The organism is Chryseobacterium ginsengisoli, from assembly GCF_039542325.1.
GTDB classification, from domain to species: domain Bacteria; phylum Bacteroidota; class Bacteroidia; order Flavobacteriales; family Weeksellaceae; genus Chryseobacterium; species Chryseobacterium ginsengisoli.
On sequence record NZ_BAABHX010000002.1, the window covers coordinates 173,014 to 288,356 of the forward strand.

106 protein-coding genes and 1 tRNA gene (1 of these 107 running past the window's edge) are annotated in these 115,343 nt (G+C 32.9%); 52 read left to right on the forward strand and 55 right to left on the reverse strand.

The features are described 5' to 3' along the window. Positions 1 to 185: 185 nt before the first annotated feature. Entirely contained in the window at positions 186 to 1,052 is an 867-nt protein-coding gene (locus ABD940_RS05850) for an SPFH domain-containing protein (protein WP_345200962.1), read from the reverse strand. A 410-nt stretch (positions 1,053 to 1,462) separates the two neighbouring features. Beyond that, positions 1,463 to 4,708, reverse strand: a complete 3,246-nt coding sequence (locus ABD940_RS05855) for a cytochrome c biogenesis protein (protein ID WP_345200964.1) — start codon at positions 4,706 to 4,708, stop codon at positions 1,463 to 1,465. Positions 4,709 to 5,130: 422 nt separating this feature from the next. On the opposite strand from ABD940_RS05855, the gene ABD940_RS05860 reads away from it, so the two are divergent. From ABD940_RS05860 to ABD940_RS05880, 5 genes are all read left to right on the forward strand, one after another. After that, complete coding sequence (locus ABD940_RS05860; protein ID WP_345200967.1) at positions 5,131 to 7,704, forward strand: FtsK/SpoIIIE family DNA translocase; 2,574 nt, start codon at positions 5,131 to 5,133, stop codon at positions 7,702 to 7,704. 72 nt (positions 7,705 to 7,776) lie between these two features. After that, positions 7,777 to 8,424 (forward strand): outer membrane lipoprotein periplasmic chaperone LolA1, encoded by a 648-nt coding sequence (gene lolA1, locus ABD940_RS05865; RefSeq protein ID WP_345200970.1) that lies wholly within the window; start codon positions 7,777 to 7,779, stop codon positions 8,422 to 8,424. A gap of 96 nt (positions 8,425 to 8,520) precedes the next feature. Then, the gene (locus ABD940_RS05870; RefSeq protein ID WP_345200973.1) at positions 8,521 to 9,981 is read left to right on the forward strand and encodes an LptF/LptG family permease; all 1,461 of its coding nucleotides are present in this window, start codon (positions 8,521 to 8,523) and stop codon (positions 9,979 to 9,981) included. A gap of 139 nt (positions 9,982 to 10,120) precedes the next feature. Continuing rightward, positions 10,121 to 10,909, forward strand: coding sequence for a hypothetical protein (locus tag ABD940_RS05875; protein WP_345200975.1), 789 nt, complete (start codon positions 10,121 to 10,123; stop codon positions 10,907 to 10,909). A gap of 100 nt (positions 10,910 to 11,009) precedes the next feature. Continuing rightward, positions 11,010 to 11,642 (forward strand): hypothetical protein, encoded by a 633-nt coding sequence (locus ABD940_RS05880; RefSeq protein WP_345200977.1) that lies wholly within the window; start codon positions 11,010 to 11,012, stop codon positions 11,640 to 11,642. 54 nt (positions 11,643 to 11,696) lie between these two features. Here ABD940_RS05880 and frr read toward each other — a convergent pair whose 3' ends face one another. Further along, positions 11,697 to 12,251 carry a ribosome recycling factor gene (gene frr / locus ABD940_RS05885; RefSeq protein WP_345200979.1) on the reverse strand — a complete coding sequence of 185 codons (555 nt, stop codon included), beginning with the start codon at positions 12,249 to 12,251 and terminating at the stop codon, positions 11,697 to 11,699. Positions 12,252 to 12,376: 125 nt separating this feature from the next. Next, positions 12,377 to 13,084: a UMP kinase gene (gene pyrH, locus ABD940_RS05890; protein WP_345200982.1), complete on the reverse strand. Its 708-nt coding sequence runs from the start codon at positions 13,082 to 13,084 to the stop codon at positions 12,377 to 12,379. 379 nt (positions 13,085 to 13,463) lie between these two features. Here pyrH and porQ point away from each other — a divergent pair, with 379 nt between their 5' ends. The 5 genes from porQ to ABD940_RS05915 all read left to right on the forward strand — a co-directional run bounded on the left by porQ (position 13,464) and on the right by ABD940_RS05915 (position 16,561). Beyond that, positions 13,464 to 14,456, forward strand: a complete 993-nt coding sequence (porQ, locus tag ABD940_RS05895; RefSeq protein ID WP_345200984.1) for a type IX secretion system protein PorQ — start codon at positions 13,464 to 13,466, stop codon at positions 14,454 to 14,456. A 96-nt stretch (positions 14,457 to 14,552) separates the two neighbouring features. Further along, positions 14,553 to 15,227 carry a (d)CMP kinase gene (gene cmk / locus ABD940_RS05900; RefSeq protein ID WP_345200987.1) on the forward strand — a complete coding sequence of 225 codons (675 nt, stop codon included), beginning with the start codon at positions 14,553 to 14,555 and terminating at the stop codon, positions 15,225 to 15,227. Positions 15,228 to 15,323: 96 nt separating this feature from the next. Beyond that, positions 15,324 to 15,668 (forward strand): YtxH domain-containing protein, encoded by a 345-nt coding sequence (locus ABD940_RS05905; protein ID WP_345200989.1) that lies wholly within the window; start codon positions 15,324 to 15,326, stop codon positions 15,666 to 15,668. Positions 15,669 to 15,751: 83 nt separating this feature from the next. Continuing rightward, entirely contained in the window at positions 15,752 to 16,060 is a 309-nt protein-coding gene (locus tag ABD940_RS05910; protein ID WP_345200991.1) for a phage holin family protein, read from the forward strand. Positions 16,061 to 16,063: 3 nt separating this feature from the next. Next, positions 16,064 to 16,561, forward strand: coding sequence for a phosphoribosyl-ATP pyrophosphatase (locus tag ABD940_RS05915; RefSeq protein ID WP_345200993.1), 498 nt, complete (start codon positions 16,064 to 16,066; stop codon positions 16,559 to 16,561). 86 nt (positions 16,562 to 16,647) lie between these two features. Here ABD940_RS05915 and ABD940_RS05920 read toward each other — a convergent pair whose 3' ends face one another. Then, on the reverse strand, positions 16,648 to 17,373 hold the full coding sequence (locus ABD940_RS05920; RefSeq protein ID WP_345200996.1) for a TrmH family RNA methyltransferase: 726 nt from the start codon (positions 17,371 to 17,373) through the stop codon (positions 16,648 to 16,650). On the opposite strand from ABD940_RS05920, the gene tamL reads away from it, so the two are divergent. Together tamL and ABD940_RS05930 are read left to right on the forward strand one after the other, a co-directional pair. Further along, entirely contained in the window at positions 17,359 to 19,956 is a 2,598-nt protein-coding gene (gene tamL / locus ABD940_RS05925) for a translocation and assembly module lipoprotein TamL (RefSeq protein WP_345200998.1), read from the forward strand. The genes ABD940_RS05920 and tamL overlap by 15 nt on opposite strands. A 20-nt stretch (positions 19,957 to 19,976) precedes the next feature. Further along, the gene (locus ABD940_RS05930) at positions 19,977 to 20,687 is read left to right on the forward strand and encodes a class I SAM-dependent methyltransferase (RefSeq protein ID WP_345201001.1); all 711 of its coding nucleotides are present in this window, start codon (positions 19,977 to 19,979) and stop codon (positions 20,685 to 20,687) included. Between the two features lies 1 nt (position 20,688). On the opposite strand, the gene ABD940_RS05935 is transcribed toward ABD940_RS05930, so the two are convergent. From ABD940_RS05935 to ABD940_RS05945, 3 genes are read right to left on the reverse strand one after another with little or no spacing between them, the layout of a single operon-like run. Next, complete coding sequence (locus ABD940_RS05935) at positions 20,689 to 21,723, reverse strand: hypothetical protein (protein WP_345201003.1); 1,035 nt, start codon at positions 21,721 to 21,723, stop codon at positions 20,689 to 20,691. Positions 21,724 to 21,767: 44 nt separating this feature from the next. Next, a complete protein-coding gene (locus tag ABD940_RS05940; RefSeq protein ID WP_345201005.1) occupies positions 21,768 to 22,385 on the reverse strand; it encodes a SanA/YdcF family protein in 618 nt (205 codons plus the stop codon). Continuing rightward, a complete protein-coding gene (locus ABD940_RS05945; RefSeq protein WP_345201007.1) occupies positions 22,382 to 23,506 on the reverse strand; it encodes a 2Fe-2S iron-sulfur cluster-binding protein in 1,125 nt (374 codons plus the stop codon). The genes ABD940_RS05940 and ABD940_RS05945 overlap by 4 nt, the downstream gene beginning before the upstream one ends. 32 nt (positions 23,507 to 23,538) lie before the next feature. On the opposite strand from ABD940_RS05945, the gene ABD940_RS05950 reads away from it, so the two are divergent. From ABD940_RS05950 to ABD940_RS05985, 8 genes are all read left to right on the forward strand, one after another. After that, positions 23,539 to 24,090, forward strand: a complete 552-nt coding sequence (locus ABD940_RS05950) for a TlpA family protein disulfide reductase (RefSeq protein WP_345201009.1) — start codon at positions 23,539 to 23,541, stop codon at positions 24,088 to 24,090. Positions 24,091 to 24,105: 15 nt separating this feature from the next. Further along, positions 24,106 to 25,077, forward strand: a complete 972-nt coding sequence (locus tag ABD940_RS05955; RefSeq protein ID WP_345201012.1) for a FecCD family ABC transporter permease — start codon at positions 24,106 to 24,108, stop codon at positions 25,075 to 25,077. Between the two features lie 153 nt (positions 25,078 to 25,230). Beyond that, complete coding sequence (locus tag ABD940_RS05960) at positions 25,231 to 26,154, forward strand: ABC transporter ATP-binding protein (protein ID WP_345201015.1); 924 nt, start codon at positions 25,231 to 25,233, stop codon at positions 26,152 to 26,154. Positions 26,155 to 26,320: 166 nt separating this feature from the next. Next, positions 26,321 to 26,770, forward strand: coding sequence for a MarR family winged helix-turn-helix transcriptional regulator (locus ABD940_RS05965; RefSeq protein ID WP_345202616.1), 450 nt, complete (start codon positions 26,321 to 26,323; stop codon positions 26,768 to 26,770). Positions 26,771 to 26,791: 21 nt separating this feature from the next. Then, positions 26,792 to 29,185, forward strand: a complete 2,394-nt coding sequence (locus ABD940_RS05970) for a 3-hydroxyacyl-CoA dehydrogenase/enoyl-CoA hydratase family protein (protein WP_345201017.1) — start codon at positions 26,792 to 26,794, stop codon at positions 29,183 to 29,185. Positions 29,186 to 29,268: 83 nt separating this feature from the next. Further along, entirely contained in the window at positions 29,269 to 29,733 is a 465-nt protein-coding gene (gene tnpA, locus ABD940_RS05975) for an IS200/IS605 family transposase (protein ID WP_345201020.1), read from the forward strand. A gap of 109 nt (positions 29,734 to 29,842) precedes the next feature. Then, positions 29,843 to 31,021, forward strand: a complete 1,179-nt coding sequence (locus ABD940_RS05980; protein ID WP_345201022.1) for a thiolase family protein — start codon at positions 29,843 to 29,845, stop codon at positions 31,019 to 31,021. A 19-nt stretch (positions 31,022 to 31,040) separates the two neighbouring features. Then, complete coding sequence (locus ABD940_RS05985) at positions 31,041 to 32,819, forward strand: acyl-CoA dehydrogenase family protein (protein WP_345201024.1); 1,779 nt, start codon at positions 31,041 to 31,043, stop codon at positions 32,817 to 32,819. Between the two features lie 55 nt (positions 32,820 to 32,874). On the opposite strand, the gene ABD940_RS05990 is transcribed toward ABD940_RS05985, so the two are convergent. Next, positions 32,875 to 33,279: a DUF805 domain-containing protein gene (locus ABD940_RS05990; protein WP_345201026.1), complete on the reverse strand. Its 405-nt coding sequence runs from the start codon at positions 33,277 to 33,279 to the stop codon at positions 32,875 to 32,877. Between the two features lie 195 nt (positions 33,280 to 33,474). On the opposite strand from ABD940_RS05990, the gene ABD940_RS05995 reads away from it, so the two are divergent. From ABD940_RS05995 to ABD940_RS06005, 3 genes are all read left to right on the forward strand, one after another. Further along, a complete protein-coding gene (locus tag ABD940_RS05995; protein WP_345201028.1) occupies positions 33,475 to 33,624 on the forward strand; it encodes a hypothetical protein in 150 nt (49 codons plus the stop codon). Between the two features lie 68 nt (positions 33,625 to 33,692). Beyond that, a complete protein-coding gene (locus ABD940_RS06000) occupies positions 33,693 to 34,025 on the forward strand; it encodes a YegP family protein (protein ID WP_345201030.1) in 333 nt (110 codons plus the stop codon). Between the two features lie 80 nt (positions 34,026 to 34,105). Continuing rightward, the gene (locus ABD940_RS06005; RefSeq protein WP_345201032.1) at positions 34,106 to 34,552 is read left to right on the forward strand and encodes a phosphohydrolase; all 447 of its coding nucleotides are present in this window, start codon (positions 34,106 to 34,108) and stop codon (positions 34,550 to 34,552) included. A gap of 73 nt (positions 34,553 to 34,625) precedes the next feature. Here the strand turns inward: ABD940_RS06005 and ABD940_RS06010 are convergent, their stop codons facing one another. The 4 genes from ABD940_RS06010 to ABD940_RS06025 form a co-directional block, all read right to left on the reverse strand. Continuing rightward, positions 34,626 to 35,342 carry a DUF2490 domain-containing protein gene (locus ABD940_RS06010; RefSeq protein ID WP_345201034.1) on the reverse strand — a complete coding sequence of 239 codons (717 nt, stop codon included), beginning with the start codon at positions 35,340 to 35,342 and terminating at the stop codon, positions 34,626 to 34,628. A gap of 73 nt (positions 35,343 to 35,415) precedes the next feature. Beyond that, positions 35,416 to 37,227: a TonB-dependent receptor plug domain-containing protein gene (locus ABD940_RS06015; protein ID WP_345201036.1), complete on the reverse strand. Its 1,812-nt coding sequence runs from the start codon at positions 37,225 to 37,227 to the stop codon at positions 35,416 to 35,418. A 415-nt stretch (positions 37,228 to 37,642) separates the two neighbouring features. Then, positions 37,643 to 37,861 carry a hypothetical protein gene (locus ABD940_RS06020; protein WP_345201038.1) on the reverse strand — a complete coding sequence of 73 codons (219 nt, stop codon included), beginning with the start codon at positions 37,859 to 37,861 and terminating at the stop codon, positions 37,643 to 37,645. 209 nt (positions 37,862 to 38,070) lie between these two features. Continuing rightward, positions 38,071 to 39,012 carry an IS1595 family transposase gene (locus tag ABD940_RS06025; protein WP_345201040.1) on the reverse strand — a complete coding sequence of 314 codons (942 nt, stop codon included), beginning with the start codon at positions 39,010 to 39,012 and terminating at the stop codon, positions 38,071 to 38,073. 192 nt (positions 39,013 to 39,204) lie between these two features. Here ABD940_RS06025 and uvrA point away from each other — a divergent pair, with 192 nt between their 5' ends. Further along, a complete protein-coding gene (uvrA, locus tag ABD940_RS06030) occupies positions 39,205 to 41,997 on the forward strand; it encodes an excinuclease ABC subunit UvrA (protein ID WP_345201042.1) in 2,793 nt (930 codons plus the stop codon). A gap of 162 nt (positions 41,998 to 42,159) precedes the next feature. Here uvrA and ABD940_RS06035 read toward each other — a convergent pair whose 3' ends face one another. Then, entirely contained in the window at positions 42,160 to 42,795 is a 636-nt protein-coding gene (locus tag ABD940_RS06035) for an NAD(P)-dependent oxidoreductase (protein ID WP_345201044.1), read from the reverse strand. Positions 42,796 to 43,028: 233 nt separating this feature from the next. Continuing rightward, complete coding sequence (locus tag ABD940_RS06040; RefSeq protein WP_345201046.1) at positions 43,029 to 44,861, reverse strand: T9SS type A sorting domain-containing protein; 1,833 nt, start codon at positions 44,859 to 44,861, stop codon at positions 43,029 to 43,031. Positions 44,862 to 45,254: 393 nt separating this feature from the next. Between ABD940_RS06040 and ABD940_RS06045 the strand changes: the two genes are divergently transcribed. Beyond that, a tRNA-Arg gene (locus ABD940_RS06045) sits at positions 45,255 to 45,326 on the forward strand. 88 nt (positions 45,327 to 45,414) lie between these two features. After that, positions 45,415 to 46,992 (forward strand): tetratricopeptide repeat protein, encoded by a 1,578-nt coding sequence (locus tag ABD940_RS06050; RefSeq protein WP_345201048.1) that lies wholly within the window; start codon positions 45,415 to 45,417, stop codon positions 46,990 to 46,992. 67 nt (positions 46,993 to 47,059) lie between these two features. On the opposite strand, the gene ABD940_RS06055 is transcribed toward ABD940_RS06050, so the two are convergent. The 3 genes from ABD940_RS06055 to ABD940_RS06065 all read right to left on the reverse strand — a co-directional run bounded on the left by ABD940_RS06055 (position 47,060) and on the right by ABD940_RS06065 (position 49,451). Beyond that, positions 47,060 to 47,515 carry a hypothetical protein gene (locus ABD940_RS06055; protein WP_345201050.1) on the reverse strand — a complete coding sequence of 152 codons (456 nt, stop codon included), beginning with the start codon at positions 47,513 to 47,515 and terminating at the stop codon, positions 47,060 to 47,062. 100 nt (positions 47,516 to 47,615) lie between these two features. Further along, positions 47,616 to 48,530 (reverse strand): helix-turn-helix domain-containing protein, encoded by a 915-nt coding sequence (locus ABD940_RS06060; protein ID WP_345201052.1) that lies wholly within the window; start codon positions 48,528 to 48,530, stop codon positions 47,616 to 47,618. Between the two features lie 123 nt (positions 48,531 to 48,653). After that, the gene (locus tag ABD940_RS06065; protein WP_345201054.1) at positions 48,654 to 49,451 is read right to left on the reverse strand and encodes an SDR family oxidoreductase; all 798 of its coding nucleotides are present in this window, start codon (positions 49,449 to 49,451) and stop codon (positions 48,654 to 48,656) included. Positions 49,452 to 49,615: 164 nt separating this feature from the next. On the opposite strand from ABD940_RS06065, the gene ABD940_RS06070 reads away from it, so the two are divergent. Then, entirely contained in the window at positions 49,616 to 49,999 is a 384-nt protein-coding gene (locus tag ABD940_RS06070) for a VOC family protein (protein WP_345201056.1), read from the forward strand. Positions 50,000 to 50,091: 92 nt separating this feature from the next. Here the strand turns inward: ABD940_RS06070 and ABD940_RS06075 are convergent, their stop codons facing one another. Continuing rightward, complete coding sequence (locus tag ABD940_RS06075; RefSeq protein WP_345202618.1) at positions 50,092 to 51,009, reverse strand: ClpXP adapter SpxH family protein; 918 nt, start codon at positions 51,007 to 51,009, stop codon at positions 50,092 to 50,094. Positions 51,010 to 51,261: 252 nt separating this feature from the next. On the opposite strand from ABD940_RS06075, the gene ABD940_RS06080 reads away from it, so the two are divergent. Further along, positions 51,262 to 51,621, forward strand: a complete 360-nt coding sequence (locus tag ABD940_RS06080; protein ID WP_345201058.1) for a winged helix-turn-helix transcriptional regulator — start codon at positions 51,262 to 51,264, stop codon at positions 51,619 to 51,621. Positions 51,622 to 51,822: 201 nt separating this feature from the next. On the opposite strand, the gene ABD940_RS06085 is transcribed toward ABD940_RS06080, so the two are convergent. The 8 genes from ABD940_RS06085 to ABD940_RS06120 form a co-directional block, all read right to left on the reverse strand. Further along, on the reverse strand, positions 51,823 to 52,419 hold the full coding sequence (locus tag ABD940_RS06085; protein WP_345201060.1) for an endonuclease V: 597 nt from the start codon (positions 52,417 to 52,419) through the stop codon (positions 51,823 to 51,825). Then, a complete protein-coding gene (locus ABD940_RS06090; protein ID WP_345201062.1) occupies positions 52,370 to 52,738 on the reverse strand; it encodes a VOC family protein in 369 nt (122 codons plus the stop codon). Before ABD940_RS06090 ends, ABD940_RS06085 begins: the two co-directional genes overlap by 50 nt. A 2-nt stretch (positions 52,739 to 52,740) precedes the next feature. Continuing rightward, a complete protein-coding gene (locus ABD940_RS06095; protein ID WP_345201065.1) occupies positions 52,741 to 52,908 on the reverse strand; it encodes an N-acetyltransferase in 168 nt (55 codons plus the stop codon). Between the two features lie 12 nt (positions 52,909 to 52,920). Then, positions 52,921 to 53,178 carry a GNAT family N-acetyltransferase gene (locus ABD940_RS06100; protein WP_345201067.1) on the reverse strand — a complete coding sequence of 86 codons (258 nt, stop codon included), beginning with the start codon at positions 53,176 to 53,178 and terminating at the stop codon, positions 52,921 to 52,923. 75 nt (positions 53,179 to 53,253) lie between these two features. Continuing rightward, the gene (locus ABD940_RS06105) at positions 53,254 to 54,300 is read right to left on the reverse strand and encodes a M28 family metallopeptidase (protein ID WP_345201070.1); all 1,047 of its coding nucleotides are present in this window, start codon (positions 54,298 to 54,300) and stop codon (positions 53,254 to 53,256) included. A 179-nt stretch (positions 54,301 to 54,479) separates the two neighbouring features. Continuing rightward, positions 54,480 to 56,714 carry a TonB-dependent receptor domain-containing protein gene (locus ABD940_RS06110; protein ID WP_345201072.1) on the reverse strand — a complete coding sequence of 745 codons (2,235 nt, stop codon included), beginning with the start codon at positions 56,712 to 56,714 and terminating at the stop codon, positions 54,480 to 54,482. 87 nt (positions 56,715 to 56,801) lie between these two features. Then, a complete protein-coding gene (locus ABD940_RS06115) occupies positions 56,802 to 57,605 on the reverse strand; it encodes a sensor histidine kinase (protein ID WP_345201075.1) in 804 nt (267 codons plus the stop codon). After that, on the reverse strand, positions 57,602 to 58,792 hold the full coding sequence (locus ABD940_RS06120) for a PAS domain S-box protein (RefSeq protein WP_345201077.1): 1,191 nt from the start codon (positions 58,790 to 58,792) through the stop codon (positions 57,602 to 57,604). Before ABD940_RS06120 ends, ABD940_RS06115 begins: the two co-directional genes overlap by 4 nt. A gap of 244 nt (positions 58,793 to 59,036) precedes the next feature. On the opposite strand from ABD940_RS06120, the gene ABD940_RS06125 reads away from it, so the two are divergent. After that, on the forward strand, positions 59,037 to 60,176 hold the full coding sequence (locus tag ABD940_RS06125; RefSeq protein ID WP_345201079.1) for an aminotransferase class I/II-fold pyridoxal phosphate-dependent enzyme: 1,140 nt from the start codon (positions 59,037 to 59,039) through the stop codon (positions 60,174 to 60,176). A 79-nt stretch (positions 60,177 to 60,255) separates the two neighbouring features. Here the strand turns inward: ABD940_RS06125 and ABD940_RS06130 are convergent, their stop codons facing one another. The 4 genes from ABD940_RS06130 to ABD940_RS06145 all read right to left on the reverse strand — a co-directional run bounded on the left by ABD940_RS06130 (position 60,256) and on the right by ABD940_RS06145 (position 65,627). After that, positions 60,256 to 62,982, reverse strand: a complete 2,727-nt coding sequence (locus tag ABD940_RS06130) for a sodium-translocating pyrophosphatase (RefSeq protein ID WP_345201081.1) — start codon at positions 62,980 to 62,982, stop codon at positions 60,256 to 60,258. A 356-nt stretch (positions 62,983 to 63,338) separates the two neighbouring features. After that, positions 63,339 to 63,950, reverse strand: coding sequence for an inorganic pyrophosphatase (locus ABD940_RS06135; RefSeq protein ID WP_345201083.1), 612 nt, complete (start codon positions 63,948 to 63,950; stop codon positions 63,339 to 63,341). A 22-nt stretch (positions 63,951 to 63,972) separates the two neighbouring features. Next, positions 63,973 to 64,485, reverse strand: coding sequence for a DUF7935 family protein (locus ABD940_RS06140; protein ID WP_345201085.1), 513 nt, complete (start codon positions 64,483 to 64,485; stop codon positions 63,973 to 63,975). A 38-nt stretch (positions 64,486 to 64,523) separates the two neighbouring features. Continuing rightward, the gene (locus ABD940_RS06145) at positions 64,524 to 65,627 is read right to left on the reverse strand and encodes a hypothetical protein (RefSeq protein ID WP_345201088.1); all 1,104 of its coding nucleotides are present in this window, start codon (positions 65,625 to 65,627) and stop codon (positions 64,524 to 64,526) included. Between the two features lie 134 nt (positions 65,628 to 65,761). Between ABD940_RS06145 and ABD940_RS06150 the strand changes: the two genes are divergently transcribed. After that, positions 65,762 to 66,571 (forward strand): hypothetical protein, encoded by an 810-nt coding sequence (locus ABD940_RS06150; protein ID WP_345201090.1) that lies wholly within the window; start codon positions 65,762 to 65,764, stop codon positions 66,569 to 66,571. Continuing rightward, complete coding sequence (locus ABD940_RS06155; RefSeq protein WP_345201093.1) at positions 66,561 to 68,408, forward strand: S8 family peptidase; 1,848 nt, start codon at positions 66,561 to 66,563, stop codon at positions 68,406 to 68,408. The genes ABD940_RS06150 and ABD940_RS06155 overlap by 11 nt, the downstream gene beginning before the upstream one ends. Positions 68,409 to 68,463: 55 nt before the next feature. Here the strand turns inward: ABD940_RS06155 and ABD940_RS06160 are convergent, their stop codons facing one another. From ABD940_RS06160 to pdhA, 6 genes are all read right to left on the reverse strand, one after another. Beyond that, the gene (locus ABD940_RS06160) at positions 68,464 to 69,357 is read right to left on the reverse strand and encodes a hypothetical protein (protein ID WP_345201096.1); all 894 of its coding nucleotides are present in this window, start codon (positions 69,355 to 69,357) and stop codon (positions 68,464 to 68,466) included. After that, positions 69,354 to 70,031 (reverse strand): RadC family protein, encoded by a 678-nt coding sequence (radC, locus tag ABD940_RS06165; protein WP_345201098.1) that lies wholly within the window; start codon positions 70,029 to 70,031, stop codon positions 69,354 to 69,356. The genes ABD940_RS06160 and radC overlap by 4 nt, the downstream gene beginning before the upstream one ends. A gap of 35 nt (positions 70,032 to 70,066) precedes the next feature. Next, positions 70,067 to 70,648, reverse strand: a complete 582-nt coding sequence (locus ABD940_RS06170) for a murein L,D-transpeptidase catalytic domain-containing protein (RefSeq protein WP_345201101.1) — start codon at positions 70,646 to 70,648, stop codon at positions 70,067 to 70,069. Positions 70,649 to 70,659: 11 nt separating this feature from the next. Next, entirely contained in the window at positions 70,660 to 71,328 is a 669-nt protein-coding gene (locus ABD940_RS06175; RefSeq protein WP_345201103.1) for an ABC transporter ATP-binding protein, read from the reverse strand. Between the two features lie 322 nt (positions 71,329 to 71,650). Further along, the gene (locus ABD940_RS06180) at positions 71,651 to 73,255 is read right to left on the reverse strand and encodes a 2-oxo acid dehydrogenase subunit E2 (protein WP_345201105.1); all 1,605 of its coding nucleotides are present in this window, start codon (positions 73,253 to 73,255) and stop codon (positions 71,651 to 71,653) included. An 83-nt stretch (positions 73,256 to 73,338) separates the two neighbouring features. Then, a complete protein-coding gene (gene pdhA, locus ABD940_RS06185) occupies positions 73,339 to 74,340 on the reverse strand; it encodes a pyruvate dehydrogenase (acetyl-transferring) E1 component subunit alpha (protein ID WP_345201107.1) in 1,002 nt (333 codons plus the stop codon). Positions 74,341 to 74,467: 127 nt separating this feature from the next. Between pdhA and ABD940_RS06190 the strand changes: the two genes are divergently transcribed. Then, positions 74,468 to 75,070, forward strand: coding sequence for a phosphatase PAP2 family protein (locus tag ABD940_RS06190; RefSeq protein WP_345201109.1), 603 nt, complete (start codon positions 74,468 to 74,470; stop codon positions 75,068 to 75,070). An 8-nt stretch (positions 75,071 to 75,078) separates the two neighbouring features. Continuing rightward, a complete protein-coding gene (locus tag ABD940_RS06195; protein WP_345201111.1) occupies positions 75,079 to 75,552 on the forward strand; it encodes a BlaI/MecI/CopY family transcriptional regulator in 474 nt (157 codons plus the stop codon). 46 nt (positions 75,553 to 75,598) lie between these two features. Here ABD940_RS06195 and ABD940_RS06200 read toward each other — a convergent pair whose 3' ends face one another. Beyond that, complete coding sequence (locus tag ABD940_RS06200; protein WP_345201113.1) at positions 75,599 to 76,342, reverse strand: hypothetical protein; 744 nt, start codon at positions 76,340 to 76,342, stop codon at positions 75,599 to 75,601. Positions 76,343 to 76,480: 138 nt separating this feature from the next. Further along, positions 76,481 to 76,900: an RNA-binding regulator gene (locus tag ABD940_RS06205; RefSeq protein WP_345201115.1), complete on the reverse strand. Its 420-nt coding sequence runs from the start codon at positions 76,898 to 76,900 to the stop codon at positions 76,481 to 76,483. Between the two features lie 487 nt (positions 76,901 to 77,387). On the opposite strand from ABD940_RS06205, the gene ABD940_RS06210 reads away from it, so the two are divergent. The 10 genes from ABD940_RS06210 to ABD940_RS06255 all read left to right on the forward strand — a co-directional run bounded on the left by ABD940_RS06210 (position 77,388) and on the right by ABD940_RS06255 (position 89,427). Continuing rightward, positions 77,388 to 77,783, forward strand: a complete 396-nt coding sequence (locus ABD940_RS06210; RefSeq protein WP_345201117.1) for an acyl-CoA thioesterase — start codon at positions 77,388 to 77,390, stop codon at positions 77,781 to 77,783. Continuing rightward, the gene (locus tag ABD940_RS06215) at positions 77,780 to 78,340 is read left to right on the forward strand and encodes a helix-turn-helix domain-containing protein (protein WP_345201119.1); all 561 of its coding nucleotides are present in this window, start codon (positions 77,780 to 77,782) and stop codon (positions 78,338 to 78,340) included. The genes ABD940_RS06210 and ABD940_RS06215 overlap by 4 nt, the downstream gene beginning before the upstream one ends. Positions 78,341 to 78,563: 223 nt before the next feature. Beyond that, the gene (locus ABD940_RS06220) at positions 78,564 to 81,392 is read left to right on the forward strand and encodes a heavy metal translocating P-type ATPase (RefSeq protein WP_345201121.1); all 2,829 of its coding nucleotides are present in this window, start codon (positions 78,564 to 78,566) and stop codon (positions 81,390 to 81,392) included. Beyond that, positions 81,392 to 82,120: a DUF72 domain-containing protein gene (locus tag ABD940_RS06225; RefSeq protein WP_345201123.1), complete on the forward strand. Its 729-nt coding sequence runs from the start codon at positions 81,392 to 81,394 to the stop codon at positions 82,118 to 82,120. Before ABD940_RS06220 ends, ABD940_RS06225 begins: the two co-directional genes overlap by 1 nt. A gap of 117 nt (positions 82,121 to 82,237) precedes the next feature. Then, positions 82,238 to 83,104: a polysaccharide deacetylase family protein gene (locus tag ABD940_RS06230; protein ID WP_345201125.1), complete on the forward strand. Its 867-nt coding sequence runs from the start codon at positions 82,238 to 82,240 to the stop codon at positions 83,102 to 83,104. 199 nt (positions 83,105 to 83,303) lie between these two features. Beyond that, positions 83,304 to 83,963 carry a YggS family pyridoxal phosphate-dependent enzyme gene (locus ABD940_RS06235; protein ID WP_345201127.1) on the forward strand — a complete coding sequence of 220 codons (660 nt, stop codon included), beginning with the start codon at positions 83,304 to 83,306 and terminating at the stop codon, positions 83,961 to 83,963. Positions 83,964 to 84,102: 139 nt separating this feature from the next. Next, entirely contained in the window at positions 84,103 to 85,536 is a 1,434-nt protein-coding gene (locus tag ABD940_RS06240) for a hypothetical protein (protein WP_345201130.1), read from the forward strand. A 91-nt stretch (positions 85,537 to 85,627) separates the two neighbouring features. Beyond that, positions 85,628 to 86,539 (forward strand): hypothetical protein, encoded by a 912-nt coding sequence (locus ABD940_RS06245; RefSeq protein WP_345201132.1) that lies wholly within the window; start codon positions 85,628 to 85,630, stop codon positions 86,537 to 86,539. A 218-nt stretch (positions 86,540 to 86,757) separates the two neighbouring features. Continuing rightward, positions 86,758 to 87,942, forward strand: coding sequence for a sigma-54-dependent transcriptional regulator (locus ABD940_RS06250; RefSeq protein ID WP_345201134.1), 1,185 nt, complete (start codon positions 86,758 to 86,760; stop codon positions 87,940 to 87,942). 93 nt (positions 87,943 to 88,035) lie between these two features. Then, the gene (locus ABD940_RS06255; RefSeq protein ID WP_345201136.1) at positions 88,036 to 89,427 is read left to right on the forward strand and encodes an MATE family efflux transporter; all 1,392 of its coding nucleotides are present in this window, start codon (positions 88,036 to 88,038) and stop codon (positions 89,425 to 89,427) included. A gap of 363 nt (positions 89,428 to 89,790) precedes the next feature. On the opposite strand, the gene ABD940_RS06260 is transcribed toward ABD940_RS06255, so the two are convergent. Further along, a complete protein-coding gene (locus ABD940_RS06260; protein ID WP_345201138.1) occupies positions 89,791 to 90,294 on the reverse strand; it encodes a GNAT family N-acetyltransferase in 504 nt (167 codons plus the stop codon). Positions 90,295 to 90,350: 56 nt separating this feature from the next. Beyond that, positions 90,351 to 90,929: a Crp/Fnr family transcriptional regulator gene (locus ABD940_RS06265; RefSeq protein ID WP_345201140.1), complete on the reverse strand. Its 579-nt coding sequence runs from the start codon at positions 90,927 to 90,929 to the stop codon at positions 90,351 to 90,353. 90 nt (positions 90,930 to 91,019) lie between these two features. Between ABD940_RS06265 and ABD940_RS06270 the strand changes: the two genes are divergently transcribed. Then, positions 91,020 to 91,706 carry an HAD family hydrolase gene (locus ABD940_RS06270; protein WP_345201143.1) on the forward strand — a complete coding sequence of 229 codons (687 nt, stop codon included), beginning with the start codon at positions 91,020 to 91,022 and terminating at the stop codon, positions 91,704 to 91,706. A 41-nt stretch (positions 91,707 to 91,747) separates the two neighbouring features. Here the strand turns inward: ABD940_RS06270 and ABD940_RS06275 are convergent, their stop codons facing one another. The 5 genes from ABD940_RS06275 to ABD940_RS06295 all read right to left on the reverse strand — a co-directional run bounded on the left by ABD940_RS06275 (position 91,748) and on the right by ABD940_RS06295 (position 97,662). Further along, on the reverse strand, positions 91,748 to 94,150 hold the full coding sequence (locus ABD940_RS06275; RefSeq protein ID WP_345201145.1) for an alpha/beta hydrolase family protein: 2,403 nt from the start codon (positions 94,148 to 94,150) through the stop codon (positions 91,748 to 91,750). A 93-nt stretch (positions 94,151 to 94,243) separates the two neighbouring features. Continuing rightward, positions 94,244 to 94,672 (reverse strand): DoxX family protein, encoded by a 429-nt coding sequence (locus ABD940_RS06280; RefSeq protein ID WP_345201147.1) that lies wholly within the window; start codon positions 94,670 to 94,672, stop codon positions 94,244 to 94,246. A gap of 65 nt (positions 94,673 to 94,737) precedes the next feature. Continuing rightward, the gene (gene era, locus ABD940_RS06285; protein WP_345201149.1) at positions 94,738 to 95,613 is read right to left on the reverse strand and encodes a GTPase Era; all 876 of its coding nucleotides are present in this window, start codon (positions 95,611 to 95,613) and stop codon (positions 94,738 to 94,740) included. 121 nt (positions 95,614 to 95,734) lie between these two features. Then, on the reverse strand, positions 95,735 to 96,652 hold the full coding sequence (locus tag ABD940_RS06290) for a carbohydrate kinase family protein (RefSeq protein ID WP_345201152.1): 918 nt from the start codon (positions 96,650 to 96,652) through the stop codon (positions 95,735 to 95,737). A gap of 11 nt (positions 96,653 to 96,663) precedes the next feature. Continuing rightward, positions 96,664 to 97,662 carry a LacI family DNA-binding transcriptional regulator gene (locus ABD940_RS06295; protein WP_345201154.1) on the reverse strand — a complete coding sequence of 333 codons (999 nt, stop codon included), beginning with the start codon at positions 97,660 to 97,662 and terminating at the stop codon, positions 96,664 to 96,666. A 325-nt stretch (positions 97,663 to 97,987) separates the two neighbouring features. On the opposite strand from ABD940_RS06295, the gene ABD940_RS06300 reads away from it, so the two are divergent. Together ABD940_RS06300 and ABD940_RS06305 are read left to right on the forward strand one after the other, a co-directional pair. Further along, complete coding sequence (locus tag ABD940_RS06300; RefSeq protein ID WP_345201157.1) at positions 97,988 to 98,554, forward strand: Crp/Fnr family transcriptional regulator; 567 nt, start codon at positions 97,988 to 97,990, stop codon at positions 98,552 to 98,554. A 106-nt stretch (positions 98,555 to 98,660) separates the two neighbouring features. Then, positions 98,661 to 98,990, forward strand: coding sequence for a DMT family transporter (locus ABD940_RS06305; RefSeq protein ID WP_345201160.1), 330 nt, complete (start codon positions 98,661 to 98,663; stop codon positions 98,988 to 98,990). A 69-nt stretch (positions 98,991 to 99,059) separates the two neighbouring features. Here the strand turns inward: ABD940_RS06305 and ABD940_RS06310 are convergent, their stop codons facing one another. The 5 genes from ABD940_RS06310 to gpmI all read right to left on the reverse strand — a co-directional run bounded on the left by ABD940_RS06310 (position 99,060) and on the right by gpmI (position 104,000). Further along, a complete protein-coding gene (locus tag ABD940_RS06310) occupies positions 99,060 to 99,827 on the reverse strand; it encodes a class I SAM-dependent methyltransferase (RefSeq protein ID WP_345201163.1) in 768 nt (255 codons plus the stop codon). Beyond that, the gene (gene map / locus ABD940_RS06315) at positions 99,827 to 100,636 is read right to left on the reverse strand and encodes a type I methionyl aminopeptidase (protein ID WP_345201166.1); all 810 of its coding nucleotides are present in this window, start codon (positions 100,634 to 100,636) and stop codon (positions 99,827 to 99,829) included. Before map ends, ABD940_RS06310 begins: the two co-directional genes overlap by 1 nt. 169 nt (positions 100,637 to 100,805) lie before the next feature. Next, entirely contained in the window at positions 100,806 to 101,237 is a 432-nt protein-coding gene (locus tag ABD940_RS06320) for a BT0820 family HAD-type phosphatase (RefSeq protein WP_345201168.1), read from the reverse strand. 94 nt (positions 101,238 to 101,331) lie between these two features. Further along, positions 101,332 to 102,312 (reverse strand): acyl-ACP desaturase, encoded by a 981-nt coding sequence (locus ABD940_RS06325; RefSeq protein ID WP_345201171.1) that lies wholly within the window; start codon positions 102,310 to 102,312, stop codon positions 101,332 to 101,334. 146 nt (positions 102,313 to 102,458) lie between these two features. Then, complete coding sequence (gene gpmI, locus ABD940_RS06330; protein WP_345201173.1) at positions 102,459 to 104,000, reverse strand: 2,3-bisphosphoglycerate-independent phosphoglycerate mutase; 1,542 nt, start codon at positions 103,998 to 104,000, stop codon at positions 102,459 to 102,461. Between the two features lie 188 nt (positions 104,001 to 104,188). Between gpmI and ABD940_RS06335 the strand changes: the two genes are divergently transcribed. Further along, entirely contained in the window at positions 104,189 to 104,512 is a 324-nt protein-coding gene (locus tag ABD940_RS06335) for a translation initiation factor (RefSeq protein ID WP_309512322.1), read from the forward strand. A gap of 181 nt (positions 104,513 to 104,693) precedes the next feature. On the opposite strand, the gene ABD940_RS06340 is transcribed toward ABD940_RS06335, so the two are convergent. From ABD940_RS06340 to ABD940_RS06350, 3 genes are all read right to left on the reverse strand, one after another. Further along, positions 104,694 to 105,593 (reverse strand): leucine-rich repeat domain-containing protein, encoded by a 900-nt coding sequence (locus tag ABD940_RS06340; RefSeq protein ID WP_345201179.1) that lies wholly within the window; start codon positions 105,591 to 105,593, stop codon positions 104,694 to 104,696. A 60-nt stretch (positions 105,594 to 105,653) separates the two neighbouring features. Next, a complete protein-coding gene (locus ABD940_RS06345; RefSeq protein ID WP_345201181.1) occupies positions 105,654 to 107,801 on the reverse strand; it encodes a PhoX family protein in 2,148 nt (715 codons plus the stop codon). Positions 107,802 to 108,146: 345 nt separating this feature from the next. Beyond that, a complete protein-coding gene (locus tag ABD940_RS06350; protein ID WP_345201183.1) occupies positions 108,147 to 109,931 on the reverse strand; it encodes a cytochrome-c peroxidase in 1,785 nt (594 codons plus the stop codon). Between the two features lie 292 nt (positions 109,932 to 110,223). Here ABD940_RS06350 and ABD940_RS06355 point away from each other — a divergent pair, with 292 nt between their 5' ends. Then, entirely contained in the window at positions 110,224 to 111,078 is an 855-nt protein-coding gene (locus ABD940_RS06355) for a nucleoside phosphorylase (protein ID WP_345201185.1), read from the forward strand. 15 nt (positions 111,079 to 111,093) lie between these two features. Further along, positions 111,094 to 111,552, forward strand: a complete 459-nt coding sequence (locus tag ABD940_RS06360; protein ID WP_345201186.1) for a hypothetical protein — start codon at positions 111,094 to 111,096, stop codon at positions 111,550 to 111,552. A 136-nt stretch (positions 111,553 to 111,688) separates the two neighbouring features. On the opposite strand, the gene ABD940_RS06365 is transcribed toward ABD940_RS06360, so the two are convergent. Next, entirely contained in the window at positions 111,689 to 113,050 is a 1,362-nt protein-coding gene (locus ABD940_RS06365) for a hypothetical protein (RefSeq protein WP_345201188.1), read from the reverse strand. Between the two features lie 584 nt (positions 113,051 to 113,634). Here ABD940_RS06365 and ABD940_RS06370 point away from each other — a divergent pair. The 3 genes from ABD940_RS06370 to ABD940_RS06380 all read left to right on the forward strand — a co-directional run. After that, entirely contained in the window at positions 113,635 to 113,934 is a 300-nt protein-coding gene (locus ABD940_RS06370) for a hypothetical protein (protein WP_345201190.1), read from the forward strand. A 121-nt stretch (positions 113,935 to 114,055) separates the two neighbouring features. Next, complete coding sequence (locus ABD940_RS06375) at positions 114,056 to 114,865, forward strand: enoyl-ACP reductase FabI (protein ID WP_345201192.1); 810 nt, start codon at positions 114,056 to 114,058, stop codon at positions 114,863 to 114,865. 112 nt (positions 114,866 to 114,977) lie between these two features. Beyond that, a protein-coding gene (locus ABD940_RS06380; protein ID WP_345201194.1) for a hypothetical protein crosses the window boundary here: on the forward strand, positions 114,978 to 115,343 show its 5' portion. The gene runs 393 nt beyond the window's last position; only the first 366 of its 759 coding nucleotides appear in the window; the start codon lies at positions 114,978 to 114,980; its stop codon lies beyond the right edge, outside the window.

The window sequence follows — 115,343 nt, forward strand, 5'->3', positions numbered from 1 at the left end:
CAGCAAAGATGTAATGTCATATTTGTCATTCAGACCGAAACGAGGTGAAGTGAAGAATCTTTTAAATATAAAGTCTTCCATTTCGCTCAGATTGGCGTTTCTAATACTATTCTTCTAAATTCACAGCTTAGATTCCTCCGGAATGACAAGTATTACAAAAATTTTTAATTATTAATTCTTCACTATTAATTATACAAAGTTCCGGCATTTAAAATTGGTTGTGCAGCTTTTTCACCACAAAGAACAACCATTAAATTACTAACCATTGCAGCTTTTCTTTCATCGTCCAATTCTACAATATTCCCTTCTGAAAGTTTTTTTAATGCTAAATCTACCATTCCAACCGCACCTTCTACGATCTTTGTTCTTGCCGCAACAATCGCAGTTGCCTGTTGTCTCTGAAGCATTGCTCCTGCAATTTCTGATGCGTAAGCTAAGTGCGAAATTCTAGCTTCCTGAATCGTAATTCCTGCTTTTGAAAGTCTCTCTGTAAGTTCCTGCTCCAAAATAGCATTGATTTTATCACCGCCTTCTCTCAAAGTAATCGGAGCGTGATCATCTTCCAAATTATCATAAGGAAAGCTCATCGCCAAATGACGAACTGCAGCTTCACTCTGCATTTTCACGAAATCTGAATAACGTTCAACGTCGAAAGCTGCTTTGTAAGTATCTCCTACTTTCCAAACGATTACGACTGCAATTTCGATTGGGTTCCCCATTTTATCATTCACTTTCAATGTTTGTCCTTGTAAATTTTCAGAACGAAGACTGATTTTCTGAGATGAATATAAAGGATTAATAAAGAATAATCCATTGTCTTTTACGGTTCCGACATACTTTCCAAAAAAGTTCAGAACTCTTGAGTGATTCGGCTGAATAATCATTAAACCTTTTAAGAAAAAGCAAGAAAGAACAAATGCTAATAATGCTAAAACAACAAGCACAATGTTATTATCAACTCCTGTTACAAATAAATAAATTGATGCTACAAACAATCCCAAACAGATTACTAAAGTAAGATAACCCGACATTGGTTTTAAGATTTTTTCCATAATATGATTTTTAATTTTGATATTAATTTGATATCATAAAGATATGAGTAAATTTTGAATTATAAATTAAAAGTTTAAGTTTTTTATAAATTATTGAGATGCTTCAAGAAGCTCAACTTGATATTGTTCTGCTAAAATTGAAAAGTTAGTATTAGAGTTGTCATGCTGAGCTTGTCGAAGCATCTATATTTAATTAATTTTTTTGTCTTAAAACAAAAGTTTAAGACTTGCTAAAAAAGAAACCGATTCTCTAAAAATTCTAAAACTCGCGCGAAAACTAAATTTGTCTCGCGCTCAAACAGTAGAATTTTCTTAACGTTCACAGGTTTGTTCCTATATCATTTAAATTTGGGAAAAAAAATCCCTGAAAAATTAATTTCAGGGATTTTTTTTTATGATAAAATTTAAATTTATTTTTTATTTAAAATCTTAAACTTGTAATACGAAGCGGCTGATAAAAGCGCCATTGTTCCAAGTCCGATGTAAACCCAAGCCGGAACCGGAACCGGATCTCCGGCTGCGTAAGAGTGAAGTCCGCTTAAGTAGTAATTAACTCCAAAATATGTCATTACCATCGAACAGAATGCAAACATTGTTGCTACGTGGAATGCCCATTTGCTTCTCAATCCCGGAACCAATCTCATGTGCAATACAAATGCGTAAACCATGATCGAGATGAAAGCCCAGGTTTCTTTTGGATCCCAACTCCAGTATCTGCCCCAAGATTCGTTTGCCCAGATTCCTCCTAAGAAGTTTCCGACTGTTAATGCAAATAATCCGATTGTTAAAGACATTTCAGATACGATCACCAATTCTTTTAATGTTGTATCGTGGTGAATTTTATACGTTTCTTTATTTGAAATGATGAAAAACACCAATGAAATTACCGCAATAATCATTGACAAGGCAAAGAATCCATAACTTGATGTAATAATTGCTACGTGAACGATCAACCAATATGATTTCAATACAGGAACAAGCGGTGTAATCTGCGGATCAAGCGCTGAACCTCCGTGCGCAAATCCCATCATAATTACAGCAACCATAAATCCAGCAGCAGGAATTAACGCATTTGAATTTCTGTACAAAATTAAACCTGCTGTAATACCAACCCAAGAGATGAAGATAATCGCTTCATAACCGTTACTCCAAGGAGCGTGACCTGAAATATACCATCTTGCAATCAATCCAAGGAAATGTAAAATATATCCTAAAACTCCAAGAGCAATAATTACTTTAATGATTTTACCTAAAACTTTTTTAGACTTAAATAATTCAACAAAACCTAATATCAATAATAATCCTCCGATTAACGTATAGAAAATTAATAGTTTGAAGTTAAGGTTCACTTCATTCATGAAAACCTCAAGATCAACTTTAGATTTTGCAGGAACAACTGCTTTCCCCCATTTTTGCTGATAGTCTGAAAGTTTTGCCAATTCAGTATCAGCTTTTGACCAATTTCCTGTTTTCTGAGCCTGTAAAACTTCCGCAAAATAAGGTCCCATTACTTGTTGAGATTCCAAATCCGGTTCCATTTTCTGATCAAGCCAAGAATGCCAAGTGTGATTTACATCATTTTTCACAGGAACAATTCTCATAAACTGACCGCTGAAAAATTCATTAAAAATCTGAACTCTCTCGTTCACAGAAATTATTTCTTTATCGTAATTTGTTTGTTCAGAAATCTTTTTACGGAAAGCTGAATTATAATCATTTTCAAGAATATATCTCAAATTTCCGTTTGCATCAGCTGGGAAAAGGTTCATTAATGATGTATAACCATCGTCATCAGCTTTTGTTTTTTTCTTTAATTCATCACCTCCTTTTGGACCTATTTTGATCATCGGAACCATTGTCCAGCTTGGTGTATCCGTATTTACAGAAAGAAACCATTGGTTGGCTGTCAAAGACTTTCCATCTGTTCCTTTAAATTCGTCCTTTTTGTATAATTTTCTTAAAACATCTAAAGCTTCTGTATTAATAGGAACAATTCTTCCTTCAAAATTCTGAACCAAAAGATATCCGAATTTATCTGCGTGCTCTTTGCTGATCTTATTTCTTGCAATAATCTCATCTGCCGAAACCATTTTCATTTTTGTAAATGGTTGTGGACCTTGTTGCTGAGCCGTTTCAGACGCCGGAGCGTGATTATGAGCTTCACCTTCTATATGAACGTGCTCTTTGCTTCCGTCCGTTGTTCCGTGTGTTTCAATTTTCTGAGCGTTTAAACCTAAGCTTAAAAACAATAAAAGTATCATTGTCGCTCTTTTTTTGTTAACATCTTTCAGCATTTTATTTAATTTCCAGAAGTGGGTTCCTTTCCAGAAGAACATGAAAAACATTCCTCCGAATAAAAACGTATATCCGATATAAGAAATTAAAGTTCCCCAATAATCATGGTTTACAGACAATACTGTTCCCATTCTGTCAGGATCAAAACTAGACTGGAAGAAACGGTAGCCTTTATGATTCAAAACGTGGTTCATATAAATATTAAAAGGAGTTTGTTTTCCTTCATCAATGATTTTAATATGACTTTCATACGCGCTCGGAGATGAACTTCCCGGATAAGTTTCCATTACGAAATCATCCAGTTTAAGAGAGAAAGGTGTATTGTAAATTTTCGGACCAAAACCAACCATAATATTCAATCCGTCCATTGTTACTTGTTTGTAAGCATTCGGATTTCCTTTTTCAACTGAAAGATCTACGAGTTGCTTTGTTTTTGGACCCTGAAGTTCAACAGTCAATACATCCGGAACAGCCTGATCTTTCTTTCTGTCACCTTCAATTGCTATTAACCTTCCTTTTTTAAGACCTTCAGGAACTACTAATTTTAATTCATTGATAGAATATAAACTTCTCAAAGCCAACGGTTGAAATTCATTTTTCACCGTATTTCCTGTCGCCTGAGTTGCCATCGTCATAAACGTCGCATCAACCGGAGTTTTGATGAATAATTTTCCATCTTCATTTTTAAATTCAACAGCACCCTCAATTGCTCTGTTGAATGTTACTAAAGTTCCGTTAATTGACTTTGTTTCACCCGGTTTGATGTAAATGTTCTGTCTTCCGGTTTGTCCTGTAGAAACCAAATGAAGATATTCGGCCCCGTTTGATTCAGCAACTAAGCTGTCTTTTTTTCTCTGAACATACTCTCTAGCAACCACTTTCACTTGTTTTCCGTGGAAATCATAAGTTGCTTCCAAATCTTTGTGTAAAGGAGACATCAGATAAGGAATATCCTGATAATTAAGAACATCGCCTTTTTCTTCAATTTGAATTTTAAGGAAATTTTTGTCGGTCACAATTTCGTTAGAAGTTTCACCTTCTCTGATGTGCATTGTGCCTTCAAAACTGATGTATCGTGTGATCGCACCACCAACGAAGATCAGTATAAATGCAAGGTGAAAGACCAAAACCGGCCATTTTTCTCTTTTCCAAAGTCTATATCTTCCGATATTTCCTATAAAGTTGAGAATGAGCAGAAACATGATTAATTCAAACCATTTTGCTTCATAAATTAATGCTTTTGCTGTGGGAGTTCCGTAGTCGTTTTCTAAGAACGTTGCATATGCCATTGCAAATGCATAAACCAGTAACAATACAGCCATTGTCCTGGTCGAGATAAGAATATCCTGGAGCTTCTTCATGATATATTTTACTTGACATGCAAAAATAGGGATGATAAACCATAAAGAAGCCAAAAAAAGCTGTCTTTTATCAGTTAGAACCTTTTAAAACCTTATTTTTAATCATTCTTAATAAGTTGGCTTTAATTGAAGAAAATTTAAATTTGAATAGGCATAAAATTTGAATTCATAAAAGCTATATTAACGATTGAGCACGTCTATATCTCAGGATAATAGAGTTGATTTTTTATGGTTTAAAGTAAAATAATAATTACAACAAATATTTTAGCTGAATTTATTTTATTTTAAATATTTTTAAGTATTCAAAAAACAGATTAGAGAGAAAATTTTCCTTTATAATTCACGGAAAAATTAAAATTTCTTTTAAGCAGAAAAGCATTCATTTAATGTCGAAAAAACATTAAATTTGCCACATTGATATTATGGATAAAAACACACAAAACACACAACAGGAATCGTCTGATAAAGGCAAATTTTTATCGAAGCCACGGGTATTTTCCGGGCTTACATGTATACTTTTTTCTGTAGTTCTTACATTCTCATTTGTCTCTTATTTAATGAATTGGAAGGCAGATCAGAGTCAGGCAGGAACAATGCTCGATAAAAGTATAAAATCTTCAAATCTTTTTGGAAAACTGGGCGACTGGCTTGGAAATATTTTTATTTTCGAAAGCATCGGTGTTGCTTCATTTATAATTGCATTTTTATTTTTGGTTTTCGGAACTATTATTCTGAAAAAGAAGATGTTCAAGCCATGGAAAACAGTTGGTCACTCCTTATTTTTCATTTGCTGGCTTCCGATTTTATTCGGGGCAATCACAAAAGGACAGGGAGTTTTAAGTGGTGTTTATGGTTATCAAATCATGGATTCCCTGAATTCAATGATCGGATCTGTTGGTTTGTGGCTGGTTTTGGTGGCAAGTATTCTTCTGTATTTTATTTTAGAATTTAATCTTCGTCCGAGTTCTATCAAATCAAAATTAAATGATATTAATGAAAATACGATCGGAAAGGTAAAATCTATGATGCCAAGTTCTGATGAAAATTTTGAAGCAGATGAAGAATTAATTGAAGAGATTGAAACTTCGGAACAGGAAGAAATTCCATCAAAAATTAAAGTAACTGAAGTTGTTGAAAAACCAACAGTAAAATTTACAGAACCTGAACCAGTAAATGTTCCGAAAGGATTTCCTGAAGTTCCGGTTTCTACGAATTTAGATACTATCGTTACTCCGAACCAGACTTCGTTTTATGAAGAACCTAAAAATGATTTTTCACAATCTTTAAATATAAATCTTAATACAAGACCAACGATTCCTACTTCAACTCCGGAACAGGCTTTTGATATTAAACCTACAACTCCTACATCAACCGCAACAGTAACTGCGCCTCAGGAAAATATTAAATTTAATGTAGAAGTTGCTCCCGTTATAGACATTCTGGATGATTCTGATAAAAAATCTCAGGAATTGGTTGATAAACATGGTCTTTATGATCACAGATTGGATCTGGCTAAATTTCAAATGCCACCTGTTGAGCTTTTGAAAGATTATGGAAATGAAGAAATTTCTGTTAACAAGGATGAATTAGAGGAAAACAAAAATAAAATCGTAGGACTACTTAAAAACTTTAATGTAGGAATTGCAGAAATTAAAGCAACGATCGGTCCGACAGTTACATTGTACGAAATAGTTCCCGAAGCAGGAATCAGAGTATCGGCAATCAAAAAACTGCAGGATGATATTGCTTTGAATCTTTCAGCTTTAGGAATCAGAATTATTGCACCGATGCCGGGAAAAGGAACAATCGGAATTGAAGTTCCGAGAAAAAATCCCACAATGGTTTCGATGCGTTCAGTAATCGCTTCTCATAAATTCCAAAATACGGATATGGATTTGCCAGTAGTTTTCGGTAAAACGATTTCTAATGAAGTTTTCATGGCAGACCTTTCAAAAATGCCTCACTTATTGATGGCAGGTGCGACAGGACAAGGTAAATCAGTTGGTATTAATGCGATCCTGACTTCCCTACTTTACAAGAAACATCCAAGTGAACTGAAATTTGTAATGGTAGATCCTAAAAAGGTGGAACTTTCTTTATATTCAAAAATCGAAAGACATTATCTTGCGAAGCTTCCGGATTCCGACGATGCAATTATTACAGATACTAATAAAGTAATCAATACGCTGAATTCTCTTTGTGTGGAAATGGATCAGAGATATGATTTGCTTAAAAATGCTTTCTGTAAAAATTTAAAGGAATACAATAAAAAATTCACGGAAAGAAAATTAAATCCTGAAAACGGTCACCGTTATTTACCTTACATTGTTTTGGTAGTAGACGAATTTGCAGACTTAATTATGACAGCCGGAAAAGAAGTAGAATTACCGATTGCCAGATTAGCACAGTTAGCCAGAGCGGTTGGAATTCACTTGATCGTTGCGACACAAAGACCTTCTGTGAACGTAATTACAGGTATGATCAAAGCCAACTTCCCTGCAAGAGCGGCATTTAGAGTAATTTCAAGTGTGGATTCAAGAACGATTTTGGATTCTCCGGGAGCAGATCAGCTGATTGGTAAAGGAGATATGCTTTATTTTAATGGGAATGAAATTTTAAGACTTCAGTGTGCTTTTGTTGATACTCCTGAAGTAGAAAGATTGGCAGAATTTATCGGTGAACAGAAAGGTTACGCTTCAGCATTCCTTCTTCCTGAATATGTTTCCGAAGATTCTACAAGCACAGTCGGAGCTTTTGATCCTAATGAAAAAGATGCTTTGTTTGAAGATGCAGCAAGAATTATTGTTTCTACACAACAAGGTTCGACTTCAATGTTGCAAAGACAATTGAAATTAGGATACAACAGAGCAGGAAGAATTATGGATCAGTTGGAAGCAAGCGGAATTGTTGGCGGATTTAATGGAGCAAAAGCAAGAGAAGTTCTTATTAGCGATCTTCACTCTTTGGAACAGTTTTTGGAAGATTTGCGCAGTTAAGAGACAAAATAACAATTGAGTTTAACTTTTAACAATTGAGAAAGTCTAAATAGTAAAGATTTAAATAAAAAAATGAAAAATATTATTTCAAAAATTCTAGTAAGCAGTTTGATAGTTGGAGCGGTAGGATTTACAAATGCTCAGAAAATTGATGCGAAAGCAAAAAAAATACTGGACGACATTACTGCAAATTATAAATCTAAAAAGAATTCTTATTTCAAGTTTTCTTTTGGAAGCGGAACAAACGAGCAGGTTGGAAAGACAGAACCGGGAATTTATTATTCTGCAGGAGACAAATACAAATTAAAGATCATGGAAACGGAGCAGATCTTTGATGGCAATAAAATCTACAATATCAATACAGAAGATATGGAGGTTACGGTTGCCAAACCAAACGGAAGCAGCTCGATGTTCTCCCCTATCAATTACCTTACATCTTACAGAAATGATTACAATGTAACTTATGGAGGTAAGAAAAGTGTAAATGGCGTAAATACGGATTTAATTAAATTAACTCCCGTAAAATCAAACGGAATAAAATATGTTTACCTTTTTGTAGACTCTGCGAAAAAACAAATGATAAAACTGGAACAACATGGAAATAATAAAGATGTTGCGGTAATTGCTATTAAAGAATACAAGGAAAACCAAGATCTTGATGCGGGAATGTTTGTGTTTGATAAAAGTAAATACAAAAACTATCTGATCACGGAACTTTAAGCCAATAAGTCCTATCAACTTATTAATTATTATAAAATTTCATAAAATATAAGAGCTGCAAAGAAAACTTTGTGGCTTTTTGATTAATTTTGGCGAATGTTAAAAATACTAGACCGATATATTATAAAAACCTTCTTTGGACCGTTTTTCTTTATATTCAGCGTATTGTTTTTCATCTTTATCGTAAACATTATCTGGGTTCAGCTTGGGCAGTTTATGGGAAAGGGATTAAGCACATTGCAAATTATAAAACTACTTTTCTATCTCGGAGTAAGTGTTGTAAGTATGGTTTTACCACTTACCATTCTCTTGGCGAGTATTATGACTTTCGGGGAATTTGGTGAACGGTATGAACTTGCCGCCATGAAAGCTGCAGGAATTTCTTTGACGAGAGTAATGATGCCGTTATTAGGTGTTACAACCATTATGGCAGTCATGCTTTACTTTTTCTCCAATAATATTATCCCGGATTTCCAGAGGAAGGCAAAAAACATGCTTTTTAATATTGCTCAGACAAAGCCGGCTTTAAATTTCACTCCCGGTCAGTTTATCGATCAGATTCCTGGAAACATGGTAAAGTTTGATAAAATTTATGGAGAAAATGCCGAAAATATTGAAGGTGTCTTTGTTCATAAAAAGGCGACCAGTTATGATAATCAACAAACCATTGTTGCGAAAAAAGGGAAATTTGTTCCGGCTGTAAACAAAAACTATCTAAAGCTTGTTCTTTATGATGGCTATGTTTACGAAGACAATTTTGCCGGAAAAGGTGAAAATGTTCGTTTAAAACAACCCGATCAGGCAATAAAATTTGATTCTTTAACTTCACATTTCGACATAAGTGAAATCATTAATAAAGCTATTGAAGAAGAAAAAATTACGGACGATTACCGTTTCCAGACTTTTCGTGAATTAAATAAAACCATCGATAAAACGAAAAAAGAAAACAATAAATTCTTTACTAATGTTAATAATGATGTTTTGAGCCAAACCAATTCTGTGATAAACTACATGGATACGAAGCAAAACAGAGCAAAAGCAAAACCTAAGCAACTATTAAAATTAGATACTGTAAAAAGTGAGAAAAAATTAGAAATAATTAGCAATGCTTACACCAGATTAGACAATCTGAAAAGTACTCTTGAAGGCAAGAATAATGAAATGGATCCAAGTATAAAATATTATGGTAAGGTCGTTATTTATCAGCAGAGAATTGTGACTTATTCATTTACATGTATTATTTTCTTCCTGATCGGAGCAAGTTTGGGATCGATCATCAGAAAAGGAGGAATGGGACTTCCGGTAATCATTGCGATCGTTATTTTTATTATTTTTTATGTAATAAATGTTGGAATTGAAAATGTCGCTTGGTCGGGAAAAATAAATCCATATTTGGCAGCATGGGTTCCAAATATTATTCTCTTCCCTTTTGGAGTTTGGATGACATACAAAGCATTGACAGATTCTCAATTATTTGATGCCGAAAAATACAAAGCATTATTCAAACCCCTTACGAAATTGTTTGTGAAGAATAAAGAACATAAGAGATATCAATAGACTTTAATTAAATTTAAAAATTATTCATACAAAAGATTCGGAAATTTTCCGGATCTTTTTTTATGGTATGTTAAAATCTTGATTTAAGATTTAGTTTAACGATAAAAAATTATCTTTGCCAAAATTTAAATAAATTGATATGAAGAAATTATTACTTGTTGGCTTATTAAGCTTTGTATCGTTCAATGTTTACGCTCAGGAAGACAATACAGAGTACGAGATGAGAGTTGGCGAAAAAACAGGCTATATTATCGACAAAAGCGGAAAGAAAATCGAAGGTATTGTAAGATTGGCAGGTGACGAGATGAATCCGTGGACCAATCAGAAAAAAGTAAAATTCATTGCTTCTTCGGATATTGACAGTTCTAAGAAAAAGCAAAAATTTAAAACCTTTGATGCGGATGATTTAAAAGGTTATATGGCAATTGACAATAATGGGGAAAGACAATTTGAATCCATAAAATATACCAATACAAAAGAAGCTTACAATACACAAAACGGAGGTTTAAGTGGTGGATTAAAGGCTTTTAACAACCTTACAAAAAGTAATCAGTTTGCGGAATTGGTTGCAGACGGGAAAATCAAGGTGTATAAAGTATATGGTTTTCCTACAACTTTTTCAGCAGGAGGACAAATTGCTGTTGCAGATGCAGAAAACAAAAGAATGAGAGAAAACCCATCTTATGTTTACTCTAAAAAAGGAGGAAAACCTGAAGAATTGACTTTGGCAAAAGCAAAAATTATCGTTGCAGACTGTCCTGTTGTGAAAACTAAAGTAGCAAAAGGAGAATATGCTTCTTTAAAAAACGATACAAAGCAAAGATCAGGTTTAGGTAAATTCATCAGAAATGAAATTGGCAATGCCATGGCTGATAATAAAGCGCTTGTAGATGAAGTAATTGTTGATTACAACGAAAATTGTAAATAATCAATTTTTAAATATATAAAAAAAGCAGTTTCAATTTGAGACTGCTTTTTTTGTTTCAGCATATTTTTGTAATATTGATCCACCAAAATCGCTTATTAGTATGAAAATTACACTTCTTAGTTTAAGTTTATTATTAATCCTTTCGTGCAAAAAAGAAGTATCAAAAAGTAATCAAAATTCAACGTCAAAAGATAGTTTGATGATTAAAAATGATTCTGTACAATCGGATAAAACTCCTCAAAACATTGATGAAATAAAAAAAGAATTTGCTGTTCTGAATGAAAAATTATTAGCCAAAAAACTAGATTCCACAGGTTTCGATTACAATTGTGAAGAAGAGGAAGGTGAAATTCATTTTTATTTTGAAAATCAAAAACTAAAAATGGTAAAACATTTCTATGGAGACAGTCATTTTTCTTCTGTGACAAAATATTACGTAAAAAATGACCGGGTATTTTTCATTTTTAAAGATGATACATTATGGCAATTTGAAGGCGGAACGCCTGAAAAACCAATCACCAAAGACAGCATCAATCAACAACGTATTTACCTGAAAAACAGCAATCCGATTCAATGTCTTGAGAAAAACTTCATTATAAGATCGATCGGAAAAAATGTAGATCCGGAAACAGTTCCGAATAAAGAAGGAAAATGTGATATAAAAGAACTGATGAAACACTATCAGACAATTCTAAAAAATAAAGATAAAAAAGACAAAGTGATGTGTCTGTAAAAAACAAAAGCGGCTTCCAAATGAAACCGCTTTTTTATTTTCAAAAACTGAAAATTATACTTTCATAATTTCAGCTTCTTTTGTTTTAAGATGATCATCACATGCTTTTACATGCTTATCTGTAAGCTCCTGAATATCTGCTTCTATTCCTTTGACAACGTCTTCAGAAACACCTTCAAGCTTTTTAAGTTCTTTCAAACCGTTTTGCCTTGCGTTTCTTACAACGATTTTTGTATCTTCTGTTTCTCCTTTAGCCTGTTTTGCCAATTCTCTTCTTCTTTCCTCCGTTAAAGGCGGAACGTTTAGGATAATATTTTCCCCGTTATTTGAAGGTGCAAAACCTAAATTAGAATTAATAATAGCTTTTTCAATAGCGTTAATCGCTGTTCTGTCCCAAGGTTGAATAGAGATTGTCATCGCATCCGGTACAGAAACATTCGCAACCTGATTAAGAGGAGTCGGAGCTCCGTAATACTCTACCATTACATCCTGAACCATACTTGTAGATGCACGTCCTGCTCTGATTCTTTGAAATGCATGATCCAAGTGCTTTATAGCTGCTTCCATGTCCTGCTTTACAGATTCTACTATAAGATCTAATTCTTCCATTATATAATAAAAATTTGATAAGTTACACATAATTATAAGTGATAAGTAATTGGTAATTAAGTAATATTTTAAATGCTTAACCCATCTTCGACCTAAGCCCTAAAATCTATCACCTGCAACCTAAACTACAAATCTACTAAAGTACCAACATTTTCTCCGTCTACAATTTTTTCTAAATTACCATCTTTATTCATATCAAAAACGATAATCGGTAATTTGTTTTCGTGACTTAAAGTAAATGCAGTCATATCCATTACTTTAAGATTTTTAGCATAAACTTCGTCGAAAGATAGTGAATTATACTTTACGGCGTCAGCATTTTTTTCAGGATCACTGTCATAGATTCCGTCTACTCTTGTTCCTTTTAAAATAACGTCTGCATCAATTTCGATTGCTCTTAATGTTGCAGCGGTATCTGTCGTGAAATAAGGATTTCCGGTTCCTGCTCCGAAGATCACTACTCTACCTTTTTCAAGATGTCTTACTGCTCTTCTTTTGATGAAAGGTTCAGCAACTTTGTCCATTTCAATTGCAGACTGTAATCTTGTTTTTACTCCTGCGTCTTCCAAAGCACCTTGCAAAGCCATTCCGTTGATCACAGTTGCAAGCATTCCCATATAATCTCCCTGTACTCTGTCCATTCCTTTTGCAGCACCTGCAACACCACGGAAAATATTTCCTCCTCCAATTACAATGGCAACTTCACAGCCTTTTTCTACTACTTTTTTTATTTCTGCAGCATATTCTTCCAGCCTTTCCGTATCAATACCATATTGTCTGTTCCCCATTAAGGCTTCACCACTAAGTTTTAGAAGGATTCTTTTATATTTCATCTTTATTTTTAAATAACTTTATTCGTTAGGTTTTGTCAAAAATTTGACTTTGCAAATATAATCATTAATAAGGTTGATTTTTAATTCTGTCTTAAATTTTTAAATCTTGCGTTGTAAGCCATTTCTAAAGGCTTTTTTCATTTAAATACAGAAAATTATTCGCATCTTTCATTCTGACTAAAGAAGAATCTCACATGATATTTTTAAGATTTTTACTCAGCATTGCTTAGTTCAAGCGGTTTTAAAAGTTTAAAATAAATTAAATAAACACTCATTGAAAGCAACATTTTCACAAAACTTAAAATTTAAATATAAATAATGTGAGAAATATTTTGAAAAGTACGAAAAAGGATTATTTTTGCATTAATAATAAACTGAGTTGAAGAAAATTGTCATTTTTTCATTATTTCTATCAGGAATTGTTTCTTATGCACAAACAGGAACAAACGTTTTCCCGTTCTTAAGCCTTCCTGTGTCTGCGAGACAGGCTGCTTTGGGTGGTGATGCAATTTCCATTAGAGATCGTGATGTTTCCTTTGCTATTGCAAACCCCTCTTTGTTGAATAAAGATTCTGATAACCAACTTTCTGTAAACGCAACGGCTTACCTTGCGGATTCGAAATACGGAACCATCGCTTATGCAAAAGACTTTGATAACGGTCATATGGCTACAATCAATGCACGATACATGAGCTACGGAGATATTCCGAGAACGGACGACAGTGGTTTTGAGAACGGAACATTTAATGCTTCTGATGTTGCAGTCGGAGCAGGATATGCTTATCAATTCGAAGAAGACTGGACAATTGGTGGAGGATTGAATTTTATCACTTCAAAAATTGATACCTATTCTTCTTCTGCAATTTCAGGAAATCTTGGAGTCACCTATTATAATAAGAAAAGTAAAGAAACTGCTTCAGTAATAATAAGAAATTTCGGATATCAGTTTAAAACTTTTAACGGGATCAGAGAAAATCTTCCTTTTAGAATAGATTTAGGATATACGAGAATCCTAAAAGCAATTCCTTTGGCGATTACAATTACCGCTCACGATTTGCAGGAGTTTAATATTTCTTCTCAATATAATGTTAACGGTCAGGAAGTTAATTTAGGTCGAAAAATTGCCGATCACTTCTCTGTAGGTGCAGAATTGTTCCCTGAAAAAGGGTTCAATATCAGACTAGGCTACAATGTAAAAAGAGGAAATGAATTGGCGGTTGCAGATCAAAGAAATTTCTCGGGACTTTCTGCCGGTTTTGGAATTAAAATTTCAAGATTCCGTATAGATTACGCTCACATGAGATATCATAACGCATCGAATGTCAATCAGATAGGTATTTCTATGGATCTTACGAGCCACGCGGGATATTAATTCGGATAAAATATATTTAATAAAAAATAAAAAGAAACCTTAAGAAAATCTCTTAAGGTTTCTTGATTTTTAAGAAAATTTCTAGAAATTTGCGGTATGAAAAAACCTGTAATAGCTATCGATGGATTTTCGTCTACCGGAAAAAGTTCAATATCTAAAGTCATTGCTGAAAAGCTGGGACTTATTCATCTGGATACAGGTGCGCTTTACAGAGGTGTAACTTGGTTTGCGCTTCAGAATTGTATTAATGAAGACGGTTCTATTAGTCTCGAACAATTATTTTCATCTTTCGACCAGATCGAACTTGAGTTTAAAAACGACAATGGAGAACTGGTTCTTTTCCTTAACCATATTGATATTTCAAAGGCGATCAGAAGCAATGAAGTTTCCGATAATGTAAGCTTTGTAGCAAAACAAAAAGAAGTGAGAGATTTTCTATTGCACTCTCAACGCTCTTTGGCAGAAAAAGGTGGCATAATAATGGACGGACGTGACATCGGGACAGTAGTTCTGCCAAATGCGGACTACAAATTTTTCCTGACGGCAAGTATAGACGAACGCACAAAAAGACGTTATAACGAATTGCTTACTTTAGGAATTGAAGCGGACGAACAGCAGGTAAAAGAAAACCTTATTATACGCGATAAGATTGACAGTGAAAGGGAAATCGCCCCATTGAAGCAGGCTGAAGATGCTATCGTAATAGACAATACGAACCTTACAAAGAAGGAAACCATTGAGAGCATTTTATCTCACGTCAAAAAGATTTAACATATTTTAATAGAGATTTACCTCCTTTGGTATATTAATTGTACATTTCAACACAAGTAAAAAGCTAATATTTATTAACTATTAAAAAAAACGAAAATGTCTAAAAAAAACAATACAGCGGGTATTTTGGCAGGACTTCTTGCGGGTGCTGCAGCGGGTGTCATCTTAGGAATGCTTTATGCTCCTGAAGAAGGAAAAGAAACAAGAAAGAAAATTAAAACTAAAGCCAGCGATCTTAAAGATCAGGCTAAAAATAAATACGACGAAGTTTCTGAAAAAGTAAAAGATCAGTATGGTAATATTTCTTCTACTTTCAAAGAAACAGCAAACAGCGTAGCTCATACTGTAAAAGACGGATACGACAAATACAAAGATCAAATTGTTTCTAAAACTGCGGATGTAGTAAAGAATGTAGAATCGGAACTGAATGATCTAAAATAATAAATGATTTATTTTTTTAGGTAAATTATGAGAAGGAACTTTATACAACAAAGTTCCTTTTTTTGTAACTTTAAATAAAAACAATGATTGAAACTATTAAAGAATATGCGACGAAAAGGATAGATCTCCTAAAAATTGAGGCGACAGAAAAGTCTTCTCTTTCTGCAGGGGTGATCGCTTATTTGGTCGTAGTACTGGTTGCCTTTGGTTTTTTCATTATTCTGTTCAATTTCGGGATTGCCTTTCTTATCGGGAAAGCTTTGGGTGATCACTCGTATGGATTCCTGATTGTTGCAGCTTTTTATCTTTTAGTCATGATCATTATTATGATATTTAAAAAGAAAATCGTAAATTATGTTGCCGATCAGGTAATTAAATTTTTAAATCATTAAACTATGGGCAGAAAGTATGAGAGCTTAGAGGAACTGAGAAGAAAGAAAAAACTGTTGAAAGAAGAAATCGACGGTTTGGAAGATCTTCTGACCTTCAAAAATACAAAAGAAAGTTTGAGTGCATTCACCAATGGTTTGACGGATCAATATCTGCAGGAAAAAGTAGATGAAGACGGTGATGAAAAAGTTGTTATCAGAAAAGATGTTATAGCAAAACAGATTACATCTGAAATAAAAGATGCTTTAATCAGCAAAAATGCTGTTGCAGGTATCGCAAGTTCAGCTTTTAAAGGCGATGCGGTTGATATTATGATCAATCTAGCTGTGACAACTCTGGTTGGAAACTACGCCAAAAAGAATATGAAAAGTCCCAATTGGAAAAAGAAACTAATTGGTGCTGCAATGATCTACCTTGCTCCTGTTGCGCTAAGGTTTGTAAGAAAAAAACTTGAAACTTATCAGAAAAATAAAAGTGTTTCCAGTATGGAGCAACTTATCTAATTTAAGAAGTTAGAAACTAGAGGTTAGAAGTTAGTTTAAAAACAAATGTTGAATTTCACTAATTTCTAACTTCTAATATCTAATTTCTATTTTGAAAATAATTGTCCTAAAATAATCCCTGCAGCCATAGAAACATTCAGGCTTTCTGTAGACTGTGATTTTCCGAATCTTGGAATCATGATACTTTTTTGAATTAGCTTTTCTGTTTCAGGGCGCATTCCGTTTCCTTCATTTCCAAGAATTAAATTAATTTTTTCAGGCTTTTCAAAAGTATAAATATTTTCACCATCCATGTCGGTTCCGATATTTACATTTTCTGTTTGCGACAAATATTCTACAAGATTTGTGTAAACAACATTTACTCTTGTAAATGAACCCATCGTTGCCATAATTACCTTTGGATTATAAAAATCTACTGTGTCTTCACTGCAAATAATCTGTTCGATACCAAACCAGTCGGCAAGACGGATAATTGTACCCAAATTTCCAGGATCCTGAATTCCGTCAAGAACCAGCTGAATATTTTTATCTTCCAGTTTTTCTTCAGGATTTAAATAACAAACTGCTATAGAATCTTTCGGATTTTGAAGGAAACTAATTTTTTTCAACTCATTTTCAGAGATATGAGTAACGGGTACATCTGTACGGTCCAATTTTTGCGGATCGGTAGAAAATATTTCTTTAATTTTAAACTTAGAATCGGGAAGTTCACAAATGATTTTATTACCTTCAACCAAAAACAAATTGTATTTTTGTCTGAACTTCTTTTTATCTAAAGATTGTAAAACTTTTATTGTATGAGCTGTAAGCATTATAAGAATTCTCCTCAAAAGTATTATAAAATTATATCATTTGCAACATTTGTAGGTCTCCTTTATGCTTGTAGTACTACTAAAAAAGTTCCTGACGGAGAATATTTACTTGTAAAGAACAATTTTGAGTTTGAAGATAAAAAAGAACCTTTTGACAGCGAACTAAAAGGCTATGTTCAGCAAAAGCCTAATAAAAGGCAGTTTCTATTCATGCCGCTAAGTTTATGGCTATACAATTCTGCCAATCCGAAATACGACACGCTTCTTAACGAATACATGACTTATCCTAATGAATTGAGAAATCAAAAATTAAGAGATTCTCTTTTTGTTAAATATAATATGAAGAGCAGCGTAGGAAAAAGTTTATTTTTCGACAGATTATATCACAGTTGGGGTTCGGCTCCGGTAATTTTGGACCAGACAAAAACTGAAAAAGGCGCACAATCTATTGAAAAAAGATTAACCTATCGTGGCTATTGGGATGCAGAAGTTAAGTTTAAACATGATCTGGATTCGACGGCAAAAAAAGCTGCGGTAACTTACTTTATTACCCATAAAGATCCTACCTATATCAAGGAATATTATTATAATATTACAGATCCGACAGTTAAAGCCGTTTATAAAGAAAAACTTCATGAAAGTTTAGTAAGACAGGGGAAAATTTTGGATCAGACTGTACTTGAAAAAGAAGTTATGAGGATCAATGATCTTATGAAAGATTATGGTTATTACAGATTCAATAGCTTTGGAGATGAGGTTTATTTCGTTGCTGATTCTATTAAAAGCAGAAAACAGGTTCCTTTAACTCTTGAAATACACAAAGATTCTTTAGATAGACCTTACAAAAGATCAACTATTGGGAATATTGATGTAGCCATTGTAGACGAAATGGGTGATTACCCTAAAAACACGACGAAAGACAGTTTAAGAGGTATAAGATTTCATAAAACAACCAATAAATATGATTCCCGTGCGATTTGGAGAGCAATCACAGTGGGACATAACCAACTTTATGATCAAAAAAAGTTTGATTTAACCAAGAGGAACCTCTTGTCTATGAATAATTTCAGCATTCTTAAATCAAGAGATTCTTTAAGACATGGAGGCGGAACTTCACCAAATGACAGCATTATTGATGTGATGTACGTTTTGAAACCTCTTCCAAAATATGAATTGAAGTTAGCTACAGATGTGAATTATTCTCAGCTTTTAAATTTGGGGGTGTCTCCTTCGGCTGACTTAACGACAAGAAACGTTTTTGGGGGAGCGGAAAACCTTTCAACAAGTGTTGCGGGAACTTTCGGTTCTATCAGAAGTACAAAAGATATCAGCAAGAGAGTTTTAGCTTACGAATATTCTGTACAGACATCACTAAATTTCCCAAGATTATTATTACCTTTTGACTATTATAAATTAATACCAAAAAGATACAGCCCTACTTCATCAATTGTTTTAGGAGCTTCTGTTCAAAATAATATTGGGTTAGGAAGAATCAATTTTAACACAGGATTAAATTATTTAGCAACTGTTAATGACAAGGTATCTCATAGACTTACATTGTTTAATACACAATTAAGTTTAACTAAAAATAAAGATGCTTATTACGATTATTTTGTAAACGATAATGCTATCCGTGAAGAAATTTTCAAGGATTATTTTGCAACCCATTCTTCTGTTGCACAAGATTTTGCTTCAGGACAATTGACCATTGATCAGGTTTCTCAAAAAATTACGGAAGATACAGATTATCTAAAAGGATTAAATCAACAGGGAGCCGATCGTTTTACCGCTTTTGTGGGAACTTTAGTAAATAAAGACAGACAAACTCAGGATGTTTTGATCTCTTCCATGATTTATAATTTTATTTATAATGAAATTGGTAAAAAAGATTATCCAAATGCATTCTATTTCAACGGTAAAGTAGAATTGGCAGGGAATATTTTCAGTATTTTTAATCAAAAAAGAAATGACGGAGGTATTGTAACTGCACCTGAAAGAACAATTTTCGGAGTTCCTTACGCTCAGTTTGTTAAGTTTGATTTTGATGTCAGAAAGTATTTTAAATTCAGTAATAACACGTTGGTTCTTCGTCAGTTTGTAGGTCTTGGAATTCCTTATGGAAACACTTCCAATATGCCTGTAATCAGATCGTATTTCAATGGTGGTTCCAACGACATCAGAGCTTGGGTTGCCTTTGGAGGTCTTGGTCCTGCAGATTCCCAGGTTGATGAAAGAGTTCGTACTTACATGACTGATAATTTGAAATTAACAACCAATATAGAATTCAGAATTCCTTTCAGCGATATGTATGAAGGAGCTCTTTTTACGGATATCGGGAATACGTGGAGTTTAAAAAATTATAACGACGGATATGGTGATGAATTTAAGTTCAACAAATTCTTAAAACAAGTCGGAGTCGGTAGTGGTTTCGGTTTAAGGATAAATGTAGCCTATATTACTTTAAGACTCGATTTAGCTTATAAAATATACGATCCGAACAAACCTGATGGCGACAGATGGAGAATAAAAGATTTCCAGCCATTCAAACCTACCTTAAATATTGCATTCGGTTATCCATTCTAATAAACTATAAAACTAATAACATGACTGATCAGTGGAAAAAATTCTGGGAAAATTATGCAGGCGGTGAAGCGACAAATGAAGGTGATCTCTATGTACAAGTGGGAAAAACATCTAATAGAGCTCCTATCTCAAAAGAAATTTTTGAAAATATTGTTACAGATATCGCCAAAAAATTAGAACTGAAAAATACAGACATTCTTTTAGAAATGTGTTGTGGAAACGGATTATTCACTTTTCCCTTATCTCATTTTGTAAAATACATATATGCATTTGATTTTACGGAATCGCTTATCGACAATGCTTTAAAATTTAAATCTAATGATAATATTGAATATGCTGTCGGGAATGGTAAAGAAGATTTCACAACAATATTTAAAGATAAAAAATTACCTACTCTCCAAAAGTTTTTAATAAATGATGCAATTGCTTATTTTACACCTGAAGATGTTGAGGGAATTATTAAAAGGATATTATCCGTTTCTAAAGATTTTAAATTTTATGTAACCAATATTCCTAACGATGAAAATAAATGGAACTTCTATAATACACCTGAAAGAAAAGCCAATTATGAAAAAGCAATCCAGTCAGGTGATATATTTTTAGGAGGAATCGGAAGATGGTGGACAAAATCCGAATTCATTACTATAGCCGAAAAGTTTAATTTAAATATTGAAATTTTCGACCAAACTAATGAATATTCCTATCGTATGAGCATTTTATTGTATTCTTAAATTAATTTCTGTACAGCGGGAAAAAATTATTTACAGATTTCCAAATATTCATATACGCTACAAGTTTATCATACTGTTCGGTATCGGTAATATGTTTCCATACAGAAAACTGAAGTCTGTTTTTAGAAAACCCTGACTTAAAAAGGTAAAGATTATCATTATCTCTTCCTGCAAATCCTCCCCCAAGATGTAAAAACTGTAAGTTTTTCTCCATTGCTATTATTCTGGCTTCATCCAAAATAAGTTTCATGGGGGCATCTTTTATAAAGCTTTCATCGGTAGTTGCCAAATGATACTGCATCACATTTCCTACTACCGTAAAAATTCCTCCGGCTGCGAACTTACCATTTTGTTCTGCCATCAAAAGAATCACTTCATAATCGTCATTATTCAGAAAACCATGAAAATAGTCGCGATCGTAATAATATCTGTCGAATGCACGTACTTTTTCCATCGTTTTATAGTACATTTCGATGAAGTTATCAATATTTGAAGAATCTTTAGTTTTAATGATCGTAAAATTCTTATTTCTTAAATATTTTATCTCATATTTTGTAGACTTTCTGTATTGCTTTACCTGATGTTCAGGAGGTTGAACTAAATCCACAACAACTGTTTTATTCATATTTGCAACATCTCCGAAATCATCAAAAAAAGTATTATAATCAGAAAGTGGATGCAACCTGGAAAAGATCGAAACAATATAATTTTCTTTACAAAATTTTGAGAACTCTTCATGAAAAAAAGCGAAATGATTTTTTGATAATTCACCGAAATTTTTATTGGAAATCGGTCCACAATATCCATAAACAGAAGTAAGATCAAAATAGCCTGTATCTTCTATATTTCTCACTTTGAAAGGAAATGCAATTAGCTCATCATTAAATTCAGAAACAAATAAGACGGAAGGAAAAGAACTTTCCAGAGAGTGATAAAAGTAAGTATGGTAAATATCATAAAAGACGCAGGATCTAATTGTTTCTTCCCACCTCTCCTTATCAGAAATTTCAATGGTATAAAATTTTTTAACATTCATATAGTATAGTAGTGTGTGTCATGTAATGAAAGGAATATGCCATTCTAATCCGGAGAAATTCCCAAAGCAAAATACAGAACAGCAACCGTTCTCGCAAGTATTTCCCGAAATTGGTTTCTGTAGTAGCTTTCAGGCTTTGTAACATCCTGAGCATCAAAACCTAAAGCATTCATATTGTTGTTTCTTGCAAAAAGCAAAGCCCGAAGATTATGAAATCCCTGAGAAACAATAATTACATTATCTTTTTTGTAAACATCTTTGCATCGTAAAATGCTTTTGTAAGTATTAAAACCTTTTGGATCTTCAAGAATAATTTCTTCCGGAACACCTTCCTGATAAATCAGATAGTTTTTCATCGCTGCAGGTTCATCATATCCTTTACTTTTTTCACCACTCACAAGGATCTTTTTTATTTTTCCGTGATGATAAAGCAAAGCAGCGGCATCCATCCTTTTCGTAAAGTAAGGATTCGATAAGCCCGATCTCATTTTAGGTGAAGTTCCTAAAACAAGTGCAACTTCACGGGGAGGAATTTTTGAAATTTTGGTATAGGTTCTTCCATCTGTAAGAGCAAAAACCCATGCATTCGCAAGACATATCAACAGAATTCCAATTTCTATTGATATGAATATCAGGTTAAATATGTTTTTTATTATTCTCAACTAAGGTCAAAGTTAAGCTTTATTTTTTTGCTTTTCGCAATAGACATACAAGCTAAAATATGTCCTCTCTCCTCTTCTTTCTCCGTCAAATATTCATTTTCCAATAATTCAACTTCGCCTTCTTCAAGGATACATTCGCAACTTCCGCATATTCCGGATTTGCATGAATAAGGTACAGGAAATTTCTGAATTAGCAACTGCTGAAGAAGCTTTTCTTCATTATTTGGCAATTTAGTCTGAAAATCCTTTCCTAACATTCTGAATTCCAACTCAACATTTTCAATTAAAGGAAAATCTTTTTCAACAGGATAAATATCATCATTAAATTCTTCAAAAAGTTCAAAATGAATATTTTTTTTCGGAATTCCGTGATGATAACAAGCATTGGCAAGCGTTTTAATCATGTCTCCTTTTCCACAGATCAAAACTTCATCTACCGCATCCCAAATAGTGGATTCTTCATCGGTATCATCCAAATGTAAAATTTGATTGATAATTAAAGCCAATTTTTTATCATCCAGCCTTCCGTGAAAAAAACTATTGGTTGTTTTTTCCCGTGAGAAAAAGTAAAAAATCTGCAATCTGTCGCCACATATTTTGGCAAGCTGATCAAGCTGATTTCTGTAAATTAGATCTTCTGAACTTTTATTTCCAAAAAAAAGGAACATCCTGGTTCTCGGTTCGTTATGAAGAATATTTTTAAAGTGACTTAAAATTGGTGTAATTCCGATTCCGGCAGCAAAACCTACAATCGTTCTGAATTCATGAGGTTTTGAAATTAAAGTAAACCTTCCACTCGGTTCACTTACAAGCAGATTATCTCCTATATTATAATTTTCAAACAACTGTGAGGTTGCTCCATCAGGAGAATTTACTTTTATTCCCAACGATATTTTTTTCTCAAAAGGCGCTGAGGTCATCGAGTAATCATTAATAATATCTTCACCGTGAGACTGAAATTTTATACTAACAAACTGTCCTGCTTCAAAATCAAAATTCTTCTTCAGATTCTCGGGAATTTCAAACTCCAGAGAAAAAGTATTTTTGGTCAGTTCTTCCTTTTTCGTTATTTTTAGCCAGTGAAACTGCGTCAGTTTCCCCTTATAGATTTGTTGTTCCATACTTCAATTCAAAAATAGATAAAAAATAATTTATGAAGAAGATAATTTTATGTACCCTTGTTTTGGTTTCTGTTTTCAGTTGTAAAAAAGAAAGTCAGAAAAATGCAGAAAATGCAACATCTGTAGATTCTATTTCGACTTCTGAACCTTCTGCGGCAGTTTCATTAAAAACATTTACTCCCGACAAAATATCGGAAGTTTTAAATAAAAAAAATGACACTCTGTATGTAACCAACTTTTTTGCAACCTGGTGCGGTCCATGTGTAAAAGAAATCCCGCATTTCAATGCTAAAATAGCGGAATTAAAAGGAAAACCCGTAAAAATCACCTTTGTAAGTTTAGACCAAAAAGATATTTGGAATTCTGAAGTTCCTCGTTTTACAAAAGAACATGGAATTCAGGATCATACTGTTCTTTTGGACGGACAACTTTTGGACGCGAATTTTTTCAAGAATAATTTTAAACAATGGGATGGCGGTGCAATTCCGTTTACATTCATGAGAAAAGGCGAAAAAACCGATGAAACTTTGGGAATGATTACTGAAGAACAGCTTAATGAGAAAATTAATTCTCTTTTAAAATAGCTTTAGGCTTTTATAATGTCAAAAAAATTCAGAATCCTGTGTTTATTTTTATTCATCGCAATTGTATTGACTGCGGTTATTAATCTAAACACAGGATTTTTAAGTTTAAATTTTCTTGATTTTTTTCAGAATTCATCAAATAGTCAGATCGCTGAAATCCGTGTAAACCGAGTTTTGGTAATGCTTTTGGCTGGAATTTCCATTCCGACTTCGGGTTTTTTGATGCAGGAATATTTCCAGAATCCTTTAGCCGGTCCTGATATTTTAGGAATTACTTCTATCGCAAGTTTGTCAGTGGCGTTTTATATATTTTTTTCCTATAATATTTCTCTTCCTGATTTTCTTCAAAACAGCCTTTTAAGTTTATCATCTATTGTCGGAAGTTTGCTTTTGATGTTGGTTTTACTTTCCATGTCCAATAAATTTCAGGATAAATCTTACTTAATTATTTTCGGGTTTTTAGTTTCAGCTTTTGCGGGAGCGATTGTTTCATTATTACAATTCTATGCTGAAAATCAAAGCCTGAAAAACTATATTTTATGGTCTTTTGGAGCAAATAATATGGTTTCCAGAAATCAGATTTATGTTTTATCAATTTTAGTTTTAATAGGATTATTTGTTTGTTTTAAAAGTATAAAACCTTTAATTGGAAATTCGTTGGGAACTTCTTATGCACAAAGTTTAGGAGTTAATTTAAATCAATTAAAAATCTTCATCATTGTTGCATCTTCCCTACTTTCGGCTTCTGTTACGGCATTTTTAGGACCTATTTTGTTTATAGGAATTATTGTCCCGCATTTTTGCAGATTGATATATAATCCCGCAAAGCTTTGGCAACAATGGATTTTGAATATGTTTTTGGGAATGTTGATGATGTTATTTTTCTCAATTATTGCAGAGAAATCTCAAATTCCTTTGAATGTGATAAGCTCAGTTTTTGGAATTCCTGTGATCTTGATGATGCTTTTGAAACAGAATAAGGTTTAAAGCGAATGAGTGAATTGTGAATTTTAAATAAAAACATCCATTTTGTCATTCCGTAGGAATCTAAATTAACTTTGTGGAGATGCTTTCAGCATGACAAACGAAACGTAAATAAATCTGCAAAATCCGCGAGAAAAGAAATAAATATTAAACAAAATGCACCTACAAATCAACCAAGCAAACATAGGCTACGATAAAACCTTAATTTCAAATGCAAATGCAACCTTGAATTTAGGAGAAGTATGCCTATTGATTGGTAATAACGGTGTCGGAAAAACTACTTTAATTAAATCCATTTTACATCAGATCCCTCTTTTAAGCGGAGAAATTTTTATCAACCATAAAAATATAAAGAATCTTTCCGTTAAAGAGATTGCAGAAAATATTGCAGTTGTTTTTTCAAAATCGATTATTCCACAAAATTATACTGTTGAAGATCTTATTTCGTTAGGGAAATACATTTATTATCCTTTTTATTTTGAGCTTAAAAAAGAAGACAGAAACGAAGTTTCAGATATTATTGAGCAACTGGATTTAGTTCAATATAAAAATACTTTGCTTAAAAATTTATCTGATGGAAATCTTCAAAAAGCTTTTATTGGAAGGGCTTTAACGCAGAATTCACCTATCATTATTCTTGATGAACCTACAACACATTTAGATGAAAAAAATAAAATTATCATCTTAAAAACACTTCGAAAATTAGCTAAAGAACAAAATAAATTAATCCTTTTTTCGTCTCACGATTGGCGTTTGGCAAAAGAATTTGCAGATAAAATTTGGTATGTAAAAGACAATCATTTATACTCCGGAATTGTGGAAGATGTTTTACTACAGCATGATGAATTAACGAACGCTTTTTTATTTCAGGTTAATGAAAATTTTGTGGCTCCGAAAATTATTGCACCTGATTTTTATAAAGAAATGCTGTATTCTTTGCTTCAAAAAAACTTTCAAAAAGATCTGTCTTCATTAAATTTTGAGTTTCAAAACAACTTTTGGCTTATTTCTAACGATTCAATCAAACAACAATGTGAATCTTTTGAAGAAATTGTTAATTTCGTGAAAACCATTTATTAATCAACGATTTTGTTTAAATATTTCACATACTATGCATGCATAGTATTATGCTAATCATACAATTTAATCAACTACATATCAATACATTAACAAATTTTAACGTTAATAAATACTATGCATGCATAATATTTGCTAAATTTGGGTAAAACCATTTCAGCAAAATATGATGGATAATAATAAAGACAAAATAGAAAATGTAGATTTAATTTTAAAACAGACTTGGTTAGCTGTTTCTAAAATGTACACAGATCTCGCTCAGGAACACGATTCTACGGCTGTTCAGGCGCTTACTCTTCTTAAAATTGACCCAAAAGAAGGGACAAGAAGTACAAATCTAGGTCCTAAAATGGCGATCGAACCTACTTCTTTAACGAGAATTATCAAACTTCTTGAAGACAATGGATATATCTATAAGGAAAAAACCACAACAGATAAACGTGAAGTAATCATTAAACTTACAGATAAGGGATTGAATTCCAGAAACATGTCTAAAGAAGTTGTAGTGAATTTCAATAAAAGAATCATGGAAAAAATTGCTCCTGAAAAACTGGAAACTTTCAAGGAAGTGATGTGCGAAATTATGAAAATCGCTACTGATTTAAACAATAGAAAATAATAAACAAATCAATAAATCAAAATGAAAAGAAGAATCAAACACGTAACGGTTCTTGGTTCAGGAATTATGGGAAGCGGTATTGCGGCTCACTTCGCTAATATTGGCGTAGAAGTTTCGCTTTTGGATATCGTTCCTTTTGAATTAACTGAAGCAGAACAGAAAAAAGGTTTGACCAAAGATGACAAAGCGGTAAGAAACAGAATCGCTTCTGAAAACTTTGAAAAACTGAAAAAAGCAAGTCCGGCTCTACTCTATTCTCCGAAATTCGCAGATAGAATCAAGGTTGGAAATTTTGATGATGATTTACCAAAAATAAAAAATACAGACTGGATTATTGAGGTTGTAGTTGAAAGACTGGACATCAAAAAATCAGTTTACGAAAAAATCGAACAGTTCAGAAAACCCGGAACTTTAGTTTCTTCAAACACTTCCGGAATTCCAATTAATATGTTGGTGGAAGGAAGAAGCGATGATTTCAAACATTATTTTGCAGGAACACATTTCTTTAATCCTGTAAGATATCTTCCTCTTTTAGAGATTATTCCTACAACTGATACAGCTCCGGAAATCATTGATTTCTACATGAATTATGGAGCAAAATTCTTAGGCAAAACAACCGTTTTAGCAAAAGATACTCCTGCATTTATCGCGAACAGAATTGGTGTTTTCTCAATGATGGATTTGCTTCACAATGTTCAGAAATTAGGATTAACTGTTTCTGAAGTTGATAAATTAACAGGTCCAGTAATCGGTCGTCCAAAATCTGCGACATTCAGAACTGCTGATGTTGTTGGATTGGATACATTGGTAATGGTGGCAAATGGCGTTCGTAACAGCGGTGTTGAGGCTAATAATTTCAATGACGTTTTTGCACTTCCAGATTACATCCAGAAAATGGTTGATAATAAATGGTTAGGTTCAAAAACTGAACAAGGTTTTTATAAAAAAGTGAAAAATGCAGAAGGAAAATCTGAAATTCACGGATTAAATCTTGATACTTTAGAATATGAGCTTCAAGGAAAATCTTCTTTCCCGACTTTAGAATTAACTAAAAATATTGATAAACCAATTGACAGATTCAAGGTCTTAATTGGCGGGAAAGATAAAGCTGGAGAGCTTTACAGAAAATCTTTAGGTGCATTATTCGCTTACGTTTCGCATAAAGTTCCTGAAATTTCTGATGAAGTCTACAAAATCGACGACGCGATGAGAGCTGGTTTCGGTTGGGAAAACGGTCCGTTTGAAATCTGGGATTCTGTTGGTGTTCAAAAAGGTATCGAATTGGCTAAAGATGCGGGTTACGAAGTTTCAGACTGGGTGAAGAACGTAGAGACTTTCTATAAAGTTAATCATGAAGGACAAACGATTTATGTTGATAAAAATTCAGGAGAATACAACAAAATTCCGGGTCAGGATTCTTTCATTATTTTAGATAATATCAGAAAAAATAAAACGCTTTGGAGTAATTCAGGAGCTTCGATTGAAGATTTAGGCGACGGAATTATCAACTTCGAAATCCGTTCTAAAATGAATTCTTTAGGAGGTGAAGTTTTAGATGGATTAAACAGAGCAATTGATTTAGCTGAAAAAGAATATGATGGATTAGTTATCGGAAATCAAGGCACAAATTTCTCTGTTGGAGCCAATTTAGCCATGATTTTAATGATGGCAATCGAACAGGATTGGGACGATTTGAATATGGCAATCGCTTATTTCCAGAAATCGATGATGAGAGTTCGTTACTCTTCTATTCCTGTCGTAGTTGCTCCTCACGGAATGACGCTTGGTGGTGGTTGCGAAATGACCATGCACGCCGACAGAGTTGTCGCAGCAGCAGAAACTTACATCGGATTGGTTGAAACCGGAGTTGGTGTAATTCCTGGTGGTGGTGGAACGAAAGAATTGACATTGAGAACTTCAAGAGAATTCCACAGTGATGATATTAAAAACAACAGACTTCGTGAAGCTTTCATGAATATCGCGATGGGTAAAGTAGCAACTTCTGCTTACGAAGCTTACGATATGGGAATTCTTGAAAAAGGAAAAGATATCGTAGCAGTTGATAAAAGAACGCAAATAAAAACGGCAAAAATGTTGGCAATAAGTTTAGCCGAACATGGTTATACTCAACCAATCGAACAAAAAGTAAAAGTTCTTGGTAAAGATGCTTTGGGAATGTTCTACGTTGGAACTGACCAAATGTTAACAGGAAATTTCATCTCTGCACACGACAAGAAAATTGCAGATAAACTAGCCAACGTAATGGTCGGTGGAAATCTTTCCGAACCAACAATCGTAACTGAACAATACCTATTGAATCTTGAAAGAGAAACGTTCTTACAGCTTTGTGGTGAGAGAAAAACTTTGGAGAGAATTCAATACATGTTACAAAACGGAAAACCTTTGAGAAATTAATGGGGAGCTCCGTAGGAGCGAACTGTTAATAGCAGAATAGTTTTAGAAGACATCAAGCCTCGTAGAGGCGACCTGTTAATTTTATGGCAAACACATACACACAAATTTATATTCAAATTGTTTTCGCCGTTAAAGGAAGACAAAACCTGATTTCAAAAGAAAACAGAGAAGAATTACATAAATTTATTACAGGTATTGTTTCCAATAGAAATCAAAAATTATTCGCAGTTTTTGCAATGCCTGACCATGTACACATTCTTGTAAGTTTAAGTCCAGCTATTTCAATTTCAGATTTAGTAAGAGATATTAAAGCAGGTTCTTCAAAATTTATTAATGAAAAAGGATGGATGAAGGGGAAATTCAATTGGCAGGAAGGATACGGAGCATTTTCCTATTCCAAAAGCAGTGTTGATTCGGTTATAAAGTATATTTTAAACCAAGAAGAATATCATAAAAAGAAAACATTTAGAGAAGAATATTTGGATTTTATGTCAAAATTTGAAATAGAATATGATCCTAAATATTTATTTGAGTGGGTTGAAGATTAACAGGTCGCTCCTACGGAGCTCCGCAAGCAAAGCAAAAATAAAAGCTATTAACATTTTACCTCTACGAGGCAAAAAAATTCTCAGAAAATAATATTAATCAATAAAAAATATGAAAACAGCATATATAGTAAAGGGTTTCAGAACTGCCGTTGGAAAAGCTCCAAAAGGAAGTTTAAGATTTACAAGACCCGATGTAATGGCGGCTACAGTTATTGAAAAATTAATGGCTGAACTTCCGCAATTAGACAAAAACAGAATCGATGACCTTATCGTTGGAAACGCAATGCCGGAAGCTGAGCAAGGCTTGAACGTTGCCCGTTTGATCTCTTTAATGGGATTGAATACAGACAAAGTTCCCGGAGTTACCGTAAACAGATATTGTGCATCAGGAAGTGAGGCAATTGCGATTGCTTCAGCAAAAATTCAGGCAGGAATGGCTGATTGTATTATTGCAGGAGGTACAGAATCAATGTCTTACATACCAATGGGTGGTTACAAGCCGGTTCCTGAAACGGATATTGCAAAAACAAACCCTGATTATTATTGGGGAATGGGTTACACTGCAGAAGAGGTTGCAAAACAATATAATATCACAAGAGAAGAACAGGATCAGTTCGCTTTTGAATCTCATATGAAAGCTTTAAAAGCCAATCAGGAAGGTAAATTTGCGAACCAGATTGTTTCAATTCCTGTTGAATATAATTTCCTTGATGAAAACCAGAAAATGCAAACTAAAAAGTTTGACTTTTCAGTTGATGAAGGTCCAAGAGCTGATACTTCTTTGGCTGGTTTGGCTAAATTAAGACCAGTTTTTGCCAACGGAGGAAGCGTAACTGCCGGAAACTCTTCTCAAATGAGTGATGGAGCAGCTTTCGTGATGGTGATGAGTGAAGAAATGGTAAAAGAATTAGGGTTGGAACCAGAAGCAAGATTAGTTGCTTATGCAGCTGCTGGTCTTGAACCAAGAATTATGGGAATGGGACCAATTTATGCAATTCCAAAAGCTTTAAAACAAGCCGGTTTAGAATTAAAAGATATTGAATTAATTGAATTAAACGAAGCATTCGCATCACAATCTGTTGCTATCAAAAAAGAATTAGGCTTAAATCCTGATATCTTAAATGTAAACGGAGGTGCAATCGCATTGGGGCACCCACTTGGATGTACTGGAACAAAATTAACCGTTCAACTTCTTGACGAAATGAGAAAACGCGGAAACAAATACGGAATGGTTTCTATGTGTGTGGGAACGGGACAGGGAGCTGCTTCGATTTTTGAATTATTATAACTAAAAAATAAAGTATTAAATGGGAAATATATTAAAAGGAGGAGAATTCTTAATCAAGGAAATTCCTGCAAACGAAATTTTCAGTCTTGAAGAACTGAGTGAAGAACAAAAAATGCTTCGCGATTCTGCGAAAGAATTTATAGATAGAGAAGTAATTCCGCACCACGATCGTTTTGAGAAAAAAGATTATGCGTTGACGGAACAAACAATGCGCAAATTAGGAGAAATGGGATTGTTGGGAATCACTGTTCCTGAAGAATACGGCGGACTTGGAATGGGATTCGTGAGTACGATGTTAGCTTGTGATTATGTTTCGGGAGGAAACGGCTCATTAGCAACAGCTTACGGAGCTCATACAGGAATTGGTACATTACCTACTCTTCTTTATGGAAGTGAAGAGTTAAAAAAGAAATACCTTCCGGATTTAGCTACAGGAACAAAATTCGGAGCCTATTGCTTGACTGAGCCAGATGCTGGTTCTGATGCCAACTCAGGAAAGACAAGAGCAAAATTGTCTGAAGACGGAAAACATTACATCATCAACGGACAGAAAATGTGGATTTCCAATGCAGGTTTTGCAGATACTTTCACTTTGTTTGCGAAAATTGATGATGATAAAAACATCACCGGTTTTGTAATCAACCGTTCAGAATTGGAAAATCCTGAAAGCTTAACTTTTGGTGAAGAAGAGCACAAATTAGGTATCCGTTCCTCTTCTACTCGTCAGGTTTTCTTCAATGATATGAAAGTTCCTGTTGAGAATATGTTGGGTGAAAGAAACAATGGTTTCAAAATCGCTTTGAATGCATTGAATGTTGGGAGAATTAAATTAGCTGCTGCCAATCTTGACGGACAAAGAAGAATTTTAAACCACTCTATTCAATATTCAAACGAGAGAAAACAGTTTGGAGTTTCTATTTCAACTTTCGGAGCAATCAGAAAGAAAATTGCTGAAATGTCAACTGGGGTTTTCGTTAGTGAGGCTGGTTCTTACCGTTTAGCAAAAAATGTTGAAGATAAAATTGCAGAATTAGTTGCTGGAGGGATGGATCATCAACAAGCTGAATTAAAAGGTGTTGAAGAATTCGCAGTAGAAGCTTCTATCCTTAAAGTTTTCGTATCAGATCTTACTCAAAATACAGCTGATGAAGGAATCCAAATCTATGGTGGAATGGGATTCTCAGAGGACACTCCAATGGAAGCTGCATGGAGAGATGCAAGAATTGGAAGAATTTATGAAGGAACCAACGAAATCAACAGACTTCTTGCGGTTGGAATGTTAATCAAAAGAGCAATGAAAGGTGAATTAGACCTACTTTCTCCTGCAATGGCAATCAGCAAAGAATTGATGGGAATTCCGTCATTCGAAGTTCCTGATTATTCTGCATTTATGAGCGAAGAAAAAGCAATTATCGCAAATCTTAAGAAAGTTTTCTTAATGGTTTCCGGAGCTGCTCTTCAAAAATACATGATGGATGTTGAGAAACAGCAACATTTATTATTAAATGCTTCTGAAATTCTTAATCAAATCTACATGGCTGAATCTGCAGTTTTAAGAGCTGAAAAACATTTCTCTGCTGATTCTGTAGAAGCTGCAATGGCTCAGTTAAATCTTTACAAAGCAATTGACAAAATCATCGCTGGTGCAAAAGAAGGAATTGTTTCTTTTGCTGAAGGTGACGAACAGAGAATGATGCTTTCTGGCTTGAGAAGATTTACAAAATATACAAATAGTCCAAATGTAGTGGCATTAACTGAAAAAGTAGCTGCACATTTTATTGAAAAAGGAAGCTATTAATAACTTCCTTTATATAGATATAAAAAATCCCGAAGTAATTTCGGGATTTTTTTGATTAAATATCTTTTTTTCCGATTTCATTTATTTCGTTGAAATTCTCTTTAGGATTTACACCGTATTGATTTCTTCCCGGAGTTCCTTCCGTAGCACAAAGTATTAATAACCAGATTCCTCCAATAATTGGAATGAAAGCTATGAAAAACCACCATCCACTCTTATCAATATCATGCATTCTTCTGACAAATACCGCTAAACCAGGGATAAAAGTCGCCAATGCATAAAGCAAATAAATATATCCGTAAGGGATTTCCGGTGTGAACTTCAATCCTAAGATATTATCCAGTACTGCTGCTATAATTGCAAAAATCATATTGAATAAGAGATACATCCAATATTCTGTTCTTCTAGCTCTTCCATCAAAATCAGCGTACTGTTTTAATACTTTTAAATACCATTTCATAGTTATAATTTTTTGTTTGTTAATTCCAAAAATAATGATTTTTATTTCTTTACAGTAATTATTTTAAATATAATTGCTAATCTGAATGAATATATGTTCAGTTTTATATAGATTTTCTAGCGAAATAATAAAATGAGATTTCAAACAACTTTAAATTCAAATATTTTTTTTATTTTTATCAAAACTATTTCACAAATGAAAATATTATTTCCAATTCTCTTGATTTCGGTTTCTCTTTCTGCACAGGAAAAGGAGAAAAAACAAGTCTTTTCCAGAATGAATACTACAAAAATGCAGAAGCTTGATCTTACGGATTATAAAATGCTTAATTCAATGACTCCTTAAGATGCAAAATCAGAAGAAAAAAACAATTACCAAAAAGCAAATAAGTACAATTTTTAAATATACAAAACATGGGAAAATTTATTATTTCTAAAAGAACAAATGGTGATCATCAGTTTAACTTGAAAGCAGTAAACGGACAGGTTATTTTGACCAGTCAGGGATATAATTCCAAATCAGGATGCGAAAATGGTATCGATTCTGTAAGGAAAAATGCACCGGATGATTCTAAATTTGAAAGACTTACGGCTAAAGACGGACGTTGGTATTTTAACTTAAAAGCAACAAACGGACAAATCATCGGAACAAGCCAAATGTACGAATCCGACAATGGAATGGAGAAAGGTATTGAGTCCGTAAAAACCAACGCTCCGAACGCTTCTGTAGAAGTAGAAGCAAACTAATGATATTATGTAAAATAATTCATAAAAAATGTCTCAAATCTTGAGGCATTTTTTATTTTTGTATTCTACTTTATTTAAAAATGACAAAAGACGAAATGCTCCACAGAGCAATAAAAATAGCTGATAAAGCACACAAAGGTCAAACCGACAAATATCATGCTCCTTACATTGCTCACGTAATGCGTGTCATGGAATACGGAAAAACGATGGACGAAAAAATCGTAGGAGTTTTACACGATGTTGTGGAAGATCATCCTGTAGAATTCAGTTTGGATTACTTGAGAGGTGAAGGTTTCCCCGAATATATTATTTTCGCAATCAGCTGTCTTACAAAATTCGACCCGGATGAAGAATATGACGATTTTGTGAAAAGAACGGAGCGTTCTCCGCTTGCTGTTGCTGTAAAATTAAACGATCTTCGTGATAATATGGATTTAAGAAGAGTAAACAGAGAACTTAATCCAAAAGATATCAAAAGATTTAATAAATATCTGAAAGCATATCATTATTTGATTGATAAATACTAAAAAGAAAAACCTTCCTGAATCAATAGATCTAAGGAAGGTTTGTTTTATTTTCAAGGCAAAATCAGAAAATTTCTTAATCTGCTCCAGGATAATCAAATGTTTTCACAGGGTGATTGGTTCCGTCGATATTGATATTTAAAGCAACATACAGGAAATGAAAATTTTGGTTGTTGGTTGCATTAAATTCTCTCTGCCAAAGATAGCCTGCTGCAACTCCAAAATTATCATCGATCTGATAACCGCCTCCTGCATAAACTCTGTTTCTTGCAAAAGTAGGTTTCATCGGACTTACAAGAAAAATCTCGTCATAAACATTGGCAAAAACAGTCCCTTTTTTCACTTCTTTTGCATTCAAAGGTACGCTCACATTCAGACGATAACGGTAACGCATTCTTTCTGAACTTTTATCAGTTTGAGGTTCATAAAACCAGCTTTTTTCTGTGCGTAAACGGTTTTCAAATTTCACAACACCTTTTTTGATGTCGATTACATCCTGTAGCCAAACTCTGAACTCTTCTTTGTTGATGGCATGCTCTTTATAAGTTGCATATCTTCCAAAACCGATAAAAGGCTTATGATTTTTGGTAAGATAATATCCTAATCCTCCTTTTATTTCATAATAATCCGGATAAGTAAAATCTTCAATACTTCTCATTTGACCTTCTGCATAAAGGAAAAACTTGGGATGAAACTTATAGGTTAAAGTCACAGCACCGAAGCCGGAAATATGTTCCTGTGCTTTTAAAAATGTAAGACTTAAAAGTAAACTAAGGCTTAAAAAGAGTTTCATTTAAAAAATTTTTGCAAATGTAAATGAATTAACAATTTCGTAATATTAACTTTAATTCATCATTAATTAACATTTATTTAATATTGATATTATAAGAAAAACCAATATGGAACCATCTTTTCGGCATCATAACTCCAAAAGTTTCTGTGTATGAAGTATTTGTTACATTATTAATTAAAACATAAACAGAATAGTCTTTTTTAGCAAAACTTAATTTTTCGTCTACTAAGTTATAACTTCCGTTATTCAGTCTTTGATTGTATCTGTAAACAACTTCATTGGTAAAGCTTTTCAGGAATTTTGTCTCTAATTTTGCAATGAACTGATGTTTAAGATTATCCAAAACATATCTTGCTACAAAATCACTTGGCTTGTTTAATTTATTATCTAAATAAGTATACCCGACTGTATATTTCAGCCAATTCAAGATTTGATGATTCAGCTCAAGTTCTACTCCTTTTACTTTTGTATCTCCTACATTCTGAGCATACCAAACCGAATCATTTAAGTTCATTTTTGTCCAGTCGATAGAATTATCTGCATTCCTTAAAAATCCGCTTGCCTTTGCTAAAATATTTTTTGTCTGATATTGATAACCAATTTCTGCATATACTGCACTTTCAGGTAATAAATTTGGATTTCCTACTTCGGTTTTACTTACATAATAAAGATCTGTAAATGTCGGAACTCTATGAACTTTTGCAATATTTCCGTAGATTTTATTATTTTGATTAAAGCTATATCCGACGTCTAAACCTGGATAGAAAAAGTTTCCTTCCTTGGAATAATTTGCCCACGAAATTCCGGGACTGATGTTTAATTTTTTATCCAATAAAGAAAAATTATGCTCGAAGAAAACCTGTGAAACAAAACGATTTCTATCACCCAAATTATTACTTGCTAAAAATTCTTTTCTCAACTCCACTCCGATTCCAGTTGTTCCCAATCCCCATTCGTAGCTGGAATTCACTTCTCCGCCTACATTATTTCCGATGTGCATATTTCGATAGATTTCAGGCTTTTCCCTGTTGTACAGATACATATCCTGTCCTCTTCTCCAATAAACATTTGAGCTCAGTTTTAATTTTCCAAATTTTTGCTGATGTGCAAGACTCACAACAGAAGCCTGTGTTTCTTCATATTGATCCAACGCTTTTGGAGATGAATAAAAACCGTTTGCTCCAAACTTTTTTTCAGAAAAACCGGCTTGTAATCTGATGTCGCCGTCTTTTATATTTAATTTACTTTGATAAAAAATATTCCTGATTTCATAGTCTGTATTATACATATATCCTTGCGAACTCGAAGAATTTGCCTGTAAAGAATTTGAGAATTTTTCATTTCCCAATTGAGCATTCAGACCAAAACCATATGTTTCGTAATCACCTCCTTCAGCACTTATTTTAACTCTTTTCCCTGGATTTGTTTTCGTAATTACATTGATGACTCCTGCGTAAGCATTTTGCCCGAAACGTCTTGCAGCAGGACCTTTTATGACTTCAATTCTCTCTACATCATCAAGATCTACAGGAAGATTCATAGAATTGTGCCCTGTTTGAGAATCATTCATTCTGATACCATTTAAAAGCAAAAGAACCTGCTCAAAAGAACTTCCGCGGAAGCCTATATCACTTTGTACCCCATTTGCACCTCTCCTTCTGATGTCCATACCGGGAATTTGCTGAAGAATCTCGTCAATACTTTTTGCCGGAGAATTGGCAATTTCCTCTTTTGTAATGACCGTAATATTTTGATTGGCGCTTTTGTAAGGTGTAGAAAAAAGTTTCCCTTGAACTTCAATTGTCTCAATATCCGTTGATTTTTCCTGTGCATGTGCGAAAAATAATGTTCCTAAAAAAAGGACAGGAAGTATTTTTTTAATCATAAAATCAGAATTATTCTCAGTTAGTTTCGTGAGCCCAAAAGTACTGGAGTTCGTGAAGACATACAAATGATAGTTGTCATAAAAAAGATGCGACCGCATTGGACGCATCTTGGGAAGTAATTTCGTTATCTTTTTCTCATTAAATGTGTAACTAGATCTCTGAATAATTTTCTCATTTCTATATTACATATTTATGAATACAATTTTAACAAATTTTAAAATACAAAACAATACCGTGAACTTAAAAAAACTTAAAATCTTTAAAATTTAACATTGAATACCAATTATATGCAATGGATAACATTTTTTATTTACACAAATTTTTGAATTTTAAATATTTTAAATAAGTCAAATCTTGCTATAGAATATCGTTTATTTCTATGGTAATTACATACAATTCTACACTAAGTGAATTTTATTTCTTATTGAATATTCCTTTAATTTTCACATCAAATTCTGTACAAACGGTAACGTGTTGAGCTTTAATTACTTTAACATTATTAACAGTAATTATTTTGTCAATATTAATTTTTAAATCACTGTGATTGTTTTTAATATCAGCAATATCAAAATATTCAATTCCTTGGTAGATAATGCTTTTAACATTTCTTTGTTTTAATAATTTTAGTGTCATTTTGTTTTTGGCTATTAAGTTATTATAATTATATTAAAATTTATCTTCATCATCATAATTAAAATAACATCCACAAAAATGAGAAAATTTCAACTAATAATTTATGAGTTCAATCTTCTTTTATAATCTTCTCTTTTTATCAAAACCAACATTTATCTTTTAATTTCAATTTCTTATTTTCAATATCTACTTAATTAATATTCAGTATTTTATTCAAATTTACTGGAAAAAATTAAATCTTTATATTTTGTTCTGACATCACTGTTTGTTAACAGATATTTGAATCTCTCCCCATCCGAAATTTCTCTTAAATTAAATTTATAAACGAACTCGTCTACATATTTCTGAAGATGCTTTCTGGAAACATGATTATGAATTCCACAAACAGAATTTTTCAGAATTTTCCATGAACCTTCAATGTTGTTCGTATGTATTGTGTTATCCTGAAGACTTACATATTCTTTTTTTGAATGATCGATAACTTTATGATCATAATATTTATCCAATCCTTCATAAGCCCACCATTCATCACTTATCAATTTTGTAGTTTCCTGGTTTATATATCTGTAAATAAGAGGTTGAATACTTGCTTTTTTTGTATCTTCTATTACAAAAGCATTCATCTTCCCTCCTCTTTGCAACATTCCCATCACCGGAACTTTGTCTTTAAAATTTCTTCCCCGAGAGTTTTTTACTTTTTTATCTTTATGCCTGTTCTTATTTTTCCCTCCTATAAAAGTTTCATCACACTCCACAATGCCATCAAGTTCGTTACTATTTTCAATGCCAAAGCAGGCACGTATTCTTTGCAACATAAACCACGCTGTCTTTTGTGTCACATCAATATCTTTAGCTAGCTGAAGAGAACTTATTCCCTTTTTATATGAAGTAACCAACCATATTGCCAAAAACCATTTCCGTAAGCTTATTTTAGTGTTTTCGAACATTGAGCCTGTTTTAACATTAAAATATTTGCCCGTGTTCTTACATTTATAGCGATTCTTACTGCATTTATAAATCTGAGACTCAGAATCAAAAGGACTTTCTACAATTCCGCCCCATCTCATTTGTTCCAGGTAATCGATACATATTTCTTCTGTTGAAAAAGTCTGTAAAAGTTCAAATACAGACTTTATACTTGTGTTTATCATGGTATAGTAAAATTACAAATTATTAATTCTTATCTTAAATAGATGCATTTTATTTAATAAAGGTTCACTAAAAAGATAAAAATTAACATAATTATAACTTTTCACTTAGTGTAGAATTGTATGTAATTACCAAAATTTATATACTAGTATTATCCACCAAAAATTCGTAATTTTGTTAGTCTTAATTTTACTATGGCTAATACAACAGATATAGATATTAAAAAGCAGATTTTCGTTAAGAATGCACATCTTAACAATCTGAAACACATAGATGTTCTCATCCCGAAAAATAAACTGATTGTCATTACAGGAGTTTCAGGAAGTGGAAAATCTTCATTGGCTTTTGATACGATTTATGCGGAAGGACAGAGAAGATATGTCGAGAGTTTGAGCTCTTATGCACGTCAGTTTTTGGGAAAATTAGAAAAACCCAAAGTTGATGATATTAAAGGTTTAGCGCCTTCGATTGCTATTCAACAGAAAGTAATTTCTTCGAATCCGAGATCTACTGTCGGAACCTCAACAGAGATTTACGATTATATGAAACTTCTTTTCGCAAGAATCGGGAAAACCTATTCTCCGGTTTCGGGTGAAGAAGTGAAAAAAGATTCGGTGACCGATGTTGTGGATTTTATTAAATCATCCAAAAAAGATACTTCGTTCTTGTTAACAGCTCCTTATGAATATGATGCTGCGAATTTTGGAGAGAATTTAAATGTTTTGAAACTTGCCGGTTTCACAAGATTGGAAATCAACGGAAATGTCGCAGGAATCGAAGATCTTGAAAGTTTTGGTTTCACTCCGGAAAAAGGAATGGTAATCAATCTTGTGATCGATCGTTTTTCTTATGAAGAAGATGAAAGTTTCCTTCAGCGCTTGGCAGATTCTATTCAGATGGCTTTCTATGAAGGTCGTGGATATTGTTCATTAAAAGATGCCGATACAGGAAAAATCAAAGAATTCTCCAATAAATTTGAGCTTGACGGAATAGAATTTCTAGAACCGAATGTTCATTTTTTCAGCTTTAATAATCCTTACGGAGCTTGTCCGACTTGTGAAGGTTACGGAAAAGTAATTGGGATTGATGAAGATTTGGTAATTCCGAATAAAACATTGTCAGTTTTCGAAGACACTGTTGCTTCATGGAGAGGTGAAAGTATGAGCGAATGGAAAAAAGATTTCATTAAAAAAGCAAAAGACTTTCCTATTCATAAACCTTACCATCAATTGACCAAAGAACAGAAAAAATATCTTTGGAAAGGTGATGGGAAAAGTACCTTCCCTTCGATTGATAATTTCTTCAAAATGCTTGAGGAAAATTTATACAAAATCCAGTATCGAGTAATGCTTTCCCGCTATCGTGGAAAAACACTTTGCCCGACTTGCGAAGGCTTGAGATTACGTGAAGAAACAACTTGGGTTAAAATCGATGGACACAATATCCAGTCGATGATTGAACTTCCCTTGGATGAACTTTTTCCTTTGATCAATAGTTTGAAATTATCAGAACATGATAAAGAAGTTGCCAAAAGATTATTATATGAAATTACGACCCGTCTTGAGTTTTTATTGAAAGTCGGTTTAGGATATTTAACGTTAAACAGAACTTCAAACACACTTTCAGGTGGTGAAAGCCAGAGAATTAATCTAGCTACAAGTTTGGGAAGTTCTTTGGTAGGTTCTATTTATATTTTGGATGAGCCGTCAATCGGTCTTCATTCGAGGGATACAGAAAATTTAATTGAGGTTCTAAAAAATCTTCGCGATCTTGGAAATACGGTAATCGTCGTAGAACACGATGAAGACGTAATGAAGGCTGCAGATTATATTATTGATATTGGTCCTGAAGCTGGTTATTTGGGCGGTGAACTGGTTTTTGCAGGAGATTATAAAGAACTAAAGGATGCAGATACTTTAACTTCAAAATATTTAACCGGAAGATTAGAAATTGAAGTTCCGAAGAAGCGCAGAAAAGCAAAAGAATGGATTCATATAAAAGGAGCGCGTCAAAATAATTTAAAAAATATTGATGTTGATGTTCCTTTGGAAAGTTTAGTTGTGATTTCCGGAGTTTCAGGAAGTGGAAAATCTACTTTAATGAAAGAGATTCTGACGAATGATATTCAGATTCAGCTTGGAATGGGAGGAAAAAAAGGAGATTATGATTCTGTTGATTTCCCGACAAAACTAATTAAGCATATAGAATTAATCGATCAGAACCCAATCGGAAAATCTTCCCGTTCAAATCCTGTAACCTATCTGAAAGCTTATGACGACATCAGAGATTTATTTGCCAAGCAAAAAATTTCTAAAATGATGGGGTATAAACCTAAACATTTCTCTTTCAACGTTGATGGTGGAAGATGCGACGAATGTAAAGGTGAAGGTGTGATCAGTGTTTCAATGCAGTTCATGGCGGATATCGAGCTTGAATGTGAAGTTTGTAAAGGAACACGTTTCAAAAACGAAATTCTGGAAGTGAAATTTGACGAAAAAAATATTTCGGATATTCTTCACATGACCGTTGATGAATCTTTGGAATTTTTCAAAGATAATAATGAAGAGAAAATTGTAACCAAATTAAGACCTCTGCAAGATGTTGGTTTGGGATATTTGCAGTTGGGACAAAGCTCTTCTACGCTTTCCGGAGGTGAAGCACAGCGTGTGAAATTGGCTTCGTTTCTGGTAAAAGGTGTAACAACGGACAAAACTTTGTTTATTTTTGATGAGCCTTCAACAGGTCTTCATTTCCATGATATTCAGAAGCTGTTAAAATCTTTACAGGCGTTGATCGATTTGGGGCATTCTGTAATCGTTATTGAGCATCAACCGGATATTATAAAATCTGCCGATTACATTATCGACATTGGTCCGGAAGCCGGAAAATACGGTGGTGAAGTTGTTTTCACAGGAACTCCGGAAGATTTAGCAAAAAATAAAAAATCTCATACAGCGAAATACATTAAAGAAAAGCTGGAGAATTAAAATAGAACAGAGAGTAAAAATTTACTCTCTGTTTTTTATTTAAACCATTAAGAAAAATTAAGCTGTTAAGTTTCATTAAGAAAATCATTCTGATTTTAAATTAAAAACACGACTAAACTTAATATTCTTAATTTCTTAAACTAAATCTTAATGTTTAAAAAATTAAATATTATACAAAAACGGACTTTGTTTAATAAAAGCTTGATCATCAATTTGAGAAACCAAAAATTCGCCTAAATCTGTTGTAGAAATATTTTCTCCTTTACAATCTTCCAAACTCGTTTCTGTTTTAAAACTTTCGGAAGTCTGAATAATTAAAGGAAGTCTTACCAAAGTCCAATCCAGATTGCTTTCTGTAAGAAGTTCGTACTCTTTTTGTTTATCTGCAGTTGTTTTTGGATAATTTTGATACATCCAGTCGGTTGCCATTTTTACCTTTTCATTTTTGTTGTCAAAAGGTGTATTTACATTCAATCCGGTTGTTACGATATATCTTTTTATTCCATAAAAATTCATTGCTTTAATAATATTTTTTGAAGCATCACTAAAGATTGTCTCCTCTCCTCTTGGCTGTCCCAAAGTACTGATAACTAAGTCACAGTTTTTAATTAAATTATTGACCGAGTTATAATTTCTCGCATCACCTTTTACAATTTCAATTAAAGGATTTTTAAGCTCAAAATTCTCTGGATTTCGTAATAATAATTTGATTGAATAATTTTTATTTAAAAGACTTTGAACAAGATATTTTCCTGATTTTCCTGTTCCGCCGATTACGGCTATTGTATTTGTTTTCATATGATTTCTCTTTATATGTAGGCGAAAAAAGCAAATAAGCTATAGAGCTCACCATTTTGTTATAAAATAATAGATTTTTAGGGGCTCAGAAGTTTGAACCTTGAGGTTTCAGGTTCTAGAATTATACCTGAATATTTAGATAATATTTATAAAGAGATTTTAATGGAATAAAGATAACAAATTCAAATAGATAAAAAAAGAGAAAGCTCAAAAAACAGCCTTCTCTTACATTTTTATTTTACAGACATTTTAAATGTCTTAATCCTTTCATTTTTTTCGGAATTTATTTCAAGAAGGTAATTTCCTTTTGATAATTCATTTTGCAAATTGAATTCATGTGTTTTATTTTTATCCAAAGATATCTGTTTCAATAATCTTCCTGACAAATCAAAAATTTTCAATGTGGAATTTTGCTTTTCCAAAATACTTCCTGTAATATAGAATTTACCATTATTAGGATTATCATACAGCTTTAAATCTTCGTTCTTATCTATGTCTGAAGTTCCAAGCTGTGATTCTTTTAAGGAAAATTTAGCTATAAAACCAAAAGGCATGCCTGCTCCCGGATTGGTCATTGCAGGATATGAAGCTCCGGTAGTTCCAATTCCTGTAGAAGCTCCGGTAGTTCCCCATAATATTAAAGAACCGTCATTCAAAAATTTTGGGTTTAGCTGTTCTCCATAAATTGTACCTCCACTTCCTCCGTAATAAGAAGACCATTTTCTGTTACCATCTGCATCAAATTCAGTAAAATACATATTGCTTACCGCATTGGACGGAGTGGTAAGATAAGCATTGGGAGTAGAAATATTATCCGTATTCCCAAATTGGTTTCCTGTCATAACAATCCTGTTTCCAAGAATAGATAAATTCGGGCTTCCAATTATTTCATCATCTCCATTACTTCCAAAATAAGTACTCCAGACTCGGTTTCCTGTATAATCGAATTTACTCAAAAATAAATCCCCATCACCGGTCAATTGGTTTTTAAAACCTCCCGGAGTTGCAAAATAGTTCGGATAGGCTGCATCATTAGTGTGTCCTGAAAGATATAATCCTGTTTCATTTACTTCAAGGTCATAAATTCCTAGTCCTGAATATGATGTAATTGATGGTGTTCCATAATAAGTTCCCCAAACTTTTTGTCCTGTATCTCCATCAAACTTAGAAATAATTTGTATAGAAGGTGTATTAGGCTGAAAAGTTCCGGATGTGATGTAATTGTTGGGCATATTTGAATTTATATTCCCCCCAAACATATACAAACCATTATTATATATTTCCATATCCTGAATTCCTAAAACAGAATAAGTTCCCCAAATTTTCTGCCCAAAAGGATTGAATTTTACAATAACAGAATTTGTAGATGTATCAGAAGTTGTAGAGTAATTAATATAATATTCCTGGAAAACACCACTGTTTGATAATCCCGCAATTTCAGTGTTTACCGCTCCTACAAAATAAATATTTCCATTTTCATCACCTCTTAAGAATGGCAAATTTTCAGCTGTTGAAGGAAGATAGGTTGTCCATAGTAAATTTTGATTGCCATCGTATTTTGATAAGGTATAAGTAAAATTCGCACTCGAAGCAGGACTCTGTAACCATGTTCCAGCAGTTGCTAAATTAGGAACAGAGCCCCAATACCTGTTGATGTAATAAAAATTATTTGATGAGTCAATATAAGTAAGGCGTTTGTAAGTAAAATCGCTAATAGAGCCTGAACTTATGTAGCTTCCTTTAAGCATTTGTCCTTGCGGTGAAAATTTTGTTTCATAATACGCAAAAGCACCTAAAGTTGGAGCCGTAATGGTGTTTCCTCCTCCATTTACAAACTGATTGTAATAAGATGCATTATATCCTGACTGAAACATTACCGAACCTTTTGTATATATATTTTTTTGATTATCTACCTGAATAGAAGTTTCGTCATATCCCAAATCCTGTAAAACCGTACCGTTACCTCCTACATACGAACCCCAATCTTTTACATAAGGAAATGTTTGAGAATTTGCAGTAAAGCCCAAATAAAAGACTGAAATCAATAAAGAAATTTTTATTTTCATGGTTATATTTTATAATTCACGCTAAAGATAATTATTTATTTTTAACTAAAGATTTCAAGTATGCCCGTATACATTGAAAATTAACCCAATTACTTATCCACATTTTCTTGTGGATAACTTGTGAATTTTAACATTAAATTCATTGTAAATAAAAAATTTATTCCTACATTTACTATGTAATAAATCTGAAATGAATTCAATTTTTGCTTTTTTCAGTTTTGGAATTGCAATTAAATTTATAAAAATTTAAGCACAGCATTGTCGGCTGTGCTTTTTTATTGTTGTCTAATTAAAAAAATGAGATGTATTTATCTACTGAATCCGCTTCTAAAGAGCGGATTCTTTTATCTTTGGACTTAAATATTTCATTTTCAGATCATAACTTTAAAATTCGGTCTCATAGTTCAATGGATAGAATAGAAGTTTCCTAAACTTTAGATCCAAGTTCGATTCTTGGTGAGACCACATTTTAACAGACTTTTGATTAGAATAAAATATTAGCCTAAAAAGTTCTACTTTTGCTAAACTCTCTCTTTTCAAACTGTACAAAATTATGACTAAAAATTTTTATTATTTATTATTACTAATTCTTACAATTTCCTGTACCAATCCAACAGAAAAACAAAAACTAGCTGAAGAAAGTTTTCAAAAAAAAGAAATCGCCGTGCTCGATCAATTGGAGTTTTCGGGTAATCCTCAGTTAATTATCAAAACAGCAGAAGAATCAAAACGATATGCTAAAAAAATCAATTATGATTACGGTATATTCAAATGTAATATGTCATTAATATTTGCCTTTAATGCAAGTGGAAAATATAAAGAAGCAACTTTAATAGGTAAAGAAAATGATGCATTAGTCGGTAAAATAAAAGCTGATTATATTGTTTGTCTTAATTATACAAATATTGCTTCGGCATATTCATATTTAGGTTTATTGGATGAAGCTGAAAATTACCTGAACAAAGCATTGGCTTATAACGAAAAACTAAAAAACGACGATGATAAATATTATTCTTTAGCCGGAATATATAGCGGTTTTGCTTTTGTAGAAGGTATGAGAGGAGAATCACCCAATTTGATTAAAGTACAAAAAAGTTATCTGAAACAATTATCAGCGTTACAACAGGTCGGTGAAAATAATAAAAAAATCGCACAGAAGAAAAATGCTCAATTATCAATGCTCTATCTAAATTTGGGTATTACAAGCAGCGAATTGAAAAACCCACAGGAAGCAAAAAGCTATTTTCAGAAATCTTTGAGTATTTGTAAAAAATATAAATTTGCGAATAACAATACTCCCCTTTTTGTACACACTGAAATAGCAAGACTTTTCCTTGATCAGAAAAACTATGACAGCTGTATAGTTTATGCTCAGAAAGGAATTATGCTTGAGAAAAAAGGTCATTTTCCTGAAATAAGAAGAGACTTGTTCGAGATACTTTACAGATCCAATTCAAAAAAAGGAAATCATCAGGATTCTGAGAAATACACCAATCTCTACATGAAACTAAATGACAGCTTAACGAATGCTCAGAAAAGAGGTATCAATACCCCTGTAAAAGTCATCATGGAAAAGAAAGAAAAAGAGAAAAACAGTACTGTGAAAAATGTTATTATTATTTCTGCTATCATTTCATTCGTGCTTTTATTATGCGGTTGGCTATTCTGGAAAACAAAAAACAAAAAGCTTCAGAAAGATTATCAAAAACTGATTGAAAGATCAAAATTCAATAATCAAAATACTGGAATTTCGGCAGAAAATAATTCAACAAGCGTTGCGGCAAACGCTTTATTAGAAAAATTAAATAATTTTGAAAAATCTAAAGAATTTACTCGCAAAAATATTAGCCTTACTTCTATAGCCGATCAATTGGAAACAGCTCCTGATTCTCTTTCTGATACTATTCAACAATACAAGCAAAAAACATTTAATAATTATATCAACGATTTAAGGATAGAACATGTTGTTTATCTTTTATATTCCAATCCTAAAATTAGAATTTATAAAGAAGATGAACTTGCAAAAAATATTGGGTTTACTTCAAAAACAGAATTTGCTTCAGCATTTAAGAAAACAACAGGAATACCTCTTTCCTATTTCATTAAAAAACTGGAATCAGAATCAAAATAAAAATTTGTTTTGGACAAAAAAAATCAGACATTGAATATTTCAGTGTCTGATTTTTTTAAGCATAAAATTAATTTCGCTTTTTCTTTTTATAAATTGGTTTCTCTTCAGAAAAATAGATACTTCCAATCACATTTTTATCTTCATAAACCCAAACACTTGCATATTTCAGTTTAGGAAGATTTTCAAGTTTAAAATCATAAATAAAAACATCTACAGGATCAACACCTTTAAAATCATCATACGTGTAAGCAGAATTAAAATTCAAAACCTCCATTTTACCATTTTCTTCGCAGGCTTTTGGGAATTTTTTATAAAGTTCAGATTCGATTCTTTTATCAATTAAAAAACCTTTGAATTCTGTATAATCTTTATCATGACATTTTCTGATATATTCATCAATAAAGCTTTTCCCAACTTTCAGTCTTTCCTTATCAACTTTAGAGTCATTAATTTTAGAATAAGATTTTTGTCCGAAACCGAAGACGAAAAGGTTGATAAAACCTAGAAGAAGTAATTTTTTCATGCATTTGTTTTTTAGAGTTGCAAAAATAAAATTTAAACCTTATAAAACAAAAAATGCCCGTAAAATTTACAGGCATTCATTGAGAATTTATAATATAGTTTTAATTAAAAGACAGTTTATAACTTAAAGGCGTTGTATTCGTTTTCTTTTTAAATAACTTATTGAAAGACTGTGAATGTTCAAATCCTAATTGATAAGCCACTTCCGAAACCGAAAAATTTGTCGTAGTAAGATATTCTTTAGCCTTTTCGATTAGCTTTTCATGAATATGTTGCTGAGCATTTTGTCCGGTCAGATTTCGAAGCATATCACTTAAATAATGAGTTGAAAGGTTAAGCTCGGAAGCCAGAAATTCTACCGTAGGAAGACCTTTTGTCAATGTTTCCTGTTTATTGAAATAATTATCTAAAACATCTTCCATTTTAGAAAGGAAATCACTGTTTACAGCTTTTCTGGTGATAAATTGTCGTTTATAAAAGCGGTTGCTGTAATTCAGTAAAACCTCAATATAAGAGATGATTACATCCTGACTAATTTCGTCAATCGTTGTGTGAAGTTCATCATTAATATTATCCAATAATCCTACAATTAGAGTCTTTTCCTTTTCCGATAAATGTAATGCTTCATTGGTATCGTAGGAAAAGAAGCCATATTTTTTGATATTTTTCGCTAAAGGATAATTTCTTAAAAACTCAGGATGAATAAACATCGTATAACCTTTATATTCAGCCTCTGAATCTGTAAATAAGATCTGATTCGGAGCTGTGAACATCATTCCGCCTTCATTAAAATCATAATATCCCTGTCCGTAACCCATCTTTCCGTTATCAGAAAATTTGTAGGAAATTTTATAAAAACCAAGTGTAAAAGTTCGGTCAAGATAACATTTATCGACCTCCATTTTCGTATTATCCACCAAACTGATCAGCGGATGAAGCGGCTTCTGAACACCCAAAATCTGGTGAAGCTCAGAAATCGACGAAAATTTCAAAGGAGAATTGTCTTTCTTTTCCATAATATAAAGTTACAATTTAAGTTTTAGAGTTTTAGAATAATTGTGTTTGAGTGTATTAAATTCAATTTAAAATATAAAACTCTAAAAATTTACCACACTCAAACACTTCAACCTAAATTAATTCTAGATAAACTGTTTTCCAAACTGCTCTCTGAACGCTTCTGCTCCTAGTTCCGTACGTTGTGCAAATAATGCTTTTGCATCTTCTCCCGCTTGATATCTCAATTGCTTTTTGCCATCTGTCGCAGCTTCATAAACTACTTCTGCAATTACTTCAGGTTCAGAAGCGTGTTCCAACATTGCATCGGTATTAGACATCATTTTATCGATCATTCCCTGATATTCCGGATGAGTTCCCATATCTAAAGAACGTGTAATAAAATCTGTTTTAATTCCTCCGGGAGAAACTGTTTTCACATCTACTCCGAAAGTATTTAATTCAAAAGCCAGACTCTCGCTCCATCCTTCCAATGCCCATTTTGTAGCATGATACGTTGATGAAATCGGGAATGCAAGTAATCCGCCAATAGAAGTTGTTGTAATGAACATTCCGCTTTTTCTTTCTCTGAAATAAGGGATAAATTCTTTCGTCACACGAATCACTCCCAATAAATTTGTATCCAATTGTCTGATAATCTGATCATCACTTAAAGATTCCAAAGGTCCGATCAATCCATACCCTGCATTATTGAAAACCAAATCAATATCACTGATTTCCAATGCTTTTTGTACGGTTGATTTAATTTGTTCTAAATTCGTTACATCTAATGGAAGAAGCGTAACGTTTTCTAATTGTGTTAATTCTGTTTCAGCTTCCGGATTTCTCATCGTTGCGATAACGTTCCATCCTCTGTTTTGAAATAATTTTGCAGTTGTTTTTCCTAGTCCTGTTGAGGCACCTGTTATGAAAATTGTTTTCATTTTTTGTTTGTTTAAATTTTACATGACAAAGGTCTGCACTTACAGAAAGATTAAAGTTGCCAAAACGGATATTGATGTAGCCAAAATGAATTGGTCTGAAAATTTCATTCTAAAGAAATACAATTTTATTATTGATTATCAACAACAAACAAAAATATAAGAATATGAAGACTAAACAAATTTGGGCAAATTTTGCCGTTGCAGATCTCGAAAGAACTACGAAATTCTACACAGAATTAGGCTTTACATCAAACAATTCAAATTCAGAACTGACAAGTATTTCTTTTGGAGAAAACAATTTTATCATTAATTTTTTCCTAAAAGAAATTATTGAGAAGAACACCAAAACCGAATTCTCCGCTGGAAATGAAATTATCTTCAGTCTTTCTGCAGCAAGTAAAGAAGAAGTTGATGAATGGGTTGAAACTGTAAAGAAAGCCGGAGGAAAAATTTCCGTTGAGCCTTATGAAATTGACAAAGGATATACTTTTGTGTTTTCAGATCCGGATAATCACAAATTCAATGTTTTGTATTGGCCGGGAATGTAATTTTGGTATTTTAAAAGAAATTAAATTCAAAAAAAACCGAAGATTCGTGTGAATCTTCGGTAAAAAAATTTGCTAAATATTAATGAAATTAATTACGATTTCAAGGTCCAGATAGAACCGTTTTTTGTAGTGAACTTCTCAAGAGTTCCTTTGGAAGCCAAATCATTCAAAATTTGCTCGCTTTCCTTTCTCGGAGTTCCCGATAATTCTGAAAATTCTTTTGCCGTAAGAGAATTGTACTTTGCAAAAAGGCTCTCCCAGTTTTTAGAATATTCAGATTTTTTTGTTTCTGCATTTACTTTCAGAATGGCAGTTTCGTAGAATGCGTAAGGTTTTGATCCGTAAACGATCTCTTTACTTCCTGCATCATTTGTAAAGAACATTGTAGGGAAACCGCGAACGCCCATTTCTCTTGCCAACTTCAGATCTTCCTGGAAAAGTTCTTTTCCTTTTCCTTCAAAATCTGTTTTTAACTGATCTGTATTAAGACCAACTTTCTTTGCAGCTACAGCAATATTCTCCCATTTTGCGATATTTTTCTTCTTTAAAAATACCAGCTCACGAAGCTCTCTCATAAACTCGATTGCTTTTGCTTTATCCTGCATTTGTGCAGCTTTAAACGCAATTGAAGGTGGATAAGAAGAATCCAAAGGATCCTGTAACCAAACATCTCCGTCGATCGGCATGTCGTAATATGCACTTACTTCATCCCAATGATGCGCTACATCAGAAGGTTTGCTGATACCGCCACTATTATAGCTCCAGTCCGGAAGAAGACCTCCCATTCTGTATTCTATTTCTACGTTGTTTCCGTATTCTAATTTTAGTTTTCTCAACTGAGGTTCGATTCCCCAACAAGAAGAACAGATAGGATCTGTAAAATAAATAACTTTTACAGGTTTTTCATTAGCCTTTACATTGATATCCCCGATCTCGATTTTATCTCCGGGAACTTCACAAATTCCTGTTGCAGGATCACACAATAGTGGGTTTGTTGATTTATTCTCCATTTTTTTACTTTTATCGCTTTGTCCGTTACAGCTCGTTAAAGCCGCCGTAAGGAAAAAGAACGTTAGTATTTTGTAATTTATCATTTTTTTGTGATGATAAGGTTTAATACCTATTTTAATGCTAATTACAAATCTAATATTTAATCACGATACTTAAGCAATGAATTTCCTTTTGGAAACTAGTTTCCTTTATGAAACTACGTAACTATTTTTTATTAAATTTGCAGAATCACAAAGATAAAGTCCGAAATCATGAAAAAGGAAGCTAATTTAAATACAACATCGATCTGCAAAAACCGAATGAATGCCATTAAAGATTCTATGGAAATTTTATCTGGAAAATGGAAGTTTCATATTTTAGGAACATTGATGCAGAGTGAAAAAATGCGTTTTATGGATCTGTTGCGGGAAATCGACGGAATTGCAGCCAAAATGCTTTCAAAAGAACTTCAGGACATGGAAATCAATCATCTTATCAAACGTACTGTTTTAGATACAAAACCTGTAACTGTGGAATATGAAGTGACAGAATACGGTAAAACTATTGAACCCATCATCGATGAAATTGCAAAATGGGGAATTGAATACAGGAAATCGCTTTATCAAAAATAAAAACCGACAAATATGACTTGTCGGTTGAAAAAACAAAAATTGATATGGATATGATTAGATATGTGTTTTTCTAAGTTCGGGTGATTTTTTGTTGATACAAATTTATATTTATTTAGAATTAATAAAAATAACAAAGTGGTGATATTTATCAGCTTTTCAAAATTATCTGAAAAGTAAACTTTTTCAAAAATAAGTTTTGATTTAAATTCTCGTCAACTGATCAAGCTTTTTCAGAAGTGCCGGAATTCTAAAATTGCCATGCATCTCCTCTACTTTTAGTTTGATTTCATCTACATCGGCTCCTTTTGCAGTCAGGAATAACGGAGTTTTACTTTCTCCACGCAAAACTTCTCTTCGCTGATAATCAGGACTATTGAATCCGTTTTTTGCAATTCCGACAACTGGAATTTTTTGATTCAATGCATCATAAAGATAGCCTCCTAAACCGATTTTCCCGTCATTATCTAAAGTTACATATCCATCAACAATAATAATATCGTTTTCTTTCAGCTCAATCTTTTTTAACAAACTAAGAATACAAGGCAGTTCTCTTTTATAAAATGCTCCGCTTTCATAATCTGAAATAATATCTGTCTTTTCACTGAAAATTTCCGTTTCATGTTCGGAATTCCAATCCTGAAAAGCGATACAAATTGTATTGGCGTAATTGTCGTAATAGTAAGTATCGAAAGCGTAAATCATTTTTGTTTTAGTTGATAGCTTTTGGTTGATGGTTGTCAGTTGAAGATTATTTATTAAAAAATTCTCCGAAATGCCACAAAATTCCGCAAGGATCATGAACAAAGCATTCTTTTCCCCAAGGCATTGTTCTTACAGGGGTCAATTTTACAGTATCATATTTTTCAGTAATGTTTAAACTTAAAAGTTGCTGAAAAAATTCATCTGTATTTTCAACTTCTATGAAAATCATTGTATTGTCGATCCAGTCTTTTACATACGCATCCTGAAGATAAAATCCGACTTCATTCCATGTAAATAGAGAGAGTTTTGGCTCTAAAACTATTTCCTCAAAACCAAGATCTTTATAAAAATTTCTACTGATTTCAAAATTTTCTGATCCGATGAAAGGTCTGATTGATTTTATATTTTGTCTCATATTTATCTGTTTTTCCAATTGTTATAAGTCATTTCAAATTTTACTTCACCTTTTACATGCGTTCCGATTTCTTTCCACCTGGATTTCCTGTAAAAATTTTCGGCTCTTGTATTGGGAGAAGTTCCGAGCCAGACATTCTCTTTTGTTTGTTCAAAATACCAATTCAACATTATGTCATGAAGCTATTTTCCAATACCTTGTTTTTCAAAATCAGGATGTAAAAATAATGCCCAAATGTTGTTTTCCTTCAAATCTACGATAGAAAATCCAACAATTCTATCATCAATCTCACAAATCCAGCCTTTTCCTCTTTCAAATAAAAATTCTTCGCAGTCTTTGTCTGTTACCAAATTTGGATCAGACAAAATATTTTCTTTAACTGAATTCCTAACAATCTGTATCTGAGGAATATCTTTCAGTTGGGCTTCACGAATTTCCATACAATTACATTTTAAAGCAAAAAGGCAAAGTCGCTTATCTGCAAATTTGCCTTTTTATTTTTTATATTTTACTAATTATTTTCTGTCTACAACAATTCTTTCAGGTCTATTTGCTAATTCCCAAGCCGTTGTGAAAACCAATTGTGTTCTTTTTGCCAACAAATTATAGTCAATTTTTTCTACATCGTCTGTCGGTTTGTGATAATCTTCATGAATTCCGTCAAAGAAAAATGCCACAGGAACATTATTTTTAGCAAAATTGTAATGGTCTGATCTGTAATACAATCTCTCTGTATCGTTTGGATCGTCGTATCTGTAATTTAATTCAAGATTATTTGTTCTTTTATTAGCAGCTTCATTAATTACTTTTAATTGAGAACTTAACATCTCGGAACCAATCACATAAACATACTGTTTGCCTCTGTTTTCAGGATCATCACGACCTATCATGTCAATATTTAAATCAACAACAGTATTTGCCAATGGAAAAACAGGATTGTCTGTATAAAATTCAGAACCAAATAAGCCGTGCTCTTCTCCTGTCACATGCAGAAATAAAATTGATCTTTTCGGTCCGTTTCCAGCCTTTTTCGCACTTTGAAAAGCTTTTGCAATTTCCATTACGGCAACAGTTCCGCTTCCATCATCATCGGCTCCGTTATAAACCACGCCATTTTGAGTTCCGACATGGTCGTAATGTCCTGAAATTACAATGATTTCTTCAGGTTTTTCAGAACCTTCAATGAAAGCTAGAATATTTTCAGAATCAGGAAGGTTTCCACCACCTCTTTTTTTCATAAAGTCAGCCGGAACTTTCTGATAATACGATCCAAGTGCCTTTGGAAAAGAAATTCCCAAATTTTTATAATAATTAACCATATATACTCCAGCCTTTTTCTGTCCAGGACTTCCTGTATCTCTTCCTCCCATTTCATCAGAAGCAATCACGTATAAGTTTTTCTTTAAATCATCTGCCTTAATCTCCTTATATGCAGAAAGAAACGCTTTATCACCTTTTACAACAGATGAAGATTGTGATGCAGCTGCATCAGTAGAAGTTTTTGCTGTCCCGCAACTTACCAATACGGCAATTGAAAATAGTGGAATAATCAGTTTTCTCATTATAAAATAATTTGCTTAAAAATAACAAAAATTATTTAATCAAAGATGCAATACTATGCCTGATCTTTTAATTTAAAATCTTAATTGCTTATAAATTTATCCTGTAAAATCAATCTTATTCATGTAATTCAGATCAATAAGAGTTGCTAAAGTTATCCCTGATTTAAATATTTTAATCATCAATTCCCTTGTGAAGGCTCATTAAGGTAATCATTATTAATGTCTTTTTCTTTTTTGATGTCTGTTTTCCCAAATTTATAACTAAAGCTTAATCCAAAAGAACGGAACGGCAATTCGCGAACGGAATAAGAATCATAATCTCCTGTATTTACAGTTGTTACCTGCTTAATATATTTATTAAAAGGATTCGTCATTGTGAATCCGATACTGGCTTTTTTATTCCAAAATACTTTTCTGCCTGCAAGAGTATACGTGATCGATTGCGGATTTTTCCCCTGAATATTTTTTGCTGCAGAATTATAATTTCCGAAAGCTTCCAGAATAAAATCTTTGGGTAACTGATAATTTACATTCAAATTAAAACGATAACGCATTCCCATATCAAGGTTTCCGACATAAATGCGACTCACAATATATCGGTGAAACACCATTAAATTTCCACGTACATTCAGTTTATTATTAAAAAATGGAAGCGATGCAGAAACAATTCCTCCTGAGTTATATTCTTTCCCAATATTATCTCTTGAAGTGACGGAAACATTGGTATAATCTACTCCATTTGCAGAAAAAACAGGATAAAATGTGGTAATTTGCTTCAAATCCTGACTGTTAATTCTTTCAACCAATGTCATTGAAATATTTCCGCCGTTACCAAAGTTTTTGCTGTATCCTAATTCCATATTATCGCCTATCTCAGGTTTCAATGTGGGATTTCCGGTTGTGATGTTGTGAGGATCGCTGATATTTAAGAACGGATTTAATTCAGAATATTCCGGTCTTTCGACTCTTCTGGTATATGCCAATTTTAATGTTCCATTATTATCAAATTTATGCGATAAAATAATCGAAGGTACAAGCAAACCATACGATGGAATATTGGTTCCCGGGAAATCAATTTTCAAAGTGGTATACTCATAACGTGCTCCGGCTCTTAGATCCAGCCAATTAAAAAATTTAAATGTAGAAGAAAAATAAGCCGCATAAATTCCCATATCATACTTCAGCTTATAAGATTGTAAAGGATCCGTTTCATATTGATTAGCAGCATTCAAAACATTAACATCGGTGGTATTTGTAATATGTTGGAGTACTGTTTTTGCTCCCATCTCAAAAGTTATGTTATCCGTCAATGGATGAACGTAATCAACAGAAATATTGTGACTGTTATCGGTTCCCGGATTACTTGCGGATGTTCCGTTATAAGGAAAAGCTGCACCATACAAACTTTGATTCTGAACATAACTGCTTTCAGGAGTTCCGTAACTCACCACATAATCTGCCGTAAGTTCCTGTCCGTCTTTTTGAAACGTTTTTCTGTAACTCAAATTTCCATCAATAGAATTCACCGATGAACGATTATCCGAAGTTCTATATCCTAAAATTGATTGTTCATTACCGGAAGCATCTGTATTATATTGTTCCTGATTGATAAATCCAATGCTTTTGTTTCCGAAGCTGTTGTAAGAAATTGATCCGCTGAAGGTATTTGATTTATTAATCGACCAATCAAAGCCTAAACCTGTTCTATAACCATGTCTTTGAAAATCTGTATAACCATCCTGCAATAGTTTTGCCTGAGAATTTGTCTGATTATCTCTCGAAATTCTATCCTGCGAAAAAGGCGTTCTTGATCTCAGTTGAGTATTTCCGCTGAAAAAAGCATTCATACTGAAATTATTATTTCTGTAATTTAAATTCAGAGAGCCTGTTTCAAATCGTGTACTCAAAGAACCGTTGATGATACCGTTGATTCCTTTTACTTTGATGTCGTTTAAAACAATATTAATAATTCCTCCCGTTCCTTGTGCGTCATACTTTGCTCCGGGACTCGTAACCGCTTCAATACTTTTAATCTGACTTGCGGGAATGGAAGCAAGTGCGTCTGCAAGACTGTTTCCGAATATACTGGAAGGTTTTCCGTTAATTAAAAATCTAACATTCGGGTTTCCCTGCAATTCTACGTTTCCGTCGGCATCGACAGTTACTTGAGGGACTTTTCTTAAAACATCGATTGCTGCACCGTTTTGTGAAGTTAAATCATTGGCAACATTATAAACAATTTTATCGATTTTATTTTCAACCACAGCTTTTTTGCCACTAATGATAACTCCTTCAATAGTTTTAACCCGATTGGGTTTTAAAGTATCGGCTACTTTTCCGGCTTCGGGATTTGTTGTTTGAGCGTTGGCTAATACTACAGATATTGTAGCCAAAAGAACTGATATTCGTTTCACTATGTTTATTATTATAGCGCAAAGTTGAAATCCAATTTTGAAAAAATATTGAATTTTAGTAGTATTTCAGAAAATTTTAAAAATCTTTTAGAGCTTATTTAAATTAGGAATTGTAAACCAAAAAGTACTGCCTTCACCGATGATACTTTCTACGCCAATATTTCCGCCGTGTTTTTTTATGATTTCCGAGCAAATATACAGTCCAAGACCTAAACCGCTATATCCTTTTCCTGAATGATCTGCACGGTAATAACGGTCGAAAAGTTTTGGCAATAATTCTTTTTCAATTCCTTTTCCAAAATCTTTTACCGAAACTTTTATATATTCCTCTGAAGATTCCATATTGATGTGAATTTCTTTTGATAACGGAGCATATTTTACAGCATTATTAACAAAGTTAATGACAACCTGATCGATTCGATGTTCATCCGCAAATACTCTTAAATCTTTATCTCCTTGTAAAATAAGACTATATTCATCTTCTAATTTTACATGATTACAACTTTGGCTAAGCATATCATAAAGATTAAACCATTCCTTTTCCAACTGTATCTGACCTTCATTTAATCTTCGGATATTTAACAGATCATCAACCATTTCAGCCATTTTTTCTACATTCTTTCCCGACTGTTCGATTAGCTTTAAATGTATATCTGAAAACGGTTTGTTTTTAATACGATCCAATAGCTGAAGTGAAGCCTTTAAAACAGTGATCGGAGTTTTCAGCTCGTGGCTTGCAATGCTTAAAAAATCGTCTTTACGCTGTTCAAAAAGTTTTTTTTCAGTAATATCCAAAGTCATTCCTACCATACGATCTGCATTTCCGTTTTCGTCGTAACGCGGTCTTCCATGCGCCTGAATCCAATGTACAGAGCCGTCTCGCCACTTCACAGGTATTCTGCCTTATAAATTCCATTTGTTCTCATAGATTCCTGCACAAGTTTTTTCACTTCATCTCTGTATTCGGGAAGCATTGCTTCAAATAGATTTCCGTAAGCAAATTCTTCTTCGGGAGAATAACCATAATTTCGCTTGAACTGATCTGTACTCTGCATAATTCCAGTCGCAAGATGAACTTCCGTAGAACCTAAGCTACTCGCGTCCAAAGCAATCTGAAGTCTTTCATTGATCTCATCTACATTTTTTCTGGCATTTACCTGCTCCGTAACATCATTAGCGACGATTAGAATTGATCGTTCTTCTTTATTGGTATTTTTAGTCGGTTGATAAACAAAATTGAGATATCTTTCTGTAAGAATTCCATTTACTGAAAGAACAGCTTTAAGTTCCTTCCCGTAAAATGGTTTACCACTGTCATATACATCTTTTAAAATTCCAATAAATGGCTGATCCTGAATTTCAGGGAGGGCGATGTGTAAAGGAAGTCCAACTACCGATTTATCTTTACCCCAAATTTCCAAAACCATATCATTTACAGTATCAACGATAAGATTTCTCCCTTTAAGAGATGCCATCGCAACAGGTGATTGCTCGATCATTGTACGGAAGCGCTCTTCATTTTCATTTATTAGTTCAAATAATTTGTGAAGATTTTCTTGTGAAGCAATGAGTTCTTCATTCGTAGACATTAGCTCCTCATTTGTCGCCTGATATTCTTCATTAATCGCGAGTAACTCTTCATTAAGCTTTTGTTCTGCCATTGATTTTTCCTCCACCATTTTCCATGCTGCCATTCTTTCTGAAACTTCAAAAGCTGTATGTAATATATATTCAGTAGCGCCATTATCATTGAGAATAGCTTTGTATTCGAAATCGAAATAAAACTCCTGAAGCTCACCATTTACTTCTAAAATAGCTATATGATCTTTTGCCATATACGTTTCACCGGATCTCCATACATTTTTCAGAATATCTAAAAAAGGTTGATCCACAAGCTCTGGAATTGCATCGATTAAATTCTTACCTACAACTGATCTGTCTTTACCCCAAAACTTTAACATTGCTTCATTCGCGGTTAAAATTTTGATGTCTTCACCTGAATATACAGCAGTTGCATTCGGGGAATAAAAAAGTACACTGAGTAGTTGCTCGGGTTTTATATGGTGTGATGCGTTCATTTTAACGAAAAATTAGTCAAATTTAATGCTTTTCTTACATTAAAGAGATACATAGAATTTTTTATTACGAAATTTTAAATATTAAGAAAAATTGAATGAGTTTTGTATTTATAAGTTAAATAAATTCATTAACAATAAGATAATCATTAAGTTTAATCGTAACCAAAAATGAAATTTAATTTTAATGAAACTAAAAAATTAATGAATAACTAATTTTCTTATATTTGATATAAATGCAAAAGATATGGAGAAAGTTTACGGATTTACTCATTATTCATTTTTTACGGAAATGTCGGATCTTGCTTCAAAACATAACAGTTTTGATCTGTCTTTAGGTTTGGCAGATTTTGATATTGATATCCGTTTAAAAGAATTCTTAAAAGAAGCTGCAGATCAGAACACACATAATTATGAGCCACTTGCAGGAAATCCTATGCTGATCGACAGTGTTATCAGATTTAATTCAAAAAGAAAAAACAGCATTTCTTTGAAGGAAAATCAGGTAACTATTACTCCATGTGCAACCTTTACTTTATATACATCTCTTAAATCTATTTTAAATCAAGGAGATGAAGTTATTATTATTCAACCTTCATATTATACTTACGGTCCATCGATTGTTTTAAATAATGGAATTCCTGTCTATTATGATCTTGATAATGATTTTACAATAAACTGGGAAAAACTTCAAAATTGTATTTCTGAAAAAACAAAAGCAATTATTGTAAACTCACCACAGAATCCGACCGGAAAAATTTGGTCTGAAAATGACTGGAATCAATTATACGAATTGATAAAAGATCAGGAAATCTATCTGATTTCCGAAGAAATTTACGACACTTATTGCTATGATGGAATTGAACATTACAGTTCATTTCTTCATCCGGAACTTAAAAAAAGAACGTTCTGCATTTTTTCTTTTGGCAAAATGTTTCACTCTACAGGCTGGAAAGTGAGTTATTTGCTAGCTCCTGAAGATCTGACTGCCAAATTCAGATGTCATCAGCAATATATTTCCTACAGCGCAAATGCTCCCTGTCAATATGCAATTGCAAAATATCTGGACGTTTTTGACCCTTCAAAAAATCAAATAATAATGCAGAAAAAACGCGATCTTTTTAATGAATTAATTAAAGAAACTCCTTTAATTGTCGATAAAAGAACAGAAGGTGCGGTTTTTCAAGTTGCCAATTTCAGAAATATTTCAAAAACAATGACTGATGTAGAGTTTGCAAAATGGCTGACTATTGAAAAAAAAGTGGCTTGTCTTCCACTTTCGGCATTTTATAATTCAAGAGAAAATTCTGATTATGTTCGTTTTAGTTTTGCTAAAAAGGATGAATTAATTATTGATGCTTTGGAGCATTTGAAGAAGAATCTTTAAATCTAAAATTCCTTAAAATTTTACTATAAAAACAAAAAAGCACCGCATTACGCAGTGCTTTATATATTTTTAATTGAATTTAAAGAGCTAAAACTCTTACATCAATTCTTCTATTCTTAGCTTTACATTCATCGGTATCATTCGCTTCACAAACAGGATGTTGAGATCCGTAACCTTCCACTTCTACCCTATCTCCTGTAATTCCCAATTCCAGCAATTTAAGTTTTGCAGTCTGGGCTCTTAAATTAGACAATTTCTGATTACTTTCTTCATTTCCTATATTATCTGTGTAACCTCCAAGTTTTAATTTTAAATCAGGATAAGCATTCAGAATTTCAACTAAATTTAACAACTGAGCTTCAGAATTGGCTTTCAAATCACTTGACCCTGTTTCAAAATAAAGATTTTCAATTGTAAACCATTTGTTCGGATCTAAAACCGACTCATCTTTATTTTTAACTAAATTATACATCTGAAATAGCTGACTTCCTTCTCCAATTGAAATTTTCTTACCCCCTTTTAACATAACTTCCTGAATATTTCCTGTATCATAGACGAAATCTCCATTTTCATTCAAATGACCTCTAATTTCTGTAGGAACAATTACTGCAGTTGAAGTTCCTGAAATATTTTGATTAGATTTAATTCCAGTCAGACTTTCAATTTTTGCTTTTCTGTTGGCTTCAATTTTATCTTTATGCAAAACTGCCAAAGTTGGTGCAATAACTAATGAAACAATCGACATTAATTTAATCAAAATATTCATAGAAGGTCCTGAAGTATCTTTAAAAGGATCTCCGACTGTATCGCCTGTCACAGAAGCTTTATGAGGCTCTGAACCTTTGTAATAAGTTTTCCCGTTGATATCAACTCCTTTTTCGAAAGATTTTTTTGCATTATCCCAAGCTCCGCCTGCATTATTCTGGAACATTCCCATCAAAACACCGCAAACTGTAGCTCCGGCTAAAAATCCACCTAAAACTTCGGGCCCGAAAATAAATCCAATCAATAGAGGAGAAACAATTGCAATCGCTCCCGGAAGCATCATTTTTCTAATCGAAGCATCTGTAGAAATTGCCACACATTTTTCATATTCAGGTTGTGCTTTTCCTTCCAAAATCCCCGGAATTTCACGAAACTGCCTTCTAACTTCTTCAACCATTGCCATTGCAGCCTGTCCAACTGCAGTAATTGCCAATGAAGAAAAAATAAACGGAATCATTCCTCCAACGAATAGTCCGGCAAGAACATCGGCTCTGTAAATATCAATCCCGTCGATTCCTGCAATTCCTACGAAGGCTGCAAATAATGCTAAAGCCGTTAATGCTGCAGAAGCAATTGCGAAACCTTTTCCTGTTGCTGCCGTTGTATTTCCTACAGCATCTAAAATATCTGTTTTTTCACGAACTTCTTTTGGTAACTCACTCATTTCGGCGATTCCTCCTGCATTATCTGCAATCGGTCCGAAAGCATCAATTGCCAATTGCATTGCTGTTGTTGCCATCATTCCTGCCGCTGCAATCGCAACGCCATATAATCCGGCGCACAAATAAGAACCGTAAATTCCACCTGCCAAAACAATGATCGGTAGAAAAGTAGACTCCATACCGACAGAAAGTCCACCAATAATATTGGTTGCATGACCTGTTGAAGATTGTTTAACAATACTTTTAACCGGTCTTTTCCCCATCGCTGTATAATATTCTGTGATGACACTCATTAAAGTTCCCACAACCAAACCAACCATAATGGCTCCAAAAACGCCCATTTTAGAAAATTCATGACCTCTTAAAACCATTTTATCCGGTAAAATATAAGTCACTAAAAAATATGAAGCTATAGCTGTAATAACAATACTTCCCCAGTTTCCAAGATTCAAAGCATTCTGAACGCTTGATGTAGAAGAATCTTCATTGTCATTGATTCTAACGAATAAAGTTCCGATCATGGAAAAGATGATTCCCGTTCCGGCAATTAACATCGGTAAAAGAATTGGAGCAAAACCACCGAAAGAATCAACTGAAACTGTTTCTCTTCCTAAAACCATTGTTGCTAAAACCGTTGCGACATAAGAACCGAATAAATCTGCTCCCATTCCCGCAACATCTCCTACGTTATCACCAACATTATCTGCAATTGTCGCTGGATTTCTAGGATCGTCTTCAGGAATTCCGGCTTCAACTTTTCCAACTAGATCTGCTCCAACGTCTGCCGCTTTTGTGTAAATTCCACCACCTACTCTCGCAAATAAAGCAATGGATTCTGCGCCCAAAGAAAATCCTGTAAGAATTTCTATTGTTCTTTCCATTTCATGTGAATCCACTGTAGAATCCGGTGCGAAAATCTGTTTTATGACTAAAAATAAAGTTCCCAATCCTAAAACCGCTAATCCGGCAACTCCCATTCCCATAACAGAACCTCCTGTAAAAGATACCTTTAATGCTTTTGAAAGTGAAGTTCTTGCAGCTTCTGCCGTTCTTACATTGGCTTTTGTGGCAATTTTCATCCCTATAAAACCAGCCAGTGCCGAAAATACGGCTCCAACAACAAAGGCAATTCCGATACTCCAGTGAGAATTGGCATTCGTCGTGCCCATTACTGCTAATAAAATCGCGACAATAACTACGAAATAAGTCAAGACCTTGTACTCGGCTTTTAGAAAAGCCATCGCACCGTCAGCGATATGTCCGCTGATAATTTTCATTTTTTCATTTCCTGCATTTTGCTTGCTTACCCAATTACTTTGAAGAAAAGTGTACAACAAGGCTACAACACCAAAAATTGGCACTAACATAAATAGATCCATAGTTTAATATTTTTTTGGTAATAGAGAATTAAATATAATGAATTATTCTCACGAAATTGATTAAAAATATTTATAACTATTTAAAAATTAGAAGTTAAACGCTTAAGCAATTTGATAAATCTAAAAAACCGCTGAATTTACTAGCCACGATTGGAGCATTTGTTTGAGCTCATTTTTTGTATTTGGTTTCGGCGGCAAAGCCGCCGAAACCAAATACAAAAAATAGCGAGTGCGGAAAGCGGGAAATAGCTCCTAAAAAAGATGATCTTAACTAATGCAATTTAATTACATAAAATCAACAAAAAAGGATAAACGAAAAATCATTTATCCTTGTATTTATTGTCATTAAGAGAATATTATCCTCCGAATTTATCTGCATAATCCTGTTGAGAAGCTTTAATCACAATTTTTGCGTGCTCAGCTCCGTAAACCTCCTGAATTCTGCATTTTGCAGGCTCATCCGGTAAGTTTTTGTACGTTAGGAAATAGTGCATTAATCGTTTCACTTCTGCTTCTGGCAATTCTGAAATATCTCTGAAGTGTCCGAATGCATGATCGTCAACCATTACAGCAACAATTTTATCATCTGCTTCGCCTCCGTCGATCATTTTGAAACCTCCGATTGGAATAGCCTGCATCAATAATCCTCCTGAATGAATATTGTGAGAACTCAAAACACAGATATCAAGTGGATCATGATCTCCCATAGTAACGTCTGTAGCACCTCTTTCAATCGCTAATTTCATTACAGCCTCGTTACAGTAAGTTCTTGGAACAAAACCATATAACGCAGGAATGATGTTCGAAAATTTTTGAGGTCTGTCAACCTTTAAATATCCTGTTTCTTTATCTATTTCATATTTAATAGTGTCTGAAGGAACGATTTCAACGAAAACGTTTACAACATCTGGCGCATTTTCTCCTACAGAAATCCCGTGCCATGGATGCGCTTTAAAATTTGGAATCATTATTTAAATTTTTATTTTTTAGTTAAGCTATTATTAAAATTTCTTTTCTTAAGTCTTCAATTGTCATTGAAATATAATCTTCACTTTCAATATAATTCATCAGAAAAATGGTTTTAAACTCATCAAGAGTCGCAGTACCATTCAATCCTTCGTAGGTTTTGTGAAGCAGATCTATGACAGCATTTTTAGAATCAACAATATTTTTCCAAGAATTTTTCGTGATATAAAGCTGTTGCGAAGAATTATAATCAAATTCTTCATTGATCGACTTTTCCGTAAGAAATATAAACTCATGAGCGGCAAGACCTTTATCAAACCTTTGAATCAGATTTGAAGGTTTTATCCTGTCCATAAAAAGGGTCATTCTTTCATAAGACTGTGTCTTGTTTTCAGAATTGGATTTCATGGAAAGAAGTTTGATTTCCTGCTCTTTAAGTTTAATATAAGTAAATACAAATTGTCTCAGCAAAACCAGAAATGGAATCGCAATGATCAATGCAAAAGCATAGGGTAAATATTCTGAAAAATTTGTCATAATTTGAGAGAGCAAAATTACTGATAATTTTATAATTTTTATACAGTCTCGGCTAATATTTGTTTTTTAGAATTCTGATAGGCTATTAATGATAAAATTATAATTAAATAAAAGCCGACCATCATTCTGTTTACAAGACTTGGAAACATGATAAAACGAAGTGAAACACTCAGATAAACAGCAATATAAAGACTTAAAAAAATTAAGCTTTTTTTATTTCTTTTCATTATCAACTTATAATCTAAAATGATAATAATAAAAATTAATAATAACGGAAAATAAGATGTATTAAACTCAAACATCAATTTACCTTTTACGCAAGCCAGATATTCATGAAAATTAAAAGAATCCGGATTCGAAATAGGATAAAGCTGAACTTTAGTAAACTGATTCATAAACAAAACAGACCAAGGAATCTGATTGAAATATTGTATAATCCCGAAAGTCAGCGCAAAATATATAAATGAAAAAACGATTTCTTTTGTTTTAAATTTAAAATCTGTTCTGAAAACATATAGCAATATTGATAAAAAACTATAAAAAATAAAGTATTCCGGTCTTGTAAGGATACATAAAATCCCAAAAATGGCTGCAAAAAATAAATTTCTTTTCATTACTGCGTAATAAAAACTAAGCAATAAAAGTAAAGTCGATAAACCGTCGGGAGTTGCATGTCGGGAAGCATCTAAAAGAGGCTTGAAAAGTGATATTAAAATTGTTAAGGCAAAAGCTAAATAATTGTTTTTGAGCACTTTTAATAAAAAGCTGAAAATCAAGACAACAATTAAAACATAAGAAATAATCGTTATTAAAAAAGTAGATGTGGAAGCTTTAAACCCAAGCTTAAAAAAAACAGAGTTGATAAAATTGTACAATGGCTTTACGGTAAATAACTGAAGCTCTTCCTCATACATCTTAGGATTTTCGGATAAATTCTTATAATAACTGTTATCACCAATTGCTTCTTCTTTTCTTTCTGTGCTTATTTTTCCAATATCGGGATCTTTTTCTTTTAGTTCATCATATACCTTTTTATGAATTTCTTCAATTCCCATATCCGGAAAATTAGCTTTATACACTAATCCCATGTAAGCTTCTATATCAGCGTTGTAATATTGATGTGTGTATAAAAAATATGACATTAAGCATAAGTAAAATGATAACAGAAGCTTAACAATTGTTTTGTTTTTAATTAACATTTTATCATTGTTTTGTGATTTAAATTCTATAGCTTTACAAAACTATAACAAAATAAAAATATTTTAAACTATTAATCATGAAAAAAACGATTATTTTAGTTGCTCTTGCAATTAATGGTATTTCTATTGCTCAAACTTGGAATTTAAACGGAAATTCTGGAACAAATCCTACTACAGATTACCTTGGAACTTCAGACAACCAAGATTTAGTATTAAAAACAAGTAGTAAAGAAAGAGTGAGAATTAATTCTACTGGTCAAATAGGTATTGGCGCAGCTCCAAATTCAAATTTAGCAATCAATCTTCGTGGAAGTACTGAATTTGTATCAGAATCCACAGGAGATGGTTTTCATTTTTTTAGTGATGCTCAAAACATAGTAAAAGACGGTGATATTATGTGGCTTTCTCATAATCATTATCAAGGTAATGAGGTTGGAATTTTAACTCTTTCATCTCCTTCTTCCCCAACAGATTGGTCTACACCTAAGTTTTCAGTGAGAGCAAGCGGAAAAGTTTTAATTGGAGTAAATTGGAATAATATGGCACTTGCTTCATGCAGTGACTGTAATGATTACAAATTATTCGTAAGAGGAGGTATTAGAACTGAAAAAGTAAAAGTAGATGTAGCTGCTGCAAATGGTTGGGCAGATTATGTTTTTGAAAAAGAATATAAACTAATGCCATTAACGGAGTTGGAAAAGTTCATTAAAGAAAATAAACATTTACCAGAAGTCCCTTCTACTGATCAGGCAATAAAGGAAGGTATTGAGTTAAAAGAAATGAATATTCTTTTACTAAAGAAAGTTGAAGAACTTACACTATATGTAATTCAGCAACAAAAAGAGATTCAAGAACTTAAAAATACTGTTAAAAAAGATGAAAAATAAGATACTTCCACTATTATTATTGGCAGGATCATTTTCATTTGGACAGAATAAACTCTACTACGTTGAAATTCCGGACGAAAATAATGCTCCAAAATTAACAACTATTGATGGCAAAACTGTTATATCACATAATGATAAACAAGTAAAAGATATGCTTTCTAAATATGAAATCATAAAATTAGAAAAAGCTTTTCCTACATCAAAAACAGCTTATTTAAAAACAATTTATTTATTGGAAACAAAGAGTCCAGATTTAATTAATGATTTAAATAAGTATAAACAATATTTTCCATATACAGAAGAAACTTACAAAGGAGAAACACTTCTTTATACGCCGAACGATTATGATTTGATAGACCCTGTTTATCATCATAGAAACTTCGATCTGATAAATTTAAGAACTGCATGGGACTATAGTAAAGGTAATTCTAATTTTAATATTGGAATTTCTGATAGCGGTATTAATACTGCACATGAAGATTTACAAGGCAAAGTAACAATGCTTACGAATGTAAGTGACTGGCATGGAACTTCTGTTGCAGGAATCGCTGCTGCTGCCACAGATAACAATATCGGAATGGCAGGTATTGGCTTCAATTCAAAAGTATTATTTAAATATATGTATGATGGAGCTATGATGAATACTTTGCTTGTTTTGTCACAAAACGGAGCAAGAGTGGTGAATGCAAGCTGGTATAATTCATGTAGCTATAGTGCAATAGACCAGCTCGCTGTAGATGAAGTTCATCAAAACGGTACAGTTATCATTGTTGCTGCCGGAAATGGCGGAACTTGTGGCGGACCAGATAACTATGTTTATCCTGCAAGTTATAATCACGTTATAAGTGTTTCATCTGTAGGTTTTGCTAAAGTTGGGAATGTTGCCTGCTGTGGAAGTGGCGCAGGATTACCTTTCAATTGGGAAGACCGAGTTGGAATTGCTCCTGGTGTAAATAATGACAGACATCAGACTAACGATATGGTAGATTTAAGAGCTCCTGGATATGATGTTGTTTCTCTATTTGATCCAAATTACAATAATCAGGGAACAAAATATACTTTTATTTACGGAACATCTATCGCGGCTCCACAGGTTTCAGGGGTTGCAAGCTTAATGTTAACCGCAAATAGTTGTTTAAATACTGAAGAAGTTGAAACAATTTTGAAGCTTACTTCAGCTCGTTTAGATAATATTCTTGAAAACCAACCTTATTTAGGAAAACTTGGTGCGGGAAGAATTGATGCCGGAGAAGCTACAAAAATGGCTTGGCAGATGAATCCTGTAAACGGAGGAGAAGTTTTAATAAAAGACAGAAGCTTTGATAAATGGGATTTTGAACTGGTAAATTCTCCCGAATCTATAAGAATTCAAAATGAAAGCTTCACACAAAATGCAAATGTTAAATTTAAAGCTAAAAAAAGCATAACATTAGATGTAAATACAGTTTTGGAGCCGGGCGCAGGAAAAAGTCACTATTTTTATGTAGAAGATACCAATACTTGTTACAATTTTAATCCTGATCCAAATAAATCTGCAGATTCTGCTAAAAAGGCAGCAAAAGATAATTCTTCAAAAATCACAGAGATTAACAATGATGATATTAGTCTTTATCCAATTCCAGCTAAAGACAATCTATTCATCAAATCGAATAAAGATCTGAAAAATAGCACTGTTAAGATATTTGACATGAGCAACAGATTGGTATTCGAGAAAAATATGTCTATTACAAGCAGTACACCAATAGATATTTCAAACTTATTAAAAGGAATTTATTTTATTGACATTACTGATAGTAGTTCTAAATCCCACTACTATAAAAAGTTTATAAAACAATAAAATAGAACTATTTAGATAAAAGAACCGCTTCGTAAATTATGAAGCGATTCTTTTTTTATTTGAATTTTAAAGCTCTCTTTAAAATCTCTTTTTTAGAATTTAAAATTGCCGGATAGATTTCTAATTCCGGTCGAAATCCTCTGAAAAATTCTTCTATAGCGGGAACATCACTTCCTTCAAAATCAAAGATCTTATTTTGAATATTTTCAGAAATTAAGTAATCTATAATTACAGAAGAACCTGATAATTTAATATTTTCTCTGTCATTAAAAGTTCCCAAAAGCGCTAATGTTTTATCGTCGGTATAAACAGCAATAAGATTTATGATGGAATTATGATAGAAAAATGCTGTCAATTTTAAATGTTTAGCATTTTCAAAATCTGCAAATAGATCTAAAAATTTGTTTTTATCTTTTTCATTTTTCGCACCAATCAGATTTTCCGAAATGAATTCCAAAGCTTTTGATATCGTGACGTCTTTAACTTCAGAATTCTGCAAAACTTCTTCATCAAGCCGTAATTTTCTTTTACGTTTGGGTGAATATTTTTGTCTTACATTTTCATAATCATTGGGGTAAATAAGAAAATTCTGTCTTTGATTTAACTGTTTTGAAAAATTATTCTTTGCATTAAAGGCATAATACCAAATATTATAATTATTCTCAAAAAAGGTTAGAAACAAATCATTTATTGTAAGACTATCTTTATTGGAAAAAACACCCAATTGCTGACAAAGTTTAGGATTAATGACAAGCTTATATCCAAATTTCTTTACAAATGGAACAGGCATTACCGCTTCATAATTATTATAAATCAACAATTCCCATTGTTTTCCTGAAGTAATATCCAAAAAATCCCTAGTTGCAGAATATTTTCTTTGTTCAGAATTTTCTAAACATTCTCTATATTTTTCGAAATCAATTTCATTATATTTCAATCTTCTAATCATAATAATCCCTCGTCTGATAAACTAAAATATGAATTCTGTGTAATGATCAAATGATCCAAAAGATGAATACTCAACATTTTCCCCGCTTCTTTTATCTTTTGAGTAATATCGATATCTTCCCTACTCGGTTTTAAATTTCCAGATGGATGATTGTGTGCGATGATAATTCCTGTTGAATAATGATCCAAAGCAGTTTTAAATAAAATTCTTACATCAACAATAGATTGATTAATTCCGCCTTGTGTTAGTTGGGCAAGATGAATAACCTTGTTACTCTGATTCAGGAAAATTGCCCAAAATTCTTCCGTTCTCAGGTCCGATAAATGATTTTTGAATATTTGATATGCTCCGTTACTATTAGAAATAACAGGTTTTTCCGGAACTTCCTGACTAGATCTTCTTCTTCCAATTTCCAAAGCCGTCGCAATAGATATCGCTTTTACTTCTCCCACTCCTTTGAATTTCATTAAATCTTTAATGGAAAGTAAGCTTAATTGATTCCAGTTATTATTCACCGAAGCCAAAATTTTTCTTGCCAATTCTATCGCTGTTTCATCCCTATTTCCGCTTCCCATGATAATTGCAAGCAATTCAGAATCAGAAAGCGAATTTTTACCTTTTGATAAAAACTTTTCTCTCGGTCTGTCATCTTCAGCAAGAAATTTAATAGACATATTTAGGCAGCAGGAATTAGATTTTAAATAATATTTTAATAAAAAGCGTATAAAATGATCGGTTGTTTTGACTGATCGATATATTTTGCAGTTGCATTAAATGCATTTTTCGAAAGCATCGGACAACCAAAACTTAAACAGGCAGGATATGCAGATTCGTTATCCGGAATACAATAATACGAATGAAGCACGATAGCTCTGGATCTCGCATTACTGTTTGTTCCATCCAAACCATCTAAACGATAAGCTTTTCCGAACTTCCCGGAATAACTTTCCCGAATTTCATATTTTCCTAAAGATGACTGATGGGAACCATCAACATTACTAAACTGCAAAGTTTCTGAATTTTTAACCACAGAACCGTCTCCATGTGCAACAATGGCTTTTTGTAATATTTTATCATTCTTCAAATCATAAACGAAATACCTATACTTTCCAGAATGAACTTTAAAATTGATAAAAACAGCCAAATCCTGGTTATAGTTCTTTCCCTTTAAATAATTTTTGATTTCTTGAACTTTCGACTTTGGTAAATAATCAACAGCGTTTGTTGCCTGAGATTCAACTTTTGAACAGGAAATTAAAAAAAAGAATAAAAAAATAAAGTGTTTCATCATTTGCAGGGAATTTATTCGATAATCATTCCGTCTTTCATGACTAATTTTCGGTCGGTAATCTCTGCAAGATTCGGATTGTGTGTAACGATTACAAAAGTCTGGTTGTATTTATCCCTTAGATCAAAAAATAATCTGTGAAGATCGTCTGCATTTTTTGAATCTAAATTTCCTGTCGGTTCGTCTGCAAAAATGATTTTCGGAGAGTTGATTAAAGCTCTTGCCACCGCTACTCTTTGCGCTTCTCCTCCCGATAATTGGTTGGGTTTATGATGCAGTCTTTGCTCGATTTTTAAGTCTTCAAATAAAGCATAAGCCTTTTCAATAGCTTCTTTTTCATTCGCTCCTGCAATTTTCGTTGGCAATAAAACGTTTTCCACAGCCGTAAATTCCGGCAATAGCTGATGAAACTGAAATACAAAACCAATATTCTGGTTTCTGAATTTAGAAAGCTGTTTATCATTCATATTGATAAAAGATTCTCCTGCAATTTCGATTTCGGTATCAAATTTGTTGGAAGTTGTAGGCTGATCCAAAGTTCCCAAGATCTGTAAAAGCGTAGATTTTCCTGCTCCGGACTCTCCGACAATTGAAACCACCTCTCCCGTTTTGATATGAATATCAACACCTTTTAATACTTCTAAATTCCCATAAAACTTATGGATATTCGTTGCTTTAATCATACCTCAAAAATAGTGAATTGATTTGAAATATTGAATAGTTTTAAAATGAATTGTGAAGAGTCATTTTTCTCTATTGGTCAATTTTTACAGTTAATAGATTTTTAAATATTGCTTACAAATTATTTTTTAGGAGCTATTTCCAGCTATCCACTTTTACTCCTCGCTCCAAAGCTTTTGCCGCTCTTGCTGTGGGGTAACCGTTCCTATCTGGGCTAGGAACTTGCGACTGTTATCAATAAAATACCTAAAAAATTTCCATAGAGATGAAAAAAAAACGCTCCTCATAATGAGAAGCGTTTTAATATTTTCAAAACTTAGAAAATTACAGTAACAAAGTTAAAGGACTTTCTAAATATGTTTTTAAAGTTTGTAAGAATTGAGCACCAGTAGCACCATCTACAACTCTGTGATCACAAGCTAACGAAAGCTTCATGATATTTCCAACTACGATCTGACCGTTTTTAACAATCGGCTTCTCAATAATTGCTCCTACTGAAAGGATTGCAGAGTTTGGTTGGTTGATGATACTTGTAAACGTTTCAATTCCGAACATCCCTAAGTTTGAGATAGAGAATGTAGAACCTTCCATTTCGTTAGCTTTAAGACCTTTAGACTTCGCTCTTCCAGCCATATCTTTTACAGCAGCAGAAATCTGAGTATAACTCATCTGATCTGTATTCTTAAGAACAGGAACTACCAATCCGTCAGGAATCGCAACCGCTACTCCAACATTGATATTTCCTCTGTGAATAATCTTATCTCCCGCCCAGCTTGAATTAACTTGCGGATGTTTTCTTAAAGCAATCGCAGTCGCCTTAATAATCATATCATTGAAAGAAATTTTTGTATCCGGTAAAGAATTGATCTCTTTTCTAGCCTCAATTGCTTTATCCATGTTGATTTCCACCATCAGATAATAGTGAGGAGCTGAGAATTTACTTTCAGAAAGACGTTTTGCAATAATATTTCTTACCTGTGAATTCGGAGTTTCTGTATCTTCACCTTGTACAAAGCTTAATGCAACCTGAGCTGCTGCAGGACTTGCACTTGGAGTTGAAGCCACCGATTTCTCAGATGGCTGATAATTTTCAATATCTTTTTTAACGATTCTTCCGTTTTCACCAGAACCTTGTACAGAACTGATATCAACACCTTTATCCTGAGCCATTTTCTTCGCCAATGGAGAAATTGCAACTCTGTCTGAAGATGAAGTATTTGCAGCCGGAGCAGCTTTTTCTTCTGCTTTAGCTTCAGTTTTTTGTTCCGCAGGTTTTTCTGATGATGAAGCCGCCGCTTTCGGAGCACCAACTGTAGAAATATCTGTTCCTTCAGGTCCGATAATTGCCAAAACTGAATCAACAGGAGCAGCACCACCTTCTTCAACACCCTGCTTCAACAATACTCCGTTAAATTCAGATTCAAAATCCTGAACCGCTTTATCTGTTTCGATCTCAGCAAGAAGATCTCCTTCTTTTACTGTATCTCCAACATTTTTGTGCCATTTAGCTACCTTACCTTCTGTCATTGTATCAGAAAGTCTTGGCATTGTAATTACTTCTACTCCTGCAGGAACTTCCGTAGAAGTCTGTTCTGGAGCAGCAGTATTAGTTTCTGCTTTAGGCTCTTCTTTTTTATCTTCAGTTGCAGTGGGAGCAGAAGCCCCACCTGTTAATCCTGAAATATCTTCTCCTTCATTACCGATAATTGCCAAAACAGAATCTACAGCAGCTGCACCTCCTTCTTCTACACCTACGTATAAAAGCGTTCCTTCTACTTCAGATTCGAAATCCTGAACAGCTTTGTCAGTTTCAATTTCAGCTAAAATATCTCCTTCTTTTACTTTATCGCCTACTTTTTTATGCCATTTTGCCACTTTACCTTCCGTCATTGTATCGGAAAGACGTGGCATTGTAATTACTTCTGCCATAATTTATATTGATTTGAGATTTGAAATTCGAGATTTGAGATTAGGGAAACTCAAATACAAATATCAAATTAATTATTAATTTTTTAGTTTTCTAATTTATCTAAGAACGGATAGTTTTCCTGAGCATATACGTACTCATAGATTTTCTCTGGATCCGGATACGGAGAGTTTTCCATAAATTCGATACATTCTTCAACAAAATCTCTTGATTTGTTATCTGTAGCTTCCAATTCCTCTTCAGTAGCCCAATTATTAGCCAAAATTCTAGCTTTGATTAATTCGATCGGATCATCATTTTTGTGGATAGCTACTTCTTCCTTAGATCTGTAAGGTTCAGCATCAGACATAGAGTGACCTCTGAAACGGTATGTTCTTGCCTCAATGAAAGTTGGTCCGTCCCCTCTTCTTGCTCTTTCAATAGCTTCATAAGCAGCTTCAGCCACTTTTTCAGGATCCATTGCATCTACTGCAAGACAAGGCATTTCGTATCCTAAACCTAATTTATAGATATCTTCGTGGTTAGCTGTTCTTTTAACAGAAGTTCCCATTGCATATTGATTGTTCTCAACAACAAAAATCACCGGTAATTTCCAGTTCATTGCCATGTTAAACGTTTCATGTAATGATCCCTGTCTAGCCGCTCCATCTCCGAAAAAGCAGATATTTACCGCTTTTCTGTCATAATACTGATCAGCGAAAGCAATCCCGGCTCCTAAAGGAATCTGACCTCCTACAATACCGTGACCTCCGTAAAATCTATGTTCTTTGCTGAAAATGTGCATAGATCCACCCATACCTCCTGAAGTACCTGTAGCTTTACCACAAAGTTCTGCCATGATTCTTTTTGGATCTACTCCCATCGCCATTGGATGGATGTGACATCTGTAAGCAGTGATCATACTATCTTTAGTTAAATCCATTGCATGCGTAAAACCAGCAGGAATAGCTTCCTGACCGTTATACAAATGTAAAAAACCTCTGATTTTTTGTTTTAGATAAAGAGAACGGCATTTGTCTTCAAACCTTCTCCACATTGTCATATCTTCATACCACTTCAGGTATACCTCTTTAGAAAATTCTTTCATGTGTTGAGCTCTTGCTTATTTATTATGAAATAGTTGAGCAAAATTATAAAAAAAACTTTGTTTTTATTGTATACATACCTATTGTTTTTTTAGTTATAGTATTATATTTACATTATCAAACATGATTATGGAAGAAAAACAGCCTTTATTTATACATAAAATCTCAAAAATTATATCAGATTTTTTCAATCCTTTACTTTCTCTGTTTATATTTTTCGTTTATATGAGTGTTTTGAAGTATACTTTAAAGGATTCACTTTCTTATTTCCTTCCTATACTGTTATTGATTATTGCTCCGGTAATTATCTGGTTGGTCTGGAATGTGAAAACCGGAAGATATACAAATATGGATGTATCCAATCGTGTGCAGAGAAAGACGTTATATATTTTTATAGCAGCCTGTGTTATTGCTTATATTGCTTATAATTATTTTAAGAACGGATATATTGATTTTGTCATGTTGTTCATTTTAATATTACTTTTTGCTTTACAGATAAGTAATTTTTTCATTAAAAGTTCCATGCATACAGCTTTCAATATATTTGTTGCAGCTTTATTTTTTGCTTTAAATCCAATGATGGGATTCGTTTGGCTGGGAATTGCAATTTTGGTGGGGATCACAAGAATAATTTTGAAAAGACATACTCCAAAAGAAGTGTTCATGGGAGCTGCAATTGCTTTTATGGTATCTTTTCTTTATCTTTATTGCAATATTCAATTTCAACATTAAGAGTTAATATGAAAATAAATCATCTCACATCTGCGGAAGAAAACTTAATGAGACTTTTTTGGAAGCTGGAATCCTTTTATTTAAAGGACATTATGGAACAACATCCCGAGCCGAAGCCTCACCAAAACACCGTTTCTACTTATTTAAAAATATTAGTTGAAAAAGGATATCTATCTACAGAAAAAGAAGGCAGAATCTTTAGATATAATGTTCTTGTCCCTTTTGAAGAATACAGAAAATTTTTATTAAAAGAACTTTCACACAATTTTTTTCATAATTCAGGAAAAGAAATTTTGAGTTTTTTAATTCATGAAAAATTAATTTCTCAGGAAGATATGAAAGATCTTAATCTGAATATTGAGATAAAACCATTTAAAGTAAAAGAAGAATTCGAATATGCCAACGAAGTCTTAAATCCTAAAAAAGATAAAAAGAAGGATAAAGACAAGAAAAAGAAGAAGAAAAAAGATCAGGAAAAATAAAAGCACTACTTTTTGTAATGCTTTTATTTTTTCAGTAATCATAATATTATCTCTGAGTTTCTGAACTCCAAACTGGAGAATTATTTTGATAAATTACCAGATTTCCATCATTTTGAACTGTTAACTTTGTTGCGCCTCTGTTTGCTGTATTTGTTGCCCAAATAGCTCTGTTATAAGAATCATATACTACAAAATTACCATCTTTCTGGAACTGAGCTTTACTACCTCTATTATCTGTAAATGAACTCCAAATCGGATCACCGTTATTTTTTGCTAAAACAAGATTTCCATCATCTTGAAGTGATAAATAGTAAGCACGGTTAGAAGAATATAATTTAATACCTCTACGAAATGTATAGCCTAAATTGACAGAAGAATTTCCAGATCCAGAATCATTTCCATTATTAGCATTATCTGCATTAGAAGACCATATAGAGTTTGTTCGTGTATAAATAACAAGATTACCATCATCTTGAATAGCCAATTTATCTGCACGTCTTCCACTGGTATTTGTACTAAATACAACATTATTTCTTTGACCATAAACTACCAAATTTCCATCATCCTGAAAAGAAGCTTTAACTCCTCTTCCCGAAGTTCTAGAATTCCAAAGCTGGTTTTCGGTTCTAGCATACATAACCAGATTACCGTCATTCTGAAAAATCAGATAAAATTGATTATTAGCTGACCAATATTTTTTATTAACTTCTATATTTTGCCCATTGTAGATATTCTGTGCGAAAAACAATCCACTAAAAGACATCAGCAATACCAATAAATATTTTTTCATTTTAATTATTTTTTAATTGGTTTTAAATTTTCTAAAATTATGCCAAAAGATAATAAATCTTCTTTATAAATATTAAGTAAATGATATGCTGTGAATTAATTTACATAAAAAAAGCGGCTCAAAAGCCGCTTATATTTTTTACCAACGTTTTCCGCCGCCGTTACCACCGCGATCTCCACCGCCGCTGTAACCACCGCCACCGCTTCTGTTACCTCCACCGTAGCCACCGCCACCGCTTCTGTTACCTCCGCCGTAACCACCGCCGCCGCCTCTGTTGCCGCCGCCGTTGTTACCACCGAAAGTTCTTCTTGGCTTCTCCTCTCTTGGTTTAGCTTCTGAAACGTTAAGTTCTTTTCCGTTGAATTCTTTTTGATTAAGAGCTTCAATAGCCTGCTGTCCTTCAGCGTCCTCCATTTCGACAAATCCGAAACCTCTAGAACGACCAGTTTCTTTATCTGTAATGATTTTTACAGAAGAAACTTCTCCAAATTCTGAAAATAGATCTTGCAACTCATAATCTTTAGTTGCGTAGTTGATGTTTGAAACAAAAATGTTCATCTTGATTAAATAAAATTAAAATAAGTTAACGATGATTTGGTTTATAAAAGAAAAACAACATAAAGAATGAACAAATATTGATTCCAGATATAAGACAGGTGCAAGATACGATTATTAATTTCATATCAAAGCTTTTTTTGAAAATATTTTGATAAAATTTTCAATTAAAATATTATTTCGTTAAAAAGTATTAATTCATCATGAAATATTTATGAATATTTACTAAAAATAGCCGTTTCAATAAATATTTACAATTTTACATTACAGAAATACGAATTATGCATTGTTAATCGGATTATCTTTAACTTTATATGAACTAAAACATTTTTTAAATTACAATTCTCTATTAATATTAATGGTATAAATAAATCCATCACTTTAAAAGAAAAATAATCGAGAATATAAATAATTCTCTTCAGATAACTGAATCCAATTCTTTTGATAAAGCCAGTTTTTAACGTTAAATTTGCACTACAAAATTTCAAATATGAACTATCACACTAGAAAATGGGTAAAACCTGAAGATTTAAATCCCAATCAATCACTTTTTGGAGGAAGATTATTGCAGTGGATCGATGAAGAAGCAGCTTTGTATGCAGTAATTCAGCTAGAAAATAAAAAAGTAGTTACAAAATTTATATCAGAAATCAATTTCGTAAGTTCTGCAAAACAGGGCGACATTATAGAAATCGGCATTGAAGTTTCGGCTTTCGGCTCCACTTCTCTTACTTTAAAATGTGATGTTCGAAATAAAATGACCCACCAAACAATCATTACTGTTGACAGAATTGTAATGGTAAATCTTGACCAGGATGGAAATCCAGCTCCTCACGGAAAAACAAAAGTAGAGTTTGTAAAAGACAGATTAAATAATCAATTATGAAAATCTTTGTAAAAAATATGGTCTGCGGCAGGTGTATTTCTGCAGTTGAAAATATTTTTAATGATCTGAATATTAAGATTAAAAACATTGATCTCGGAGAAGTTGAAACAGAATCAGAAGTTTCAGAAAAAGACCTACAATTTTTAGAAGAATTATTGCAAAAGACTGGTTTTGAACGAATAAAAGATTCTGCACATCAATTGATCGAGAAAATCAAAAACCTAATTATTGTAAAAATCAGCGACCTTGATATTGATGAAAATTTTCTTTTATCAGAATTTCTAAGTTCAAACTTAAATAAAGATTACAGCACGCTTTCAAAAACTTTTTCTCAAAACGAAAATATTACTCTGGAACAATTTTTCATTCTTCAAAAAATTGAAAAAGTAAAAGAACTGCTTTTATATAATGAATTCACCTTAACGGAAATTGCCGGAAAATTGGGCTACAAAAGTGTTCAGCATCTTTCATCGCAATTCAGAAACAGCACTGGTTTCACTCCCACTGAATTCAAGAAATTGAAAATTCACAACAGAAAGCCCCTTGATAAGGTTTAATCGAGTAAGAATATTTTGAATTTCAAATCTTACAAATGCTTATATTTTAAATTAATGATAAAGCACGTGTAAAATCTAAGATAAAAAATAAATGTATTCTCCAAGAAACTTAAATCTCTAGACTTTTCTACCAAAACCTGACAGAATTCTATAAACATTCCCCTGAAATTTATAACATGTTTCCATTTGCATTTTGGAAATTTGTATCATAAATTAAAGGATCATGGACAAACAATATAAAATCCTCGGAATGACTTGTTCAGGCTGTCAGAAAAAAATCACTGAGAAACTGAATAATATCGACGGAATAAAGGCTGATATTAATCTTGAAAACAGCACAGCAACCATCACCTCTGAGGAAAATATAGAATTAAATATTTTAAATAAAGCTTTAGAAGAAATCGGAAATTATAAACTGGAAGATCCAAATAATTCTGAAAAAGCCTTCATTAAGCCTCAAGACAGAGTTTCTCCATCGTCAGTATATTATTGTCCAATGGAATGCGAAGGCGATAAAGTCTATTTTCAACAAGGAAAAAGATGCCCAACCTGCAATATGTATTTGGTTCCGATCGAGGAAAAGCACGCAAAAGATCCGAATTTTAAACCTACTTATTCCTCAACAAACGTACTTGAAACTTTCAAAGACAATATCGGAAAATACTATTGCCCAATGTTCTGTGAAGGCGATAAAATTTATTCCGAAAAAAGTGATTGCCCTGTTTGCAATATGCATTTGGAGGAAATTACTGAAGATTTAGTTAAAAATTCTACCTATCATTCACACGATCACAATCATCATCACGAAACACCGAAAGTTACCGATGAAATGGCAGGAAAATATTATTGCCCAATGTATTGTGAAGGCGATAAAGTTTATGACAGCAATGTCGGTTGTCCTGTTTGCGGAATGGATCTAGTGAAATATCCCGAGAAAAAAGCAGCACAATATACTTGTCCGATGCATCCTGAAATTATTCAGAACGAGCCGGGAAATTGCCCGATCTGCGGAATGGATTTAGTAAGGATGCCCGATAAAAATGAGGAGGAAGATGAAACGTATACTATTTTAAAAAGAAAATTCATTATTTCTTTAGCATTTACAATTCCTGTTTTCGTTCTTTCGATGGGCGGAATGTTTATTAATTTTCCTTTTTCTCATCAAATTCAGGGGATTTTTGAATTGATTTTAACGCTTCCCGTTCTTTTTTATTCAGGATGGTTTTTGATGAAAAGAGGTTTCATTTCTTTCAAAACATGGAATTTAAACATGTTCAGTTTAATCGTTTTAGGAGTTTCTGCTGCATTTATTTTCAGTATTGTTTCTTTAATTTTCCCAGATATTATTCCTCATGAAATCCGTGGTCACAATCATGAAGTTCCTTCTTATTTTGAAGCCGTTTGTGTGATTTTAACATTGGTTATTTTAGGACAATTAATGGAAGCTGCCGCTCATAAAAAAACAGGAAATGCCATTCGGGAATTAATGAATCTTTCGCCAGATGAAGCCAATCTTATCATTAATGGAGAAGAAAAAAAGGTATTACTTTCTCAAGTTAAAATCGGAGATCTCTTGAAAGTAAAACCAGGCGAAAAAATCCCTGTTGACGGAAAAATTACAGAAGGAAATTCTATCGTTGACGAAAGTATGATCACAGGTGAGCCGATTCCCGTTGAAAAAAATATTGATGATAAAGTTTCTTCAGGAACTATCAATGGCAATCAGGTTTTCATCATGAAAGCTGAAAAAGTAGGTGATGAAACTTTACTTTCCCAAATCATCAAAATGGTCAACGAAGCCAGTCGCAGCAAAGCTCCAATTCAGAAGTTAACGGATAAGGTGGCAAAAGTATTTGTTCCGACAGTCATTTTGATTGCTGTTTTAACATCTATTTTATGGCAATTTTTTGGTCCGGAAGGTCAAAAAACCTTATTCGCTTTTGTGAATGCGGTTGCGGTTCTCATTGTAGCTTGTCCATGTGCTTTAGGTTTGGCAACACCGATGTCTTTGATGGTCGGAATTGGAAAAGGTGCCAAAAACGGTATCTTAATTAAAAATGCCGAATCCCTTGAACAAATGAATAAAGTAAACGTTGTAATTACCGACAAAACAGGAACTTTAACGGAAGGAAAACCATCTATAGAACACATTGAAACTATTAATAATGACCAACATTTGATTCTAAAACTAGCTTATTCTTTAAATCAAAATTCAGAACATCCGTTATCAAATGCGGTCATTAAAAAAGCAAAAGATGAAAATATTTCTTCAGAAAAAGCAGATCAATTTGAAAATATTTCAGGGAAAGGTGTGAAAGGAAATATTAATGGAAAAACAGTTTATCTTGGAAATGAAAGTTTATTGACCTCAAATCAAATTTCAATTCCTGACAATCTACAGCAGAAAGCAATTGAAATTCAGTCAAAAGCACACACGATTTCTTATGTTGCTCAAGAAAATGAAGTATTGGGATTCATCAGTTTTACTGATAAAATTAAGGAAAGTTCCAAAAAAGCAGTTCAACAGCTTCTAGGTGAAGGTATTGACATCATCATGATGACCGGAGATAACGAACATACTGCAAAAGCTGTTGCACATGAATTGGGAATCAAGCACTACAAAGCAAATTGTCATCCTGAAGATAAATTAAATGAAGTCAAAAAACTACAACAACAAGGAAAAATCGTAGCTATGACCGGCGATGGGATCAACGACTCTCCTGCCCTTGCGCAAGCCAATATCGGAATTGCAATGGGAACCGGAACCGACGTTGCAATCGAAAGCGCAGAAATCACCTTATTAAAAGGAGATCTTCTGGGAGTTGCCAAAGCAAAATTATTAAGCGAAAAACTATTGAAAAATATTAAGGAAAATCTGTTTTTTGCTTTTATATACAACGTTTTAGGCGTTCCGATTGCGGCAGGATTATTGTATCCATTTTTCGGAATTCTTTTATCACCGATGATTGCAGCTGCAGCGATGAGCTTCAGTTCCTTATCTGTGATTTTAAATTCATTGCGATTGAATTCTGTGGATTTAAATAAAAAATAATGAAAAAAGAAAGTCTTTATATTGGCTGTTCAGGGTTTTACAATAACGATTGGAAAGGATCATTGTATCCTGAAGATGCGAAAAGTAAAGATTTTCTTACATTATATTCTAAAGAATTTAATGCTGTAGAGATCAATTCAACTTTTTATAGAAAACCGACAGCAAAAACATTACTAAAATGGTTTGATGAAACTCCCGCTGATTTTAGATTTTTCATTAAAATTCCAAAAACAATTTCTCACGAAAAACGATTGGAAAACTGCAAAGAAGAAATTTCAGAATTCTGCAATCATATTGAGTCTAATTTAAAAGAAAAACTCTCTGGTTTTCTGTATCAGTTTCCGCCTTCTTTTAAAAAATTGCAGGAAAATATTGATTTAATTCTTAATAATATTGACTTTAATTATTTAAATGTTATAGAATTCCGTCATGAATCTTGGTGGAGAAATGAGATTTTTAATCTTTTAAAGGAAAATAATATTGTTTTTTCCGGCGTAAGTTTTCCCGGAAACCTTTCTGAAGATGTAATTATCAATCATCCTGAAATTTTATATTACAGACTTCATGGGAAACCTATTTTATACAAATCGGAATACAGTGAGGAATTTCTTAATATTTTAGCTGAAAAAATTAAAAAATCACAACATAAAACATTTATCTTTTTTAATAACACTTGGGGAACTTCAGCTATTAAAAACGCTTTATATTTAAAGGAAATTTTGGGATAAAAATATTTTATTAAAATAAGCTTAAAAAGTAAAATTTCAATAAAATTTGGCGTAATTTTTGTTAAGAATAATTTGGAAAAATTAACAATTTTTAACAACTAAATTCCATTAAATTTTATGACAAAAACTTTTGCGGAAAAGTCTAGAAACAAGACTTTTCTTGGGATGTTTGCATTGGTGAGTGCAACTTCGATCTTATTCAACAGCTGTAATCAAAAAAAAGACAAAAAAGAATCTGAAAAACTGATTCCCAAAGACCATCCCGTCGCAAAAATTGTCCCAAAAATTGATGATGAAAATGTTCCTGCAGATAAAAGAGTAATCTATCTGACTTTCGATGACGGTCCCAATCGCGGTACTGAAAATCTTCTGAAAATATTACACAAAAGAAACATCTGTGCAACTGCTTTTTTGGTCGGAAAACACGCCTATGGAAGCAAAAAACAACAGGAAGATCTTGAACTTTTAAGAAAAGATCAATTGGTAGAACTTGCCAATCACAGTTTTACTCATGCTCATAACAAATACACAGATTTTTACAAAAATCCGATCGGTGTTGTTCAGGATTTCGATGCTGCGAAAGACAGCTTGAAATTGTACGATAAAATTGCAAGAACTCCGGGAAGAAATATCTGGAGGCTCAATAATATCACAGTAACCGATCTTAAAAGTTCAACCGAAGCCGCAAACAGCCTAAAAAAAGCAGGTTATAAAGTAATAGGTTGGGATCTTGAATGGAAACCAACCAATAAAATGGAACTGAAGGGAAATCATCAAGCCATGCTTAAAAAAGTTGACAGTATCTTTTTTAATGACCTTGAAAAAACTTCAAGACATCTTGTTTTTCTTACTCACGATCAATATTTAACAGATACAGATTCTGTAAATGAATTGGATTTATTTATTGAAAAACTACAGAAAACCAATCGTTTTGTTTTTAGGAAAATCTCTGAATATCCGAAAATTAACGAAGTTTTGAATTAATTCTAAAATACATTTTATACATTGTGTTTGTCATTCTGACCGAAACGAAATGGAGTGAAGAATCTCTAATAATATAGCTTAGATTCTTCCTTCGTCAGAATGACAGGCACACTGTTTTTAAACTCAAAATCCGAATCTCTCATTTAAAAAAATCAGCATTCATTAGTTTTTTGCCTTTAAAATTCAGAAATTTGTAATTATGAGTATTCAGGAAAATTACAACGACATAAAAAATCAGCTTCCTTCTAATGTACAATTGGTTGCTGTTTCAAAAACACATCCTGTTTCTGCGATTCAGGAGGTTTACAATTTAGGACAAAGAGTTTTTGGTGAAAATAAAGTGCAGGAAGTAATAGAGAAATACACTCTTCTTCCGAAAGATATCGAGTGGCATTTAATCGGACATTTACAGACAAATAAAGTAAAATATATTGCTGAATTTGTTGATACTATTCAGAGTGTAGATTCTGAAAAATTAATCAAAGAAATTGATAAAGAAGCATCAAAACACAGCCGTATAATTAAAGTTTTGCTTCAGGTAAAAATTGCGGAAGAAGAAAGTAAATTCGGATTGGAAATAAATGAAGCAAAAGATTTGTTTGAACAATATCTAAGCGGAAAATTTCAGAATATCGAAATTACAGGTTTAATGGGAATGGCAACTTTCACTGAAGATAAAGATCAAGTTAAGAAAGAATTTCTAGTCCTGAAAAATCTTTTTGATGAATTAAATCAATTAAAAAAGCTTGAAACATTATCTATGGGAATGAGTGACGATTTCCCTATCGCCATCGAATGTGGAGCGAACTCTGTGCGAGTAGGATCTGCAATTTTTGGCAGAAGAGATTATTCTGCATAGAATTTTAGCAAGAGCCCTGTGAGAGAATTTCACTATTCAAAATAGCATATTAATGAATCTTTACTTGCAATAATACAGAACTATTTTTTGGGATAAATCCTAAGAAACAGTTCACTTTAATGATAAAATCAACTAAACCATGACGATCGAACAAAAAGAAAAACTAGAGAACATTTTTGAAATTATAAAAGATCAACTTGAACCAGGGATAGAATATTATACTTACGAAACCAATAGAACCAGGCAATCATTTTATAAAATCACTGATGGAAGGATAGATAATGATGTTCCGGAAGTTATTCATTGGAAGAATCAAAGAGAAAATCTAAAAGGAACGGATCTTAATATTCTCAAGACTGTTTATGAAACTGATGAAGATTTAGAACCAGGTAAAATGAACTTTTTTACATTGTCTAAAGAAAAAGGGTTTACCAATAAAGCTGTTGACACCAAATTAATTGTTGAACTGATGAAACTTGCACTTCTTAGTGATATTGATCTGGGTTCAGGCAGAAAGGAAGAAAGTTTCATTAAGGTTATTCCGGGTAAAAATCCTGATAAACTAAACTTAGACATTTTTACGAAAATTTATGATGCAAATGGCGGAATCAGGGATTCTGAATTTGCAGAAGTTGAAAAATATCTTGACTGTCTGAATCATGGATTAGACAAAAAATTGGAAATGGTATATACTTTCGCTTCCGAAACAAACGTTTATATACAGACAGTTCCCGAAATTCCAGGATTAACACAATTATATGCACCCATTGAAGATTTATCTCTTGATGCATCAGATACCGAAAAAGTATATGAATTTTTAGAATCTTGGAGTGATGCTAAAATTGCCAAAGCCATTGAAATAGTTAATGCCAATCCGGATTTAAAAGCTGACATTGAAAAACGTTATCTGAATCTCATCAAATTGCGTGTAGGAGAAAATGCAGGCTTAGAATCTTTTGCAAAGGCGAGTCTCATACGCAAAGAATTTAATCTGTTAAATGGAAAACACTTTGATAAGAATTTCATTTCATTATCATATTTTAAAGAAGAAGAATGTCAGCTTGTTGTGGATTTCATTGGAAGTCTGGTTCTGAATCATTTGGATATTAATCAATTTAAAAATAAAGCAGAATCGGCTGAAACAGAATCAGATTTAATAAAAATATATTCAGATGCAGCGGAGATGGTAAAAAAAGGAATTCTTGAGGAAGCTGAGAAAAATCCGGAAGGCTGGTTCAGTAAGCTGAGTGTAAAATTTGCCAATCTTAGAGTAAAAGATGTAATGTTTGAAAAGACAAGTTTTGAAATTCCAAATTCTCCACAGCTGAAAGCATTTATCTTTTATTTAGGAATGAATAATAAAGGATCTGTTTATTTGGATGTATTCCAATCTTACATGAAAGAGCTCACCGAATTTTTCTGGTTTTTGCCGTCCGTTCCTCAATCTTCTTGGGGAGATACTTCACTTGCTCTTCCTGAATATACTTTGAGATTTGAGCGTACGGTTACTTACAAATTAGGAGATGGTAAACGTTGGAAAAGCAAAATTTTCCCTGAAAAGACAGCAAAATAAAGCATTCATTTTTTATGGCTAAAAAAACTCTAAATAAGTTTATTTTAAATCTAATCTCAACTAAAATCATTAAAAAATCAAATTCAACAATATGAGTAAAGCAGAATTATGGGCAGAATCCTATTTTCAGCGTTTAAATAAAACCCTTGAAGAGCTGAACAAGCATTCATTAATCAATCATCTTACCTGTATGCAGTTTGAAGGTATTACGGATGAAGAGATCCTAAAAACGGAGACTGAACTTTTAGAACTTCTAAAGTCTAATGCAGAAGACAATGGAACGGCTGTACCCTCTTCATTTAAATTTGATGAATACATGAAAGCCTTTTATAAGATCAGTAACGGACTTCATATTTCCTGGGATTCCCACATTTTGCAATCATCATTAACCGAAAGTGAAATACTTACATCTGCAGCAGCAGAAAAATTTAAGGTAGCTTATGATGATCTGCTACAGGCAGAAGGTTTCTTGTCTTTATTACCATTAAAAAATTTAATTTCCTACAGCGGAATGAATATTTACGGCGATCCGACAGATTCACGTTTCGGGCAGGAAATAAGAAACCAAGGCGGTCATTTTACTTATCTTGACTTTTATTACTTTTACAATGATACGTGTATCGTTCTGAATGATCAGGATAATTCGGGTTTATTATACCATGGAGATGATCACAGTGCTCATTATGATTCGGATAAAGTCTCTGATTTTGTAATTTACATGGAATATCTTTTAGCAACCCGTTTTTCAGTCTTTTTGCGCCATACAGCTTTTCACAATATTGATACTATTGATGATTTCCGTAAGAATAATTATGAAGATATTGCAGACAAAATTCATCATGAAAACCAATATGCCGATATTGATGACATTCTGAAATATCATGCTCTCGATGAAAATTTACTGGAAAAATTTGGTGATCTGGAGTATTTACAATCCAAACCGGAGGAGATTTACCGCATAATTGAAGACCTTTTGGAAATAGTGTTAGAAGATGAATTATAGAATTCTGATGATCAAATAAAAAAATAAACAGTTTTAGTAAACTGTTTATTTTTTTATTATTAGAACGGGAATGAGTGACGATGACCTTCTTATCGCCATCAAATATTTAGCAAACTTGTGGTAGGAGCAACAATTTTGGGAAGATGAGATTATTCCAAATAGTTGATTTAGGTACAGTTTTTGCTAATAATTCAATCAAAAAATCTAAATTTGCAACTATGCAAAAAATCCTTATTGTAGAAGACGAAAAAGCAATCTCAGGAGTACTTCACAGTATTCTTTCTGACGAACTAACTGACTATGAATTTGTTATCGCCGAAGACGGACTTGAAGGTTACAAGCAGGTAGAAAAAGAAGATTTCGCGCTTGTGATTTCCGACATTAAAATGCCTAAACTTTCCGGAACTGAACTTTTAAAACAAAGTTTAGCTTTAAAGCCGGAATCCACTTTCATTATGATTTCCGGACACGCGGATATAGATTCGGCAGTATCTTGCTTAAGAGATGGTGCATACGATTTTATTTCCAAGCCAATTGATATTAACCGCTTAATTACCAGCGTAAAAAATGCTTTGGCTAAGGAAACCCTGAAAAAAGAAAACAAAAATCTTCAGACAGAAAATAAAACGTTAAAGAGAAAAGTTAACAAAAAGTACCAAATGATCGGTGAATCAGCAGGTTTGCAAAAGATTCAGGATATGATCGTAAAGGTAGCGGTTTCCGATGCAAGAGTTTTAATCACAGGTCCGAATGGAGCCGGAAAAGAACTGGTTGCTCATGCCATTCACAATCAAAGTGACAGAGCAAGAGGTCCTATGATTGAGGTAAACTGCGCCGCTATTCCTTCTGAACTTATTGAATCTGAACTTTTTGGACACGTAAAAGGTTCTTTTACAGGTGCGATTAAAGATAAACAAGGTAAATTTGAACAGGCAAACGGAGGTACAATTTTCTTAGATGAGATCGGAGATATGAGCTTAATTGCTCAGGCAAAGGTTTTGAGAGCATTACAGGAAAGCAAAGTTTCTCCTGTAGGAAGCGATAAAGAAATTAAGGTTGATGTAAGAGTTCTTGCTGCAACCAACAAAAATATGCAGAAGGAAATCGAAGCCGGAAGATTCAGAGAAGATCTTTACCACAGACTTTCTGTGATCGAAATCTACGTTCCGCCATTGGATGAGAGAAAAGAAGATATTAAATTGCTGGTAGAACATTTTTCAGGTATGATTGCCGATGAACACGGTACTGCAGTAAAAAAATTCGATGATAAGGCGGTTGATGCTTTAAAAGCACTTTCTTGGACAGGAAATATCAGAGAATTAAGAAACGTTGTCGAAAGGCTGATCATTTTAGGAGGAAACACTGTTTCTGCCGAAGACGTTGCAAGTTTTGTAAGGAAATAATGTAATTATTACTTTAAATAAATTATGAAAATTGCAGTATCATTTGTTACTGCAATTTTTTTTGTACTAAAACTATATGAATTTTAAACTATTATGAACTTTTTAAATAAAAACTATACGAAAGAATGCCTTACTCTGGCTCTTCCCGTCATGTTGACGCAGGTAGGACAAGCTTCTGTAAACCTTTTTGATAATATTATTGTAGGACAATTATTAGGTCCGGATGCTCTAGCTTCAGTAGCTTTAGGAAATGCCATATTTTTTGCCGTTTTTGTTTTAGCATTAGGATTTTCATTTGCTATTCCACCATTAGTTTCGAATGCGCATTCTAAAAATGACCATAAAACTATTAATTCTGTTTTCAGTCATGGATTTGTTATCAACATAACAGTGGGAATTATTTTAATGGGTGTCTTACTTTTAGGACTTCCTCTACTATATAAATCTGGTCAGCCAATGAAAATTATTCCAGATACGGTGGATTTTTTAGGAATTATGGCGATCAGTATTGTTCCGTTTATGGCTTTTCAAACGTTGAGAGAAGTTTCGGAAGGACTTTCTTACACCATTGGAGTGACAAAAGCAACGATTATTGCAAATGTGATCAATATCGTTTTAAACTATGTCTTCATTAAAGGACTTTGGATTTTTCCTGAAATGGGTGTGAAAGGTTCTGCTCTTGCAGGTTTAATTGCTCGTATTTTTATGTTTGTTTTTCTTTATATTGTTTTATTAAAAGATGCTAAAACAAAACGTTATATTAAAGATTTCACTTTAAAATTTAGCATTTTTTCTAAAAAAATGTTTGAGAAAATTATTCGTTTAGGATTTCCTACCGCAATGCAAATGTTTTTTGAAGTTACAGCTTTTGCCGGTGCTACATTTATTTGTGGTATTACTTTCACGAGTGATCCTGTTGCACAGCAGATCGCATCTCATCAAATTGCGTCTCATCAAATTGCGTTGAGTATGGCTTCATTTACTTTTAATTTATGTATCGGTTTCAGTGTTGCATCAACAATAATGATTGGAAGAAAACTTGGTGAACAAAATTTTATAGAACTTAGAAAAATAGGAATTAATAATTTAAAAATAGCTTTTCTATTCATGTTATTCTGTGGAATAGTTTTTATCCTCGGAAGAGAAGTTCTACCAGGAATTTTCGCTGAAAATAAAGAAGTTGAAGTTCTTCAATTGGCTTCAAAATTAATAATTATTGCTGCATTATTCCAATTATCAGACGGAATCCAGGTAACAGCTTTGGGTATGTTGAGAGGTTTACAAGATGTGAAAATTCCTTCTATTTATACTTTCATTGCGTATTGGGTGATTACAATTCCTTTAGGATATTTTCTTTGTGTAACGATGAAAATGGGAGCTTTCGGAATGTGGATCGCTTTAGGATTGGGATTGACGGTTTCTGCAGTGATGCTCGTCAAACGATTTTTAAATATGTCTGCAAAGAGAATTAAGCAGAATTTATAATATTAAAGCGATCTTTTGGATCGCTTTTTTTTTATATAAAATTTTCTATCAGGTCATTGCGAGGAGCGAAGCGACGAAGCAATCTTTTTAATTATATTACTTTGCCATTATGCAGAAATCTCGATTTATTTTATAGAAATAATTGTAGAAAATCATTGTCCGAATTCCTACGGAATGACAAAGTCTATAATCGTGATTGCCGTTGAAGCGCCCACGAAAATCCTAGCCCCGATTGAAGTGAAAATCCTTTTTTGAAAAAAAGATTGCAACGGAAAGCGGGAAATAGCTCCTGAAAATAAATAACTTATGGTAAATAATTTTAAGATGGCTTCGTCGCTACGCTCCTCGCAATGACAACGACGACTACCCTATTCTCTTACCCAAAATCACCAAAGTCCTTTCCACACCATCTAAAACTGCAACATCAGGAAAAACTCCCCAGTCTTCAAAACCAAAATATCTGAATAATTTCAAGCTCGGTTCGTTATGTAAAAAGATAAATCCTAACAAAGTTTTTACTCCAAATTTCCCTGCATTGTCTATACAATATTGCAGAACTTTTTTACCGTATCCTTTTCCACGGGAATTTTCATCCATGTAAATGCTTAATTCTACCGTTCCGTTATAAGCCGGTCTTCCGTAAAATGATGAAAAACTTACCCAACCTAAAACATTATTGTGCTGATCTTCAATAACCCAAAGCGGTCTGGTTTCAGAATTGTGTTCATGAAACCATTGAATTCTACTTTCTACGGAAATATTTTCCGTATCGGCAGTTACCATTCTTGAAGGAATTGTTGAGTTGTAAATTTCAACGATTTTAGATAAATCTTCCAAGTTTGCATTCCTGAATTTGAGTTCTTCCATTGTATGACAGCATATTTCTGCAAAGATACATGAAGATTTTTTTATTTTTTTACCAATTATTCTTCATTATTTTCTTTCAGTTCAAGCTCTTTTAAAGCTCTGTTTAAACTTCTTACTGTGATTCCCAGATAAGCCGCCATATCTTCTTTTGAAATTTCCATTTCTTTGGATTTCACCTCAAGAAGCTGAGAAAGTGTATGTTCTGTTTTGTGAAGCTGCTGATAAGAAGCTCTGCTTGAAGTATTTACGATACGTTCTGCAAAAACATCGAGCAATAAATTATTTAAAGTCAAATCACTTTTAATTAAAGACTGAAAATATGGAATCGTCATTGAATAAACCGTAACTTCAGTAATGGCTTCGATACTGCAAAGACATGAAACATTTTTAATAACCTCAATTTCTCCTATAATTTCACCTTTTCCTAAAAACTCAACGATATATTCTTTATCATTTTCTTCCACGAAATAACATTTTGTAATTCCGCTTTTGATGAGCATTATTTTGGTAGAAACCTTATTCTGTTTCAATATTTTATCTCCTTTTTCGAAAGATTTTATGGTAATATTTTTTTTATCCTGCTTGTTGTAAAGCTCTTCTAAGTAGTCTAGAAATGGTTGATTTGTTCGTAACATAATTTTATCCGGGACAAATGTCCTTTCGCGGGTTATTTTTTATTCTGAATTTTGTCGGCAGAAAAATACAAAATCTAAAATGAATATAATATGAATTCTATTACTACAATTGCATTTGATGCAGACGACACGCTTTGGATCAATGAACCTTATTTTCAGGAAGCCGAAAAAGAATTTTGTATGCTCCTTGAAGATTATTTGCCACAACATTCTGTTTCTCAGGAATTGTTTAAAACAGAAATGCAAAATCTCAATCTTTACGGTTATGGTGTAAAGGGTTTTATGCTTTGCATGATTGAAACTGTTTGCAAGGTTTCAAATAATACAGCTTCATTGGAATTAATTAATAAAACTATTGAGATTGGTCATGAACTTCTTCAAAAACCTATCGAGCTTTTAGATGGTGTACAGGAAACTTTAGAAAATTTAAAAGGAAAATACAGATTGATCGTTGCTACAAAAGGCGATTTGCTGGATCAGGAACGTAAGTTAAAAAATTCCGGATTACTGGATTATTTTCATCATATCGAAATTATGAGCGATAAAAAAGAAAGCGATTATCAAAAGTTATTGAAGCATTTGGATTGCAAACCTGAAAATTTTTTAATGCTCGGAAACTCCATTAAATCTGACATTCTGCCGGTTTTGGAAATCGGAGGTTTTGGAGCGCACATTCCTTATCATGTAACATGGACGCATGAGCAGCATGATTTAAATTTAAAACATACGAATTTTATGAAACTTGAGAAAATTAGTTATGTTTTGAATTATTTATAAAAAAAAACTCGCTCAAAAAGAACGAGTTTTTTTTAAAATTATTATTTCTTCAAACATTTCGCCAAGAACTGATCCTGTTCCCAAAGCAAATGAAGAATGTTTTCTTTAGCGGCATATCCATGAGCTTCTTTTGGCAAAAGTACCATTTTTACAGGAGCTCCAAGATTTTTCAAAGCCTGGAAATATCTTTCTGTCTGCAAAGTGAAAGTTCCCGGATTGTTATCTGCGTCACCATGAATCAATAACAATGGAGTTTTCATTTTATCGGCATTCATAAATGGTGACATTGCGTTATAAATTTCCGGAATATCCCAATAATTTCTTTGCTCGCTTTGGAAACCGAAAGGTGTTAAAGTTCTGTTATACGCACCACTTCTTGCAATTCCACAAGCATAATCTTTAGAATGTGTTAAAAGATTTGCCGTCATAAAAGCTCCGTAAGAATGCCCTCCAACTGCAACTTTTGTTCTGTCAATATATCCTAACTGATCTACTGCATCAATCGCGGCTCTTCCATTAGCAACCAATTGAGGAATAAATGTATCATTCGGTTCGGTTTTTCCTTCTCCAATGATCGGGAATGAAGCATCATCCAAAACTGCATATCCTTTCGTCGTCCAATAAACAAACGATCCGTAGTAAGGGAAAGTAAAATCATTCGGATTTTGAGTATTTTGTCCTGCTGTATTTTTATCTTTATATTCTGTCGGATAAGCCCAAATTAGCAAAGGAATTTTTTCTTTTTTCGCTTTTCTGTCATAGTTTGCAGGAAGATAAAGTGTTCCCGTCAAAGTTACTCCGTCATTTCTTTTATAGGTAATTACTTCTTTATAAACATCTTTGATACTTTCAAAAGGATTGGCAAAATTAGTTACCGTTTCAGCTTTATTAGACTTAATATTCTTTTTAAAATAATTCGGATACTGACTTGAAGATTGTTGGATCGTTAAAATTTCACCTTTCGAAGGATTTAAAATATCAACAATTTCTTCTTTGGCATTTTTAATATTAGAAGTATATAATCTTTTTTTCTTCAGCGTTTTCATATCCATTTCATCGATAAAAGGATGTTGCCCATCTTTTGTAAAACCGGCTCCGATAAGATAAGACTTCTCTCCTTTCATATCGATAACATATCTTCCGTATTGATTTTTTGTCGTATTGAAATTTCCGGGATCACTGTACACATCCTGATAATTTCTATCGTCAATTACTTTCGATTCACCATTATTCAGATCAACTAAAAAAGATTTTGTGTTTCTTGTATCGTACCAACCTTCCGAAACGATTGCGTAATGATCATTCGTCCAGCTTACATCTTCATATCGTTGTTTAGTCTTAAAGAATGATTTCGGAGCATTACTAAATGGAGCTTCCCAAGTAAAAATTTCATCTCTGTACTCCGCAGTTTTCGATTGATCTCCTCCATCCAAAGCTTCTGCGTATGTTAATGTTGCAGGAAGATCACTTCTCCATCCCATATCTCTTTTTCCTGTTCTTACAGAAGAAAAACCTTTTGGCATTATTTCATTTAACGGAGTTTCATTTACCACTTTTACAACATTTCCATTGCTGTCGTAAACAGTTGTTGTCATTGGAAATCGGCTTAAAGGAACGATGTATGAAAATGGTTTTTTAATAGTCGTTGCCATTAAATAATTTCCGTCTGGAGAAAAACTTAATCCTGAATATAAATCCTGATCTTTTACTTTCTTTAGACTTCCATTTAAATCAACATTATAAACTTCAGAAGCGGTAAGAATTTCAAAATTCTTTTCATCCTGAGGATTTTTCAAAAGATCTTGGTATGTTCTGTTTTGCGAAACTTTTCCGTCGGCAGTAGAAACAATCGGTCCTGTCGGAAGATCTTTACTTGCATCAATTAAGGCTGCTCTGTTTTGTGGAAGTGTTTTTATCAATAAATTTTGAGAATCTTTATTCCACACATACGGACTTCCCAAATTGGCATTTAAATTATCGTTGGTAATTTTCTTTGCTGTTGCCGTTTCCAGATCGACAATCCAAAGTTCTACTCCTTTATTCGTTGTATTGGTAAAAGCTAATTTTTTTTCATCCGGCGAAAAAGAAGTGTATGTGATTTTTGGATTTGACGGTAAATTTTTAACCTGAACTTCAGTTTTATCATTAATTTTTCTGACTTTCAGATTATTAATATAAGTTACAGAACTTGAAATATTCGTCATAGGATTGATTCTTAATCCACCCAGTTTCATTTCCTGTTGGCTGAGATCTTCCAATGTTTTGTATGTCGGACGGTATGTAAAAACGATCCAGTCTTTTTTGCTGTTCATTAAAACACTTGGTGGTCGTTCATAATCTGCAAGTTTTAGAATCTCTGCAGATGGTTTCTGGTAAGTAATACTTTCCTGAGCCTCGTAGAAATTAAGAAACGCAAGAAGGCATATTGTTAACTTTATCTTCATAATATTTCGATTTTTACGAAAATAATGAAAAATAAAGACATAAAAAAAGCAGCAAGAAAAACTCACTACTTTTATTTATATTTTTAAAATTAATTACCAGTCATTAGCTCTTTTTCTCTTTTCAATCATATGATCTACAGAAAATTTTCCGGCTCCGAAAACGATTAACAGAAGATAAACCGATAAATAAATCAGGCTAAGTTCCTGTTTTGCAAAAGGATCGGCTCCATGAACTACAAATCCCGCAATGATCATCGTAAAGATTAAAAATCCTAAAGCGATTCTTGAAAAAAGTCCTAAAATAAGAAGAATCGAACATGCAAACTCTGCAAAAACAGTAAGTCCCAACGATATTTGTGATCCCATTCCTAAAAAGCTGAAGAAATCATTCTTACCTTCCAACAGCATTTGAAGTTTTGGAAATCCATGAGATAACATGGCAAAACCAATAAATACTCTCACAGCCAATAAAGAAATATCCTTTAAAACCGAATTAGAATTTGTTGAGTTCAAATAGTTCATTAAGCAAAAGTTTAATTAAAGATAATGAAAATCTTTTAATAGAACGGCTTTTAGAACATTTTAGTCTATCTGTATCCGAAATTTTTCAGATCTCTGTCGTTTTTTCTCCAGTCTTTTTTCACTTTTACAAAAAGATTCAGGTGAATTTTTTTGCTGAAGAATTTTTCAAGATCGATTCTCGATTCTGTTCCTACTTTTTTGATCGCTTCTCCTTTATGACCGATGATGATCCCTTTCTGAGTATCTCTTTCGACATAAATAATTGAATCAATGAAAATAATTCCTTCTTTTTCCTTGAATTGTTCTGTAACAACTTCTACCGAATATGGAATTTCTTTTTCATAATTCAATAAGATTTTCTCGCGGATTGCCTCGTTTACAAAGAATCTTTCAGGTTTATCCGTATATTGATCTTTATCGTAATAAGCGGGGCTTTCCGGCAATAAAGATTTAATTTTAGGTAAAATGATTTCTGTATTAAAAGCATTCAATGCAGAAATAGGAAGTATTTCCGCCTTTGGAATTCTTTCGTGCCAAGTTTCTACCAACTTTTCAAGACCTTCCTGATTCGTCTGATCTACTTTGTTTAATAAAAGTAAAACAGGAACAGGGATTTTATTCAGTTTATCAATCAAAAATTCTGAAGGTTCCGCTTTATCCGTAACATCTACAATAAACAAAAAAACATCCGCATCCTGTAAAGAATCCTTTACAAAATCCATCATTTTTTCCTGTAAACCGTACTTCGGATCCAGCACTCCCGGAGTGTCTGAAAATACGATCTGTAAGTCATCTTCATTATAAATTCCAAAAATTCTGTGGCGTGTTGTCTGAGCCTTTTGTGTAACAATTGCCAGTTTCTCCCCCATCAGTTGATTCAACAAGGTAGATTTTCCGGCATTTGGCTTTCCAACTATATTTACAAATCCTGCTTTGTGCATAAAAATTATATTAGGATTTGCAAAGTTACTAAACTAAATCGGTCTTTGGAATTAATTAAAGACTTTTACCTACAAAAACCTTTCACAAAAGAAAAAGACTAATCAATTATATTTTTAAAAATTAGAAACTAAGTTCTTTAAATTTTTTAAATTCCGAATATTCGTAATCCGGACAGGCTCCTGATTTTGAAGTAATGAAAGCACCCAAAGCAACTCCCTGTTTTACAATCTCTTCAGGGTCTTGATTCTGAATTCTTTTTGAAATAAAGCCTGAAAGAAAAGCATCACCGCTTCCAACAGTATCTGCAACAGTGATCGGAACTGCAGAGAAACTATAATTTTTATCTTCAACAAAATATCTTGCCCCTTTATTTCCTTTCGTCAAAATAATTTCCGAAATATTAAAATAATCTTGGATAAAAGCTACACTTTCCTCTTCATTTTTATAATCTTTGTCAATAAATTCGAGAATCTGTTTCATTTCTGCTTTGTTCATTTTGACGATATCAGATTGATGTAGAAGCATTTTAATTACTTCAAAATCAATGAATGGCGGTCTGAAATTCACATCAAAAATCTTCAACTTTGCAACTTTTAATAGTTGAAGTAAAGTTTCTTTTGTTTTTTCATTTCTTGCAGAAAGACTTCCGAAAACGAAAGCTTCGGCATTAGAAACCAATTCTTTATCTTGGTTAAGAAATTCAATATGATCCCAAGCTACATTATCAACGATATCATAAGTTGCTTCGTTGTATTCATCAATTTTGGCGATTACCGTACTTGTAGGATATTTTTTATCAATCTGAATATAATCTGTTGTAATTCCCCAACTTTTTATCTGATCGGTTAATTTTTTTCCTAGCTCATCATCTCCTATTTTACTTAGCATTTTTACATCAATGCCCATTTTATGAACGTTATAAGCTACATTGAAAGGCGCTCCTCCAGCTCTTGAGTCTTCAGGGAAAATATCCCAAAGAACTTCGCCAAAACATACGATATAAGGATTTTTTTCTGTCATCATTAAATCTTCTAACATTTAAATTATTATTATTTTACGGAACTTCTTTCCATAAATTTTGCATGAAAAGTCACTCTTTTCCCGTTTGGTGTATAATTATCAATCTGGCTATCAATAAGTTTCACAGATTCTTTTGCCATATCAAACAAAGGTTGCTGTATAAAACTTACTTCCGTAGGAAAAAGATAGTAGGCTTCCGTTTCATCAAAAGCAACCAATGAAACCTGCTCCGGAACGCTTATGTTTTTGTCTATTAAATACCTAAGTCCTGCAATTCCCAATTTATTACTTGAAAAATAAATAGCTGTTTTTTTCGAAAGATCAAGATTTTCCTCCAATTTTGTTTGAACTTCTTCTGTAATATTATGAATTCCTATTAAAATTGTTTTTGAAGAAACCTTTGATTTTGCAATTCTTTTATCAAAACCATCCTGTCTGTCAAGCAAATGCGGAAGTTCTGTATCGTAACCTACATAGATTATTTCGTCGAAATCTTTTTTAACCAAATGATCACAAATATATTCCGAAATCTCTGAGTTATTGATCATTACTCCCGGAAGGCTTACATTTTTCAGATAACGGTCGATTGTTACGATCGGATATTCTTCTTTGATCAGTTTATTGATCACTTCATCCGAATCTACAACCGGCGCAATGATCATTCCGTCAACCTGTTGCTCAGAAAATAATTCCGTGAGCTTTTTGAATTTTTCAGGATTTTCGTCACAACTTCCTATCAAAAGTGTATATCCCAGTTTCATTGCTTCATCTTCAATACTTCGTGCAATGTTTGAATAAAAATCGTTTGAAATATCGGCTACAATTAAACCAATTAGTTTGCTTTTACTCATTTTTAAGCTTTTAGCGATCTTATTTGGAATATAATTAATGCTTTCTGCGACTTCAAGAATTTTATTCTTCGTAGTTTCACTAATGCGGCTTCCCTCTTTTTTATTGAGAACATAGGAAACTGTTGCCACAGAAACTTCTGCAATTCTTGCTATGTCTTTTATAGAAGCTCGTTTCATTTTTTTTAACTTTATGCACAAAAATATTTCATAAAAGATATAAAAAACAATAGCTTCATTTTTTTGGCTATATGGAAAATAATTGTAGATTGGCAATTTTTTCAGATAAAGAATAATTTAAATTTAAAATACTCAAAATCAATTAATTAAAATTTATTTAAATTGAATTTAAACGTAATGTCAATTAATTATTAATAAATAAAGCTTTGGTTCATTATGGTTTTGGTTAAACGTTTTATTTCTTTAAATTCAAAAAACAGTGAAAATATTTTCGTGATGTATAATTTAAAACTGATAATTTTGAAATAAACCACTTTTAATTTATATGAATATTAATAAAATTCTTGATAATATTTATCCACTACCCGAAAATTCAAGAGCAAATCTGGAAAAACACATTACTGAAGTTTCTCATCCCAAAAATTTTTGCTTGATGGAAGCCGATAAAATAGTTCCTTATATTTATTTTATCAAAAAAGGAATTGTCCGTGCTTATGCTTCTACAGAAGAAAAAGACATCACATTCTGGTTTGGAAATGAAGGTGAGCCTGTCGTTTCCATGAAAAGTTATGTCGAAAATAATCCAGGGTATGAAAATATAGAATTATTAGAAAATTGCGAATTATATAAACTTGAAACGGAAAATCTTAAAAAATTATTCAACGAAGATATTCATATTGCAAACTGGGGACGAAAGTTTGCTGAAAGAGAGCTGGTAAAAACGGAAGAATTAATTATTTCAAGACAGTTTAAAACCGCTTTGGATCGATATAAAGATCTGATGAGAGACAAACCTGATCTTTTAAAACGTGTTCAACTTGGTCATATTGCTTCATATTTAGGGATTACACAAGTGAGTCTGAGTAGAATAAGAGCGGAGATTAAATTTTAGTGTTCGAGAATATGAAAGTTTGAAGATCTTTGAGTGATTTTTTAACAATTGTAAAATTTTAATCGTTCTTAAATCCTGAACTTTGTAACAGAAAAAAATAAGGAAAATGAATTGGATTATTTTAGTTATTGCAGGATTATTTGAAGTTGCGTTTGCATCTTGTTTAGGGAAAGTGAAAGAAACAAACGGAACAGCCATGTATTTTTGGTTTGCAGGTTTCCTGATCTCTTTAACGGTAAGTATGCTTTTATTAATTAAAGCCACCCAAACTTTACCCATCGGAACAGCTTATGCAGTCTGGACAGGAATCGGCGCAGTCGGAACCGTTTTAATGGGAATTTTCTTTTTTAAAGATCCTGTAAGTTTCTGGAGAATTTTCTTTATTGTAACTTTAATTGGATCTGTAGTTGGTTTAAAAGCTGTTTCTTCTCATTAAATTAGCAATAGTGCATAATTGATTATATTTAAAAGCATAAAAAACGTCTTCAATACTGAAGACGTTTTTTTATTTTTTATAAACTACGGGAAGAATTTCATTTTTTCTTAACCCAAATTTTTTAATTTCTTCTTCCGGAAATGTCTGAGAATAAAAATTGATATCCGTTTCAAAACCTGCTTTTTTCAAACGATCAAAATAATCCATTCCGTACCAGCGAACGTGATCGTACTGTCCGAAATGTTTTTGACGTTCTTTAGGATCTTTAATCGTAAAATCTTCGTACGTTTTTTCCAAAGAATTTTTCATCGGAACCTGTAAAATTCCCCATCCTCCCGGTCTTAAAACTCTGTACAATTCACTCATCGCTTTTGCATCATCTTCAATATGTTCCAGAACATGGTTACAGAACACAATATCAAAACTTTCGTCAGCAAAAGGAAGATCCAGAATATCTGCTTTCACATCTACTATCGGAGAAAACAAATCGGCTGAAATGTAATCCAGATTCCTCATTCTCTTGAATTTTCTTAAAAATTCCTGTTCCGGAGCTATATGTAAAACTTTATAATTTTTAATAAAAAAATCTGTTTCATTCTGAAGATAAAGCCACATTTGGCGATGTCTTTCCAAGCTTAAAGTTCCCGGAGATAAAGCATTTTCCCGTTGATTTCCGTATCCGTAAGGAAGAAATTTTCTGTAAGATTTTCCATCAATAGGATCTGTGAAATTATCACCTTTAAAAAACTGATAGATAAGCGGTCTCGCCCAAATGCTCATCTTAATAAGCATCGGACGTGGAATTTTGTTCAGTAAAAGTTTAGTGACTTTTTTCATTAAAAATCCAATTGGAAAGCTTTTTCTTCATCACTCACAATTCCCAAAGCATCATAAATATACTGGAAAGTTGAAAGTAGCACAGGTTTTCCGTTGATTACGGCAACATCATGTTCGAAGTGTGCAGAAGGCTGGTTATCCAGTGTAGTAACTGTCCAACCATCGCTATGGAACTTCACTTTTTCAGTTCCAAGATTGATCATCGGTTCAATAGCAATCGTTAAACCGTCTTTGATTACTTTCCCACTTCCCTGTCTTCCGTAATTCGGAACTTGCGGATCTTCATGCATCTGTTTTCCGACACCATGACCAACAAGCTCTTTTACAACTCCATAACCTTCTTTTTCACAGTGGTTCTGAATAGCATAAGAAATATCACCGATTCTCTTTCCTCGAACGCATTGTTCGATACCTTTATAAAGAGATTCTTTAGCAACTTTTAATAATTTTTTTGTCTCAGGCTTTACTTCTCCAATTTCAAAAGTGTAAGCGTGATCTCCCACAAAACCATTCAAAACAGCTCCGCAATCTACAGAAAGAACATCTCCTTCTTTAATTTCTACATTGCTTGGAAAACCATGGACAACCTGCTCATTCGGAGAGATACACAATGAATATGGGAAACCTCCGTATCCTAAAAATGCAGGTTCTGCACCGTGATCTTTAATAAAATCATGTGCCAATTTATCTAAATATAAAGTGGTAATCCCTGGTTTAATTTCTTTTGCCAACATTCCTAATGTTCTCGAAACCAAACGAGCACTTTCTTTCATAAGACGAAGTTCGTCTATTGTTTTTAAATGAATCATTTTTATATAGATGTTAGATATTAGATGTTAGAAGTTAGACTTACAACTTTATAAATATTTTGAATTCTATTTAAACTTCTAATTATCTATATTTCCTGATAAACTTTAAATTAAAAGCAAAATTTTTAAAACTAATTTCTAAAATCTAACTTCTAATTTCTTCTATAATTTACCAAAAAAGTCCTTTTTTCTTTTCTTTTTTAAGTTTTGAATAAGCTAAAACTTCTTTTCCTTCCACTCGGAATTCTATTCTTTCCTGAATAATATTATAAATTTCGCCCCAACCCGGAAATCCTCCAAGATTTCTATCGTCGATAAACCAGTCTGCATCCAGCTTTCTTGACTGATTTTCGGAATCAAAAACCTCTCCTTCAAAACTTGAATTTACAGCATAAAATTCAATGCCGTTGTTTTTGCAGAATTCTACTGCCTCATCCAATGTTTTTCCGTGTCTGTAAGTCCAAAGGATCAATCTGAAACCTTCTGCCTGAAGTCTTCTTAATGTTTCGAAAGCAAAAACTTTTGCCTTGCCAATTCCAGGGTATGCATCATCTACGATGGTCCCGTCAAAGTCGACAGCAATTTTTTTATTATTCATCATTATATTTAAAGATTTAGAAGTGCAAAGATACAAAATAAAAAGAGTGCTAAAAATACTTAGCACTCTTACTTTATAATTTAATAATTATATTGAACTAACTTTTAACCCAATTAAACTGAAACTGCAGATCAGGAGTAGAAATTCTATCTGTGATTTTCTGAAGCCTTGCCGGAAGTTTCATTAAATATTCCTGAGCTTTTTCTGCTTTTTCATTAAGACCTTTTACATGCTCGATCTTCCATTCGTCTAACAGGTCTTTCATAATGTTGATGTAATCCTGACCTGTATACACCATACATCTTTGCGCAGCATCCGAAAAATGCCCCCAAAGTTCTCCAGCTTTCTGACCAGATTGTCTCATCATGTGAGCGGGCATAACGATTTTTTTACGCATCATATCTTCAAATGCGATAATCATTTCCGAAGGGTCTATTTCTAAAATTCTTGTTACGAAATGTTTGTAAGCTTTTGCATGTCTTGCCTCATCTGCTGCAATTACACCACACATTTTTGCCAATTTTCCGTTTCCGGTTTGTTTTGCCAGAGTACCTACTCTTCTGTGAGAAATATTAGTTGCCGTTTCCTGAAAACTTGTATAAATGAAATTTCTGTATGGATCCATGCTTGTTCCTAAGTCGAAACCATCATTGATTAAATATTGAGTAGTGATTTCCATCTGTCTCATATTCACCCTTCCACACAAATAAAGATATTTGCCTAAAAGATCTCCATGTCTGTTTTCTTCACCAGTCCATGCTCTTATCCAGTTTGCCCAGCCGATTTCTTTTTGTTCCTGATCGATTCCATCTACTCCCATCAACCAAGATTCGTATGACGGCAAAGCTTCTTCTGTGATACAGTCACCGATCAATGTTACGAATAAATCATAAGGCATTTCACGCGCGAAGGTCTGGATTTCTTCTAAATCGTATTTAAAATCAGCGCTTGAAGGATCCGGAAGGTAATCAGAAGGCTGCCATATTTTTTCAACTGGTGTTAAAAACTTATCCAGAAAAGAACCGACTTCCTTTTCCAAAATTCCCATTACTTCTTTCCTTACAAGCTTTTGATACATTTTATAAATTTAGGATTAATTTGCAAAGTTATTGTTTTATTTATTATTTACGACATAATAATTTGTTAATTCTTTCTGATATTAGTCATAAAAAAATTGCCGCTATACAAATTATAACGGCAATATTTCTTTAATATTATTCAATTTTAGCTAACTAAAATATCTCCTGTCATGATTTCGGGAATCTCCACTCCCATTACTTTTAGAATAGTTGGAGCTACATCTCCTAATTTTCCTGGTTTAAGATTCCAGGTGTGATCTTTATCCATTACAATGAAAGGAACCAAATTCGTTGAATGCTGTGTATTTGGAGTTCCATCTGCATTGATCATCACATCAGAATTTCCGTGATCGGCAAGAATGAAAACTGCATAACCATTTTCATAAGCTGCTGTTGCCACTTTTTCGATACAGCTGTCAACAACTTCCGCTGCTTTTACTGCCGCTTCAAAAACTCCTGTATGACCCACCATGTCTGTGTTTGCGAAATTCAAACAAACAAAATCTGCAGTTCCGTTTTCCAGTTCCGGAACTATTGCATTTGTAATATCGTATGCAGACATTTCAGGTTTTAAATCATAAGTCGGAACATCTTTCGGACTTGGACAAAGCAATCTTTTTTCGCCAACAAATTCCTCTTCACGACCTCCTGAAAAGAAGAACGTAACGTGAGGATATTTCTCTGTTTCTGCAATTCTGATCTGGGTTTTATGATTTCTTTCTAAAATTTCACCCATTGTTTCGTGCAAAACTTCTTCATCGAAAACAACGTGTACATTTTGGAAAGTTTTATCGTAATTCGTTAGAGTTACATAATAAAGATTCAGTTTTCTCATGAAATATTCAGGGAAATCCTTCTGAGAAAGCACTTCTGTAATTTCACGACCTCTGTCTGTACGGAAATTGAAACAGATAACCACATCATTATCAGCAATTTTAGCTACAGGAACTACATTTCCTGTTTCTGTTGTTTGTGTTAAAATAATTGGTTTGATGAACTCATCTGTCACATTATTATCATAAGAAGCTTTGATTGAAGCTAGCGCGTCTGTTGTCTGAACACCAACTCCTTCTACCATTGCATCATATGCCAGTTTTACACGCTCCCATCTTTTATCTCTATCCATCGCGTAATAACGACCGACAACTGTTGCCAATTTCCCGGTTGTATGAGACATATGCTTCTGAAGTTCGTCGATAAATCCAAATCCTGAATGAGGATCACAATCTCTACCGTCTGTAAAAGCGTGAACAAATACATTTTCGTATAGTCCAAATTCGCCTGCAGCTGTTAAAAGACCTTTTAGGTGATTGATATGTGAATGCACTCCTCCATTGGAAACCAAGCCGATAAAGTGTACTTTTTTGTTTTCTTTTTTAGCATATTCGAAAGCGTCCTGAATGACTTTTTGCTGACCTAATGAACCGTTTTCAACAGCCATATTCAGCTTTACAAGATTTTGGTAAACCACTCTTCCTGCTCCCAGATTCATGTGTCCAACTTCGGAATTCCCCATCTGTCCTGCAGGTAAACCTACCGCCAAACCACTCGCTTCAAGCGTTGTGTGAGGATAGTTTTTAAGACAGCTATCTATGAAAGGTGTGTTTGCTTTATCTAGTGCAGAAACGTCCGGATTCATTCCCAGTCCCCATCCGTCAAGGATCGCTAATATTGCTTTTTTCGACATTTTGTATAAACTTTTGTACTACAAATTTATTTATTTTGAAATGAATGAAAGAATTGGCAGACTTAAAATTTGTTTAAAATTTGATTATCTTTCTTTCACTTTAGAGTAAAAAATAAAAATGCACCCTAAAAATTTCTCCAATCGGCTTTTTACTTTCTTTCCATTCAAATAATTATTAATTTTGCCATATGGATTTAAGAGATCAACTGAAAAACCTTTTTCCTGAACATGAAGAGCAGGATTTTGAGATGCCTGAAGAACAATTCAAGCAGAAAGAACCTTTGGTATGTAAATTTGAGAAGAAAGGCAGAAACGGAAAACCTGTAACGATTGTGGAAGGCTGGGAAGGAAACGAAGAAGATTTGAAGAAAATCTCAAAAAAAATAAAAACCACCTTAGGAATCGGCGGTTCTGAAAAGGATGGAACGATTATCATTCAAGGAGATAATCGTGATAAAATAATGAATATCCTTAAAGAAATGGGCTATAAAACCAAAAGAGTCGGCGGATAGTATTTTTACCGCAAAAGCTTCAAAAGAGTAACGCTTTGATTATTTAAAGTTTATCATTAAGCTTCAAAATAAAACAAAATCTTTGTTTTTTATTCTTTTGCAATCTTTTGAATTCTATTAAACTAAATTTTAAAACATAACAAGAGCTTTTGTGACTTTTGTGGTTAAAATTAAACCCGTTTTAGAAATAAATCTGCGTTTGCGGCATGATGGCTTTTAATTTTTCAATGGTTGCTTTTTCCATTGGATTGCCCGTTAATATTAATGTTTTAAGATTTTTCAATTGTGAAAATTCGTTTGGAAGATCTTTTAAATCATTATTAGCCAAGTTCATGCTGACAACATTTTTCAGACCTTTTACTTTGGGTGAAATTTCTTTGATATTGTTCTGACTTACATTTAAAAATTCTAAATTCTTTGACTGAAACAGTTTCTCAGGCAATTTTGCGATAGAATTTTGCTGTAATTCAAGATATTTTATTTGTTTTGGAAATTCAAGATTTCCTAAATCGTTGATTTGATTGGAAGACAGATTTAATGATTTTAAATTTTTAATTTCGTCTAAATCTTTCGCAATAAAACTGATCTGGTTTCCTTGTAAATTAATTTCCTCCAATGTCGGAATTTGTAATAAAGCTTCCGGAAAAACATTCAGATTATTGGCGTCTAAATGAATGACCTTTAGTTTCTGAAGTTTTGCTACGTTTGGATTTACACTTTTCAATTCATTTAAATTAATTGAAAAACTTTCTAATTTCTGAAGTTCTGCAATTTCGTCCGGAATGAATTTGATGCTGTTTTCATTTAAGTTCAAGATCGTCAATTCTTTTAAGGCAAAAATTGATTCATCCATTTTCTCAAACTTATTCTCCATTAAATTCAAAAAGAAAATTGAATTCAACTTTTGAATTTCCATCGGAAGATTGAACATTGTTTTTCCTCTGAAACTCATACTGTAGATTGTCTGTCCGCTTTTTATAGCATCGTCAACATTTGTGTACGTCGGGTATTTTACAGGATCAATCTGAGCTTTTGCCTGCGCAAGAATTAAAATAGAAATAGAAAAAAATAGCTTTTTCATAAATATAAAAAACTACCGGCAACAAAAAATATTACCGGCAGCAATGTAAATATTAATAAATTATTTTTTAAGAAGTTTTACCGTCTGTTGGAAACCTCCTTCAGCTTCGATATTTAAAACCAATATTCTGGAAGACTCAAGCTGTTTTGTGAAATCTAAGTCTAAAACCTTGTTCATTCCTGAGTATTTCTGTGTGAATACTATTTTACCATCTATACTGTAAGCTGTTACCATAATATTTTTCAGTCCTTTTGGAGAATTGATCTTCACCATTCCTGAAGTAGGATTAGGAGCAACCGTTACTGTTGTATCTTCCGCATGAGTATCAATCGTTCCTAACGTTCCTGCTGTTCCTAAATTGTTTTTAAGAGCAACTACGATCGTCGCGGATTTTCCTTTGTAATCAATTGTATTTCCTGTCGCATCAATATCCGTAGAAATTGTAGAATCAGGATGCTGAATCGAGAAGAATCCGAACTTATGATCCGGCGTAAACGTAAGACCAGTCGGCTCTGATCCTGCAGGCATAGAAGCAAACAATTTTACTTTTGGATTTGCCTGAGTATGATCCGGAGCAATTACCCAGATGTAGTTTTTACCACCATCCTGAAGAACCCAAAGGTTTCCAAGCTCGTCGAAAGTAAGGTTATCATTTCCATCTCCCCAAGCTTCAGTTTTTGTTCCCTGAGCAGTGTCGAAAGAATAGTTTGTTGTAAGACCTCCCACGAAAGTTTCAACATTGGAAGCTGTAGTTCCGTTATCCTGAAGTCTGTATACTTTATTTAAACCTTTAGCTGTAAAATAAATTTTACCATCAAGCGGACTGATATCAACATCTTCAATTCCGTTGAAAGAAGTTCCTCCAAGAGATTGCGCTAAAGCTGTTGTATTATTTTGATCTGCTTTTGTTTTGTTAGGAACCTGAACCCAAGTTGCAGTAGTCGCTACAGGATCTCCATTGCTTAATCCCTGATCTAATTTTAATACATAAAGATTTCCTGAAGAAAGATTATTCGGAGTATCCATGATATATTTATAAACCATGTGAGTTCCGCCATCTTCACCATAATAAGCTGTAGTTCCTGCATTATTGATCACTACATTTTCGTGATTCATAATACCCATCTGCCAAAGTTTACCTTTAGAACCATCGGCATTTTGAGAAATTACCTGAGCTGTTGCAGGATCGATTTCTACCAACCAACCATAATCTTTCATTCCGTCTGCATTTACATCACTTGAAGTAGTTTGCTCTTCTGCTGTAACTACAGTTCCCCAAGGAGTAATTCCCCCAGAACAGTTTCTGATGGTCTGAACCAAACTTGGAGCCGAGAAACTTACCGCTCTTGATCTTGTCAATTGCCAAAGTTTTGTAGAACCATTATAGTTGATTTCCGCCATTGTAACACCTCCAGGATTTGTTTCGTGGTTTACAGAAAGATATCCGTTAGTCGCGCTTCCATTTTTAGGAACATATGCTGTAAAATCATTCTGACCTCCAACTAATCCTCCTCCTTCTGTATAATTATCCCCTTCTTTCAGGATCAATTGATATTTATGTTCAGTAGGAATAATCAATTTATTTGTCTGAGTTGTCGGAACGATTGAAGTAAAACAGCTGATGTGAGCGGCATTACAAGGAACCGGTGTTACTGTAGAAGTAGTTTTAAGGTAAGCATCAATTCTTAAATCAGAACTTGCTGCTCCTCTATTGTGCAATTCGATCGAAATTCTGTTGTTTCCGTTTACGAATTTAGATTTTGGAATAGAAAAAATGTTGTAAACACTTTCTGCAGCACCATCAATCGTTGTGCTTGACCAAGTATTGAAATCAATTGTTCCTGCAGGCATATTATCTCTTACAACCTCTTCACCATTAAGATAAACAACAATACCGTCATCTCTCATGATTCCCAATTCCATTGTAGAAGAAAGATCGTTTAAGTTTACTGTAAAATCTTTTGCAAAATAAGCCGTGATAAGACCTGTAGCCGTCGTAGTCGTTACCGGATCACCATAACCAAGAGGTCCGTTTCCTTGTGACCATGCAGTAACGTCATATGTAGTATCTTTCCATTGAGCCGCTAAAGCTGCATTCGCATCATTGTACTTCCAAGAAGAATTCTTGTTAAAAATAAAAGTCTGTGCGTTCAATAAAGAACTCGTGACCATTGCAAGAGCTGCAACTGTTAGTAGTTTTCTTTTCATTTTAAATTTCGATTTATTAGACGATGCAAAACTATCAGATTGTTGCGAAGCCCCTGTTAATAAGACTTTAAATAAATCTCTGTAAATATTAATTAATAGAAAACCGAATGTTAATTAAATTAATTTTATGTTAAATTAAAAAAATATTAAAATTTAAGTGTAATTTATTTTTAGCTTAATGACAAAAAATAACCTGTAATACATTGACTACAGGTTACGATATAGAATAAAGTGTAAAGAATTTAAATTTTAAACAAATGTCTATTGTTTTATACTGACAAAAAACATTCACAGGTGATACTTTTTATTTATGATTTAAAGTAAAAAGAATCAAAATGTCAGTTTTTAATTATTTTTTGTTTTGCTTATATCAGTCAATGAATTCAAAAATGCTATGATTTGTTTAATCTCAGTTTGAGTTAAATTAAGTTTATCCGGAGCCAGAGTTTGATTTTTCACTTTTAATCCGAGACCTTCTCCTCCACCTTCATTGTAAAAATCCATTACTTCTTCTAAAGTATTAAAAGCTCCATTATGGAAATATGGTTTTGTCAATGCCGCATTTCTTACCGTAACTGTTTTGAACGAGTTTTCATAAATCCATGAGTTTTCTTTTTTCACAGGACTGTTTACTCTTCCTTTATCATTATCCAATTCCATAGGTTTCTGACTGATCGGCTTTGTTGTTATTCCCAACACTTCAGATTCATTTTCATTGAAAAACGGCGAAACTAATCCTGAAAAATTTGGAGCAAAATGACAGGTTGCGCAATTTGCTTTCCCCATGAATAAATTAAATCCTTTCTTCGCATCGGAAGAAATTTCCTTTTCATTTCGCATGAATTTATCAAAATCACTTTCGAAAGAATATAATGACGCGACATAAGAACTTAAAGCTTTTGAGAAGTTCTCTTTGCTGATATTTCCTTTTTTAAATGCCGTTTTAAAAGCCTTTCTGTATTCAGGTTTTGTGTTTAATTTTTTAATGATACTTTCATAACTTGTATTGAATTCATCTTTATTGTAAATCACATGTTCCGCTTGCTGTTCAAGGTAAAAAGCCCTTAAATCATAGAAAAATCTTTTCGCAAAAACCGCATTATATAAAGACGGAGAATTTCTCAACACGGTTTTTCCTTCTACATTGCTTTGAGATTTAGATTTTAAATCTGTAAAAGCATTTTCAGGTAAATGACACGTTGCACAGCTCATTTTTCCGTTATCACTTAAGTTCTGATCATAGAAAATTTCTTTTCCCAATTTTCTCAATTCGGCATTATCTTCATCTTTTTTTAGCAAAGTATAAAAATAAGGATCCAGAAAATCGCTGCTGAAAAGGTTTTTATTATTGACATTCCAACCCGAAAATTCTTTCAGATCATCGCTTCTTCCATCCCAGTTTCCAAATTCTTCATATAAAGGCTGAATATATTTTTTATAAAATTCTATTCTGTCAAAAGTTTCAAAATCTGTATTTTTTGATAAATAATCTATTCCTTCAGTTAAGATTGCATTCGCTTTCTGAACATTATAGTTTTTAAAATAAGGATCATCATTAATGTATTTTTTCATTCCTAAAAAAGCGTGACTTGCTTCATCGGAAACGTTTAGCGAACCTGGAGTATCAAAACCTGTAACGCCTAAACTGTACATTCTTATCAATTCAATTCTTAAGGGTAAAGTTTTATTATTTCCTTTACTTAAACCATTTTTAACCGAGCTTAAATAAAAACTTGCGTAACTGTTATATAGAAAATTTGTAATCGTAATAATTTCATCTTTTTGCTCCGCAGCTTCATCGGAAAAAATCAATTCATCCAAAACCTGCAATCCTTCAGGCGGAAGCGTGTAAGCTTTTGTTCCCGCTGCTTCAATATGAAATAACGGCGCTGCATTAAGCTTGGATTTTGTAAATTCGGGGTAATGATAAGCAATATAAAATTCAATTTCTTTGAAAGAATTCCTTGTTTCTTTTAATGATTTTTGAAGATCTTCAAGGGAGATTTTATCCTCAGAAAATTGATAAGCGTCGGTTTTTAGCTGATCCAGTTTTGATTTAAAATCTGCTAAACCTTTATTAACAACAGAATTTTCAGTTTCAACACCTTTGTACGTCGGGTTGAATGACATTATTGCAAAACCTATCAAAAGTATCACAATAAGTAACGGATAAGATCTCATTAAATTTTTTGCGCAAAACTATCGATAGCAAAACAATCATACGTTACTACAACTTTAACTTTGAATTAAATAATGTTTACATTTTACTTAAGAGATTTTTTACTAATTTTAAATCCCGAAAATCAAAATTCATTATTCGCTGAAAGTCAATCTGCTTTTTGACTTCGTTTTAAGATAATGATGAAAGGAATTTGGGGGAGGATTTTAAAACAACTTTAATTTAAACTATAAAAACATATTTATGCTCAATAAACTTGCAGCTTCAGAATTGGTTCTGAACGATGACGGAAGTGTATATCACCTAAACCTTTTACCGGAAGATATTGCCGAAAAAATCATTCTTGTAGGCGATCCCGACCGTGTTCCGAAAGTTTCACAATACTTCGACAAAGTTGAAGTTAAAAAAAATAAAAGAGAATTCTATACGCATACAGGAACTTTAAGAGGCGAAAGAATCACGGTAATGTCAACCGGAATCGGTACAGAAAATATCGATATCGTGATGAACGAACTTGATGCTTTGGTAAATATTGATCTTAAAAATAAAGAATTTAAGACTGAGCATTCTTCACTTCAACTTTTCAGAATGGGAACTTGCGGAAGTGTGAATCCTGATGTTCAGGTTGATAATATGCTGGTTACACAGAATGTTGTAGGATTGGACGGTTTGATGCATTTTTATCAGGATTATGAATTCGAAAATGATTTTTCTAAGAACTTTTTAGAGAAATTTCCTTACGCGAAAATCAAACCGATGCTTTATTTTGCAGACTGGTCGGAGGAATTGGGAGAATTATACAAAGACGCAAAATATCACGGAAATACAGCGACTTTTCCAGGATTTTATGCTCCACAGGGAAGACAGCTTCGTTTGAAAGCGCTTGATGATCAGTTTTTGGAGACATTAAATGATCTTGGTGTAACCAATTTCGAAATGGAAACTTCTGCAATTTACGCTTTATCTAAACTTTTAGGTCATAAAGCTATCACCGTAAATAATGTGATTGCCAACAGAAGACGCGGAGAATTTTCTGCAGATCACCATGCTTCTGAAAAAAATCTGATTAACTGGGTTTTGGAGAGAATTATTAAGTAATCTAATTTGTAAGATATGCACTTAGAAATAAATGAGTTAATATCTACAATAAATAACATTACTAAATATGGACTCAAATCAAATTTAGTAACATCGGGGCAAGAAAAAGAATTGAAAAAAAATCTTGTTAAAATTTATTATCTGTATTTTTTGATAGAATATAAATTTGACAAAAACAATTTTGTTGCATTTGATAAAGCTAAATATTTTGATATCAGAAAAAATGTAACGAGTAATTTTAAAGATTTAGGATATTATAAAATAGTACTTGATATTCATGATATTGACAACAAAAATGATTACGCCATCGGTGATGCGGTTGATGACCTTACACATATAATTCTAGATCTTTTAGAAATTAAATGGAGAATAGAAAACAATAGTCCAGCTGATGGATTGTGGTTTTTTGATTTTATCTTTAAGAATCACACTCAACAACACATTATTGATCTTTTAAATTATATGGAAAAATGAATCTATTGAATTTAAAACGATAAATACAAAAAGGATCTCAAAATTGAGATCCTTTTTTATAACCATTAAAGTAAACTTCTTAATAAGATCTTTCAATCTATTTGAAGTGACGCGTCGTATTATTTATTTAATTCTATTAAAATTCATTTACCGTCACATAAAAATGTGAAGAGTACAAACTTTCAGGATTTACAGAAAGATTGGTAAGGTTAATTGTAATATTGGATGTTGAGGTCATTCTAGGATTTGAAATTGAAAAGGTAGAATTTCCTGCAAAATCTCCCGCAGGAGTTACAACCACCGTAGCTTTCGTAGAATTAGGAATCAGAGATGAAGGAATTGCAATATCCATTGTTGTAGATCTTCCTGAAGCCAAATTATTAATGGAAACACTTGGCCAAACTTCAAAACTAATCTGGTTTTTATTGACTGTTCCTTTATCTCCCAACTTGTATTGTCCGTTTACGTCTAATTTCGCCGTATTATTTGGCGTACTTGTACCGATTCCGACATTTGCGTTGCTATCTCCCAAAACAATTGCGTTATATTGAGAAGTCGTTGCATTATAACCTATCGCCGTTGAATTCTGTCCAGCTGCATTTGCCCCTGAACCTACAGCTGTTGAATTTTGTCCGTTTGTCAAGGAATTATATCCAATTGCCGTTTCACTGTTTGAATTTGTTTTTGCAGCATATCCTAAAGCTACAGACTGAAATCCCGCAGCCACAGAATTATTTCCTAATGCAGAAGATTCGTTTGCCGTTGTTTTTGCATTATACCCTATTGCCGTTGATTGAAATCCGTCAGCAAGAGAATTATTTCCCAAAGCTGTCGATGCATTCTTATTTGTTTTAGCGTTGTAACCGATTGCATTTGATTGAAATGCCCCTGCAGTAGCTTTATTTCCTAAAGCTAAACCGTCATTTGCTGTTACAGATGCTTCATTACCCACAGAAACTCCTTGATATGCAGAACTCGAAATTCCTATTGCAATACCATTTTGCCCTGCACTTGCTCCAGAACCTAAACTTACAGAATTATCAACCCCCAATCTTCCTGATTTCACAGAATTTACTTTAAAAATCAAGTCATCTGAAGTATTTGTTCCTAAAGAAAGATTTGTATTAGACCCTCCGTAATTTCCACTATTCGTTGCGGAATTGTTCCAGTTTGCTACTCCGCTGGTTGTATTTCCGGAACCTGTAAGAAGCATATTCCATTTAGAATTATTCCAGTAATAAAAACCGGTGTCTATCAATCCTGCTGAACCATTGTTCCAGACAATTAATCCATTAGACGGAGAAGGAATTGTAATATTATCAGTAGTAGATGTCAAAGCGATACTTGGAAAAAGAACCCCTTTATTTTTAGAATTAATTTCAAGCATTGCAGAAGCATTAGGACTTGGAGTGCCTATGCCTACCTGAGCTAACGCAAAATTAAAATTAATTAATAATAAAGCTGTAATTCCAATTTGAAGTTTTGATTTTCTCTGCATCTCTAGTTTATTAAATAGTTATCGTTTCCTGAATGCAAATATAAGAATTTTCAATAAAACATGCTTTTTTTTACATAATTTATAATTTAACACTAAATAGTGAATAATAACAATAAAAACCCTTATTTTATCACCATTAGATGAATGTAAACATAGAATTAATTCTATATTAAATATGCGTTAAAAGTTAATAAAACATCGTTTATAGTTATTTTTTAATTTTAATAAAATTCAGTTATTAATAAATAATTTCACTCTAAAATGAATAAAATACAATTTATCACTATTTAATGAAAAAAAATTAGAGTTATTTTTCGAAAAATATTGTCTTATAAAAGGTTAGAAGGATACCAATTTGATTTAATTTATAACAAATGAGCAAAACGTAAAAAATCAAAATGAATAATGCAATCATATTTTAAATGAAAAATAAAATCTCAAACAATAAATCATTATTAAAGTTAAAATCAAAAACCAGCAAATTTAATAGCTGAAATTTTTATGAAAAGTTTAACACTCGTCTGAAGTTTTAGGAATAGTTCTTGTTTAATTCATATCAACAATCACTTTAAATATTTAAAATTATGAACAATTCAGAGTATAACAAAGCGGAAAATGCAGTAAACAATACTGAAAACTCTTTAAAAAATGCAACAGACGATGCAAAATGGAAAATTGAAGAATTAGCAGACAAAGCAAAAGATTATATCAACGAAAAGAGAGCCAATGATGAGGAAGCACAACAAGAAGACTGGTTTGACAGAGTAAAAAATAATGCATCTGATGCTTGGGACGATATTAAAGATAAAGCAAATGAAGCTTGGGAAAAAACCAAAGATGCTGCAGAAGATGTAAAAGCAGAATGGAACAAGAAAACGAATTAAAATTTCAGTCATATAAATATTTTCAAGAAAAACGGAGTCTTTTTATAAAAGGCTCCGTTTTTTATTATGTTCTAAACACAAATTATCGTTACATTTGTATCTTAATAAACATTAAAAAATTATGTCATACGGTTTACTTAAAGGCAAAAAGGGAATTATTTTTGGAGCCCTTAATGAACAATCAATCGCATGGAAAGTTGCTGAAAGATGTCATGAAGAAGGTGCTGAATTTATCTTGTCTAATGCTCCTATTGCTTTGAGAATGGGAGAACTTAACGGTTTAGCAGAGAAAACAGGTTCTGAAGTTATTGGTGCAGATGCTACTTCTATCGAAGATCTTGAAAAACTTTTTGATGCTGCAGTTGCCAAGTTTGGTAAAATCGATTTTATCCTTCACTCTATCGGAATGTCTATCAACGTAAGAAAAGGAAAACATTATACAGAAATGAATTACGACTGGTTGGAAAAAGGTTGGGATATCTCCGCTGTTTCTTTCCACAAAGTAATGAGAGTGGCTTGGGAAAAAGACTGTATGAATGAATGGGGAAGTATTTTGGCTCTTTCATATATTGCAGCACAGAGAACGTTCCCAGATTACAATGATATGTCCGATAACAAAGCTTATCTTGAAAGTATCGCAAGAACTTTCGGAAACTATTGGGGAGAAAGAAAAGTACGTGTAAACACAGTTTCTCAGTCTCCTACAATGACAACTGCAGGAAGCGGAGTGAAAGGTTTCGGAGGTTTCCTTGGATATGCTGAAGATATGTCTCCGCTAGGAAATGCTACAGCTCTTGAATGTGCAGATTATTGTGTAACTCTTTTCTCGGATCTTACTAAAAAAGTAACGATGCAGAATCTTTTCCATGATGGTGGATTCAGCAGTTCTGGGGTTACTCAGAGAGTGATCAGCAAATATGATGTTGAATAATTTTTAAAAACATATTTTATATAAGCTGAGCCGAATCGTTGGATTCGGCTTTTTTATTTCATTTTATAATAAAAATTTTATAATTTTCAAAAAACATTGATTTGATTTAAAAATGAAAAATACAATTTTATTATTCATTAGTTTTACTGCGCTATTTTCTTGTAAAAAAGATAATAAAAAGTCAGATTCTATTATTCAAACAACAGAAAATCAATCAAAAATAAAAGTTTTAGATGAAAATAAAGATTTTGTAATTTTTATTACTCCAACATCAAAATATATAGATAGTCTGAAAAAAACATATAAAAATGAAGATGATTTTTACATAATTGCCGATGATGCAAATTACTATACAGCAGAAGCTCGTGATTATATTCTAAAAAATAATATTGATACCCTTGATTTATATATTGATAAAAAAATTAGAATTGGGAAAATAGATATTAAGTTATCTAAATATAAACCCTGGTCTTTGTTG

Coding starts and splice junctions, on each gene's coding strand:
- ABD940_RS05910 (WP_345200991.1), top strand. CDS start 15,752: ATGATTGAAACTATTAAAGAATATGCGACGAAAAGGATAGATCTCCTA.
- ABD940_RS05970 (WP_345201017.1), top strand. CDS start 26,792: ATGAAAAGAAGAATCAAACACGTAACGGTTCTTGGTTCAGGAATTATG.
- ABD940_RS06230 (WP_345201125.1), top strand. CDS start 82,238: ATGACAAAAACTTTTGCGGAAAAGTCTAGAAACAAGACTTTTCTTGGG.
- ABD940_RS06060 (WP_345201052.1), bottom strand. CDS start 48,530: ATGGAAAAGAAAGACAATTCTCCTTTGAAATTTTCGTCGATTTCTGAG.
- ABD940_RS06260 (WP_345201138.1), bottom strand. CDS start 90,294: ATGGAAGAACTCAAATTCAGGAATGCAAACTTGGAAGATTTATCTAAA.
- ABD940_RS05915 (WP_345200993.1), top strand. CDS start 16,064: ATGGGCAGAAAGTATGAGAGCTTAGAGGAACTGAGAAGAAAGAAAAAA.
- ABD940_RS06080 (WP_345201058.1), top strand. CDS start 51,262: ATGAAAAAGGAAGCTAATTTAAATACAACATCGATCTGCAAAAACCGA.
- ABD940_RS06340 (WP_345201179.1), bottom strand. CDS start 105,593: ATGAAAAAGCTATTTTTTTCTATTTCTATTTTAATTCTTGCGCAGGCA.
- pyrH (WP_345200982.1), bottom strand. CDS start 13,084: ATGAAATATAAAAGAATCCTTCTAAAACTTAGTGGTGAAGCCTTAATG.
- ABD940_RS06000 (WP_345201030.1), top strand. CDS start 33,693: ATGGGAAAATTTATTATTTCTAAAAGAACAAATGGTGATCATCAGTTT.
- uvrA (WP_345201042.1), top strand. CDS start 39,205: ATGGCTAATACAACAGATATAGATATTAAAAAGCAGATTTTCGTTAAG.
- ABD940_RS06235 (WP_345201127.1), top strand. CDS start 83,304: ATGAGTATTCAGGAAAATTACAACGACATAAAAAATCAGCTTCCTTCT.
- ABD940_RS06055 (WP_345201050.1), bottom strand. CDS start 47,515: ATGAAAAAATTACTTCTTCTAGGTTTTATCAACCTTTTCGTCTTCGGT.
- ABD940_RS06210 (WP_345201117.1), top strand. CDS start 77,388: ATGAACTATCACACTAGAAAATGGGTAAAACCTGAAGATTTAAATCCC.
- ABD940_RS06370 (WP_345201190.1), top strand. CDS start 113,635: ATGAACAATTCAGAGTATAACAAAGCGGAAAATGCAGTAAACAATACT.
- era (WP_345201149.1), bottom strand. CDS start 95,613: ATGCACAAAGCAGGATTTGTAAATATAGTTGGAAAGCCAAATGCCGGA.
- ABD940_RS06195 (WP_345201111.1), top strand. CDS start 75,079: ATGAAAATAAATCATCTCACATCTGCGGAAGAAAACTTAATGAGACTT.
- ABD940_RS06135 (WP_345201083.1), bottom strand. CDS start 63,950: ATGATTCCAAATTTTAAAGCGCATCCATGGCACGGGATTTCTGTAGGA.
- ABD940_RS06040 (WP_345201046.1), bottom strand. CDS start 44,861: ATGAAAATAAAAATTTCTTTATTGATTTCAGTCTTTTATTTGGGCTTT.
- ABD940_RS06070 (WP_345201056.1), top strand. CDS start 49,616: ATGAAGACTAAACAAATTTGGGCAAATTTTGCCGTTGCAGATCTCGAA.
- ABD940_RS06050 (WP_345201048.1), top strand. CDS start 45,415: ATGACTAAAAATTTTTATTATTTATTATTACTAATTCTTACAATTTCC.
- ABD940_RS05905 (WP_345200989.1), top strand. CDS start 15,324: ATGTCTAAAAAAAACAATACAGCGGGTATTTTGGCAGGACTTCTTGCG.
- ABD940_RS06150 (WP_345201090.1), top strand. CDS start 65,762: ATGAAAAAAACGATTATTTTAGTTGCTCTTGCAATTAATGGTATTTCT.
- ABD940_RS06300 (WP_345201157.1), top strand. CDS start 97,988: ATGAATATTAATAAAATTCTTGATAATATTTATCCACTACCCGAAAAT.
- ABD940_RS06280 (WP_345201147.1), bottom strand. CDS start 94,672: ATGAACTATTTGAACTCAACAAATTCTAATTCGGTTTTAAAGGATATT.
- ABD940_RS06010 (WP_345201034.1), bottom strand. CDS start 35,342: ATGAAACTCTTTTTAAGCCTTAGTTTACTTTTAAGTCTTACATTTTTA.
- ABD940_RS05965 (WP_345202616.1), top strand. CDS start 26,321: ATGGATAATAATAAAGACAAAATAGAAAATGTAGATTTAATTTTAAAA.
- ABD940_RS06190 (WP_345201109.1), top strand. CDS start 74,468: ATGGAAGAAAAACAGCCTTTATTTATACATAAAATCTCAAAAATTATA.
- gpmI (WP_345201173.1), bottom strand. CDS start 104,000: ATGTCGAAAAAAGCAATATTAGCGATCCTTGACGGATGGGGACTGGGA.
- cmk (WP_345200987.1), top strand. CDS start 14,553: ATGAAAAAACCTGTAATAGCTATCGATGGATTTTCGTCTACCGGAAAA.
- ABD940_RS06320 (WP_345201168.1), bottom strand. CDS start 101,237: ATGATGAATAATAAAAAAATTGCTGTCGACTTTGACGGGACCATCGTA.
- ABD940_RS06325 (WP_345201171.1), bottom strand. CDS start 102,312: ATGTATCAAAAGCTTGTAAGGAAAGAAGTAATGGGAATTTTGGAAAAG.
- ABD940_RS06255 (WP_345201136.1), top strand. CDS start 88,036: ATGAACTTTTTAAATAAAAACTATACGAAAGAATGCCTTACTCTGGCT.
- tamL (WP_345200998.1), top strand. CDS start 17,359: ATGAGCTGTAAGCATTATAAGAATTCTCCTCAAAAGTATTATAAAATT.
- ABD940_RS06180 (WP_345201105.1), bottom strand. CDS start 73,255: ATGGCAGAAGTAATTACAATGCCACGTCTTTCCGATACAATGACGGAA.
- ABD940_RS06355 (WP_345201185.1), top strand. CDS start 110,224: ATGCTCAATAAACTTGCAGCTTCAGAATTGGTTCTGAACGATGACGGA.
- ABD940_RS06155 (WP_345201093.1), top strand. CDS start 66,561: ATGAAAAATAAGATACTTCCACTATTATTATTGGCAGGATCATTTTCA.
- ABD940_RS06085 (WP_345201060.1), bottom strand. CDS start 52,419: ATGATCCTTGCGGAATTTTGTGGCATTTCGGAGAATTTTTTAATAAAT.
- ABD940_RS05950 (WP_345201009.1), top strand. CDS start 23,539: ATGAAGAAGATAATTTTATGTACCCTTGTTTTGGTTTCTGTTTTCAGT.
- ABD940_RS06130 (WP_345201081.1), bottom strand. CDS start 62,982: ATGGATCTATTTATGTTAGTGCCAATTTTTGGTGTTGTAGCCTTGTTG.
- ABD940_RS06095 (WP_345201065.1), bottom strand. CDS start 52,908: ATGTTGAATTGGTATTTTGAACAAACAAAAGAGAATGTCTGGCTCGGA.
- ABD940_RS06345 (WP_345201181.1), bottom strand. CDS start 107,801: ATGAAAAGAAAACTACTAACAGTTGCAGCTCTTGCAATGGTCACGAGT.
- ABD940_RS06100 (WP_345201067.1), bottom strand. CDS start 53,178: ATGGAAATTCGTGAAGCCCAACTGAAAGATATTCCTCAGATACAGATT.
- ABD940_RS05850 (WP_345200962.1), bottom strand. CDS start 1,052: ATGGAAAAAATCTTAAAACCAATGTCGGGTTATCTTACTTTAGTAATC.
- lolA1 (WP_345200970.1), top strand. CDS start 7,777: ATGAAAAATATTATTTCAAAAATTCTAGTAAGCAGTTTGATAGTTGGA.
- ABD940_RS06305 (WP_345201160.1), top strand. CDS start 98,661: ATGAATTGGATTATTTTAGTTATTGCAGGATTATTTGAAGTTGCGTTT.
- ABD940_RS06025 (WP_345201040.1), bottom strand. CDS start 39,012: ATGATAAACACAAGTATAAAGTCTGTATTTGAACTTTTACAGACTTTT.
- ABD940_RS05880 (WP_345200977.1), top strand. CDS start 11,010: ATGAAAATTACACTTCTTAGTTTAAGTTTATTATTAATCCTTTCGTGC.
- ABD940_RS06270 (WP_345201143.1), top strand. CDS start 91,020: ATGAATTCTATTACTACAATTGCATTTGATGCAGACGACACGCTTTGG.
- ABD940_RS06035 (WP_345201044.1), bottom strand. CDS start 42,795: ATGAAAACAAATACAATAGCCGTAATCGGCGGAACAGGAAAATCAGGA.
- ABD940_RS06140 (WP_345201085.1), bottom strand. CDS start 64,485: ATGACAAATTTTTCAGAATATTTACCCTATGCTTTTGCATTGATCATT.
- ABD940_RS05875 (WP_345200975.1), top strand. CDS start 10,121: ATGAAGAAATTATTACTTGTTGGCTTATTAAGCTTTGTATCGTTCAAT.
- ABD940_RS06105 (WP_345201070.1), bottom strand. CDS start 54,300: ATGAGAAAACTGATTATTCCACTATTTTCAATTGCCGTATTGGTAAGT.
- ABD940_RS06200 (WP_345201113.1), bottom strand. CDS start 76,342: ATGAAAAAATATTTATTGGTATTGCTGATGTCTTTTAGTGGATTGTTT.
- ABD940_RS06215 (WP_345201119.1), top strand. CDS start 77,780: ATGAAAATCTTTGTAAAAAATATGGTCTGCGGCAGGTGTATTTCTGCA.
- ABD940_RS06145 (WP_345201088.1), bottom strand. CDS start 65,627: ATGTCATATTTTTTATACACACATCAATATTACAACGCTGATATAGAA.
- ABD940_RS06005 (WP_345201032.1), top strand. CDS start 34,106: ATGACAAAAGACGAAATGCTCCACAGAGCAATAAAAATAGCTGATAAA.
- ABD940_RS06170 (WP_345201101.1), bottom strand. CDS start 70,648: ATGATGAAACACTTTATTTTTTTATTCTTTTTTTTAATTTCCTGTTCA.
- ABD940_RS06360 (WP_345201186.1), top strand. CDS start 111,094: ATGCACTTAGAAATAAATGAGTTAATATCTACAATAAATAACATTACT.
- ABD940_RS05920 (WP_345200996.1), bottom strand. CDS start 17,373: ATGCTTACAGCTCATACAATAAAAGTTTTACAATCTTTAGATAAAAAG.
- ABD940_RS06375 (WP_345201192.1), top strand. CDS start 114,056: ATGTCATACGGTTTACTTAAAGGCAAAAAGGGAATTATTTTTGGAGCC.
- ABD940_RS06220 (WP_345201121.1), top strand. CDS start 78,564: ATGGACAAACAATATAAAATCCTCGGAATGACTTGTTCAGGCTGTCAG.
- ABD940_RS05860 (WP_345200967.1), top strand. CDS start 5,131: ATGGATAAAAACACACAAAACACACAACAGGAATCGTCTGATAAAGGC.
- ABD940_RS06120 (WP_345201077.1), bottom strand. CDS start 58,792: ATGAACGCATCACACCATATAAAACCCGAGCAACTACTCAGTGTACTT.
- ABD940_RS06310 (WP_345201163.1), bottom strand. CDS start 99,827: ATGAAAAAAGTCACTAAACTTTTACTGAACAAAATTCCACGTCCGATG.
- ABD940_RS06240 (WP_345201130.1), top strand. CDS start 84,103: ATGACGATCGAACAAAAAGAAAAACTAGAGAACATTTTTGAAATTATA.
- ABD940_RS05990 (WP_345201026.1), bottom strand. CDS start 33,279: ATGAAATGGTATTTAAAAGTATTAAAACAGTACGCTGATTTTGATGGA.
- ABD940_RS06125 (WP_345201079.1), top strand. CDS start 59,037: ATGGAGAAAGTTTACGGATTTACTCATTATTCATTTTTTACGGAAATG.
- ABD940_RS06265 (WP_345201140.1), bottom strand. CDS start 90,929: ATGTTACGAACAAATCAACCATTTCTAGACTACTTAGAAGAGCTTTAC.
- ABD940_RS06160 (WP_345201096.1), bottom strand. CDS start 69,357: ATGATTAGAAGATTGAAATATAATGAAATTGATTTCGAAAAATATAGA.
- ABD940_RS06065 (WP_345201054.1), bottom strand. CDS start 49,451: ATGAAAACAATTTTCATAACAGGTGCCTCAACAGGACTAGGAAAAACA.
- ABD940_RS06020 (WP_345201038.1), bottom strand. CDS start 37,861: ATGACACTAAAATTATTAAAACAAAGAAATGTTAAAAGCATTATCTAC.
- ABD940_RS06275 (WP_345201145.1), bottom strand. CDS start 94,150: ATGAAGATAAAGTTAACAATATGCCTTCTTGCGTTTCTTAATTTCTAC.
- ABD940_RS06365 (WP_345201188.1), bottom strand. CDS start 113,050: ATGCAGAGAAAATCAAAACTTCAAATTGGAATTACAGCTTTATTATTA.
- ABD940_RS05855 (WP_345200964.1), bottom strand. CDS start 4,708: ATGAAGAAGCTCCAGGATATTCTTATCTCGACCAGGACAATGGCTGTA.
- ABD940_RS06335 (WP_309512322.1), top strand. CDS start 104,189: ATGGATTTAAGAGATCAACTGAAAAACCTTTTTCCTGAACATGAAGAG.
- ABD940_RS05870 (WP_345200973.1), top strand. CDS start 8,521: ATGTTAAAAATACTAGACCGATATATTATAAAAACCTTCTTTGGACCG.
- radC (WP_345201098.1), bottom strand. CDS start 70,031: ATGTCTATTAAATTTCTTGCTGAAGATGACAGACCGAGAGAAAAGTTT.
- ABD940_RS06015 (WP_345201036.1), bottom strand. CDS start 37,227: ATGATTAAAAAAATACTTCCTGTCCTTTTTTTAGGAACATTATTTTTC.
- ABD940_RS06175 (WP_345201103.1), bottom strand. CDS start 71,328: ATGATTAAAGCAACGAATATCCATAAGTTTTATGGGAATTTAGAAGTA.
- ABD940_RS06075 (WP_345202618.1), bottom strand. CDS start 51,009: ATGGAGAATAAATCAACAAACCCACTATTGTGTGATCCTGCAACAGGA.
- ABD940_RS05955 (WP_345201012.1), top strand. CDS start 24,106: ATGTCAAAAAAATTCAGAATCCTGTGTTTATTTTTATTCATCGCAATT.
- ABD940_RS05995 (WP_345201028.1), top strand. CDS start 33,475: ATGAAAATATTATTTCCAATTCTCTTGATTTCGGTTTCTCTTTCTGCA.
- ABD940_RS05960 (WP_345201015.1), top strand. CDS start 25,231: ATGCACCTACAAATCAACCAAGCAAACATAGGCTACGATAAAACCTTA.
- ABD940_RS06295 (WP_345201154.1), bottom strand. CDS start 97,662: ATGAAACGAGCTTCTATAAAAGACATAGCAAGAATTGCAGAAGTTTCT.
- ABD940_RS06290 (WP_345201152.1), bottom strand. CDS start 96,652: ATGTTAGAAGATTTAATGATGACAGAAAAAAATCCTTATATCGTATGT.
- ABD940_RS06225 (WP_345201123.1), top strand. CDS start 81,392: ATGAAAAAAGAAAGTCTTTATATTGGCTGTTCAGGGTTTTACAATAAC.
- ABD940_RS05985 (WP_345201024.1), top strand. CDS start 31,041: ATGGGAAATATATTAAAAGGAGGAGAATTCTTAATCAAGGAAATTCCT.
- ABD940_RS06090 (WP_345201062.1), bottom strand. CDS start 52,738: ATGAGACAAAATATAAAATCAATCAGACCTTTCATCGGATCAGAAAAT.
- frr (WP_345200979.1), bottom strand. CDS start 12,251: ATGGAAGAATTAGATCTTATAGTAGAATCTGTAAAGCAGGACATGGAA.
- tnpA (WP_345201020.1), top strand. CDS start 29,269: ATGGCAAACACATACACACAAATTTATATTCAAATTGTTTTCGCCGTT.
- ABD940_RS06245 (WP_345201132.1), top strand. CDS start 85,628: ATGAGTAAAGCAGAATTATGGGCAGAATCCTATTTTCAGCGTTTAAAT.
- ABD940_RS05935 (WP_345201003.1), bottom strand. CDS start 21,723: ATGAATGTTAAAAAATTTTATACCATTGAAATTTCTGATAAGGAGAGG.
- ABD940_RS05945 (WP_345201007.1), bottom strand. CDS start 23,506: ATGGAACAACAAATCTATAAGGGGAAACTGACGCAGTTTCACTGGCTA.
- pdhA (WP_345201107.1), bottom strand. CDS start 74,340: ATGAAAGAATTTTCTAAAGAGGTATACCTGAAGTGGTATGAAGATATG.
- ABD940_RS05930 (WP_345201001.1), top strand. CDS start 19,977: ATGACTGATCAGTGGAAAAAATTCTGGGAAAATTATGCAGGCGGTGAA.
- ABD940_RS05980 (WP_345201022.1), top strand. CDS start 29,843: ATGAAAACAGCATATATAGTAAAGGGTTTCAGAACTGCCGTTGGAAAA.
- ABD940_RS06350 (WP_345201183.1), bottom strand. CDS start 109,931: ATGTCATTCAACCCGACGTACAAAGGTGTTGAAACTGAAAATTCTGTT.
- map (WP_345201166.1), bottom strand. CDS start 100,636: ATGATTCATTTAAAAACAATAGACGAACTTCGTCTTATGAAAGAAAGT.
- ABD940_RS06250 (WP_345201134.1), top strand. CDS start 86,758: ATGCAAAAAATCCTTATTGTAGAAGACGAAAAAGCAATCTCAGGAGTA.
- ABD940_RS06205 (WP_345201115.1), bottom strand. CDS start 76,900: ATGAACATTTTTGTTTCAAACATCAACTACGCAACTAAAGATTATGAG.